The following is an 84,654-nucleotide window of genomic DNA, read 5'->3' as shown; positions in this document are numbered from 1 at the left end:
CGCCTGTGCTCATAACTGACACCGGTTTCTTTATCAACACCACATAAAAAGGCTTTTCGAACGGTTTGACTGCAAATATGATAATACGGCGTATCAGATAAACTAATTTGTTGTGAACGAGGCTTAGGCATAACAATCACCACACTTATAAGAGGTAAATTAAGTGTAGTTTATTGTTGGAAAATTGAACGGTTTATTATGGGTGGCTTAATGGAGGATAATCGATGGATTGAATGAAAGGAAAAAGAACTACCTAGAAAGAATAGCAAAAGAAAATAGCAAATAGCCCAGACATTCACCGTCCGTTAATGGCACTTTAAAGTCATGTCAATACAACTACGTGAACGACCGCAATGGTGGCTCTGTTGTCTGTCAGGATAAATACAAGGCTATGCCTCTTGAAAGCTCAAGGCTGCCGTTAACTTAATTTGAGTTCGAAATGATTTGTGCGTATAGAAAAATTAAAATTTTAGCAGTTTAAATATTGCTTGAAGCTCAATATTTACCATTCACAACAGGGTTTCCTAGAAGGTGAACGTTTAGTGTTTATTTTCTACCTATTGCTTCGTAGTTTTACTGTGTTATAAATAACTAACTGATTTCATGATATTATAAGGATGAACTTTGAAATTTAATATATTTGTTTTTTGTATACTAGCTAGCTTTTTTCCATCTCACGTTCAAGCAAATGGATCTGATGAGGATATACAGCCTATAAGTGTAGGGCTTCAACCTACTGTCCGTATAAAGGGTAAACCTTCAAAGCTTAGTAGTTTAAAAGAACGAATGGCACATTATAAAGTACCTGCTGTTTCAATAGGATTTCTAAAAGATAACAAAATTAGCTGGACGCACACTGAAGGCGTTATTGACCTGAACAGTAATCGACCTATTGATGAGAATACTGTTTTTCAAGCGGCAAGCATTTCTAAACCCGTTTTTGCTAGTGCATTGATGAAATACCGTCAAGATAATGGATTAAATATAGATGTAGATGTAAATACATTACTTAAAAGCTGGAAACTACCTGCTCATGAATGGGCTAGTAAAAATAAAGTTACATTGCGCCAATTACTCAGCCATTCTGCGGGTACCACTGTTCATGGCTTCGCAGGCTATACAGATGGTTCTGATGTCCCTTCTATTACTTCATTACTCAATGGTGTCAAACCTGCAAATTCTGCCCCTGTTGTTGTAGATATTGAGCCAGGCACTCAATTCAGATATTCAGGGGGAGGAACAACTTTAGCCCAACTTGTTTTGCAAGATCAAACTAAAAGCTCATTAACCGAATTAGCTAAAAAAACTATTTTTGAGCCTTTAATGATGCAACATAGTAGCTTTAGTCAGCCTTTAATCGGTGATTTAAAAAGTAATGCGGCAGTTGCCCATAATGCGGACGGTAAACCTGTAGTTGGTGGTGCGCATACGTATGCAACTTTATCTGCTGCGGGGCTATGGACTACACCATCTGATTTATTACGCTTAGTTTCACAAATACAGCTTGCAGACTTAGGTAATAAAGACTCTTTTTTCTCTAAAAGTACCATTGATGAAATGCTAACCCCTCAAATACCCCCTATGGGGATTGGTTTTTTCTTAGAAGGCGATGGTGAAATTAGTTCTTTTAGTCACGGTGGCGCTAACGAAGGTTTTATGGCACATTTATTTGCTCACACAAAAACGGGCGATGGAATCGTGATTATGACTAATGGCGAAAATGGTACTTCATTGATTGATGAAATCATGATTAGAGCAAGTGAAATTTATCATTGGAATGAATTTAAACCTACAGAAAAAGTTGAATCCACATTAGCACCTAAGTTATTCAAGTCTATCCTAGGTGAGTATAAAATAACGGAACCATTTGAAACTACTTTAGTTATAACCGAAGAACGTGGTAAGTTTTTAGTTAATATTGGAAAGTTCGTTAAGAATGAAGTATTTTTTCCTGAAAGTGAACGACAGTTATTTTCCATGACTGGCATGAGTTTATTCTTACATCCTAATGATAAAGGAGAGGTAAACCATATTTCTTTTTGGGGTGGAATTAATGCAATTAGAGAGAAACAATAAAAAGAATTACCTGAGGACTTAATTACTAAAATGTTAAGCCCTAAAGTTTGTACGTAAAGCCTGATGGTTTTTTGTGATAATACTAGTAAGTAGTAATGCCTCAAAGTGATAAGTTCAGCATGCCAAATTAGGGCCGTTATATCTGCTATCTAGGCAGTTCAGTCGCTTTTATTGAAGTCTATGACCGCTTTGGTGGCGTAGATGCCAGTCACGGTGATGTTAAATGAGGTCTGGTATATGACTCTGGCAAGCTCCATATTTCTGTTTGACTAAATAATACCTTAATAAAGCTATGTAAATATTTTTCGCAGTTTAGCTTTAACTGAGCGCCAATGCGTTAAAGGTAAATCTGGAGCTTTGGATAATAGGTGTTGGTAGTCATCATCGCTAAGTTGAACCTCACCGCCATGCGCAAGCAAAATGGATTTAGGTTGAAGATTATGTAATTTAGTCAGTGAGCTTTTATAGCGATTGGGATAAAAAATGGGAAAAGGTGGAATAAATCGTCCTTTTACTTCCACCATTAGATCAGCCACATAAATAAGTTGACTTGGTTGGTGTAGCAAAGAGATATCTCTGTCGGTATGCCCTTGAGTATAAATGACTTGCCATTCAGCAAAGCCGGGTAAAACCTCACCATCATTTATTTTTATGTCGGGCTTTAATTTGGAGGAGTACCAAAGATTTTTTGCTGGTTTATTTTTACGTTTCGCAACCCAGCGAGTCAATGCCATATCGGTCAAGTGCATTAATAATCCGTCTACACCTGTGTACCAATGCCCAGAAACATTAGCAATGGCAATTTTACAACCAGTTTTTTTTCTCAATATATGAGCTGCTCCAGCATGATCTGGATGCATATGAGTGACTACTATGAGTTTAAGGTCCGAAAATGGACGTTGTAACTCTTCTGTTATGAAGGTCTTAATGGTTTCGACATCTGCACGGCAGCAACCATCGAGTAACAATAATTTTTCAGAATATTCTACTAAGTAAATAGATTGAATATAGCCTTCAATTTGGTGCAATTTCATTTTATAAAGATCATTAGTTTTTTGTTGTTTACTTATAACAAGCTTGATCCATAAATTCAAACGCTCGTTTTAATCTTTATTTAATGCCGCGGCACAAATACAGTCATCCCAATGCAACATAGTGACGCCGGTAATGGTGGCATTTTGGCAGTCAGGTTATTCGATTAATTGGTAATATTTATAGTCAAACAATGCGTCTTTTTATCTGTGGGGAATGTCCGCTGCCGTATCTTTGCCGTCGTTAGGTATTAATTGAGCCTTAGGGCAACTGCTAGCCAATTGCGGACATTAAGCCTTTGCAAATTCAGGATCATATTTAGGGAAATATTAGCCAAGATTTTCTGCTCACTTGTGGGGCTGGTTTAAGCTCATTATGCGACCGTTGGCCTTCCATCACTTGATGTTAACTGTAAGTCTATTTTCATTAACAGAATTTGTAATTAATGGTTATATAGATTTTCGTTAGCAACGGATTAATACTCCGTTAGTTAGAGTTTTCTATTTTTATTTACCACTTTACACCGATATCAAATGATTTTTTTATAAATAAATCAGTAGTTTGAAGGCTTAGTAATTACAACGAATAAAGTATCAAACCATATGATTACAAGTCAGTTGCTAGGTGGTGAGTGTGTTGATTCAAGTGGCTTGTGTTTAGGTGTTGGAATACAACAGTTAGTACCAGAACGTTTTTATCAATTACACTACTTAAATACTTATTTTAACTGGTTTGCATTGGTAATGTTGATGATTTACTCCTAGTTTTTGTATAAATTTAATAACCTAATACACGTTACAGAGTTAAACCGGCATAGATTTATACCTGTTTGAATAATGCCGTTAATTCAAAGGGTTGATGAGCTATATTGTGTCAGGTTATTTTACAGTGAAAATATGGGGGTGAGGTGGGATTCTGTTATTGTATTGAAATAGTTATATATTGTTAACCTGGCGTGTTTTGTGCTTAAAGTAAGGCAACATAAGTGATGATGTATCATTTTTAACACTTGCCTTCCAAAATTGTTGGAAGGGATCGAAAGGAATATCAAATGAGAACGAAATTTTTAAAATCAGCTTTTGCTGGATTGATTTTATCAGTGAGTGGCTTTGCTAACGCTGGATTAATATATAGCCATGAGGCAGAGTTAACATTTGATGGTACTTCATCGTACAACGCAGGGTATGATGCGGCTTATGAACTCCAGTCGCCATTCTCAGTTGCGGCTACATTCACCATAACCCAAAATCCTGGAGACTGGGTTCGAGTAGTAGGTCGCGGAAATAGCGGCCCTAGGAATTATGGTTTATGGTATCATCAAACATCGAATCACTTCTTGTTTCAAGGATATGGTACAGGGAATTTCAATTCAATCTTTACTGGCAGCGTAGATCTCAATACAGAGTATACCATGGCAGGTGTTCTCGAAAACAATATAGCTAAATTGTACGTAAACGGTGTTGAACTCGCGACAGCGGCCTCCATCGGGTCGTTAAATACTGACAACGAACCACTTACTATTGGTGGAGCAGGCTTTCACGCGAAACATCGAGGTGTTATTAGTGAGGTTGGGCTTTGGGACCATGCATTAAGCGCCTCAGAGATTGCTAATTACAATGATAATGGCGTAGCAGTACCCGAGCCATCAACCCTAGCTATTTTCGCAATAGGCTTAATGGGTTTAGCATCACGTCGATTTAAGAAACAATATTAATATAGTTTATTTGTAGCAAATTCTAGAAAACACCAATTGTATTGATTGGTGTTTTTTTGTTTCTTGTGCTTGGTAAATCACTTCAATAATATCTGTAAACCACCAATATATGATTAAGTATCCTTTGCTATACCATACGAGTATATGCTTCTGGCGATTAGCAATAAAAAATTAGCACTACTTGATGTTAATTTTTAGTTTTAACCAAAAGTTTTTCCTATCGAATGACTGCAATGTGTTGGCTTATTTCACACTCAAACTGAACGATTCATTGGCAAAAGTCATTACCAAAAAACTCATGTTCTTATCTATGGAAGAACGTCCTCTATCGTATCAGATAAGACAGTTTTGGTACTGATTTAGGGTGTTAGGAAAGCTCTCTTTTGTGGCAACTACTGCCCTTAGAGTTATATTTTAGAAGTTAGCTATTTCAGCGTTTGATTAAATTTTTTGAAAGGTATATTCGGTGCTTAAACGTAATAATTTCAGTTTCCAACGTTATTCAACTTCTACAATTAGTTAAGGAAAACGGTGATTGCTATCGTTAATGGTGTCAGTAATGCACAACTAACATTGTAAGTAAGGTATATAGGGTGTTGGCCAATATTTTCTTTAAATTTTATTGCTCCATATAAAGCGACAAAGGCCAATGCCTGTGGAATAAACGCCATTGCACTTAGTGTTGGTAATAGCTTTTGGCTAATAAAAAAGCCAAGTAATAACGTTGAGCACACCGAAAAGATGAAAAAAATGCTATTGCTTGCTTTTATGCCAAAGGCAATAGGAAAATGATTTCGACCAATACTTTTATCAGCATCAATATCAGGATATTGGTTTAAAAGTAATAAGTTGTTAATAAGAAAAAAAGGGATCAAACCTATTAGCCAAGGTGTTGTTGAAAAATGGCCAGATAAAATAACTTGGCTGCCTGCCACCATCAGTAAACCAAAACAAAGTCCAGGGGCAACTAAACAGATAATGGGCCATTTATTAATCCACTTTGTGTAACTAATAATAATGGCTAATCCAAGTAATCCCATCGGCACTAAGGCAATTACTGCTACGCCATAAAGGATGACGAAATAAACACCAATAAGAAAGGTTAAAAGGGTTGTGACAATCGCGGCTCTTTTTACCCCGGGAAGTAACTCTGGATGCTGAGATAATAAACCGCTACCACCGCTAAAGGGGGTTCTAATTGTTTTCAGATCTAATCCGCTGACGTAGTCTTGATATTCATTAATGGTATTAACCGCAATGTGCGCAGAGATAGCCCCTAAAAAGGCAATGGCTAATACGGCATAATCAACCGCACTTTGTTCCATATAACTAATACTAGCACCCAGAAAAACACAAATAGGGGCTAATATTAAGAAAGATAGGCGAAATGAAGGAATAATAGCGGTTAGTGTCATGTTTATTTATTATCCTTTATCTAGATAGTAAAATATTCGCGAAAAGTCTTTTATGTTTAAAGTTATTGGCGTCGAAGGCGTTATCACGCCTTCAACGTGTTACTAAACCAAATTAGCGTAACTAATAAGACTTAGTAACGACAGGCATTAATTTCTAGATGGTTTGTAATAAGCACTCTTCGTAGTCATCGTTTATCCGTTAGGTATAACAAGTGAGTCATCTTGCGAATACAAATGTAAATAACAGCCTTTGCCTGCTAAAGTTAACCGGTAGGTAATTTCAGCTCTTTCTAAAAATCCTTGTTCAACAAGCCCGTTATCAATTAAAAAATCGAACATTGTATTCGACAGTTCACCCATTTTTGCTTTTGCACTTATTTCCATTTTAGTCGCAACACCTTTAATAGAGTTAATGGCGTAAAGTGCACGAATAATTGCCGCTTCTTTATCACCTATGCTTGGCATGGGTCCTTGGTAAGGGGGAAATTGTTTGGTGGGATATTTTCCATAAACACTTTTATAAGAGGCTTGCATCGCTTGAATATCATCGTCTTTATTATTGGTCAGTTTAAAGATGTGAAAAACACCTGTTTCTTTACTGAGGTAATCGACTTTGGCTAAAAAAATAGGTAATCCACATCCTTGAGCAACATGGTAAAAGCCTGTTTTCCATTTTGCTACTCCACCTCTTGTACCTTCTGGAGTAAATAAGAAAAATACTCGTTTACCTTTTTGTGTTTCAATAAATTGCTTGATTTGTTCAACTTGTCCTAAGCCTGTAGATGAACGATCAATAGGCATAGCGCCAAGGTACATCAACCAACGACCTAAAAGAGGTATGCGGCACATACTGTCTTTAATAGAAAAATATATTTTCACATCTTGCAATATCGCAGCGCCAAGCGCATAAACAAAATCCCAATTCGATGTGTGCGGTGCTGCAATAGTAATACCAGCACCTTCGGGAGTGGCTGTGCATAATTTCCAGCCCGAAATTTTAAACCAAAAACTAAAAACGAATTTTAAAATGTATTTACTAAAAATACCGTCAAAGATTGTTTTTTCACGGATACGAAGATTTTTTCTGGCCATAGTCATATAGTATTTAATGAGTAGTTAATATTTAATAATATCATATTATACAGTTTATTTGACGCGATAGATCAATATATGAGACGGTAGTTTTATTCATCAAAATACCGCTAAAATACTGTTTTAGGTTACAGTAAAAAATATTATTTCCTTGTGTTCACCATCTGTTCAAAAGAAAAATTATCGTAAATTAATATCGTAAATAAATTGTCATTAAGTCGACGTGTTTTTTACGATGAGTATAACGAGCAGATAGTGCGACAAGTTATAAGAGCTAAACCGCACAAAAAATAAAATAGATAAACCGATAAACATCCAAGTTGATAATTTCAATTTTTACTTCTTCTAAAGTCATCTGATCGCGTTCATTGACTAATATTGGAGTAGCCACACTTGCTACAACATCAGCCACATTTATTGACCCTGTAACAAAATCTGTTACAGGGTCCACTTATTAGGTCATATTTAAATTTTGACTCAAGGCTCACTACATTTAAAGTTTATTGTTGATATACACTGAGAGGGTTGCTCTAGGCGGGACTTCTGTTTATGGGGAGAAGTAGGGCTAGCAAGACTTTACTTTATGATTAAGTAAATAAAATCATTACTAGCCACTAACGATAGCGCACTATTGCTCTTTGATAAAAACACTGGTGGTTAGTGCTGGAACAAAAAAGCTGTTTTCATTGCTGGTACTCTCTTTAACAACACTATCAACGCCCTGTTGTTGAATAGGATGCAATTGATATTGTGCTGCCTCTTTAAAAGGGATTGTTTTAGCGGTAGTGCTGGTATTAAAAATAACAACGAGCGCTGATATGTCAGCATCTACTTGCTGATATTTTTCGTCATCATCGATGCTCATCACAATTAAGCCAATTTGTTGTTCTTTACCGGTATTGTGAAATTTCACACGCTTTATTATTTGCTCACTGTTGGTAAGACGAAAAAGGGGGGTACTCATGCGCAGACTAATGAACTCTTTAAACACTTCTGCACTAAACTCGATGTCAGTTGGGCCAACAATATCTCGCCCTTCATTTTTTGCCAGTACTTTTTTAATCAGTGGCCAGTTTGCTTGGTCCTTATCTGCTGGTGGTAAACCGACATTATAATTATTGCTTTGCTTGGTAAAATCGACTTTATTAAACCAATCACCATAGTCGTAACTGTCGCGTAAAAATGACTTTGAACGTAAAAACTCTGATCCCATATGTAAGAATGGAATGCCCTGTGCGAAAATAGCAAAGGACAGTGATTGTAAGTGAATACGTACGCGATCTTTTGTTGAGGTATTAAAAGGTAAGCGGTATTGATTATTGTCCCATAATGTTTGGTTATCGTGCTTAGATACATAGTTAATGGTATCTGCAGGATCTAATGCATAACCGGTTGGTTGGTCACCATAAGGAATTTCTTTACCGGTAACGTGTTTATCTTGAGCATTTTTAAGAGGGAAGTTAGCTAAATTAGCGGCTAAACCAATACGTAATTGATCTGCGGCAAGTAGATAAGCTTTTCTTGATGCGACTCGATCCACTAATTCATTAGGCATAGTGCTTAAACCACTGCCGATACCTTGGCTTTTACGAATATCATCGCCACTGGCGCTAAAGGCTCCACCGCGAACTGCATCGCGTAAACGGTCGGTAAAGGTACCGATTTCTGTGCCAGCCAATGCTAATTGGCTAGCTTGCGTAAAACGCTGATTATTCGCCACCTCACCAAAATTCCAACCTTCGCCATAAAAGTAGGTATCTTTATCAACCGCTTGTACTGCTTTTTTGGCTTTAAGCATCGCCGATTTGGGTTGGTGTGCCATAAGGTCGAAGCGAAAGCCGTCAATTTTGTAGTCTCTTGCCCAAACAACTAATGAGTCTGTCATTAACTTTTCCATCATGACATTTTCTGTGGCAGTGTTATCACAACAGGTTGATTGTGCGATTTTTCCGCTGATAGGGTCAAGACGATGATAATAATTAGGGACAATTTTATCAAGCACAGCAGTTGGCGCTAGCCCTGCTTGATGAGTATGGTTATAAACGACATCCATGATGACGCGAAAGCCTAGATTATGAATACTTTGCACCATTTGACGAAATTCAATAATACGTGCTGAGCCTTCAGGGTTTTGTGCGTAACTGCCCTCTGGAACAGTATAATGGAAAGGATCGTAGCCCCAATTGTAATTATCAATTTCTCTAAGAGAACTGACTATCGCTTGGCGCTCCTGTGTTGCAGAGGGAAGTGTTTCTAAATATTCTTGTATCGTCATTGCTTGGTCTTCGAGCCCACAAAGCTTATGTTCGGGCACGAGTTGGCAAAGTTTGCTAATAGGATTATTTAGATCAATAACTTGTGTCTCATTTTCGTTAGCGGTACCAATATCAAAGGTGGGCAGTAGATGAATATTGTTAATACCTGCTTTTTGTAGATCCTTAAAGTGTTTAATGCCAGCGCTATTTTTTTCGCTGAAAGCGGCGTACTTCCCACGAACAGCAGGTGATGAAAGTTGCGGATCGTGGGCACTAAAATCACGAATGTGGGTTTCATAAAAAATATTATCTTCAGGGTTCTTAATTAAAACATCTTGCTGTAATTCCCAGCCATTAGGTTTGTTTTTTGAGTCAGCTAAGTTGATAACATGTGAATATTCACTGTTTGTTGAAAGGCTTAAGGAATAGGGATCTGTAGTGGTTAATGTTTCAATTTTATCGCTAGCCGGGTGATATATTGTCAGCTGGTACTGGTAGTAGACTTCTTGTTGAGTATTCATAACGGCACCAGACCAAATACCGGTATTGCTATCTTCTTTAAGTGGCACAACATGCGTCGCTTGCTTGTCTTTATTAAACGCTAATAAGGTTACCTGTTTTGCGGTCGGTGCCCACAGTGCAAACTCAATCGAATCTTTACTGAGAGTGGCCCCTAAATTCTTTAGCTCATTAGCGTCGTTATTTTGTGAGGTAAATAAAAAATCCAATAATTGAGCTGTTTGTACCTGTGCTGTGTGTTTTGAATTTGTGCCCTTGCTTGCAGAACTGACATATATTTTATTTTTCAGTGCTTTTTTAATCTTATTAGTAGCCAGCTTTACCTCAAATACATTAAATGAACGTAAATGTTTGGGGATAAGCAGACGATTTATTTCTCCTGTGAAGGGCGTAAGTGTGGCTTTTTCAATATGTTCGCCGTTATCAAAAGTTAACGTATGTTGTTGATGTAAATTATCTTCAGGTAATAAAAGCAGTTCTGGGGTTAGCCAATGTGCAGAAAAGTCTTGGCTTACTAAAGGGGAAACTGCTGCTGACTTTACGCTCGTTTCTGTAAGCTGGGTTCTTGTTGGTATACTTTGATCATGCTGACATGAGCTTAGACATGTCGTGGTGATAATGATTAGGCTTAATTGTCGAAAACGAGCTAAAGAAATACGCATAAGGATAAATAACAAAGTAAATTAATGATGTTAATAAGTTACGCATTTATCAGCAATATAAACAGTTTATTCTAATTTTTACATACGTATTCAGCCAATCTGCTGACAAGTTATTTTACCCATAAAAAAGCGCCAAGAATATTCATCCTCAGCGCTTTCTATAGTGTTAGTCCAGCTTAAGTACTTAAGCTGTTCGATTAACTTACCTGATGACTATGGCTGACATTCTTGTATCGCTAAACGGCCAACATTATAGCCTTTACTTGGGTTTGCGCTGTCGAGTGTTAGTAAAAAGCTGTATGAGCCTGCCGCCAGTGTCGTATTGTTATTGGCGTCGCCAGCGTTATTATAAGCAACAGGGTAATTGATACCTAAGGCTAAATTCTCCCCTTCAATATCGTTACTATCGTTTTCTTGTACCCACAATTGTGTGGTCCAACTACCGTCATCTGAAGCCAGTTTAAATTGCATTGCCCCGTCAAATTCAGCTACGGCTTGATACTGGTTATTACCTTTGTAATGTAATCGAAACTCTTCAGTGGCATTCCACGCTGAATGATCGCCACGAACAAAGAGTTGGCCACTACCATTAATATCAAAAGGAATGTCGTCGCTTGAATCAACTAAAGCAGCACAATCTACTGTGGTGTTTTTGGTCACAATCGTTAAGCTTGGCGTCGATGTGCTGGCATTTAAGCTAAAGTTATAATTACCAGCAGTCGTGGTGGTTATTTCTATATTACCACTGTTATCGGCCGATGCTGTTATTGAGTTATCAGTGAAGGTGACATCACTAAAGGCGAGGTCTACAGCCGCCCAATCATCAGAACCCACTTTAAAAATATGCGTGCCAACCGCCAAAGTGAAATCAATCACATAGTCGCCGTTCCCTTGATAAGTAAACATATCGATTGCTGTTAAACCGTCGTCACCCCAATTATTCATTGACCCACGTAGGTAAATACTTGTCTCGCCATAAGGGGCGGGGTCAGGCGCATTTAAGGTCGCATCTGCTGCTAAACCAACGCCTTGTGCCATTGCTTGTGGTTTTATAAAGACTGCAGTAGTTAACGCAGGTACGCTAAAGGTGCCTTTTCCTGAGGCCTCAACAAATGATGCTGTTTGTACATTAGTATCGGCAGAACTTTGTTGGACACTGTGCAACTCAAAGCCGGTCGCAGTTAAAATATCGTGAGATTGCGCGGATGCAGTGCCGTTTATCACCACAACAAGTGCATCAATATTCTCATCAAGGTCAGTTAGACCGTTACCATCATCAATACTCATCACAATTAAGCCCTGAGTCTGTTCGCTACCGGTATTATGAAAACCTAAACGTGCAATAATATCAGCTTGCGTGGTTAACCTAAACAAAGGGCTTGAGGCCCGAATACTCAAAAACTCTTTAAATATATTTGATGAAAATTGAATATCACTGGCTTGTGGCGCTGTTTCGCTATTATTGATCAGTGCTGTCATCAACGACCATTTACTTTCATTGTCTTGCGCAAGTGGCAAGCCAACATTCCAGTTATTGGTACTCATAGTGAAATCAACTTTATTGAACCAGTCACCGGCATCATAAGTGTTTCGGTCCATTGATTTTGAGCGCAGTAAATCACCACCCAGTTGGAAAAACGGAATACCTTGACTGATTAACGGCAAAGTCCCGGCAATATTTTGTATGCGCACGCGATCATTAAGACTAACTTCGGTTTCAATGCCATATTGCAGTTGATCCCATAAGGTTTCATTATCATGTTTTGAGACATAGTTAATGATGTCGGCAGGGTCTTTTCCGTAAGAAGGCTTACTAAAGGTACTACCCGCTTTGATGTTGTCATTCTTATCTTGTAGTTGATAATCTTTTTGGGTACCAGCAAGTCCTAAGCGAATAATGTCTTGGTCATTTAAACTACCAGCACTTTTAAATAAAGAGGCACTGCGAATAATGTCGCGAGGTCGATCGTTAAACGTACCGATTTGCGAACCCGTCATATTATTTTGATCCGCTTGTTGATAGCCTTTATCATCACGCGTCCAACCTTCACCGTAGAAATAGTTGTCGGTGTCTATTGCTTGTACAGCGGTGCGAGCACTTAAAATCGATGCTTTTGAATTATTACTCATAATGTCAAAACGAAAGCCATCAAACTTATAGGCTTGTGACCAAGTAAGTAATGAGTCTTGCATGAGTTTATGCATCATTTCATGTTCAGGCGCTGTATCTTGGCAACAAGTTGCTGTTTCAACATTACCTGAGGTTAAATCACGGCGGTGATAGTAACCGGGTACTACTTTATCAAGCACTGAGTTTTCCCATAAACCCGAAGAGTTAGTGTGGTTGTAAACAACATCTAAAACAACACGTAAGCCCATTTCGTGCAAAGCTTGGTTCATCGCACGCATTTCAGTTATGCGAGCGACACCATCAGGATTTGATGAATAACTACCATCGGGCGTTGTGAAGTGTTCAGGATCATAACCCCAATTAAAGCTGTCTAAGCCTCGCAATGATTCGGCAAGCGCTTGTGCAGCTGTGCTGGTCGGGTCGTAACTGGCGAATACCTCGGCTAATGTATCACTAGCATTTTCAACACCACAAACAGGCGCGTCACTTTTCTTAGCACATAATTCGCTAACGGTATTATCAAGATTAATACGGTTAACGGCATCTTCATTTATGCTGGCAATATCGTTGGCGGGTAATAGTTGAAAGTGTGTTAAGCCTGCGTCAGCAAGAGATTTTAAATGAGTTACGGGTACAGAGGTTTCTTCGGTAAAGGCAAGGTAGTTACCTCGGTTTTCTACACGGGTGCTGGCGTCTAAAATACTAAAGTCACGTATGTGGCCTTCATATATAACACTGTCTTCAGGGTTAACAACTTCAGGAACGGTGTGACTGTCCCATCCGATGGGTTTTAAATCACTATCAGCTAAATTAACAAACTGAGAAAAATCGCCATTGGTTGATAAAGAAACCGAGTAAGGGTCTGTGGCTTCAATTGTTTCAATACGCTGATTTTGTTGATGATAAACAGTTAACTCATAGCGATAAAATAAGCGGTCTACTGTGTTTGGCGCGGTAAATGACCAAATACCTGTTGCTGCGTCAAGGGACATCGCATGGCTTGACTGTAAAGCTTTACTTGCGTTGTACACCTTAAGGGTAACTTGCTGTGCTGTCGGTGCCCAAAGTTTAGCGCTTATCTCGCTAGCACTGTAAATAATACCTAAATCTGCTTCGTTAGCATCGTTATTTGCTGAGGTATATAAAGCGTCTAAGATACGGGGTGTTTGTAGGTAAGTTGCGGCGATAAGTGAATCGTCACTCGCATATGAAATTGCCAATAATTTACCGCTAAGCATTGATTTGGCTTTACTTACCGATGCTGATGTTGCGGTAAATGCCGCTAAACCTTTATAGCGAGGCATATTAAGTGAAATCGCAGGGTGTTCGCCACCAGCTGCAGGGAGGTACTCAAGGTAGTTATCTCCAGAAATACCGTTTTCACCATCAAAAGCTAAGTCGTCAGTGGTTGAACTATAAATGCGTACTTTAGCTACGTTGGTACCGGCGTTCCAAAAAACGGTATTTTCATTGGCCCAGTGCGCAGCAACATCGTTAATTAATATGCCTGTTGGAAGTAAGGTCGCCTGGGCATATACATCACTGATACCTGATAGTGTCCAAGTCATGCGATCGCCGCTTAAATCAGCTTGATGGTCGATGCCACCTAAGTCTTTATCATCACCTTTATGAACAATAAAGTTAGCACAATCGCCATAACCTGCTTTTAAATCGATAAGCCAGTAAGCACCGTAATTTGGATCTAGCCCTGTTTGTGCTTGCCCCGTTGCCCATTCAGTATCGGCGTTGGCATAAGCGTCACAAGTCTCGTTGTTCCATAAATGTATGATCCAATCGCTGTAAGTTGCGTCCGCGCGGTTATAGAAAATGACTAATTCGTTATCACCTGCAGTAACCATTGGCGCTGGTAATCCCGCTGTAGCAATATCAAAGGTCAGGCTAGCAGTAGCACTAGCATTACTCGGGTCGGTAACAGTCAAGCTTGCCTGATAGTTTCCTGCGCCTGATGAGGTCACGGTTGTTGAAGTATTGTTTGCACAATCAGCGATGGTCACTGTTGTTAAGCCATTGCCTGGAGATAATTGACAAGATAATGCATCGCCGTCACTATCGGTAACAGACCATGAATAAACGATTTCCTTGGGTGATGATTCAATAATTTCATGGTTGAAATTCGTCATAGTTGGCGCATTGTTCAGCTTGTCAGGTATATTAACTTTATCACCACCATCACTGCCACCACCGCCACAAGCACTTAATGCGGTGGTAACCGTTGCTATAAGGGCAACCTTTTTAAATTGAATTATTGTCATCTTATCACTCTTAGGTTTATGCAATATTTATCTGTTGCGCATTTGAGCTACGCTAGGTAAATATTATTTTTAATTATTCCTTCATACTAAAGAGTAGACTGGTTAATGAATAGCCATTACATACGTATTCAAGACAGATTAATGACCTTTTATTTACTGTTTAGCCACGTTTTGTTGACGATTGATAAGGGAATTATAGGCATAAAAAAACCGTGATAAATCACGGTTTTTACAATGAGATGCATTTACTACATCAATAGTAAATTTATTTGATTAGTTGGTTTTCTCAGTAATCGTTAACATAGGTCTTGATGGGTTAATTGCGTTCAATGTAAAGACATAAGTCGCTTCTTTAGTTACATCAAAAGTAATATCAGCACCGGGTAATGTTAAGGTTTTTGCTTCACCTGCGGTTAAGATATTATCATCAACAACACCGCCAACCGTAGAGTCTTCTTCCCAATCAGCAGAGGCAATTTTAAAATTATAGCTACGAACGGGTAATAACGTTTCTATTGTATAAATACCTGCAGCATAAGTTAATATATAAGCCTCTTCGGTAGCCCATCCATTCATGTCGCCTTTAAGGTACATAGTACGATCTTGGTAAGGTGCAGGCGCTTCGGTTACTGTTAATTTAGGCGCAGTGAAATCAGTCGCATCTAAAGTGAAGGTTAATATTTTATTTTCAGTCACTTCAATGGCAATATTATCTTCACCCGGTAAGGTTAATAATTTTTCTTCACCGATAACAACATCACCTTCGCCAGCAAAAGCACCCATAGTAGAATCGTTTTCCCAGCCATCTGACGCTATTTTAAAGCCATACTTTTTAGTGTTATCAATCAATGCATTTACCACGTAAGTGGTGTCGGTAAGTGCAAAGTCAAAGTTAGGTGTTGTTGACCAATCGTTCATGTCACCTTTTAAATACAAAGTACGACCTGAATAAGGTACTGCATTCTCAATCGTTAATATTGGGGCACCTTTATTGGTGGCATCAAGTATAAATCGATAAGTACCCGCTGCAGCGGCAGTGAAATTAATATTTTGAGCAACATCTTCACCAAAAACTAATGTGGTGGCGGTATCAAGTGGCACAACGGCACCTTCGGTGGCAATACCGAAATTAGTCGCATCAGTCCAATTAGCATCAGCCACTTTAAAGGCATAGTCTTGCATTTCTAATGGATGTAAAGAGGTGTAGATATTTTCACCCTTATATACCATAGGAAGGGCATTAGCCCATTCGTTCATGTCGCCTTTAACATAAAGTACTTTGTCATAAGCAACTTCAATAACGGTTAACGTTGGTGCTTCAGTATCTGAAATATCTAAAATGAACTGGTAGTTACCGTTGTTAGGAATGGTAAGGCTAATGTTTTTACCTAGCTCTTCACTGGCAATCAATGTTTTACTTTCGCCAAGAACGACTGTTTCATCACCTTCACTTGCGCCAAAGGCATTGATAACATTCCAATCTCCATCAGCAACTTTGAAATTATAAGCTGTCGCTGAGCCTGTAACGGCTAGTGCCATCGTGTAGACACCTTCAGAGTAAACAAATTTATTGCTGTCGTCTGTGGTTTCCCAGTCAATGAGACCACGTAAATAAAGTTCAGCTGCGCCATCAACAATAGTAGGCACTGCATTTGGGTCGGTTACACACTCGTCACCCGCTTCATTAGCTATAAGTGGCGCTTCACACTCTAAAGGTGCTGGTGTTGAGCCACCAGGAACAACTAAAGAGGCAAACGTTCTTGGGAATGGAAAGATAGTGGTTTCTTTTTCTAGTAAGAATAATTCACCGGTATTAACTGTGCTTATATCAACAAGAATATCATCTTCACCTGAAAATTTAACTGAACCAATAGCATCGTAAACAATAAAGTTAATACAATTAGGTGGATCGATAGTATTCATTACCCAATAGGCGCCAAAATTATCATCAATACCTGTCCATGCTAATGAAGAGCCCCAAGGTGTGGTCCCTTCAGGACGATCAAAATCTGCATAGGAGTTACAGTCAGCGTTATTCCAAGCGTGCAAACCGGCAAGGTTATAATCTATCGCGCTGCCATCAGTTGGTGTTTCAAATTGAAAGTAAATAACTAATTCGTTTGCCGCTGGTGTGTAAGCTGGTACGGGCATCGTGATACCGTTAGAGCCATCAATCCATGCTTCTTTGCTCATTTCACAAAGTTGAGTGTCAGGGTTGGCAACTTCAGGGTAATTACAGGGGGTAATTACTAATTCACATGCATTACCTGTTTCGTTAATTGTTTCTGGTGACTTACACCAAAGAGGGGATTCAGTAACAGCATTACTTTCATCACTTCCTCCACAGCCTGCTAATACACTAACCAATACGGCTAACGTAGCAAACGATAATTGTTTCATATAACCAGTCATAAATGACATCTCCACTTAAATGTTGATAAGGTGCTAAGCCGTTATTTATATAGCAAACTTAGTACGTTGTTTTTATTTTAATAATTGTTATTGCTTTATATTGTTACTGTCACGTAATCAAAAAACGGTCTTAATCATCCATTAAAAAGTAGCTTCAGGTTATGTTGAATCTAATTTCATCATCCTTTCACTGGGGAACGATGTTATGCCGCGTTGACTATAAAACCTAATGCTGATGTTATGAATACGTATTCAAAGACCTACAGTAATCTGCTTTTATTCTTACTTTAATTTTTTAAGGTTATGTAATAAAAGGAAATAACGAGTTTATTTGCTTTCTAGAACCATCTTATTACTAAAGTTCACTGATGGGTAATCGGTTGTAACTGTGCAAAAAATGATTACTATGAAGTTGTCACCGTAAATCTTGAAACATAAATAGATAGGGAATATCTCATAAAAATAATTGACTCCAACTCGCTGTGCGTTATCAACCATAGTGCAAGTGTAAGTAGGGGCTTCTCGATAATACATATTATTAGGAATATGAAACAATGAACAAATTCAAGCCAAATATATTAACACTCAGCTTAATAGCTGCGGGTTTATCATTTGCTAGTGTTCCCAGTTTTGCTCAAGATGCTCAAGAAGAAGTAAAAGCGCAAACTGTTAACGTTAACAAACCAAAAACATTAGAAGAAAAAGAAAATGCAGTAGAAGTTATTGAAGTCAGAGGCTTTAGAGGCAGTATTATTAAGTCTTTAAACACTAAACGTTTTTCAGACACTGTCGTTGATGCAATATCAGCTGACGACATTGGTGGTTTACCCGATGTATCTATAGCCGATTCTTTAACACGCTTGCCAGGTGTTACCTCAGTACGAATCGATGGCCAATCAAGCGAGCTGAATATCCGTGGTTTATCAGGTGGCTTTGTATTTTCAACATTAAATGGTCGTGAACAAGTTTCAACAGCAGGTGGACGCTCAGTTCAGTTTGATCAATTTCCTTCAGAATTAATTAAGCAAGCGCAAGTGTATAAATCACAAAAAGCGTCGCTTATAGAAGGCGGTATTGCGGGTACGATTGAACTAGAAACCGCTAATGCGCTAGATAATGAAAAAGAAACTAGCTTTCGTTTTTCAGCTCACGGAAATTGGAATGATGCCGCTGCTGGCAATGAAGATTCTGCTGACTTTGGTCGCCGCTTAACCGCTTCTTATCAAGCCAAATTCTTAGATGACACGCTTGGTCTTTCATTGGGTTACGCCGGTATGTTTCAGCCTACTGTGTCGAGCCGTTTCGTAAACTATCAATTTGACGACCGAGATTTATCAGAAACATATGATGGCGGTCCAGAAAGTCTATTAGTTTCATCTGGCTTTGAAGTTAATGAACGTGGTGGTGAAGATAGTCGTGATGCTTTTGTTTTGGCGTTAAATTGGGAACCTCGTGATGATTTACGTTTCCAATTTGATGGTTTTCATTCAAAGTTTGACTCAGAAAAATGGGATCGTGGTTTACGTATATCAGGCATAAATAACATTGCCAGCCCAGGACAGTCTTTACTCTTAACCGACCCGCTTATTGCTAACGGCGCACTTATCGGTGGTACCATCTCTCGTAATCCTAATGGTGATGCCATTGCGCCACCTTATAAAGGGTCTGATCGTAGCTTAAATATTCAAACACAAGCCGATGATAATACGACGAACAGTGAATTAAGCTCATTTGGTTTAAAGGGTGAATGGGAAATTAATGATGATTTATTAATGACCGTTGATTTTGCCCATTCTCAAGGTAAAGAGACCAGCAAAGATCAAGTTATGCGTATGGCTTATTTTAAAGACTCTAGCGCAGCAACTCCTATTATTGATAACGACATCATCTTTAGCTATAAACTTAATGGCTTAGAAAACCCTGATTTAGCCTTTAACCAAGACTTTACCGATACCGACCACATGATGGTTACCAGTGCAGAGTCGTATCCAAGTATAGAGTCAAATGAATCAAATGCTGTGCGTGTTGATTTCGCTTACCAACTTGAAAGTGACATCTTTAGTTCAGTTGAATTTGGTGCCCGTTTATCGGAACGTGAATACGAACTCGGCCGTGGTCGTTTCTTATATGGTACTACCGACGCAAATATGCGTAATGGTCAATACATCACTTATGCAGGTACCGATGAAGAAGGTAACCCGATAGAAACAGAACGTTTTGCTCCATTTCCATTATCCAATGAAAACTCCACAGTAACGAGTATTAACGGTGACTTACCGGGTATGCCGAGTTTCTTAGCGGTTAACAACAACGATATTTTAAATGCTTGGATCCCAAATGTTGACCGTACGCCAGTACGTGACTGGAATCATAGCTGGACAATGACTCAAAATAATATTGTTGAAGAAGAAGTTACCGCAGCTTACGTGCAATTAAACCTAAACGCTGAACTGTTTGGTTTACCGTTAAGCGGCAATGTAGGTCTTCGCTATGTTGGCTCTAAACAAAGCAGTACAGGTTTAGTCAATGTGGGAGCGGGTAATGGTGATGTAATTTATGATGATGTTGGCGGTACAAGCGACGAGTTCCGCCGTGAAACAGTCAGCGAAAGTTATAATGATTTATTACCATCTTTAAATTTGAATATTCAATTATCTGAAGACGACCAATTACGTTTTGCTTACTCAAAAGTTATGTCACGTCCAGATATGCCATCAATGGCTAACAGCGGTAACTTTAGGTTTAATTCAGCGGATGACGGTCGAAACTATATTGATTTAGACAGTTCAACTAGCCCGTCAATACGTCCATTTTATGCAGATCAAATCGATATTTCTTATGAGCATTATTTCTCTGAAACCGATGGCGCGTTTGTTTTTGCTATTTGGAACAAAGACATTGAAAACATGCCAGGTACAACCACAGATAAGAATTTTGATTATCAGGCTAATGGTATTGCTGTACCAGCAATCCCTGATGACAAGACGCATGCTGAGTACGATAGCGAAACAGGGGAGCCCATTGGCGAACCACTCGTTTGGGAAAATGGCACTTATTCACACGCCGCTAATAACGCAGAGGCAGGTTATATTCGTGGTATTGAAATTGGATATACGCAAACTTTTACCTTTTTACCTGATATGTGGAAAGGCTTAGGCGCTAACATCAATTTTTCTTACACAGAAAGTGAAATCGAACGTCCGTCAAATGTACCGGGTGAAGATGGTCAGCCAGGTCCAATCGAAGGTTTATCACCACGCGTATTTAGTGCAACACTTTTTTATGATTACGAAGATTTGTTCACCGCGCGTGTTAGTGCTCGTCATCGCGCAGAATACTTGAGTCGTCAAATTGCGATTGGTGATTCACAATCAGCGTACTTCCAAGAAGAAACGATTATTTCTGCACAAATGTCGTATAACTTTACTGAGAATCTACAAGGAGTCGTTTCTGTTGATAACTTAACAGACGAACCGAATATTTCTTACTTTGGTGATACTTCACGTACCGGAACAATTCAGTACTTTGGTCGCACAGTTTACTTTGGTATTAATTATTCAATGTAAATGAAAACTTAAAAAGGTGTGGATGAAACCACACCTTTTTTATTTGTCGATAGTCATGGTAATTTTTTAAGCAGTAAAAATTAATGATAAATTCAGCCCACCCAGATAAAACAGCACAAAGCACTTCCCCAAAAAAACTTAATATGGTGATTTTAGGTGGTGGTACTGCAGGTTGGATGACCGCTAATTTAATGGCTGAAAAGTGGCAAAACCACCCCGTTTCAATAACGTTAATTGAATCTCCTTCGCTCGGTGTTATTGGTGTTGGTGAAGGCTCTACACCACAATTAAAAAGCTTCTTTGACAAAATAGGTGTCACCGAACAAGAATGGATGCCGCAATGCAATGCGACCTATAAAAATGGCATATTATTCAATGGCTGGTCAACACGAGTAGGTTTTGAAAGTTATTTTCATCCTTTTACTTCGCTTATCGATGCCCATACGGCTCCTGCCTTTGTCTATAACACTCAGTATCGTCGTAAAGGCTTTAACGTCGATTGTCATCCTGATCGTTTCTTTTTGTCTGCACAATTAGCTAAACAAAAAAAATCTGCGGTTGGCGAATATAATTTTCCTTTCGATATTGGCTATGGCTATCACTTTGATGCCATTTTATTGGGGAAGTTTTTAGGAAAAGTTGCGCAGAAAAAAGGTGTTAAGCATATTTTGGCGCAAGTTGATGAGGTAAACGTAAATGATGCTGGCGACATTCAATCGTTAACACTCGATAACGGCGAGGTCATTGCCGGTGATTTTTTTGTTGATTGCTCAGGCTTTAACAGCCTACTTTTACAAAAAACATTAAAAGTACCTTTTATCAGTTTTAAAGATAACTTATTTAATGACAGTGCTGTGACCATCTCTGTAGCAAGAGATAAAAACGCTCAGCAAGGTCTTAACTCACAAACTATTGCTACTGCGATGAAATGTGGTTGGGCGTGGGATATTCCGCTAACTAACCGCACTGGAAACGGCTATGTTTATAGTTCAGAGCACTGTACTGGCGAACAAGCAGAGCTTGAGTTACGAGAAAAACTTTCATTGGTCGATGAAGCCGTTGACGTTCGTCACTTAAAAATGAAAGTAGGGCGAGTCAAACAACATTGGCACAAAAACTGTGTCGCTATTGGCTTGTCGCAAGGCTTTATTGAGCCCCTTGAAGCGACCGCTTTACATTTTGTCCAAGAGAGTATTGAAGGTTTTATTGATGATTTCTCTCTCGGTCAGTACAGCAATATTTATCAAGATAGATTTAATGAAAAAATGAATCATCGTTTTGATGGCATTCGTGATTATATTGTCGCTCATTATCGCTTGAGTTCGCGTGACGACACCGAGTACTGGCGAAAAAATAGCATAAATCCCAATATATCTAACAATTTAAAGAAAATAGTACAGTGCTGGGTCGCGGGTGATGATTTAAACAAAGCCCTAATTCAACCAGGTATGGTGAGTTTTTACCCACCAGTTTCTTGGCATGCTATGCTTGCCGGTTACGGTATTTTTCCTGAGTTATCACAAGACAAACGACTTGCCGAAAAATTTGGCGAGCAGGCTCTTGATGCAGCACATAAATATGACTTAGCGCATATAGACCAGTTTATTCAACGCTGTTCAGTAAATTTTGCTGATCATCAACAGTTTATTAATGACAAGCTCATTAATAAATAAAGTTATTGATAGGTATTCACATGAAAAACACGCGATCATCACTTTACGTTTACCCCTTTCTTTTTTTATTAAGCTTCGCACTTACTGCGCTATCAGGTTGTGGCGGCGGAAGCGCCAGTAACGATAAGCCTGTCGAGAAAACAGGTGTTGAAACACCTGTTTTAATTGGGCCACAAGTTGTTGGTATTGCTGCAAAGGTTACTGAGCGGGCTGCCATTGGCAGCGCTAGTCATCAGTGCCATGCCGTTGAGAATAGTGCGCAATCATTACAGTTTTCGGAAATTTCTCAGCAAGCGGGTATTACCTTTAGCCATTCAATGCCCGATGGTGATGGCGTATTAGGTATGTCTGGTGGTGTGGCGGCAGGTGATTTTGACAATGATGGTTGGGTAGATTTATACGCGATAGGTGGTGAAGGGCAAGCCAATGTTTTATTAAAAAATCAAGGTGATGGTACCTTTACCGACCGAGCTAGCTTTTCAGGTGTTGCTCAAAAAAATAAAGGCAGTGGTCCTGCTTTTGGTGATTTTAATGGTGACGGCTTATTAGATTTATTTGTTGGTGGTGTCGGTGGCGATGCGGCAAAGCTTTATGTTAATCAAGGAAATGAACAATACCTAGACATTACTGCGAGTTCAGGTCTGGTACTGCCGGGTAATAATTTTTCAGGCACTTGGGCTGACTACGATAAAGATGGTGACCTTGATTTGTTTGTTACTCATTGGACCGAAGAGCGTAGCGGTTACTTTGCCTATTTTTGGCAGAATAATGGCGATTCAACCTTTTCAGATGTCACCTTTGAAGCCGGTATAAAAAATACCAGTAATGCCGATAAAACCTTAACCGCAACATTCTCTGATATTAATAACGATGGTTGGGTCGACCTACTCTTAGTAACAGATTATGCGCAAACCCGTCTTTACAAAAACAATAAAGATGGCACGTTTACCGATATCACTGACCATGAAGTGATAACAGATAATACTGGCATGGGCTCAGCAGTGGCTGACTACGACAATGATGGCGACTTAGACTGGTTTGTTAGCGCAATATCTTATCGAGACGAACCGGCAAAGTTAGGTTGGCTGTCTCCAGGCAATCGCTTTTATCAGAATCAGGGCGATGGCACTTTTCTTGATAAAACAGACGAGCTTGGTGTTCGTCATAGCTCTTGGGCATGGGCGACTTGTTTTAGTGATTTCAATAACGACGGCTTACAAGATTTATTTGTTGTTAATGGTATGTATGGCGAAAATATTGAAAAAATGTTTTTAGACGATCCTTCTCGACTCTTTCTTGCTAATGGCGATGGTACTTTTAAAGAGTCATCCATCGATGTCGGTATTGATGACAAGTCGATGGGGCGAGGCTTAGTATGTTTTGATTATGACAAAGACGGTGATCAAGATATTTATATTGCTAACCATGATGAGCCACCTAAGTTGTTTTGTAATAATGGAGGCAGTAAGACGGGTCAGAATAACTTTATCAATATCAAATTGGTTGATGCAACCAGTAATTCTCAGGCCCTAGGGGCAAGGATATATGTCAGTAGTGGTGATATTCGTCAAATGCGGGAATTAAAATCAGGGACAAATTATGTCTCACAAAACCCGGTTGAAGCACACTTTGGTTTAGGTAAGTCGTCAATAATAACCCGTATACGTGTGGTGTGGCCTGATGGAGAAGAGTCAGTGATCACTCAAGTAGCGGTCAATAAATTTGTGACTATCGAGCGTATTTAGCCGCAATTGACTAATTATTTAGTTGCTAGCCAAGAATTGTTAGAATCAAAATAAATATAAAAATAATAAGTAGACCTTATGATTAAGCCGAGCAAAATGAAAATAGTAAAAAATATTATCCTGTCACTCATGTTAAGCCCATTATTATTAACGGCTTGCGGTGGTTCAAGTTCAAGCAGTAAAAATGAAGTGATTGTTGCCGCGCCAATAACAATAACACCCGAGCGAAGTGGACAGTCAGTTGCAAGACAGTGGAATGAAGTTTTACTGCATGCGATACGAAATGACTATGCGCGCCCTACGGTACATGCTCGAAATTTATTCCATATTTCATCAGCAATGTTTGACGCTTGGTCTGTTTATCGCCCGCAAGTGAAAGCTTTTTTATGGGGTAATAATGTTGCTGGGTTTAATTGTCTTGCACAAGCCGTTGATTTGCCAATCGACATTATTCCTTTTCAAGAGCAAGCGATAAGTTTCGCCAGTTATAAAATGATCAAACATCGTTTTCGCTTATCACCTGGAGCCAATAATATTATTGCCACAGCCGATGCTTTAATGACGCGCTTAGGCTTTGATGTTGATGATACTTCTATCGACTATGCTAATGGTTCAGCTGCAGCACTTGGTAATGCTATCGCCCAATGCTATATCAATTTTGGCTTACAAGATGGCGCTAACGAACAACAGTTTTACAGTAATCGCCATTACCAATCGGTTAACCCTGCGTTAGCTTTGGGAACTGGGCAGTCGGGTAACCCGACTATTGTTGACTTAAATCGCTGGCAACCCCTTTCTATTCAGGGATATATTGATCAAGCAGGAAACCCTGTTGACGATATGCCTGAATTTTTAAGCCCAGAATGGGGACAAGTTGTTCCATTTTCCTTATCTGCAAATGACAAAACTGTTTTTACCCGTGATGGATTTGACTATCAGGTTTACCATGATCCAGGGATGCCGCCGTTGATAGGTTCAGATACAGCGGATTTATATAAGTGGGGCTTTTCGTTAGTCGCGATATGGTCAGCTCATTTAGATGAGAATGACGGTGTCGAATGGGATATATCGCCAAAAAGTATCGGTAACATTAATAGCTTTCCAACAACCTTTTCTCAATATAATGAGTTTTACAATCAACTTGACGGCGGAGATACCAGTGCCGGTTATATCCTTAACCCAGTAACAAACCAACCTTACCAAGAGCAGATTGTGCCTCGTGGTGACTATGGCCGAGTACTCGCCGAGTTCTGGGCAGACGGTCCTGAGTCTGAAACACCGCCGGGTCACTGGTTTGTCATCCTAAATACCGTTAGTGACCATAATTTACTTGAAAAACGTTGGGCGGGTACTGGCGAAATATTAGGTAATTTAGAATGGGATATAAAAAGCTATTTTGCCATGGGGGGCACTATGCATGACGCGGCAATCGCAGCTTGGGGGATCAAGGGGCGCTACGATTATATTCGACCTGTTTCAGCCATTCGTGCAATGGCCGACCTAGGACAAAGTAGCGATGAGCAGTTACCTTCTTATCACCTTAACGGAATTCTTCTTGTTGATGGTTACATCGAACTTGTTGGAGCGAACGATGCATTAGCAGGGGACAATAAACAAAATGTTGGAAAAGTTAAAATTTATGGCTGGAAAGGCCCTGATTACATTAACAACCCCGCTACTGATAAAGCCGGTGTTGATTGGATTTTAGCTGAGAATTGGTGGCCTTATCAGCGTCCTTCTTTTGTGACCCCACCTTTTGCCGGCTATGTATCTGGGCATTCGACTTATTCTAGAGCTGCTGCCGAATTAATGACCGCAATGACAGGTTCGCGATACTTCCCTGGTGGAATGAGCCAGTTTGACGTGGTTGCCAATGAATTTTTAGTTTTTGAACAAGGGCCAAGTGTCAATATGACCCTGCAATGGGCGACTTATCAAGATGCTTCTGATCAATGTAGTCTGTCACGTATTTGGGGAGGTATTCATCCACCTGCCGATGATATTACCGGTCGCTTAATTGGTGAGAAAATAGGTAAAAATAGTTTTGAGTTTGTACAAGACTATTTTAGTCAATAACCTTTAATGCGACTGTAAATAATAAAAAGAGAATAATAAAAATGTTGGCCATTCAAAAAAACCTTAGTAAATCTTTCTATATGCTATTGAGCCTACCTGCAACAGCGATGGGGTTTGCTTTATCAGTACAGATATCAGCGCTTAGCTGGATATTAACTACTCAATACGGTCTTGATATTCATCAGGTTGGCTTAGTGTGGGCCGCAGGACCGATTGCGGGGATTTTAGGACAAGTTATAGTTGGTATTATTAGCGATAATGTTTGGTTTTGGAATGGCCGTCGCCGTCCGTTTATCCTCATCGGTGGTGTGTTAGCCGCTATGATGTTATTGGCTTTACCCAATATTGATATTGTTTCTTCATCACTTGGCATCTCAGGATTGCTCGGTGTAGCTATTGCTGTTGCGTTAACCTTAGATTTATCGATAAATATTAGTTTTAATCCAACACGCGCCATTATCGCGGATGTAACCCCTGAAGGTGATGCTCGCACTAAAGGCTATACCTGGATGCAAACGGTATCAGGCTCTTTTGGTGTATTGGCTTATGCGGTTGGTGCTACGTGGGGGAACTTTATACTTATTTATTTAGGCGCAGGATTAGTGTTTTTTCTATCAATATTAGCTCCTTTTTTTATTAGCGAACCCAAAGAATTATTAGTAAGTCAACGCGATGTTGTTCAAGAGAAAGTCTCGTTTAAAATGGTGTTGATGAACATAAAACCTTTGTGGGGCTTCATTATTTACGATATTTATGCGATGGCTTTACAAATATCAGGTATAAAAACCGATCATTACTGGGCTGAAGTTATTGCGGCAATCATTACCTTGTATTTTGTTGTTATTACTTTATTTGCTAAAGAGAGTCGCAGTGATAATAGCATTGGTTTTAGAAAAGTATTAGCCGCTCATTCCTTCAGTTGGGTTGGCGTACAAACGATGTTTGTTTTTATTATTGCTTTTCTTCAAGACAAAATGCCAAGTTTGTCAGACGATGATTTAGGCAAAGTTATCGCGATGAGTTTTCTCATTTTAAGTGCAGTGTCTGCTTTATTACCGGCATTTGTGCTTGAACCGATAGCTAAAAAAATAGGACGAGTAAAAACCCATACCTATTGCATCGCCAGTATGGCCGTTGGCTATGGATTAGTCGTCATGTTTGGAGATGTAAAAGAAGTGCTTTACTTACTTATGGCGCTATTAGGAATTGGTTGGTCTGCTATTATTAGTTTACCGTTTGCCATTATGTCTGAAAAGGTTGAACAGTCTCGTATGGGCCTATATATGGGCCTATTCAACTTGTCTGTTGTATTACCGCAGTTGTTAGTTAGCTTAGCGATTGGTTTATTCATCAGTAAAGTTGCCGATAAAAGTGTAGTGTTTCAAATTAGTGCTATTGCACTCGCTATTTCAGCGTTGGCTTGGACGAAAGTACAGGAACATTCAAATGCTTAATTCAGACAAAGATAACCTTATAAAACGATAAGTATTAAAAGACTTATCGTTTTTTGTATCGATTTAATAACAGCAATTAAAGATTATTTTCGTTTATTTATTAGCCATCTATAGACAAGTACCCCCAATTTAAATTATAAAATGCGCAACGTTATATTTTAGGAATTAAGATGAAAATTTTTCAACCGTTAGCTTTATTATTTTTTTGCTCGGTAATGGCTTTTAATGTTCGAGCCGATATTAATGAAAATATCACCATTAACGACATTCATCAGCAAATGCAAAGTAAACAATTAACCAGCGAACAATTGGTGCAATTCTATTTAAAACGCATTGCTACATATGATGACAAAGGAATTACGCTAAATTCAGTGGTGCAATTAAATAAAAATGCCCTCAAGCAAGCTAAAGCACTTGACCTTTATTTCCTTAAAAGTGGCTTTAAAGGCAGCTTGCATGGTATTCCTATTCTGCTTAAAGACAATATAGATACTACTGATGGTATGGCAAACACAGCAGGCTCAACTGCTTTAGCCAATAATTTTCCAGATGATGATGCTTTTTTGGTTAAACAACTCAAAGAAGCTGGCGCGATTATCTTAGGAAAAACCAATCTAAGTGAATGGGCAAACTTTCGCTCAACCGCTTCATCAAGTGGTTGGAGCGGTTTATATGGACAAAGTAAAAACCCTTACGATATAACAACTAGTCCTTGTGGCTCTAGTTCAGGTTCTGGTATTGCTGCTGCGGCTCACTTCGCTACGGTAACAATAGGTACTGAAACTGATGGTTCAGTTACTTGTCCTGCGGCAATTAATGGGGTTGTTGGAATAAAACCAACCTTAGGCACCGTTAGTCGCGACGGTATTATCCCCATTGCGCATAGCCAAGATACAGCGGGCCCTATGGCGAGGAATGTAACCGATGCGGTTATTTTGTTAGCGGCAATGGTAAAAGCAGACCCAAGTGATCAAGATGTAATGTCTTCAACGATAGATTACCTCTCACATTTAAAGCTTGATGGTCTTAAAGGTAAGCGTATCGGTATTGCTCGAAATCTAATGGGTTATCATCAAGGGCTAGACAATGTTTTTAGTCAGGCAGTACAAGACCTTAAAAGCCAAGGTGCAGTGATCGTAGACGACGTTAATTTTGAAAACAAAGATCAGTGGGGCGATGCTGAATTTGAAGTGCTGCTTTATGAATTTAAAGACGAACTCAATAAGTATCTTTCAAAAACAGCACCCGGCATGCCAAAATCACTCAGTGAAATGATTGAATTCAATAAAATAAATGCTGATATTGAAATGAAATATTTTGGACAAGAAATATTTTTGATGGCACAAGCTAAAGGGGACATTACTGATAAAGTTTATCTTGATGCACTCGCAAAAGCGAAACGTTTAACACAACAAGCAGGCATTGATGCGTTACTTGAAAAGCACAATCTTGATATGATTATTGCCCCAACCACAGGGCCGGCTTGGAAAATTGATTGGGTTAATGGCGACCATTATTTAGGTGCTGCATCTTCTGCTGCGGCAATATCAGGTTACCCCCATATTACGATACCCATGGGCTATGTACATGGCTTACCTGTTGGCTTATCAATGTTTTCCGGCAAGTTACAAGAAGGTATCTTGATTGAAGCTGCTTTTGGTTATGAACAAGCGACTCAACATCGCGTTGCGCCAAAACTACAGTAATTATCTCTGGTAAATTAATAACAACTAGATGAAGTAAATAATGCACATGCACGGTCTATAGTTTTAGTACAAAAATTTACTTCATCTAAGAGTTTATAAAAATTATGGTTAATAACAAAAAATATATACCGGTCATTGTCACTTTGCTTTTCTCTATGCTTTTTATTAACAGCGCTTTTGCCAAGCAGACTTCAATAAACGTTGGGCCTAAAGTGGGTGACAAAGCACCGGCTTTAACGGTAACAGATGCAACAAAATCAGTGGTTAACATTGCGGACCTAACCGCTGAAAAAGGATTGATCATCTTATTTTTTCGTTCAGCTGACTGGTGTCCCTTTTGTAAACGCCACTTAATTGAATTCAATGAATATGCTGATAAATTTAAAGCGTTAGGTTACGGTGTTGCCGCTATTTCTTATGACAGTACTGACATCTTAAATGGTTTCTCTAAAGCGCATCAATTAACCTATCCTTTGTTGTCAGATCAAGCGGCGGCGACGGTAAAAGCCTATGGTATTCTTAATAAAGATTACCAAATGGGCGATAATAATTATGGCATTCCTTATCCTGGTGTTGTGATTATTAACCCCGCAGGGACTATCTTTCATAAATACTTTTTTGAAGGTTATCGCAAGCGTGTAAATTTTGTCGATTTATACCAGCAGTTAAGTACCATCAAATAAGCGATAGATTTTCATAGTATTAAGCCTCTACTTTTTAAAATTTAAGGAATAGAGGCTAAACAATAATAAATAGATAATAATTGAAAAAAATGTTTACTTTCACGTTTAAGCTGTTTATAGTTGCTTTGTTAATTATCCCCCTCTCGTTTATTTAACCTATTATCCCTTGTTATTAGTACTTGTGATAATCAATGTTATGTCTTTCCCTTTCACAGTCAGTCATCACTCAAATTACTAAGCCTAAATTGTTGTCTGAGGTTATCAAGATACATTATTTCTTGATCAGATATTTATAAATATCTAAACGTTTTCACACAGTAATATGGCTTTTATTATTAATGCGCAGCAGCGCAAATTAAAGAGTTTTATTATGTCTTATACATATAAAGGAATGATTTATTCAATTAAATCACCTATTAATTTCATTTCAGTTAACAAACATAATGTTGTTGTTAACGATCAAAATGGTACTAAGTTAATCAAGTTTGGTAATAATACAGATTCTAAATGTTTTTTAGAATGGATATACCAAGCTTAATAACAAGATAAACCCTCAATTCAACACAATCAGTTGAGGGAATGATTTAAGTCGAATCTTAGCGGTATAACCACTAAGCTTCGACTAAATCGCTACTTTTACTTCACTTCAATTATTCACTCCCCTAATTTATCCGATTTGGCCAATCTAGCTACAAGATTTTTTGCAATTCCTTTCAATATTTATTAAATTATATTTATCTACAATATCAATAAATGATTAAGTTATCCTATGTTACGATTTTGATGCTAGGGTGTTTTACTTAGCTATTCTCTAGCCGATGGCTCCGTTAATTGATATTAATAAAGATTAAGTTAACGAATTAAGATAAAGGAACAGCATAAATGAACAGTGTTAAGCATGATGGTCTCGACTTTATCCCTTCAAAGGTTGTCTGCATTGGCCGAAATTATGTCGAGCATATTGAAGAGCTAAACAATGAAATTCCTGCAGAGCCGGTAGTTTTTATTAAGCCTAACTCCGCCATTTCTAATGAGATAGAAAGTCATCAATTTGATGAAATACACTATGAAGGTGAGATCAGTTTTATTATTAAGAACAATAAAATCTCTGGTATAGGCTTTGGCTTAGATCTGACAAAAAGAAAGCTTCAAAATGTGCTTAAATCAAAAGGTCTACCTTGGGAGCGAGCTAAAGCTTTTGATAAATCGGCCGTATTTAGCAACTTTGTTAACTGTGATGGCGATTATAAAAGTTATAAGATGGAGTTATTTATAGATAACCTTCTTATACAATTCGCTAATTACCCACTGATGATTAACAAACCTGAAATGTTAATCACTGATATACAAAGTTTCTTAACCCTTGAAGATGGAGATATTATTATGACTGGCACGCCTAAAGGTGTGGGCATTATCAATTCAGGTCAGTTATTTAGCGCTAAAATATATAAAAATAAAGAAATTGTTATTGAACAATCTTGGCTTGTTCAATAACTTTATAGCCGCTAGATAAGAAAGGCCATTAAACTTAGCGTGTCAGTATTATTACCTGTTTTATAACCTTAGTTAAAATTAAGTAAAATGCATGTTTTATGAAGTTAATTTAGCAAAAATATTCGAGATAATGACTATGGTTAACTTAATCTTATCAGTTATTTAAGTGACAAGCACCAGTAATACACTTAAAGACTATATGCCTTTGTCGAGGGGGGCATAGGCTAAATACAAGCGTGTTATAGCTCTAATTGATAAATTCAGCCTTTATGTGATAAAAATATTATTAGTGCTTTATTTTTTTGTCAAATTTGTAACCTTTATCTTGTGTGTAACATTTAAAATAGTATCGAGAGTTAACGGGGAATCCCTTTGATCGCGTTAATCTAATCATTTCCCTATAACTGAAGACTTTATGAACAATGAACCACTAAAAAAACCTTATTCAGACTTACGCCTTTCTGCTATGGCGCCTAATACATTGTTGGGAACACTGCTTAAAATTACCGGACCTTTTTGGGATAAGTTATTAGGGATAAGTAAACTGCGCAGGGTTTATGAGTCTTGTGAGTTATCTGGATTAAACAAACAAGAATTTTCACAAAAATTACTCGATGGTTTAGGTGTTCAGGTTTCTGGTGTTAATGGTGTTTTGGCAAAAATACCGCAACTTGGCCGTTGTATTATTGTCTGTAACCATCCTTATGGCATGATTGAAGGGGTTATTATTGCGTATTTATTAACCGAGGTTCGTGCTGATACTAAGGTCATGGCAAACGTCGGCTTAACAATATTTAAAGAAATTAAAGATTACTTTATCTTTGCTAATCCATTAAAGCCTAAAGCTTTGATCAATGGCTTGGCAATAAAACAATGTTTTCGACATCTCGAAAAAGATGGCTTGTTGGTCATATTTCCTGCAGGGCGTGTTTCTTTTTTTCAAGCGGATAAACAACGAATTGCCGATGCTGATTGGAATCGACTCGCAATTAAGCTTGCCACAAAAACCGACTCGCCTATCTTACCTGTTTTTATATCAGGTGCTAATAGCAAACTTTTTCATAATATGGGGAGAGTTTATTATCGTTTTCGACTACTAATGTTAGCGCATGAAATGTTTAAATTACAAGCACATAACATCGCTTTAAAAACCAATAATCTGCTCACCATAAAGCAACTTAATGAATTTAATGGTACTAAAAGAATGAATGATTTTGTCCGCTTACAATGCTATTTAAACGATGATAACTATTTTAGCCCTTGGCTTGAGCATGAGCAAAGAACATCATTTGAAGCGGTTATTCCTATGGTGGATAAAAAAGTAATGAAAAAAGAGCTTGCTCAACTGCCTGAAATACAACACTTATTAGATTTTAAATCATTCTCTGTCTATTATGGTTATCAACAACAAATTCCACATTGTGTAGAAGAAATTACTCGATTACGGGAAATAACGTTTAGAACTTTAGATGAAGGGAGTGGTGAAGCGTGCGATACCGATAAATTTGATGCAACGTACATGCATTTATTTATTTTTGATCATAAAAATGAAGAGATTATTGGTGCCTATCGAATAGGACAGACCGACCTTTTACAAAAAAATGGCGATGTATCAAAACTTTATCTTGCGCAAATGTTTGATTTTGCGCCTGAGTTTATTAATCAACAACAACCTTGTTTAGAAATGGGCCGCTCATTTATCATTGCTGCGCACCAAAACAGTTTTCATGGCTTACTGTTATTATGGAAAGGCATTGGCGCTTTTGTCTGTCAAAACCCACATTACCGAACATTGTATGGCACGGTATCATTAAGCAAACTATATGATCCTCGCTCAGTTGCCTTAATTGATGAAATTATGGTGACAGATAAAGAGGGCGTTAGCGCTAAAAAATCCTTTGCCGGGCAACTTCATCCAGAAGTAAAAGATTTTATTAGCGCAGCACCTGTCTCTTTAAATCAGTTGTCGGCATTAGTGATGGGCATCGAAGAAGACGGTAAAGATGTTCCGGTATTATTGAAACAATATTATAAGTTAGGGGCTAAATTTCATTGCACGGGCATAGATGTTAATTTCAATGACACGCCAGGCTTGTTGCTCAGTGTTAATTTACCAGCAGCACCTGACAAGCTATTAAAACTTTATTTAGGTTCATCTAAAACCGCGTATATAAATTATGATAAAAGTGATGAGTTAAGTGCCATTTGAGAATAATAAATATTAAGCGAATTCAATGCTCTCTTCTTTTGGAGACAAAACTGTGTGAGATTTTTGTACAACATTATCAAAGTACTCAAAACAAATTTCACTTTCTTTAGCGAGACAAGTTTTTATTGATAAGTGAGAGATACTGACTGTTCTCGCATCTTTTCTTTGCATATTAACCGCATATTTACCGTCTTTTTCTGTCGAAAAATGAAAGTCTTTGTGTTGCTTTGATAATAATTCTTTACCATTAACAGACTGTTCAAAGCGATATTTTCTCTTTTGGCGCACGTCAATAAAATCAAGACTTGATGATGTTATCGGTAAGTCAGCCTTACCATCAACGCTTACCTCAATCAGTTGCTTACCATTCCACTTTACGCAGTGAATTTTTGGTTTTTTAATCGATAAATCTTCAGGGAAAATGCACAGTTGAAAAGGTTGGAAAACCTTTAGGTCCATAGTTTCTAATTGCTCAATAACACTCGTTTGGTTTTGCAGTAAAGAAAGAATAAGTTGTCCACGACTGATCACGTTATTGTGATTATTAGCCGGTGCTTGATAATTATTTAATAAAGCGAGCGATAAGCCTTTTTTGCTGACAGCTATCCATGTACCCGCACCAACAGGGTCTACGGGATAAATGGCGCCACTTATTGGATAATATTTAGGGGGAATAGCTAATAAGCGAGAACGTTGTTCATCACGATTGAAAAATAACTCATAACCATTATCATTGAGTAAATACGTTAACGTGCACATTTAATTAATCACAGATAAAAGTTTATTTTTACTTTTAGCATCAGTAGATTGTTCATTACACTGTCTTAAAAAAGTTGCTGTAGCAGGCGCCAAGCCAAAATCTTGGGGTAATTCGGTTGCTTGTAGCGCATTTTTTTGAGCAAAAGTTATCTGAGCAATCATCGCATAGTGATGAGTAGCATGGCTACCGACAAAAACTAATTCTCTAGCAACAGAGGTTTGTAGTTTTTGTATATTTTTATTGGTTACCGATACTTCTGTCGCTAATGTTATCACTTGATTGAGCTTGTCTTCGGACATGCCTTGAATCCAATTAGCTATTTCATTTAATTTAGCGATAGCAAGTTCAGGAGATAACTCTATTTGGCCACCACGCATCCTAAGATCATAGTTAATCAACTTATTTTCAATACCTGACATTATCGCTAAATAATGATCAATAATATGCCGCATATGGGTGCCTGCAGAACTGATAAAGTTAGGTTGAACGATTTGTGTATAATTTTTTTTAGAGACAGTATTAAGATACAACTGACCTTGTTCAATAATTTCCAATTGACTGATGATCATTCTTTTTTAAATTTCCAATAGTAGAATTAATAAAATGAACTATTTAGACGTTCGACTCTTTAAGATAGCTTGTATAAGATCTTCTGGGACCTCTGGGCTCTGCTCTGCTTTAATAAACCCTGTTTGAGAAAGACGAATGGCATTTTTATAGCCCTCTAAGTAATCTCTGCATTCTGGGCACATACTTAAGTGTAGTTTAAATTTAAAGCTTTCAATGTAAGATAAATTACCGCCATGAAAATCATATAGAAAATTGTCAACCTCTTCGCAGGTCAACATACCTGGCATGTGCTGGGCTATTAATCGCTTAATCATTAACATATCAGTTTACCTTCCAATTTTTTTCTGCGTTCTTTATGTCTTCCTGTTCTAAAATAGTTTTTAAAAGTAACCTAGCTCGGTGTAATTGAGTTTTCACTGAAGCTTCAGATATTGCTAAAATTTCAGCCGTTTCTTTGGTACTTAGTTCTTGGATGTCTCTAAGCAGTAAAACGTTACAATATTTCTCAGGAAGTTGGTAAATAATATTATTAAGCGATAATTTTGCTTCACCTTTTTCAAATAGCATTTCAATATTATTATTTAGGTTATCGTTTAAGCTATGGCCTAAATTATCGGCAAATTGCGTACGCTCTCCATAGTCATTGTATTGCTGATAAAATGTTTCTATTGAGGTAGTGTTTTGCCTTTTTCTTTGTCGAAGCATCATTAGCGCTTCATTTACCGTAATACGGTGCAGCCAAGTCGACAGGTTTGAATTTTTTTTAAAAGAGGTGATATTGTTAAAAACTTGAATGAAGGCTTTTTGTAAACACTCTTGTGCATCGTCATCGGTGGAAAAAAAGCGCCATGCAAGGGTATACATTTTTGCGCTGTATTGACGTACTAATGCCTCGTAAGCGAAAGCATTATTATTGATCAGCCCCTCAACTAGTTCATCTTCTTTATCGATATCTTGGCTTAAAGTAGCGGAAGATTGTTTTTTCAAAAAAGTTGTAACCTTTTTAATTTTAGCGCATCAACTAACTAAGTTAACGAATAATTAATTGAAAATCACTATTTAATTTTAAGGCTGTTTTTTTAGTGTCATTAATGTTCACGATAATAGTAGCAGCCGTTACGGTACCTTGGGATGATGGCTGGTAAGCGATAACAGACCCAAGTGCACCTTTACCCATGAAAGAGTTATTGACCTCTAATAAATTAGTTATCGTAAAAGAAGTACTACAAAGCACGCTCATTATGATTATATAACGCTAAGCGGCAGTGTGGTGATGTTAAATAACGGTATTGCGTTTTCTATAACCTGTTACTATCCGTCTTATTTATTATGGGTGGACTTTAACTGATAATAGGTAATAGATAAAAAGTGTTAACAGGCTTAAAGCAAAATTGCTTACGGGCACTTGATTACAGCAATTGAGTTGAAATATAAGATACTCTACCTTGTCTCTATTGCGTAATATAAAGCATTGTTATTGAGTCATCATAAGTCCCTGCAACTTACTTTTGCATTTCATGGCTTGCATAAATTTTTTCTATTGAGCCATTTTGTTTTAATTCTTTGATCACTTTATTTACCGCATCTTTTAGTGACTTGTCTTTAAAAGCCATATTCGAGTAGGTAAAGGGCCATAAATAATGTACGGTAAAATTGTTACGGGCTATGCTCGCTTCATCACTATAATATTTATTATTTAAATCATACCAAAATACGTTGATATCACCGACTCTAATCACATTTTCTCCAGAAAGCATCAGTTGAGTGGTCTCTTTAGGGTGGGCATGCTCTGAATATTTTGTATTTTCTTTTGCTATATTCTTAAATTGTTCACCAAGCAGCTCTGTAGCTCCTTGGTATGCGGCAATAGACTTTCCTTGCAAGTCACTTATATTATTAATAATTAACTGAGCTGACTTTTTCGAAACTGCTACATCTCTAAAGCGAAACACTGGCTCTGATAAGTAGGCTTTTACTTTTGAACTGGGAAAAATATTAGAAGCAACATCAATTGACTTACCATAGTTAATTTCATGTAAGATCCGGTTATTACTCATGGGGATGTATTGCACTTTATATTGTGGCAGCTTTTTGAATATTTCATCAATGATTTCAACAAATAAGCCTTGTGTGCCTTTTTCAATAAAATAAGGAGGAAAGTTACCTACACCCACTTTTATGACTTGCTGCGCCGTTGACACCGTTGAGAATAAAAGTAGATAGGTAAAAAGTAGGCCGCTTAATATTTTTGACATGAATATAACACCACAACTAATTGTTCATTGATTAAGAGTGTAGTTAAATAATAGTAAATAAGGTAATTTAAATCTGTTGATATTATTAATCTTTTATTAATAGATTACAGCAAGTTTTAGGCTTTTAGTTGGCGGTGAATCATAATCGCGTGCATCATACTAAGCCGCGTTTATTCTCTTAATCGCGGGATCTGCTACCGACATCATTCAGTGATTTCTTATCAACTAAAATAAACTCGCTATTTAGTCTGCCATTGCCCTATAAAGCTTAGCTATAACAGCGTAGGATAACACTACTTTAGATAAAAACTTAGGTTTGCACTTCAGGTGCACTAACATAAATAATTATGCAACTAACAGCAAAAGCATCACTTACTAACGCTTTACTTATTTCTATTTGCACACCGCACTTTAAAGGTGATGAAGCAACAGAATCACTTGCAGAGCTTGCGCGCTTAGTGACAACACTTGGCTTCAAAGTGGTTGGCACTCAATCTCAAAAGCAGAGTTCGACTAAGAAAGTTAATGTACTGGGCTTGGGGAAATTAGCTGAAATAGCTCACATTACGGGTAACCAGGGTGTCGTTGAAGGCTTAGATGACGCTGATGATTTACTCGATGAAACTGACATTTCTGCTGTGCCTTCAGATATCCCATCAGAAAACCTGCCTTTTGGTTGTGCAGATGTCGTGGTCTTCGATTGTGACTTAAGTCCATCTCAACTGCGTAACGTCGAAAATCAGTTAGGCGTAGAGGTGTTTGATCGCACCGGTATTATTATTGAAATATTTAGTCGTCATGCGCGTACTAAAACAGCAAAACTACAAGTTGAAATTGCTCGTCTTAATTATGTAGCACCACGACTTCGTGAAACATCATGTGGTGATAAAGAACGTCAGATGGGTAAAGGTGCAGGTGAAACAACGCTTGAACTTAACCGCCGAGCAGTACGCGACCAATTAGCCGACCTTAAACGCGAATTGGTCAGTGTTCAACATGAAATGAAAGGCCGACGTATTCAACGTTCTGAGCTTTTTTGTGTGGCATTGGTGGGATATACCAATGCGGGTAAATCATCAATGATGCGAGCGATTACCGGTAGTGATGTTGTTGGCGAAAACAAACTTTTTGCAACACTTGATACCACAGTTCGTGCACTATACCCAGCCACACAACCACGGATATTAGTGTCAGACACGGTTGGATTTATTAAAAAGTTGCCGCACGATTTGGTTGCCTCATTCCATTCAACCTTAGCCGAAGCTCATGATGCTTCGTTACTCTTATATGTGGTTGATGCTTCGGATGCTTCCTTTCGTTCACAACTCGATGTCGTGCACGAAGTGCTGGCAGAAGTCGGTGTTGAAGACAGTAAGAAATTACTGGTACTCAACAAATCTGATCAACTTAGTATTGAGCAACAACAAGCACTGATGGAAGAGTTTCCTGATGCTATGATCACCTCTACTCGAAATCCTCTTGATATCACTAAGCTGCATAAATATATTGTTAACGCAGCGCAGGACGATATGATTGAAGATGAGATTATTATTCCTTATACCGCTAAAGGTATCATAGGTGAAATTCGATCGAGCATGAGTGTTACCAAGGAAGACTATGAGTATAGTCACATTAAACTTACAGTACGCTCAAACGCGATTGATTTAGAGAGATTAAAAAAGCGCATGCAGAACTTATAAAGTGATGGCTGTGCTGTTCATTAATTTGAGCAATGTCTGTGGTGAACTCGGTGATTTATTGCTGAGTCATTAATGTTCTAGGATTATACACGGATAAATATTTAAAAATCTAAGGTTTCTCGAGTGAATCAGTATGGTGTTCGAAGGTTAATTCATTTAAGTTATATAAATTAATTCACTATTGGCTCTATACTGATTTTATTTTCAAGCCACTTTATCTGTGTGGCTTCATGGTCACGCTTAAAAGCATAGTTTTTAGTGGCTACTTCAACATTTACACCTGAAAGTATTGACTGATACGCTGTTAGCTCAAAAATCGCTAAATGCTCATTGATATTATTCGCTTTTTCTAGCCATTCTTTATTGAGTTTACCTAACAAGTATAAGTGCTGCTTTAATGCATGGGTAATACGATTTATCTGTTTAGTATTCTCGTTATCTAGGTCGTTAGCCTTTTGTAATAATTTATATATTCTAGGTAAGCGCCTAATTATTTTATAGTTTGCTTCATCTGCACTTATTTTTAATTCTTCGACAATTTTGGGCCAATAATTGAAATTTAAATAGGTCATTGCGCCACAAGCTGAACCAAGAGTGCCTATATGAACGGAACCTCCTGTGAGTACACGGCTACCAAACAACTTTCCATCCGCTTTATCATTAGTGATATTACCCACCCATAAATCACCTTCAACTGTAATGTGGCTATGAGAAATATATTGTGTAATGTTAATATCTTTTTTACAAAAAAAATCGACATACTGTGCAAACTGCGCGCTAATATCTCCATCTGCTTTGATCACTGTAGTGTTTTTTAACTCATTTTTGTCTGATATTTGTCGACCAATAATGCCCAGTGCAATCGATATATTGCCGCCTGCAGAAATTGAAGCGGTTTCAACTAACCCACCAATGACGATGTCTTCAGTTGCGGATAATTGCATACCTTCACAAACATTGCCTTGCACATAAATAGAGCCATCAAAACGAATGTTTCCGGTGCCGACATCTATATTTTCAATTTCCAGTAACTTATGCACAGCGACACTATTATCTAAATACTTGGGCATACCATCAATAGCAGCAACAAGAATGTTATTGTTTTCATCTAAAAAAGACGAACCTTCAGACTCCTCTAAAAAACATGTTTCACCTGATACTGCATCTATAGCCGTTCCTGTTACATCAAAGCCTTTAACACCATCGGTTGGTGGTATTAGCTTAGCTAATTTTTTACCTGCTTTTACATGAATTAAATTACCTAATTCACGCATATCTACATTGCCGTTTTCGAGCTTTTTAGGACACATAATGCGCTCTGCGGGGTTATCGACTAAATATTTTACGTAACCATCCTTTCCATTTTTGCTCATTTTACCTTTTGCTATTTCGGTAGATATACTTTTACCTCCTTGAAGTAACTGCCCCTCTTTTACAATATTGATGAGGTTTTCTTTAATGATACCCTTGGTTATATTATTTTCTTTTAATACATTAATAACATCAGTGTTTTCAATGGCTTTACCACCATAAGCTGCGGTGAATTCTAATGTAGCTGACATGTTTTCAGGCCCCAACGTGACCTTTAAATTCGCATCAACAGCATTTGCTATGATTGAACTTGTACCTGTCGTCGTTTCGGATTCATCACTCTCATCACTTTTAGCCATTTCTGCTAGTAGTAACTCCATCGCCCCGTCAATCAGTAAAAAAGTAGAATATGTAGATAATTTGAATGTTGCTTGTAGTTTTTTTAAGTTAGCTTTTGGCTGTCCTTTAACAGGCGTGATAGTCATTAATAAATCTTTATCTTCGTTTTGAAGTGTTAATTTTATATCACACATATATTCTTCATTGATTTGTCTGCATTAATATCAACTTTTATCATTTAAATTGAGGTTAATTGCTAATAAATAAGGTGTTTACGGCTACTGCTGTAATATTGTTTATCATTTGAATACTAATAAATTCAGCCTGTTCACTGAATTGACAAAATTAAAGTTTATCGACTCGTTTTAATCTTTTAATGCGTGTTTTTTAGTCTGCTGTCACTGTACACCTAACTAACCATACGTTGATAGGTTTTATTATGTTTTATAAATATTTACATAGATTTTCTAGGAAGAGCAACTACTATTAAAGGACGAAATCTCATAGGTTTGATTAATGGAAATAGTATTAAACACTTTCATCGCAAGGCAAGCGATTTTAGATATAAATCTTAAAACTATCGGTTATGAATTACTCTTTAGAGACAGTTTAGAAAATGTATTTAATGGGGATTCTCCAGAAAAGCAACCTCAAAAGTTATACTTCAAAACCATATATTGGGTGATTTAGCCGAAGTTTGCTTTGGAAAATTGGCCTTTATTAATTTTGATGAGTTTACCTTATTACAAAATTCGCCTTTGCTTTTTAGCCCAAAAGATATCGTGGTTGAAATTATAGAAACAGTTAACATCTCTGATGAACTCGTTTTTAATGTTGCTCAACTTCATAAAAAGGGTTATGTCATAGCGTTGGATAATTATGATTTCGAAAGTAAATGGGAAGTGTTTTTTCCATATATCTCTATTATTAAAGTTAACATTGAACAGGTTACTTTCACTCAAATAGAAGGGCTGAAAAAATGCCTACTATTAACTAATAGTCATATAAAAATAATTGCTGAACGCATTGAAACAAATCAGCAGTACCAACAATTTAAAGCGCTAGCCATAGATTATTATCAAGGCTACTTTTTTCACAAGCCCGAGATAAAGTCGGGCACGTCTATATCTCCTCTAAAAGTTAATTTAATTCAACTTTTTTTAGAAGCCTACAAACCACACTTAGACTTCAACCAACTGACTGAAATTATTAGCCGTGATGTAACGTTAGTGAGCGGTATATTAAAGTTGGTAAACAGTGCCGCAGAGTGTGGCAATATTGAAATCACCTCTATTAAGCAAGCTATTACCTATTTGGGAACAGATAAAATAAAGCCGTATGTTGCAATTATATCGATGTCAGCATTATCATCTGAAAGTTCGCCAGAACTTTTTATCGAATCTTTAGTACGTGCTAAAATGATGGAACTCATAACGAAAGAAAAATCATTTAGTCACCTTAAAGAAAAAGCTTTTCTAACCGGAATATTGAGTAATTTAGATGCCATATTAAATTTACCCATGGCAGATATTGTAAAGAGTTTTCTTTTTTCATCTGATATCAAACTGGCGTTATCTGAGCAACAAGGTGAATTGTCAGAACTATTAACATTGGCTAAGCATTATGAAGTATCAACGAGTAAGCGTGTTACTCGTTCTATTGACAGTAATAAAATTTCTGAAACTAGACTGTTAAATTGTTATTACGACGCATTAAAGTGGGGGATGAACATCTTTTAAGGTGGTAGCCCTTTGATATTTTATACCACTAGTAACTTTAGCCTTGAATATTATGAGTTCAAGGTTACAGTGACTAAACTTACGAATAACACTAACAACTAATTTTGGGGATGTCTTGCCAGTTACTTGTGGTTACTCTTGTGTTGTTGACTTAAAAAGTGTTTTTTCATTTGTTTAGCAACTAATTTTGGGTATGTCTCGCCAGTTACTTGTGTACTGTGGACTTAAAAAGTGCCGTTTCATTTGCCAGGAGTCTGATTTTCCCTCTGCGCCCAAGGTCAATGTCCCCTTACCGTAACGGCTATTAATACTATCAAGACAATTCATTAGTATTGGGTTTGAATGATCAGATAAAAATAAATCAGCTTGTTGATGTTGTCTGCTTTCCAAGGCGATTGCACCAACACCACAACGATAAAAATGCACACCGGGTATAAATATTTCAGCGAGTATTAAACTGACCGCTGTAGCAATATCACAACTATTATCTGTTGCTAAAGGAAAAGTATAAACCATTGTTTGTTTATAATAATTTTCATCATGTGGGGAGCTTGAAGCGAACACGAGCAGTTTTTTGATAAGTGAAGATTGACGCCTTACTTTTTTAGCGACTATCGTACTATGGGTAGTTAAGGCTGCTTGTAATGTATGTATATCTACAATACGTTGACCAAAACTACGTGTAGAGAATATTTCCCGTTTAGGTGCTTTTACATCATCCCAGCTTAAACAGCTAATCCCCTTTAATTCGTTAACCGTACGTTCAGTGATAACACTAAATTGCTTGCGCATAATTTTAGGGCACTGCATTGATAATTGATGAGCTGTGCTAATATTTTGCTGTTTTAGTCGCTGAGATATTTTATTACCAATACCCCAAACCTCATTTACCGCCATTTTTTCTAATATTTCTTTGGCACTTTGCGCGTTATCAATAATGGCAACACCCTGGTAACCGTCAAGTTTTTTAGCTGCATGATTTGCTGCTTTAGCTAAGGTTGATGTTGTGCCAAAGCCAACTCCCACCGGTAACCGGGTTTCTTTCCAAATAGCACGTCTTATTTCATGGCCGTATTGGTGCCAATCTTTAATAACGCCACTATAGTTTTTAAAATGTAAAAATGACTCATCAATTGAGTAAATATATTGGTCATCACAATACCTAGCAATAACATTCATCATTCTTTCACTTAAGTCAGCATATAGCTCGTAGTTGGAAGAGCGTACCACTACACCATGCTTATGTAGTAAGTCCTTTATCTGAAAATAGGGGGTGAATTTTGGAATACCCAGCCGTCGAGCAATAGGACAAACAGCACAAATGCAGCCGTCGTTATTCGTTAAAACAACAACGGGCTTGTTTCTTATGCTCGGGTCGAAGACTTTTTCTGCGCTGGCATAAAAAGATACTGCATCAACTAATGCATACATGCGGTTAATTCAGGAGCTTGATGATGGAGTCGAATAGAGCGAGTAACAATACCTTCTAATTGAAAGTCGTCTTCGGGCTTGATGCTAACTGGCGCAAAATCTTTAGACGCTGATAACAGCCGAGCTTGCTTTTTATCAATCAACTTACAGACAAAGCAGCCATTGTAATTTGCCACGATGACATCACCATTTCTGGCGGTGAGTGAGCGATCAACGATAAGTAAATCACCATCAAAAATGCCCACACCCTGCATGGACTCACCAGATGCTTGGCCAATAAATGTGGCATTAGGATGCCTAATAAGAAGTTTATCTAATGATAACCCCAGTTCTTTATATTCGGCTGCGGGTGATTCAAACCCTGAAATACCTGCTTCAATGTAAATAGGAATAACTTTCATTACTTAAATCTCACCTGTGTTTTTATACAGTATAGTTTCTAAGTTGATTATTGAACAGAATAATTTAACATTGCTTACGAGTAATGATTACTTTCATTTTGAAATATAGCCGTTAAAATCAGCGCTGCATAAATTTATAGGGTTAACTTAGATGCATGAAAATGCCAATTCGTTAGTGGTACTTGATTTTGAAACCACAGGACTATCACCCAATCAAGGTGATAGAGCGATAGAGATAGGTGCGGTTAGAATTGTAGACGGTAAGGTTACCGATAAATTTCAATCATTAATGAATCCTGGTTTTAGGATCAGTGGTTTTATTGAGCAATACACCGGAATATCTAATCAGATGCTTGCTAAGGTCGGCTCTTGTGGTGAAGTGATGGCACAATTTGCCGATTTTCTGGGTGACGATAATTTACTTGCCCATAATGCTTCCTTTGATCAAAAATTCTTGGACGCTGAGCTTAATAACATTAATCGAAAATACTTTGGGCAATTTATTTGTTCGTTACTTGTCTCTCGCAGAATCAATATAGACGCACCTAATCATAAATTAGGTACGCTTATTCGTTATAAAAATATTCCATCAGATGGGGCTTTTCATCGGGCGTTATTTGATGCTGAGATGACGGCAAAATTGTGGTTGTTGATGCTTGATGATATTGAAGAAAAAATTAACCACGAGTTTGTACCTTTTGCATTAATACAGAAGTTATCAAAGACAGCAAAAAGTGACGTAAGTAAGCTGTTAACTAAATGGTAATTTATCTTGTTGGTTTTTAATTTTTTATCTCAGGTATACTCACAGTTCAACGTTTATTAGAGTTAACATTATCGACTATCCAGATAAAAAAGCCCCAGAAGAAATAGATCCCATACTGCCTTCTATAGCTGTATCAAATTTACAGCTTAAAATAGCTACTTTTAATTTGTTTAATTATCTTGAGCCGCCCAATGCTTTCTATGAATTTGAACGAATTTATAGTGCTGAGCAGTGGCGTAAAAAGCAACATTGGATTGCTGAATATTTACGTGAATATCAACCTGATATTATTGGCTTCCAAGAAGTCTTTAGTCCTGAGTCTCTAGAGCAATTAGTTGCAGAGCAGGGCTATTGTTATTTTGCCGTGGTTGATGAACCACAAGTGATAGATGATTTTATTTATAAACGTCCTGTTGTTGCCATAGCATCTCGTTACCCTATTGTTGAAGTTACTGCGGTAAAAGCAAACACTGAACTTGCACTATCATTAGGTTTAACTGATAAATTCTCTTTTAGCCGAAAAGTGTTAAGGGCAACAGTTGATGTGCCTCATATGGGTAACTGTGATTGTTATGTTGTGCACTTTAAATCTAAGCGCTCTATGATTGAAGTCGATGATAAAAATATAAGTCGCACGCCAGAGCAAACCATTATTGAAAGCCTAAAAGCACAAGTGGCAGGTGGTTGGGGCTCAACGATACAACGTGGCAGTGAAGCGGCGTTATTAATGATTGAAATAATAGCGCGGCGTGAGACTACCGGTCAGCCAATGGTATTAATGGGCGACTTCAATAATACCTTAACTGATGGTGTGCTAAGTCATCTACTGACTAACACCCTACGCTTTGTTTCGGCCATTGACCGTGATGCCTATCTTGCTAAATATTGCTTGCAAGATGCTTGGGATTTATTTCAAGTTGCAGTGAAAAATGAAACTCATCAAGAGGAAAAAATACAGCGCACTCCGACACATTATTTTGGTGCGAGCAGCTCAGTACTTGATTATATATTATTATCATGTGATTTTGACGCTAGTTATCACGATAGTCTTTATCAGGTCAGTGCGTACGACACCTATGATCGACATTTAATTAATCCTATCTTTGAACGAGATGGCGAAAGTACCGATCACGGTATTGCCTTGGTTACACTAACGTTAAGATCATAAATTAGCCAAAGACCCAATAAAAAGGCTCCCAAAGGAGCCTTTTTATTGGTGATACTGAATTTACGTTTTTTTACGTTGCGCTTTAATTGCTAAACCGAAAAGTGCTAGAGCGAATAACCACAGTGTTGCAGGCTCGGGAACTTGAGTGACGGCAATGCTATCTGCAGAAGCTCTGGACTCGCCATTGGTACAATCTTTTTTACCAATAACAGTATCAGCACCAAATTCAATAAAATTACTTGCTGAATAAGCGCCGCCACAATCATCGCCTATGCCCGCTATCATTGAATCAGCACCTGTTTGAACAAAACCTCTAGCAAAAATATAACCTCTAGCCTCAGCGCCGGCGCCGAGTTGTGTGTAACCTGCTGAGCCGGTTTTATCGCCAAGAACATTCCAGATAATAGTGCTGTTATCGGTAACATCTTTCAATATCACTGTTGAGTTTGCAGAGAAGGTCAGATAGTTGGCGATATTAAAAATCCAAGAGCCATCGATACCTTTACCATCAAGCGTTAAGGTTTTACCTATCGCGATGGTTAAATAATTTATTGTGCTGTAAATACCCGCTTCAAGTGTTTCGTCGTTGGTGCCAAAAGTGGTGGATACAAGTTTTGTTCCTGTACCCATGTCTTTTATATCTTGTTGCACAGACGTAATAAGCACTTCCTGACTATCAACGATGGTGGGCAGTGCAACCATTTTCAAAGAATTAGCAGTAAGCGCGCCAACGATTTCAACACTTGCACCAATAGTGGTGGTGGTTCCAGCATCAACATCGCCCCCGAAAAGTGAGCCTGCACCAACGGTTACTGTGCTGCCAGCCAAAACATTGCCGCCAACCTCAACGGTTGCCGCTATGGTTACTGTTGTGCCAGCGCTTAGCTCGCCATCAACTTTTGCACTCGCACCAATAGTTGCTGTGGTACCTGCAATAATAGAGCCATCGACAACAGCAGAAGCGCCTAGGGTAACGGTTGTTGTACTTTGAATATAGCCATCGACACCGGCAGCTGCGCCAAGTGTTACTGCGGTTCCAGCCTCAACGTTACCACCGACAATTGCATCAGCTGCTAGTGTTATCGCCGTAGCACTTTGGATATTGCCACCAATAGTTGTTCGTGCGCCCATGGTTATATAACCACTGGCATAAAGCGACTGGTTATTTAGTTCTGAGCCTAGCAAAGGTTGAAAACTCGCTTGTGCGTCAGACACAGCAAATAACACCAAAATGCAGAGGATTAAATTGATAATTTTCAAATTAGACACCATTTTATATAGCTAGCGTTTAGCATATAAAAAACTTAATTTTTACAGAACAAAAAAACTTATTCTAAGGATTGTACAACTGTACAACTGTATGATAGCAGATAAGACGGTTTTTTGTTTGTTATTTAATCGTTGTTGTTGTAATTTGTTGTAATTATTGTTTTTGTTTTTTTGTTGTGGATCAGGTGATATGTCGGTAAGTTAACGTAATGTCCCCAGAAGTTAACATAATGCGGCTAGAGGTTAACGTGATGTAATGCAAGCGAATCACAATTATAATGGTGCTTGTTAAATAACATAGTAAAAACGAGCCATAGCCAAAATGAATAATTAGTACAAATATAGAGGCCACCTAGACGCGATTTTTAAATATTCAAAGGTTATCCCTGCTTTCTATTCACTGTAATAACTATGTCTAAACCTAAACCCAATAACCAAATAGTGGCAGGCTCAGGTACGTCAACCGCTCCGCAACCTTGGTGTCCAATGATACTGATTGTTGCAGCAAATGTGACGGTACTGGTTGCTGAAAAGCACCACTACAACTTTGATTTATACTTGTCTTCTATTCATTATAATAAATATACCTAAACCCAATAACCAAATAGTGGCAGGCTCAGGTACGTCAACCGCTCCGCAACCTTGGTATCCAATGATACTACTTGCGGCAAATGTGACAGTACTGGTTGCTGAAAAAACACCACCACAACTGTCACCTATACCTGCTACTAAAGAAATAGCCCCGCCATCAATGGCTCCCTTAGAAAGAATATGACCTCTAACTTCTGCACCTGCCCCAAGTGATGTTAAGCCTGCTGTGCTTTCTCCCAGTACGTTCCAAAGAATACTGCTGTTATCGGTGACGTTTAACAATACGACCTTGGAGTCAATGCCAAAGCTTAGATTATTGGCAATATTGAAAACCCAAGAGCCATCCATACCATTGCCATCTAAGGTCAGTGTTTTTCCTGCGGCAATAGTGAGATAATTAACAGAATTATAGACGCCAGCGACGAGTGACTCATCCTCTAGGCCAAAATCAGCCGAATCTATTTCTTCATCGGTTACCAATGCTTTTAGCTCGGCTTGCACCGTGGTAATTTGATTTTCGTTACTGGTAACAACAGGAGCAGGAGGTGGGGCTTTTGATGAGTTGCTGGTAGCTGGTCCACCAGAAATAATAACATTATCAGCAATGGTTGCGGTAGTTCCAGCATCAACATTTTGATGAATATATGACCCCGCAGCTATGGTCACTGTGCTTCCTGCTACAACATTACCCATAACCTCTGCATTTTGCTCTAACGTTACTGTGCTTCCTGCTTCAATATTTCCCTTAACATACACACCGGCGCCGAAGGTTGCTGTGGTACCCGTTTGAACCTTACCGATAACGTTTACATTGGCGCCTAGCGTTGCGGTAGTGCTCGCTTCTATATAGCCATTGACAATAACATTACCGCTTAGGGTTGCTGTAGAGCCAGCCTCAATATTGCCACCAACTTGGCCATTGGCCGCTAATGTTATTGTGGTGAGGGCCTGCATATTACCATGAGTAATCACACCATCAGCCATTGTTATCGTACCGTTTGCATAGACTGATAGATCATTGAGATCTGAATCTAGCAGAGGGTGAAAACTTGCGTTTGCACTAGAAACTAAAATTATCATTAAGATAAAAAAGAGCTGAGTGAGGCGCTGCATAGTAGACTCCATGTCATATATATCAAAATTACAGACGAAAAAACTTAATCCATAAGTTGTATACTTTACACAATATATAATAGGAGGGAGCAGGGCATTTGTACAATAAATGCACGCTTAATTGTAAATATAGTTACCTTTAGTTGTTAAGTTACTGTAAATTTTGTTTATTTTTTTTCTAATTTATCAAATAATTGTTGAGCCAATTGATGTTCTTCAAAATCATCAGGTAAAGCTATTAATTTAATTAATACTTTTTTTGCCTCATGGATACGTTGCAACTTTGCTAGGGCATAAGCAATATGGTATTGAATATCTGGGCTAGTGGAAGATAAGCTGAATGCCTGTCTTAAGTAAGATAGACCCAAATCTAACTCTTCAGATAAAACCAATGCCCAGCCAATAGTATCTATAATGGAAGGCATTCTAGGGTCAAGGTTCAAAGCTTGTTTAGCGGTTTCTATTGCCATAGTAAAGTTCTTATCTCTAATATAAATAGTCGCTAAATTATTCAGTGCTAACGCTCTTTTTGTTGGTGGTATATTATTTTTAAGCAGTATTTGATATTGTTTTTTTGCTTTTTCAAAGTGTTTATTTTCTAGCAAATGATCCGCCAACAAATGACGATGCAATAACAATTGAGGATATTCAGTGATAAGGTTATTTAATTCGGCAATAAATTTTTCTGACAAAGAGGCTGTTTTACTGATTTGATATAACTTACTTAAAGCCGTTAAATTAGTATGATCTTGACTAACCGCCTTTAAATATGAATTAAAAGCTTGAGGCTTATTATTGCCAGCATTATAAATATCGCCTTGTAAAATAGTAAGCTCGACATTGTCTTTAGGTATTCTTTGTTGAGTTTGTGCAAGTAACTCAATGGCTTCGTTAATTTTATTTAATTGAATTTTAATCTTAATAAGTTCAATAACAATGGGTAGTGAATTAGGCGAAAATTTAAAGGCTTTTTCCCGACTATACTCTGCGCCAGCAAAGTCTTCTACTTTTAGTTGTAGTCGACTTAGTTTCATTAATAGTGGCACATTTTCATCAACCAATCCCGCCAATATATCTAATTTACGTTGAGACTTTTTCGGTTGCTCTAATAATAATAATACTTCAGCTTTTTTAAATAAAGCTTGAATATTTAGTCTGTTATCCCGCAACATTTGGTCAATAACTAACAGTGCATCTTGCCATTGTTGTTCAGCAATATAAATATTCGTTAACTCAGTTAGTGCAACTGTCTTTACCGATGGTATTTTAGCTTGCTGCTCAAACCCAGCAATAGCCGCCTCTTTATTACCAAGACGATATTCAACTTTGGCAAGTAATAATGCACTTTGATTATTATTTTTATTTTTATTTAGTACATCGCTCAATATCTTTCTTGCTAAGTCTAGTTTGCCAAGATTAAGTTGTAATAATGCATAACTGGTACTGATTTCACTATTTTGTGGCTGTTTTAGATACAATCTTTCTATAATTTTTTGGGCTTGGCTAAATTGTTGCAATTCAATCAATATTTGTGCAGTTATCAAATGATAGCTGACATTTTCTGGATAAATATCGGTTAATGGTGTTATATAATTTAAGCTTTTTTGAAAAGCTCCTACCCTTAATGACAACAGTGACAACGCGTATTGATAATTTTCACCCCCTTTGATATTTGCGTCTTCTAATAAAGAAAGTGCTTGTTCAATACGGCCTGAGCCTTCTAGTACATTGGCTGAGAGAATCAACACCGCTTCATCTTTAGGGTAATCAACGCGCAGTTTTGATAAAACAAAATCAGCTTTATAATTTTGGTCAAATTTAAGATATAAGCCAGCTAATATCAAGGCGTACTGTTTATTGAAGATCAGATCTTTCTCATTTTTTTCGAGTAATAATAAGGCATGTTTTGGCTCTTGCTGTTGCTGGTAAACATCAGCAAGCAACATGATCTCACTCATTTCAGTTTGAGTAGAGCTTTGACTTAGATATCTTTTGAATTTACTTTCAGCTTGTATCCAATTTTCTTGAGCATAACTGCTCATGGCATCAAGCAATAATAATTGCGGCTGAGAAAGGAGATATGACTCATCAAGCTTAGATAATTGATTACTGAGTTCAACAAGCACTTTTTTTGATAATTCTACTTGGTTAAGCTCTTTTAAAATGAGAGCTTTCATAAATGTTGTTTGAGGGTCATTTTCTGCGGTCTCAAGTACTTTATCTGCAACCTGATTAGCCATGTTAAAGTTTTGAATATCGACATAACAGCCGATTAAAATTCGCAACGTTTCAATATTTTTCGGATTCAGTTCATTCGCTTTAGTTAGGTAGTTAATAGCATCATTAAATTGACCATCACTACGAGCAAGATGACCTTTTAATTGCCAGAGTATTTCGTTGTTAGGCGCAATTTTGTTCGCTTTAGTAAGCAGTACCTTAGCTTTGATATTATTTTTTTGATAAATATAAACTGTTGCTAACCCTAATAATGCATCAATATTATTGGCATACAGAGTGAGGATACTTTGGTAGGTTATTTTGGCGTTTTCTAGGTCATCTAAGCTAATATAAGCTCGTGCTTTTATTTGGTTATACGCTAACTCTCCTTCTTTTTTAAGCGTCATCTTACTGGCAAATGTTAAGGCTTGATCAAACTTACCTTGATTTAAAATGCTCTCACCAAGTGGAAAAACAATCAAGTTATTATCAACACCTTGAGCAAGTAGATCATTGAGTTCTTGCTCAGCAGCAGGGTAAGAATTTTTATCTATTAAAACCTTGGCGAGTAATAATTTGGCCGGTAAATTACGTTCACTTTGCTGCAAAGCATTTTTTAAATGAATATAAGCTGTTTCAATCTTTCCTTGGTTATAAGCTTGAAGTGCGGCTTCATAATGGTTTTTTTCGCTGTTTGCTGCCATTGCCGCATTTACCATTAACACAGCAGCTATTTGAATAAAGGAGATAATTAATTTCCGTATTTTTTTCATCATGACTTATGGCCTTTATTTTCTTCTAACAACATCTCAAACAACAATGTATTAAAAATAGAAATTTGAATTTTATGACTATTTAAGTCATCAGAAAAACATTAAGTGTTGGCTTTGAAAAATGAACCCGTATTAATTTGCTACGTGCTAATCTAACAATTAGCACGCCAACAGCTAAATTATAACCTTGCTGATTAAAGCTCTGTGGTAAATTAAACGATTACGGAGATTATGAACAATATCCTGTCGTTCATCTTTGTAAAAAGCTGGGCCTGATCACTAGGCCTAAAATTTGATAAACTATGTCTAAGTAATAAACTGCCATTCCTTGAGGCTTGATTTCAAGGACCTCATGGTTACTAGAGCAGAAATGGATTGGTTGAATAGCATTTATGCTACTTATAAACCCCACTTATCCATAATATTTTTATAGGTGCCATCGGCTTTTATTTGTTGTAATGCAGCAGATAAAATAGTCACTGTTTTATCTGCTGTTTTAAGTCCAGTCGCGATGAAAAGATCGCCAGGAAAGTCATGTAGTTCAATAAAAGGTTTAATGTCATCTTTGTTAAACCCAATACTCTTCATTTCTCTATCTACTGAAATAAAGTTTGTTAAAATAAAGTCTATTCGTTGTTCAAAGAGCATGCTCCACATATGTTTATAACTAACGGACAAATGTAAATTTTTTTGCTCTAGAAAGCCTGTATTTTTTAAATATTGCTCAGAGTGATAGCCACGGATTGTACCCACGACAAACGACTTTGCCTCTTCAATATTACTAATATTGATATCTTCGCGGTTGCGAAGACCCACCAAAAAAGCTTTGCTCTTAAATATTTGACCAACCCACTGGAAAAGATCTTTGCGGTCAGTACTCTTCATTAAAGAGAGCATAAAAATATCTTTATTATTTAAGGCTAAATCATAACTACGTGCAAAAGGTATAAACTCGATTTGAGCAGAAAGCTGAGTTTTAATCATTAAAGCTTCAATAACATCAACTAAAGCTCCAGCCGGTTTGTTATCTGCGCCCATAAAATGAAAGGGGGGTAAATCTTCTGTAACAAATCTCAGTTGCTGAGCATAACTTGCCCATGAGAATACAAACAATAATAGAGCAACAATCGCTTGCTTAACTATATTATTCATATCGGCTTTCTAGCCAATTTTGATTGATGGAAAATTAAGATATTGATACTTACTCTATTGCACAGTGTTTACCTATTAGTATTGTATTAATAATAAAACGAGTGTTATTGCAAGGGAAGATTACGATTTTTTAGTAAATAAGGCAGCAGGTATCTGTCCAAACTTGGTGTTTTTGTATCATTAGGGGGCACTACCCTGTTGACCTGCTATTGAGCTTTGTATTGCTTAGCAGGGTGAATTTGTTGACACTTTTACATTTATTATCAGGTAATTGTTGGCTAAATAAATAAGCGACTGTCTATTTTTTATAGCCGATATTATCGAAAGGCTAACTGGTTGCTAGATGTTTATATAGTTGTACATAATTGACTTCTAAACTTGAGGTTGTACGCCAAGTTTTGGTTAGGAGACTGTAGGTCATGCCTATTTCTGTCACCAAGTGCATATGTGCTAGCGTCGCCATCGTGTTTAATTCAAGTGGTGTTACAAAGGCTCGCCAGCTGTGTGTACCTATAGGTAAATAACGCATAATATATTCAGCCCCAAGAATGCCTACTAGGTAGGATTTAATCGTGCGATTTAGCGTTGCCATTACCACACAGCCACCCACTTTGCATAATTGGCTACACTGTTTTACCAAGTCTTTTTGGTTGGGAACATGCTCGATGACTTCCGCATTAATCACCACATCGTAGCGATGTTCATCGCTTATACTGGTATGTTGCGCATGTTCGTTGCGATACTCAATATCAAGTTGAGATTTGACCGCATGGCGTTTTGCTACTTCAATACTTACCTCACTCACGTCTATACCGACCACTGTGGCTCCGGCTTTTGCTAAAGGTTCGCAAACCAGACCTGCGCCGCAGCCAACATCTAAAATTTTTAATCCTTGCAGCGGTGCTATATGATTAGGGTCGCGACCATAGAAGGCGCAAATCTCTGCAATAAAATACGCTACGCGTACTCGATTGAATTCGAGTGCCGTTTTGTATTGACCGTTTGGATCCCACCAACTTTCAGCGAACTTATTAAATTTAGCGATTTCTGCTGGACTAAAATTACCAGCTGGCGTGTGTTTAATGGTATTATTTTTCACTGGACTAAGCTTACTTTTGTCTAACATGGTAGGTATATCCATTTTATTTTTGTTAATTAACACAAGGCACCTTTATGGACAATCAACTGAATGTATTAGGTACAGATTTAGAGTTATGTTGTAGTAATACGGGCTATACCCGAAAAGGGTTTTGTTTTGTGCCCGAAGTTGACTTTGGTAACCACAGTGTCTGCGCAATTATGACCGACGATTTTCTACAGTTCTCAAAATTACAAGGCAATGATCTGATCAGCCCTAATTCTCAATATAATTTTCCTGGCTTAAAAGCGGGTGATAAATGGTGTTTATGCGCTGTTCGTTGGTATCACGCTATTGCAGCCAATGTTGCTCCACCTATTGTGCTTGAGGCAACCAACCAAAAAGCACTAACAGTGGTCTCATTAGATGTTTTAAAGGCCCATGAATATCAGCGTTAAGGCGTTACTCTTGTTGATAAAATAACGAACAACACCGATACCACTGTTTAGGTCGAGTTAGCGACTTAATAATCAAGGTCGTATAGCAGAGATAGCAATAACATCATTATAATTTTTTTATCTCTTGGCGAAGTGTGGTGTTGCTATCGGTGACGATTTTCTCCAGTACGATCACTCTTTCAACCAGTATAGCTAATTTCTCTTGTGTTGCTCTTGCGGTATGACTATTAGTTTCTTTTTGTAACGCTAATAATTGTTGATTGGCTGCTGATTTGTAACGAAAGTAATGGCGAACCAAGATAATAATTAATACCGGTGATGTCAGTGTTATCATGACTAAAAATAATTCCAACATAGCTAATTCCCTTTAAATACTTTGAGTGGTTAATGTCGCTTTTGTACTTGTGGCCGATTGATTTTTCCACAAGTTTAAAAAGGTTATTTCACGCTTTTTACCACGGCAAACAAGCAGATGAATGTAAAGAAAAGTTAAAATAATTGAGCTTGCTTTAAATATATTGCCCGCTAAGTCTCCTGCTGCACCACCTGACATGCCAAATATCCCGTAAGCTGCATTCATGAAAATATGCATCCATAAAGGGAACCAAATTCGATAACCATATTCACAAAATAACCATGCAAACCAAGTACCGGCTACCGAAGTTATTGCGAAAGCTGCAAAGGCTGACATTAGGTCATGCCCTTGATATATATGCCCAAAACCAAAGATAACAGAACTAAATAAGGCGGCAGGTATAAATCCTAAGTGGCAATATCGAAATAAAACGCCAAACAATACCGCTCTAAAAAGAATTTCTTCGAACACCCCCGCGTATACCGAGCCAACCATTATCCCTGATAGGGCAAGGTTCAACTCGCTACTTAAATAGGCGTAACCGATTGTCATCGGCAAGCAACAGGCAACCGCCGCTAAAAAGTAATGTTGAAATCCTGCTATTTTTAGACCTAAAATCTCAGTTAAATCAACGTCCTTAAATAGTAAGCTTGCCACTAACACTAAGGGGCTATATATAAAGAGGTAGCTCGCGGGTGTTAATAAAAGGTGTGATTGATTATCTAGTGCCAGTAAAGCTTCACTCCAAGTATCTCCCCAAAAGTATTTCATACTATAGCGACAGAATATAAAGGTAGTGATCATTATTAGTGTTTTAATTTTGTTATTCATATTTACCTGCTTAACTAAAGTTTAAATTTCAAATTAAGCATGACTAACACTCAATTGAATATCCATAAATTAGGGGTAAGCTAATAAAAAAGGTATTACTAACAATATATTGGGATGATTAACAAGCTTTTGGGACTAATGACAAGGCTTGTTTTATTGTCTCTACATAAGAACGAGATACGGGGATAGTAACATCAAGGGGTTTCATCATTAATTTCAAACCGCCAGCATTGCCGGTGCTAAGTTCTACTAAGGCTAGGTTTACAGCATAAGATCGATGGCAGCGCATCACCGTTGAGTCAACAGGAAGTTGTTTTAAGATACTGATCAGTGAACTGCGTAATAATTGATAGCTAACGTTGTTATCTTTAATAATGACTAACTCACAGTAATTGTCAGCGGATTTTATAAATAACAGCTGTGATAAAGCTACTTGTAATTTGTCGCCTTTATTATCACCGGTTAAGGTTAATGGCTGAGTTGATATTCGCTCGCTATTAACAACATTTTCATTTTGTTGATTCGTTGCATTGTCAGTTTCGATAACTTGTCTTGGTAAAGCCGTTTTCTGCGCATGGCGATTGATAAGATACATAAAAATGATTGGAAACAGTCCAATAGCAAAAGTATATAAAATAAACAGTAATTGGTTTTGCCAATGCCAGGAGCCAAGAATAGCCACGACAAAGTAGCTGTGATTAAAGGTAGAAACTATAGCAATGTATAAACAAGGTATGATGATCAAACGTAATATGTTGTTAATCTTCAGGCGAGTTGAAGCTATTTCTAATGCTCCAGAGAGTAATAGCGCGCAGAAGGTTACCAAGCCATACCCGGAAAGTCGTAAGAATTTAAAGGGAATAGTATGGTTGTTGGTGCCAAAAGGCTGGAATACAAATAAAACGAATAAGGTAACCGTGGAGAAAAGTACCGCACGCTGTAAAACTACTTTTCTGGATGCAAAATCATCCTTCAACCACAGGCTCATTATTTAAAATCTTTTGAATATACAATGGATAAGAAAAGTAACATATATTAACCGTTAGTTGCTGATATTTTTAAAATTAATAGCACTAAAATTATCAATGAAGCCTTTGTAGTTAATTAACTCTTATAACAGGATATTGCCACTCACTGATTATTTTATCAATCTTTCCCGTTATCTTCAGTTGATTAATTGCATAGCGTAACTGTTCAATTATATAGGGTGATGTTTTTATATTACAGGCAAAATAATAGTCTAAGGGCTTTGTATTTAGTTGGTAAACATTTTCAAATAAATTAGGGTTTAAATTATTAAATTGAGCGCGATACCTAATGGTATATCCATCGGCTAAAATCAAATCGATACTTTTACGCTTAACTAACAGCATTAATAATGAATGAGTATTATTAACGACAGTTAAATTGAGACCTTCTGTAAAGCCTTCTTTCACTAAAAGTTGGTGGGTAACATCATCACGGATCACGGCAATCATATGTTTCTTTGCATCTTCTAATGAAGTAATACTTAGCTTTCGTGCAGTTAAACCGATAAAAGAAATATTACGCTCGGCGATGGTATTTACCCAAATAAATTGCTCTTCACGTGCTGGGGTTCGGGCAATAGAATAAATACAGGTGTTTTCTTTATTCAAAGCCATATTAAGTGATCTCGCCCACGGATAGACATTGATATTGAATGTGTACGGTGTACTCGACAGCGCCGAAGAGACTATTTCTGTGGCGAATCCCATTACTTTATTGGGTGTATCTATTTGAAAAGGGGGCAGGTGCTCGGTTACGATTTCAATATGAGGCTGAAAAGTAATCTCTTGTGAGCTTGTTGATAGCGTAAAAAAGCAAAGAAACAAGGTTAAGTATTTGATTTTATTGTAGGTGGTCACTATAGGGTTAATCTTCCTTGATTTATAGATAAAAAAGATTAACACTAAAATTGCTGAAAAACCACTCAACAAAGTCGCAGCGAGAAATTACTGAGTGTTTTACATGATGGTATTTCTCTATACATTACTGCAAGTTTTGGTGTGGCTGATTTTAATGCTCAAATGAATGAATTATAAGATCTGATAAAACTTGCTGATGTGGCTTTATATAAAGCTAAAAACAGTGGGCGAACTATCGTTTGTCAGATGCAAGAAACACCTAAAGAAAATGACAACGAAGCAGTAAATATTATCCATACAGTAAACTAGAATCACCATAACCCCGCTATTTTATTATCTCAGTTAGCCTGACAAACATTATTTATATTAAAACCGATCTTTTAAAGATTTAACGTTAATTTTTTGTTAATATTGTTATTTAGCGTTATATTACTTTTTTTGTAAAGGGTGATAAAATTTCAACATAACAAATCAATGAACAAAGAAAAGTTACACTTTATTTTTCGTTCATCCCCTTTTTGCTCATTATAATCGCCACTTAAAACGGTTAAACCAGATAGTCGTTTTCGTTAAGGTATTTTAATGACCAAAAAATATATTTATAAAGGAATATATGTGAAAAAGTTAATAACGATTGTTTTATTTATTTTATCTGTTCAAGGATGTGGAGGAGGTTCTAGTAGCGACAGCACTAAAGCTAATGGAACGAACACCGATGTGGCCGTTGTTCCTCTTGATTATAAAAGTATTAAATATAAAAATGAAATATCAAACAAATATAACGCTGTTTTTAGAGGGGGGATCACTTTAAAAATTCCTCTTAGTTGGTATCAAGAACAAAGCCTTGATCCAGAGCCTCTTGTACTTAGTACTTTTTATTCCGAAGGTACTTCTCCTAAAGTTATTACTATCGTAAAAACTGACAGTTTTATTCAAAGTAGGCAAGGACTTTCAAACATAAGTGAAGTCTCTTCTAAGCCCATTAACTTTTCGAGCTTTGAGGGAACAGAGGTTATATTTACGGCGAATATTGACGATGTTGCGTTAAAATTTATGCAAAGTTATGTGGAAGTGAACTCTGTTTACTATTCTATTTTCTTTTTTTCGGAAGCCCAAGAGTTTGATCGGTATATCGAAGTTTCTCGATATATTGCCCGGACTTCGCACCTGAGTATATTAACGCATGAGACTACCGAGATAAGTGTAACAAAGGCAGATGATGATTTTTTATTGTTGATTTGTGAACCATCAGCACAGAATTCTAATGAATATCAGCTCTATGGCAAAATTATGTCGCAGGAGCTCACTTTTAGTGAACAATTTTTAATTGATGATAAATCTTTAGGTTGTTTAAATGTCAATGCTAAATACAGTCAGGGTTCATATCTCGTTGTATATGGCGCTGATTATAATGATCGACACCTTGTTGCTAAAAGAGTCTCAAAAACGGGAGTGGTTTTAGATGATGTTCGTATTCCAGTATCATTTTATAGTAAATACATAGATTTATATTTAGAACGAGAGTTTTCACTTAGTAATAACAACAAAGAAATAAACATTCTTTTTGATGGTGATAAATATTTAGTTACTTGGCGCTGGAAAACAGGAAATAGCAGTGAACATATCATGGGGCGTTACATTGATACTTCGGGTGTCACTTCAGAGATATTTTCTATTCATGAATATGTAGACGGTCTTATTGATAATACGATTAAAGCGGCTATTAGTAACAATCAAATTTTAGTTTCTTGGTCAACTAAAGAGTCGAATAATGGTGATTTCCCTATAGTTACCTATGGAAAATTTATTAATGACATTGATATTGACGTTGTTAGGAAAATTGAACCTTCAATCATAGATGAAAATAATGTCACTACTGCACGATTCCAAGATTTAACACCCATCGATAATGGCTTTGTTTTCTCATGGGTACAAGGGGGGTACTGTAGTACATGTGAAGGTTTGAGTGACGAGGCAATTAAAGCCAGAATAATTAACCGTGATGGTTTGCTAACAGATGTAAAGGTATCTTCTAACGTCATAACTGTCGCAGAGCAAACTACTTCTGGAGGTGCTAGCATTGGTGAAGCAGGAGATAGAAGTTATTTTAATATTCAAAACTTAGATAATAAGTTACTTTTCTCTTGGATCACCGGGGGAGCATTTGAAGAAACTATTTATTACATGGTTAGTGATCAAAGCCTAACTGAAATGTCAGATATTACGATCAGAAATAAAAAAATAGGTTACATGCCTAGCTTAGCTGAAATAAAAGTCACTTATTCTGAAGATAGGTTGTTTATCTTTCAGACTGCCTATAAAGGTACGGCTGTTTGGGCTGAAAATAAACCAAGTCAGTAGATTAAATAAAAATAGACAGTTGAATTGTTTCGGTTGCAATATCGGTCGTTTATTGTCAAATAGTTCACTGACAATAGCCTTTAAAACCTGTGGTTATAGTACTTAATCGATACGATATAGCTAGGTTATTTTAAGACGTTATTGGGGATTGTTGAATTTAAAACTGCCCGATACGGGCAGTTTTATTTAGTTAGTAAAGGTTAAAAACTGATAGTTAATGACTGGGCTATCAGGTAAATATCTATAATTAATGGCTTCAAAGAGTCGGTTTTCTTGCCGACATCTAAGCCATTAGGTTAATACTATTTTGGTTTTATTTTTACTTAACGCCGTAACACCAGAACCAATAACTAAGATCATTGCACCGACAATACTGGTAGTATTGAGTGGTTCGTTTGTAATCGCTCCTGGAGAAATATAATTAATGATCTGCATAAAAATTAAGGTCAATAACGGCGTTATGGCTAATGTTGCGCTAACACGAGACGCTTCCCAATGTTCAAGAGCTTCTGCAAAAGCGCCATAAGCCAAAAGCGTATTTGCCCCACAAAAAATTAACAGTAACCAGCCTATAGTATCTAGTTCAAACACTAAAGATGGGGCCGACAACGGTAAAAATACCAAGGTTCCCGCTAAATAAATCAGTATCATAATTTCTTCAGAGGCAAAATTTTTCAACAGTTGCTTTTGTGCTAAGGCATAAATAGCCCAAAGAATTGCCGCAAGAATAATAAAGAAAAGACCAAGAGCATAGTTACCCTGAAAACTAAATAATTGTTCAAATCGCTGATTAAAAAATAATACCAGTCCTAAGATAAAGGTTAACAAGCCCACTTTTTGTTTGGTATTAAACGACTCTTTAAAAACACAAACACCACCAATAAGTAATAACATCGGTGCTATTTGAATCATGACCTGTGTGCTTTCTGGTGATGTTAAGGCCAAGCCCATCATATAGAGAATGTAGTTTGCTAATAAACCAAAGACGGTAAGTATCATTAACACCAGGACTCTATTGTTCTTAAGTGATGATAATGAAGGTAAGCGTTTGGTGATAACTAAGTATCCGCCCAAAAATACGGCCGCAATAAGAAAACGAAACCAAGTAATGGTATTTACGTCCATATATTGCAATAGCTCTTTGAGCGCAATCGGTAAAACGCCCCATAATATTGCCGTAGTAAGGGATAAAAATAACCCCAGTTGCCATCGACCACTAATTTCATGCATAGGAAAAGCTCAGCTTAAAATGCCACATTGAGCATTTCTTTAAAAGTGAGATATTATCCATAAACTGCTTGAAAAATACTATCGTTATTAACGCTAGTATTGTGTTTTATCAGAGATAAAAGCGAAAGTTATCTTATAAGCAGCAATTAAAGCCATCAGCTTTAACAAAGAGGGCGTTTGAGTGGAATTACCCATAAATATCCTAGATGAATTGAAAATGGTTAAACTGAGCTTAAAAGAATACTGGTCTCACTGTTAAGTACACCTTCTATTGTTCTAACATCTCGCAGTACGTGGTCAAACTCGAGTAAATTTGATGTTTTAACCTCAGCCACTAAATCCCAAGTACCGTTAGTTGTGTGAATCTTATCAAGTTGGGCAATACCACGCAGTTTATTAATCACTTGTGTGGTCGACCTACCGACAACTTCTATCATCATTATAGCTTTAACGACTTCAGTTTCTAACTCATCATGAGCTCGAATCGTGAATCCCAAAATAGCGCCAGAATTAATCAGTCGATCCATTCTATTTTGTACTGTGCCACGCGAGACGTGGAGTGACTTTGCCAACTTAGAAATAGAGGCTCTAGCATCAAGGCGTAAAATAGCAATGAGCTCTTTATCAATAGCATCGTAAAGAAATACCCGCTTCTTCAGGTTCTTGTTATCGGTCATACTCGGCTCCAAATTATCATTTTGACAATAAAACTAAACAATATGATAAATATTTACTCAATAATTGCAACATATTGCCATTTTGATTGGCACCTTCAGCATATAGTATAGGGTTCAGTTAAATAACAGCTTTGTATAGCGCTCTGCTTTATCTGCCAAGAGACTGATTATGATAAAGCATAAAATACAAGGTAACAGAGAGAAATTATGCCAGTATTTCCACAAGCACCAAATGCGGTCGTGATGATCCGCCCACATCACTTTTTTCCTAACGAAGAAACAAAGCAAGACAATAGCTTTCAGTCAACAGAGCTTGTAAACCAAGAGCAAATTAAAGCCCTCGCTTTTGATCAAGTAACTAGCGCAGCAAGCATACTTGCAGAAGAAGGGATCGTTGTTCACCTCTTTGAAGATGAAGGACTTGAAACACCCGATTCAGTATTTCCTAATAATTGGTTTTCAACACATAGTGGTGGTCAAGTCGCAATTTACCCTATGTATGCAAAAAATCGCCGCAAGGAACGCCGCACAGACATTATCGCCATGCTTAAACAACAGTATCGTGTGCAAGTCGTTTTTGATTATTCTGGATTAGAATATGATGATATTTATTTAGAGGGTACTGGTGCTATGGTGCTAGACCATATTGAACGCATTGCTTATGCGGTTAGTTCAAAAAGAACAGATTCACATGTCCTTGAACGCTTTTGCGCTCACTTTAATTTTGAACCTATGGTTTTCGATGCTCAAGACAAAAAGGGCACTCGTGTTTACCATACCAATGTATTAATGTGTATTGGCAGTGATTTTGTCATGGCCGGGTTTGAAATGATGACCAATCCTAAACGCCGAGATGAAATTATTAAGCGCTTTGAAAATGCAGGTAAAAAAATTATTTATTTAACCGAGCAGCAAATCAATCATTTTTGCGGTAATGCACTCGAATTGCAAGGGACTTCTGGGCGCATACTTGCGCTTTCGTTAACTGCCTATAACGCATTAACACCACAGCAAATAACCTTGCTAGAAGAAACAGTGAAATTAGTTCCTCTGAATGTCTCTGCCATTGAAATGGCTGGTGGCTCAGTACGTTGCATGTTGGCAGGGGTTCACTTGTCAAAAAGATAATTTATTGATTAACGATTGAGTCAAAAAAATTAAGCATATAATTTAAAAAAGTATCGTACTATACTGAAAATTAAAGAGTAAATAAGGCAAGTAAATGGTTAATGAGATTGTAAGCGCTATCAACAATATCCTTTGGGGCCAAGGCCAAATATTAATTTACTTGTTACTTTTTGCCGGATTTTGGTTTTCGTTCAAACTTCGCTGGATACAGATATTGCAATTCAAATATATGTTTACGGTGATGAAAGGCAGTACGCAATCTGACAAGTCAGGTATTAGTTCTTTTCAAGCCTTATGTACGGGGCTTTCGGCGCGAGTTGGTACGGGTAATTTAGCGGGTGTTGCCATGGCTATTTCGCTGGGTGGCAGTGGCGCGGTATTTTGGATGTGGGTCATTGCATTATTGGGTATGGCGACCGGCTTTGCTGAAAGTGTTCTTGGCCAGTTATATAAAGTGCGAGATGAACATAAAGAATTCAGGGGCGGCCCAGCTTATTATATTCGGGCAGGACTCAACAAACCTTGGCTGGCTATTCTTTTTTCGCTTTGTCTCTTTTTAGGTTACGGTCTTACTTTTAGTGCAATGCAAGCCAACACCATCGCAGATGCATTAAACAATACTTTTACTATTCCTCGTGAATATTCAGGCGTAGTTATTGCGGTACTCGCCGGCAGTATCGTTGTAGGTGGCATGCGCAGTATTGCCCGATTTGCCGAACTTATTGTCCCTTTTATGGGGTTAGCCTTTGTCGGGACAGCGGTCGTTATTACCTTGATGAACATTCAACTTTTACCCTCAATGTTTGTCGATATATTTTATTCAGCTTTTGGTTTAAATGAAGCGGGTGCCGGCGCTTTAGGTGCAGCTATTAAGAATGGCATTCAACGAGGCTTATATTCAAATGAGGCTGGAGCAGGTAGTGTGCCTCATGCAGCCGCAGGCGCTTCACCTGTTCCTAATCATCCTGTTGCTCAGGGTTATGTACAAATGCTAGGGGTTTTCTTAGATACCATGGTGCTTTGTAGTTGCACAGCAGTAGTTATTTTGTTGTCAGATATTAATATCAGTGGCGAAATGGAAGGTATTCGAATGACACAAAATGCGATGACGAGCCATTTTGGTAGTGGTGGAAACTACTTTGTTGCCGCCGCGATTACCTTATTCGCTTTCACCTCTGTGGTTGCTAATTATGCTTATGCAGAGAGTAATTTACATTTATTTAAACTAGACAATAAAGTAGGGCGACTCTTTTATACCAGCATTTATCTATTTATGGTGTTTTGGGGAGCAACGGCTTCGTTGAAAGAAGTGTGGGGATTAGCAGATATGGCACTAGGGTTAATGACGCTGGTGAATATCTACGCCATTATTTTACTGACCCCAACCGTATTGAATTTAACTAAAGACTTTCGCGAGAAACTCAAAGAAAATGGTAAGCCTACTTTTTTACTTGATGATGTCGAAATACAAGGCAAAACAGAGCCCGGTGTCTGGACAGCGAATAAAGCCAAAGAAACGTTATAATTGCTTTGATATATAAAAAGCCGCTAAAAGATTTTAGACGCTTGTTTCATGGCGCTATAGGTTATAGACAATAGGGATTCATTGACGGCTTATTATGAACACCATGAATTTAAACGACGACAAAATCTAACATGCTGGTAAAAACTATTAGCATAGTTATTTTTAGCATGGTTATTTTGTGAAATAATATGTAATAAACTATGGACTCAACCGTCTATCGTTAAGTGTGCTTTAAATCCCCATAAACAGGAATTCCCGTCATATGTAGACTTTTTCAATAATATTATAAGTTTTATTCAACTACTCGATAGGTTTGCGTATAACTTCTGGAAGCATTTAAATGTTTGTATTCGATAATTCCTCTTGAATTTTTATAATGGGTGTCCGAATTATGTTCCCAACCAAAATGGTAATAATATTTAAGACTAACAGGATAATCTTTTATACAGCGAAGCGGAAGCTTCTCTGTTCATGCGTTAGCAAATTAGCTTGTGATGCTTAACGAGCCAATACACGCTAAGCAATCAATAATATCAAGGCGCACGAAACTTCATTGATTTCCTATCATCACCCAAGGTCAACAAGTCAGCATTTTCTATCACAACCGCTGTCTTTCAAAACTTGTCTTTAAGGCTAAAAATACAAAGAAAAAGTATAAATTTTGACATTGTTCATATTTTGGTCATAATAAGTTAGCAGCTAACAGGGAATGTTTATGATGACTACTGATGAATTCGATCGCTTAAACTCCCTCTCTGAAAAAGCCTTTAACAAACAGCCACAAAAAATCAATTAAAAGAATTTAATAAATTGCTTGAAGACTGGAATACTTTTATAGAGTTTAATTTAGCTTTTAAAACTAATTACTTGTTATGTTGATACATCTTATCGCATTGTTATGCATTATAGATTATTCAATGTCGTAATTTACTGAGAAGTCTACATAATAAGCTTTTAGAAAATTAAGCAACGAAAGGAGTGTCGTTTTGAAAATTTTAATGTGTTTATTTTTAGCTATATCAGCTTCAGGCTGCTCTGCTATTTCGGGGTACTACGAAGCGGATCCATTATTTCTGCAACAATCTGATTTATTAGACGAGGAAGAAGATATTGTCGATGTAAAAAAATTACAAAAAAGAGTAAAGGCAGTTACAGATAAAGTAAAAAGAAATGCACTACTCGAAGATCTACTTACAATTTCTGATAGATCGTGCGCTCGTCATCAATCATCAATACTGGCGGGTTTAAATACTTGGAACGTATCTACTGGAACTTTATCTACCCTTCTCTCAGCTGTTGGTACTGTTGTTGGAGGTGAAAGCACTAAAGCAGCACTAGCTGCCGGAGCTGCCTTTACTAATTCCACACGCTCTCTGGTTAACGAAGAGGTCTATGCTAAATCGATAGGTACAACAATAGTCCGAGCTACGATATCAGCGAGAGAAAAACAATATGCAGTTATTTCAATAGGAATGAATTCTAGCTTTGAGGACTATTCAGTTAAAAAAGGTTTACGTGATATATATAATTATCAAAACCGTTGTTCTTTCTACTATGGACTACTAGAGGTAACAAAAGCACTTGATCAAAGAAAACGTAGTAAATCTGAAATAGAAGACATGATTTCAAGGTTGGAGATTCAAGGAAATAAATTAAAAGCTAGAGGTGGAAATGATTCTGAAATAAATAAAAGAATAGAAAAATTAGTTTTAGAATTAGACAGCGCGCCCAATTAAATTTCTAACAAATCACTCAAAAGGATTAATCAGGACACCCATAGTTAATTTGAAAGATAGCATTCTCTCTACTAGGCTTACAAGGATTAATCAGGACACCCATAGTTAATTTGAAAGATAGCATTCTCTCTACTAGGCTTACTATAAGAGTCAAAGTAAAAGGATTTTCTTTATGACTACTGCCAGAAAAAAACTGATTAGTTTAGTTGATACCCCATATTACCACTGCATTTCTCGCTGTGTTCGCCGAGCTTTTCTTTGCGGTGACGATAGACTCACAGGTAAGAGTTTTGAGCACCGCAGAGGCTGGATTGAAGATAAGTTACTTAGTTTAAGTCAAGTTTTCGCTATTGATGTATGTGCTTATGCGGTTATGAGTAATCATAGTCACTTAGTGCTGTTTATTGATGAGCTAAGCGCTGAATCATGGTCGACAGAAGAAGTCTTACAGCGTTGGCATAAAATATTTAAAGGCACTTTTTTAACGCAACAATATTGCCGTGGTGAATTGATTGCCGAATACTTACTTCCAACATTAAAAAATACGGTAGCCTGCTATCGCAGTCGATTAATGGATATAAGTTGGTTTATGCGTGTTCTTAATGAGCGTATTGCGAGACAAGCCAATCAAGAAGATAATTGCACCGGCCGGTTTTGGGAAGGGCGCTTTAAGTCACAAGCTTTACTCGATGAATCAGCGATTTTAGCCTGCATGGCCTATGTTGATTTAAACCCTGTTAGAGCCGGTATGGCAGATACGCCAGAGAGTTCACTATACACAAGTGTAAAAAAGCGTGCCATCGAAGCTATAAAGGGTAAGCAACCCAAAAACCTGATGCCTTTTGTTGGTGATCCCAAAGCTAATATGCCTAAAGGCCTACCTTTTGAATTAACGGATTACCTGCAATTAGTCAAACTAACAGGGCGTTGTATAAAAGAAAGTAAAAAAGATTATATTGTTCAAAGCAAGCCAAAATTATTACGACGTTTACGTATCAACACCGACAACTGGTTAACACTCACAAAAGATTTTAGACGCTTGTTTCATGGCGCTATAGGCAATAGGGATTCGTTAACGGCTTATTATGAACACCATGAATTTAAACGACGACAAAATATAACATGCTGCGAAAAACTATTAGCATAGTTATTTTTTAGCATAGTTATTTTGTGAAATAATATGTAATAAACTATGGGCTCAAAACGTCTATCGTTAAGTGTGCTTTAAATCCCCATAAACAGGAATTCCCGTCATATGTAAACTTCTTCGATAATATTATAAGTTTTATTCAACTACTCGATAGGTTTGCGTATAAATTCTGGAAGCATTTAAATGTTTGTATCCAATAATTTTCTTAAATTTTTATAATGGATGTCCAAGATATGGAAGCTGTATCAAATAATTCTTCTTGAGTTATTATAATGGGTGTCCAAGTTATGAAGGCTAAAATCTAGGGGGAGGGGATTTTAGATATAAAAAAACCGCAATTAAGCGGTTTCTTATCATAAACGGTGGATTGTTTATCGCCAAATCTAAAAGTTACTAGGTATAACTAATGGATTAAAAAGGTCTTTATTTGGTGGAGCGGGGGGGAATCGAACCCCCGTCCAAAAAGCCTACATCCTTGGTACTACATGCTTAGTCGATTATTTGTTTAACCAATTAGACGCCAATCGACAGGCTTCGTCATGGTGAGCTTAATACTATTTCGCGGTTCAGCCTTAAGCGTGCTTCCCTCGCTATCCTATTTGGGGTGACCATCGATCCTCTAAACAATAGGAGAATTTTTGAGGCGATGGCTAGCCTAAGCGGCTAGTGCGAACGTATCGTCGTTTGCAATTATAGTTTTGCGGCTTTTTACCAGGCAAACCGCCCCTGGGCATGCACCTCGGGTTTCATGAATCTTGTCGAATCCTAGATCCGCCCCAAAGTTTTTTCATCTTAATTATAAACTTATTCAGTCTATAAAGCGCATTGTACAGCGCTTCTTTTAAATAAACAACGTGTTAATTGTTAACTTGTTATCGATCTAAATTCTTATTTTTCATTAATCGGCCTTTATCAACAGCCCATTCTCTGTCTTTGATATCAGAACGCTTATCATGGTCTTTCTTACCTTTACCCAAATAAAATTCGAGTTTGACCCAATTTGCTTTCCAATACATCGCCGTGGCAATTAATGAATAACCATCACGCTCTACAGCTGCGGTTATTTTCTCTAATTCACGTCGATTCAACAGTAACTTGCGGTCACGATTAGGTTCGCATACTACGTGACTAGAAGCAGCATTGAGCGGCATTATTTCAGCACCCAGTAAATAAGCTTCACCGTTTTTTACGTGTACATAACAATCAGAAATATTAACTTTTCCGCTACGGATACTTTTAATTTCCCAACCCTGCAGGCTCATCCCACCTTCAAACTTATCAGTTAAAGAATAGTTATGACGAGCTTTTTTGTTTAACGCAATAGTATTGCTGTTTGATTTTTTTTTCTGTGCCATTATATTTCCATTTTGTTTGCCATCAAAAATAGCAATCGCAAACATTATACGGAGAATTATTGATATTTGAATGATTAATTTCAATTTTTCTGTTTAATGCCTTTTGCTCACGGCTTTGTTATCATTACCCTTTAAAGTTGAGGAAAATAAATGCCCGTAATTAGTCGCAGCGCTTTAGTGATGTATAGCGTTGACCAAATGTATCAATTAATTAATGATATTGTTGCTTATCCTCAATTTATCCCAAATTGTGGTGACAGTAAGATAATTTCTCAGCAAGGTAATGAAGTTACAGCTGCTTTGATGGTTTCGAAGGGGGTTCTAAAAAAATGGTTTACCACCAAGAATACCTTGATTGGTAATAATAAAGTGCAACTCGATTTAGTTGACGGTCCTTTTAAAAAGTTGACGGGTTACTGGCAACTAACTGAATTATCTGAAGAAGCTTGTAAGATTAGTTTGCATTTAGAGTATGAGTTTTCGAGTAAAGTATTCGATTTGGCATTTGGCCGTGTTTTTACAAGTTTGACCAATAATATGGTACAAGCTTTTACACAAAGAGCTAAAGAGGTTTATCATTCTAATGGTTGATAACATAGAGATAGAGCAAGAACTTGCTCAACGTAAAATACAAATAGAAGTTGTTTATGGACTACCTGATAGACAAGAGTTATTAACGCTTTTAGTCGATGAAGGTACCTTGTTAGAGCAAGGTATTATTGCTTCAGGCATTTTATCTGTTTTTGAAGAAATAGACTTAACCGTAAATAATGTCGGTATTTGGAATCGAGCCGCTAAGTTAACGGATACTTTACGAGATTTAGATCGTATTGAAATATATCGACCTTTAATTGCTGACCCAAAAGAGGTTAGAAAACGCCGAGCTGAAAAAGCAAAAGATGAAGGGCGTGCCGATAAAGTTACCGGTGGTCGTGTTGACCCGCGTCGAAATAAAGCCAGCTAAAAATTCGCAAAATTTAAAGTAAAAAAAACGGCTATTAAGGCCGTTTTTTTATGGGACTAAAAATATTTATTAGTTAACCATAGGAACGTAAAAGTTGTCACCTAAGACAAAGTCACCTTCTGCGCTGGCTAATAATTCATTATCAAAATAGAGGATAAATTTCTTCTTAACGTTAAACTCTTCACTTCGACCTGATTTTAATAAGTAAACATAGTGCAATGTATCATTGCCAAATGCATCGTTAACAACAGGGCTACCAAGTACAAATTTTACTTGTTCTTTAGTCATGCCAATTTGAAGCTTGTCGATATCTTTTTGTTCTAAAAAGTTTCCCTGAGGAATGTCAAAACGATAGACCCAGCTTGAGCAGGCAGAAAGAGATAGGGCAATAGTAATGGCTAAAATGCGAAATAACATGTTTTTTCATTTATCCTAATAAGTTCGAATGGGGATGATAACTAAGCCCGCGAAGAGATACAAAACTATTTTCAATTTATTTTGCACCTTTGTGCCTCAACTCAGGTTATTTACTTAACGCTAAAATTAATTTATTAACCGGCAAGTAACTCTTGAGCATTAGCCAAGCTGTTATCTGTTATTTTATTTCCCGCTAATAAGCGAGCAATTTCTTGGACTCTGCCATTAGCACTTAGTTCCGTTACTTTTGTTTCTGTAAACTCGCCATCGGTTAATTTACTGACAAATAACTGTTGATGCCCTTTGCAAGCGACTTGTGGTAAATGTGTTACACAGATAACTTGGGTGTTTTGTGCTAATTCTTGTAGCTTGCTACCGACCATTGCCGCTGTTGGGCCACTAATACCGACATCAACTTCATCAAATATTAAGGTCGGTGTGATCACCTTGTCAGCCAAAATAACCTGCATGGCTAAACTAATGCGTGATAATTCGCCACCAGAAGCAACTTTGTTCATCGCTTCTAATTTTTGCCCTGGGTTAAGGCTAATGAGAAAGTTTATTTCATCAAGGCCAAACGGCGATAAAGCTTCAACATTAACTTGCTGTACTGATACGTCAAATATGCCGTTGTTCATATTGAGCTCTTTCATGCTCAGTGTGATTTTTTTACTGAGTCTTTTAGCCGATTTTACTCTTGATGTTGATAATGCCTGAGCAGATTGTAGGTAATGTACTTTAGCTTTTTCAATGTCTACGTATGCTGTATCTAGTCTTGAACCGTCTGAATTTATGACATGTAAGGCTTGTTTTATCTCTAAGTGTAACGTTGGCAAATGCTCGGGTGCCACTTGATGTTTTTTAGCAAGTTGAATGGCGAGCGAGTAGCGGTCTTCAATCATTTGATAAGCTTCTGGATCGAGTTCAAGCTTATCGTAGTAGTGCTTTAGCTCATCATTAGCATCTTCAACAAGAATAAGTGCTTCGCTCAAGGTGTTAGCAATATTTGCTAACTTAGGATCCATATGAACTAAGTCATTCAACTGTTCGCAGTTGTTTCTTAGGCTGTCTGAAATATTGTGATTTTCGTTTTCAGATAAAGTTTGCAATGCTTTCAAAGTTCCGGTCAATAATGACTGACCGTTACTATGACGTTTGTAATCACTTTCTAGAATTTGAAACTCACCCGTTTGTAGTGAAAATTCGTCTAGCTCGGTCACTTGGTATTGTAATAACTGCAGTTTTGCTTCGCGTTGCTCTTTACTTTCTTGTAACTGTTTTAGTTCTGTATTGAGATTTCGCCATTGCTGATAGTAATATTGAACGTCGTCTAATAAGTGCTGATGATCGGCATACTCATCAAGTATTTTACGCTGTTGAGCCGGCTTAACAATGAGTTGGTGATCGTGTTGGCCATGAATACTTATTAAAAATTGTGCGATATCTTTAAGTTGGGCAAGCGGAACTTGGCTACCGTTAATGTAAGCCTTTGAGCGTCCTTCAGCTGATATTACTCGGCGTAAAATACATTCACAATCTAACTCAGCATCGTGTTCGTCTGTTAGGGATAGGCCATTTTTTTTAAGCCATTTTTGTGCGGAAATGTTTTTGTTGATATCAAAGGTTGCGGCTAACTCTGCTTTTTTAGTATTGGGTCTTACAACATTAGTGAGCGCTCTATCGCCTAAACATAAACCTAAGGCATCAATAGCTATCGATTTACCCGCACCTGTTTCTCCGGTGATGGTTGTCATACCTTTGCGCCAATCTATATCTAGGGAGCGCACAATGGCGAAGTTTTGAATGTTAAGATGTAAAAGCATGAGAAACCAATTCACTGTATAAATATGTATAACTGTTAATTTATACAGTAAAGTGGTTTTGTGCAAGTGTTAATCGAATAAAAATTCAACAGCTTGAATTTGTTAAAAATTAATAAAGCTTATTGCCCCAACTTAATTTACTTCGCAGTACATTAAAGTAGTCATGGTCTAGTGGATGAACTAATCGCAGCGTATATTCACTTTTTCTGATAATAACTTCATCACCTGGTAATACCGCTAAAATAACATGGCCATCACAACTTACTTGTAAGCTTTCATAGTTCTCATTGGCGAGTAATAATTTTATTTCACTATTGCCGTCGACGACTATGGGTCTACTGGTTAGGGTGTGTGGAAACATCGGCACTAAAGATAAGGCATTTAAATTGGGTGTTAAAATTGGACCACCTGCCGACATTGAATAGGCGGTTGAGCCAGTAGGTGTTGACACGATTAAGCCATCAGAGCGTTGGCTGAACATAAAGCTACCATCAATGTAAACTTCAAATTCAATCATGCTTGCTACTTTTCCTGCGTGTAGCACTGCTTCATTGACCGCACTGTTAGAGCTTTTTAATTTTCCGTGGCGATAAACTTCTGCTTCAATAATAAAACGTTGCTCAGCGCGCGACTCGCCACGTAAAATTTTCTCAAGTGGTTCAATTAATTCATCGGGCGATAAATCGGTAAGAAAGCCTAAGTTCCCTCTGTTTACACCAATAACACCGATATCAAAACATGATAAAACCCTCGCGGCACCTAACATATAACCATCACCGCCCACGACTATAGCCAGGTCAGCTTGTTCACCAATTTCTACTAGGGTACTAATCGTTAGATTATCGATATCGATTGATGGGGCAACTGAGCTTTCAATTAATACCTGATAACCTTGTCCGGTAAGAAATTGATAGAGCGCTGTTATTGTTGCGCCGGCTCCTTCGTGATTTGGTTTGCCTATTAAACCTATGGTGTTATAAATTTTGCTCATGTCTACGCAGTAAGTTGTTTGTATCTTAGGATTAATAATAGTTTCGCTGTATTTTCATGGCTTGTAAAGTTGACTTTTTTATAAATCATTTACTGACTACCATTTTTATTAAATTTTTCGCTTTCATCGAGATTTAGAAGATTTAGGGTTAAGGCATTAATTGAAGAGAATGCTTATTTATTCGAAACAAATAATGTAGGCTGTAAGCCTTTTAAAGTGGAGGTTTAAGCGTTTTTAAACGATTGGATAACTGCAGGTAATTGCTTTTAAATAGAATGACTATATATAAAAAAATGATATTTGTTCTCAAAACGCTGACCAGCGCTCAGTAACAACAAACTTAATTAAATTGTATTTAAGCTTGAATCGTAGCAAGAAGTCCCCATAATTACCGTTATCAGATTTATATAACCTTTATATTGTTAAATATATTATTAGTTTATTTTGGAGCTTTCATGACTAATGAGTCAACAGAAAATAAAAATACAGCTGAAGCATCAACAGAAGCTTTAACGCCCGAAGAAATTATGGCGCAAGAAATTATCGACCAAGCTGAAGAGCAAGTCGAAGTTCAACATATTCATGCCCATGAAGTGATTAGTGCCGAGCAAGAAAAGATTAACGAACTTGAGTTAAGCCTTTCTTCAGCGCAAACCACTATCGCAGATCAAAAAGATTCTGTGGTTCGTGCTAAAGCAGAAGTTGATAATATTCGCCGCCGTAGCGCACAAGACGTCGATAAAGCACGTAAATTTGCTTTAGAAAAATTTGCTGCTGAAATGTTAGTGTCAGTAGACAATTTAGAACGTGCTTTGCAGAATATAGATAAAGAAGATGAAAACAATACCGGCATTATTGAAGGTCTTGAATTAACCCTACAAGGTTTAATTGCTTCGTTAGAAAAATTTGGCGTTAAAGGTGTTGATCCACAAGACCAACCTTTTAATCCTGAATTGCATCAAGCGATGTCTATGCAAGAAGTTCCGGGCGTTGCGCCAAATACCGTTATTGCTGTGATGCAAAAAGGTTATGAACTCAATGGCCGTTTAATTCGTCCAGCGATGGTAATGGTTTCTAAATCTGCTCCGGTAGTTGATACCACAGCATAAAAAATATCATTAAAAAAAGCGGTAAGAAGTTTCTATAAAACTTCTTACCGCTTTTTTGTTTTTAGCAGGCAAATAAGTTTTATTAGGGTGTTTTATCGCTATCGGTGAGAAACAACAAAAAAATCTTCATAAATAGCTAAATAATGAAATAAATTTACTTTTTTTCTTGGAAATTAGTTGAAAAGGATTTTACTGCCCCCACTATTTGTTTCATCAACAGGTTTATTAAAAAATCTTATTTTAATAAGCTTTATTTTAATTAGTATTCGGAGATCCTCAAGATGGGCAAAATAATCGGTATTGACCTAGGGACAACAAACTCTTGTGTTGCTGTACTAGATGGCGGCAAAGCACGTGTAATTGAAAATGCAGAAGGCGATCGTACAACTCCTTCAATTATTGCATACACAGAAGATGGCGAAACGTTAGTAGGTCAACCTGCTAAACGCCAATCTGTTACAAACCCAAAAAATACATTATACGCCATTAAGCGTTTAATTGGTCGTCGCTTTGAAGACGAAGAAGTTCAGCGTGATATTAAAATTATGCCTTTTGGTATTGTTAAAGCTGACAACGGTGATGCTTGGGTTACAACACGTGATAAGAACGTTGCACCACCACAAGTTTCAGCTGAAGTTTTAAAGAAAATGAAAAAAACTGCTGAAGACTTTTTAGGCGAAGCAGTAACAGAAGCAGTAATCACAGTTCCTGCTTACTTCAATGATTCACAACGCCAAGCAACTAAAGATGCGGGTCGTATTGCTGGTCTTGAAGTTAAACGTATTATCAATGAGCCAACTGCTGCTGCTCTTGCTTACGGCATGGACAAGCAAGAAGGCGATAAAGTTATTGCTGTTTACGACTTAGGTGGTGGTACTTTCGATATTTCAATTATTGAAATTGATGAAGTTGAAGGCGAGCACACGTTTGAAGTATTAGCGACTAACGGTGATACTCACTTAGGTGGTGAAGATTTTGATAACCGTTTAATCAACTATCTTGTTGCTGAATTTAAGAAAGACCAAGGTATGGATTTAACGACTGATCCTCTTGCAATGCAGCGTTTGAAAGAAGCAGCAGAAAAAGCTAAATGTGAACTTTCTTCAGCACAACAAACAGATGTTAACTTACCTTACATCACAGCTGACGGCAGCGGCCCTAAGCACATGAACATTAAAGTAACGCGTGCTAAATTAGAGTCTTTAGTTGAAGACATGGTTAAAGCAACGTTAATACCATTAGCACAAGCGCTTAAAGACGCAGACTTATCAGTAAGTGATATCAATGATGTTATCTTAGTTGGTGGTCAGTCACGCATGCCAATGGTACAAAAAGCAGTAACAGAATTTTTCGGTAAAGAACCTCGTAAAGATGTTAACCCTGATGAAGCCGTTGCCGCTGGTGCAGCAATACAAGCAGGTGTTCTTTCTGGTGATGTAACTGACGTACTTTTATTAGACGTTACGCCATTATCATTAGGTATCGAAACAATGGGCGGCGTGATGACGAAAGTTATCGATAAAAACACCACTATCCCAACTAAACAGTCACAAACCTTTTCTACAGCTGACGATAATCAAGCTGCGGTAACGGTTCATGTTGTTCAAGGTGAGCGTAAGCAAGCGTCTGCAAACAAATCTTTAGGGCAATTTAACCTTGAAGGTATCGATGCAGCACCACGTGGAACACCACAGATTGAAGTAACTTTCGATATTGATGCTGATGGTATTTTACACGTAACAGCTAAAGATAAGAACACAGGTAAAGAACAGAAGATTACCATTAAAGCTTCTTCTGGCTTATCTGATGAAGAAGTAGAACAAATGGTACGTGACGCAGAAGCTAACGCTGATGAAGATGCTAAGTTTGAAGAATTAGTTAAAGCACGTAACCAAGCTGACGGTCTAGTTCATACCACTCGCAAGCAAATTGTAGAAGCGGGCGATGACTTACCAAGCGAAGACAAAGAAAAAATTGAAACAGCATTAACTGAACTTGAAACTGAGATCAAAGGCGACGATAAAGAAGCGATTGAAGCTAAATCTCAAGCCGTTATCGAAGCATCAGCTAAGTTAATGGAAATTGCTCAAGCGAAAGCCGGTGCTCAAGAAGGCGCTCCTGAATCAGACGGCGCTGCGCCAGCTGACGACGATGTTGTTGACGCTGAATTTGAAGAAGTTAAAGAAGACAAATAGTCTTCAATAACGGAAAATATATAAGCGCTGGTTTAAACACCAGCGCTTCTTACGTTAAAAATCGTTATAAAATGCCATTGAAAATAGCTAACTATTTATAATGTCATTTTACTTAATTAATATCTAAAATTTCAACACCAGTTAAAAGAAGTCACTATGTCAAAACGCGATTATTATGAAGTGCTAGAAGTATCAAAAGATGCGTCTGAGCGTGATATCAAAAAAGCCTACAAACGTTTAGCGATGAAGCTTCATCCTGACCGTAATGCCGGTGATAAAGACAAAGAAGAGCTATTTAAAGAAGTTAAAGAAGCTTATGAAATTCTAAATGACGACCAAAAGCGTGCTGCTTTTGACCAATATGGTCATGCTGCATTTGAACAAGGTGGTCATGGCGGTGGCGGTGGTCATGGTGGTGGAGGCTTCGGTCAAGATTTTGGTGATATTTTTGGTGATATTTTTGGTGGTGGCCGCGGTGGCGGACGTCAGCAACGTCAACAACGAGGTTCAGATCTTCGCTACAACCTAGAGTTAAGTCTTGAAGATGCTGTTCGGGGTAAAACCTTAGAAATTAAAGTACCAACTTTTGTTAGTTGTGAGCCTTGTGATGGTTCTGGCGCTAAAAAAGGTACCAGTGCAAAATCTTGTACAACTTGTCATGGTCATGGCCAGGTACAAATGCGTCAAGGTTTGTTTGCTGTTCAACAGACTTGTCCAACATGTAGTGGTAAAGGTAAAGTTATTGCTAGCCCTTGTACCTCATGTCGCGGTCAAGGCCGAGTTGAAAAAACCAAAACACTTTCAGTGAAAATACCGCCAGGTGTAGATACAGGTGACAGAATTCGCTTGTCAGGCGAAGGTGAAGCTGGTGAACATGGTGCACCTGCAGGTGATTTATATGTACAAGCAAATGTACGTGATCATAAAATATTTGTCCGTGATGAAAACAACCTTTATTGTGAAGTGCCTATTAGCTTCACCACAGCAGCATTGGGTGGCGAAATAGAAGTACCAACACTTGAAGGTAAAGTGAAGCTGAAAATACCTAAAGAAACGCAAACGGGTAAAATGTTCCGTTTACGTGGTAAAGGTGTTAAATCAGTACGCAGCCACTCAATAGGCGACTTAATGTGTAAAGTTGTTCTAGAAACACCGGTTAACTTGTCTGGCGATCAAGCAGATTTATTACGTCAGTTAGACGAAAAAATGGGTAAAAGCACCATAAAGCATAGCCCTAAAGAGACCGGTTTCTTTGATGGCGTTAAAAAGTTTTTTGATGACCTGAAAAGCTAAAGTACTGCCATTCGATGAGCTAAAAGTTTGTTGAAATATAGACATTAAAAAAGCCACAAACTTGTTTGTGGCTTTTTTGTTTTTCTGGCTAATGATTAATGGCGCTTTACTCGCATAAGTAGACCACTGAGTAATACCAATAATAAGCTAAACAGACTGCCGCCATGAGTTTGTCTGATCTCGACGACTTCTATTACTTCGATGACTTCAGTATAAGCCTGGTCATACTCAGCACTCTCTAACGGCAGTGCGTATAACGCGTTACTGTCATCCGCACTGTAACTCGCAGCAATACCCTGATAACCGACTTGATATAAGTCGATTAACACATCGTAGTGATCACTTTCATAGCCAGACATAAATGTAGAAATTACTTCGTATTCATCGGCATCAGTGTCGCCTTCTATAAGAAAATTATCTGTGGTGAAATAGTGCTGCCAAGGGCCACCATTTTTACTGAGATAGAGTAAAGCATACACTTCGGCGAGGTGATTTTCGCTATAGCTATATACGTCTGCATCAAAAGTCACACTGAAAGTTTGATAATAGCCATCTCTGTCATAATCTTCTTGCAGAAAACTCGCCGCACTATAAATAGTGAACTGCTGATCATAGTGGTTACTCACTTTTTGTATGGCTTCACCACTTTTTGCTTGTGCAGTGCTCTTGGCTTGATTATTAAGTGTAGAGCCTCTTATGTGAGCATTCGCTTTGCCGCTGACTTGATCGGATAGCTCGGCTAGCTTATTCGTTGCAATTATTTTTTTTCGCTGTGACTCAGTGATATTGTGTTTAAGTGCTCCTTGAGAAACACTAGCGGGTAAAACCTTTAATTCGCTGGCAGTGACATAAGTTAAAGGTAATATGCTAAAGGTTATCAATAACATTATTTTTTTAAGTGAATTCGCACGAACTGACTTCGCTGCTTTATTATTTATTAACATAATATATCCTACCTGCTTTGTTTAGTGGTGCTATTAAAGCGCAGTAAAGATGAATGTAAGCTGAACACTTTATCAGTACCGTCGAGAAAACTCGGTACTTTAGTGCCGAGTAGTTCACTGGTAAGCTATGATATATCTGTTGATTTATCAGTGGGAACTCTAGTTACCCCTCGTTATAAAATCGATATAGCGGCTTTAAAGGAATGTTCAGCTGATATTCAGTTGCTAAGGTTTATAATTTTAAATAAGCTATGGCTATGTATAGTTAGACTCACTTTTAACTTTGTCTTTGGAATAACCATGAAATTTGCTTTACCGTTAGTTTTTCTTTTTATCGCTACACTTTCTATTGATGCAATGGCTCAAGGAACGGGTGTATCAGCAAGTAATATGCAAAAAAATAATCAGCAACAGTTGAAAGTGAAAAGTAGTAAAGATGCCGCAAAATTAGCTAAAAGTCGTTTTGGTGGAAAAGTGTTAAAAGTTGAGAATAAAAAGTCGGGTTATCGGGTAAAATTAATTAAAACTGATGGTCATATCATTTCTATTTATGTTGATGCTAAGACAGGGAAGATTAATGGAGGGTGATCACTATGCGGTTGTTATTTATTGAAGACGATATTGCTTTACAGCAAAACCTATATGCCCATTTAACTGCCGCTCATTATCTAGTCGATGTGGCGAGTGATGGCGAAACAGGCTTATTTCAAGGGCAAGAATATCCATACGACGCTGCTATTATAGATGTTGGTTTACCTATAATAGACGGTATCAGTGTGATTAGATCTCTGCGTGAAAAAAATATCGACTTTCCCATTTTGGTGTTAACTGCAAGAGATAGTTGGCAGGATAAAGTGGCTGGCTTAGATGCTGGAGCCGATGATTATTTAACCAAACCTTTTCAAGCTGAAGAATTACTCGCCCGCTTAAATGCACTGATCAGACGTTCTGCAGGGCAAGCAAGTCCGTTAATAAAGAATGGCCCGTTAAGTCTTAATACCAAAAGCTTGCAGGTTGAAGTTGATAATAAGGCAATAAAGTTAAGTAGTTCAGAATATAAGTTACTTGAGTATATGATGCTTCACCTTGACGAAGTGACTTCAAAGGCAACACTGACTGAACATATTTATGACCAAGACTTCGATCTCGATTCAAATGTTATTGAAGTATTTATCAGGCGCTTAAGAAAAAAACTCGACCCAGATAATAGCTATGGTTTTATCGAAACGTTGCGCGGCCATGGCTATAAATTAAAGCGGTTAGATTAATGAGGTCACGTGGATATACCAAGTAAATGAACTCCTTAAAAGTTCGATTATTATTAAGTACGTTAGCGATGACGGTAGTGATGCTGCCTATTATTGGCTTAACCTTATCGAATGCCTTTGAACGGCAATTAAATGTGGCGTTGAAAAACGAGTTAAAAGCCTATAGTTATTCTATTTTTACTGTGGCAGAAGTTGAAAATAATCTCTTGTTAATGCCGGAGCTCTTGCTAGAAAACCAATTCAATATTAACCAATCAGGCTTGTATGCCTTAATTACCAAACGGTCAAAAGAAACGGAAATAGGCGCGATAAAAAACAAAATACTTTGGCAATCACAATCTCTGCTGACCTTGTCTCTAACGGCGGTATTGCCATCGCCTGATGTTGGGCAAACACTGATTTCAAAAATAAGCCTAGCGGACAGTCCTCATCTACTTTATAGCTTTAGTGCGAGTTTTTCTGATAACGGCCAAGACTTTGAAATAACACTGCATCTGATAAAAGACCAACAAGCCTTATTAAGCGCTCTCAATGACTTTGAAAAAACATTATGGGCATGGCTGCTGGCATTAATGGTTGTCTTTGTTTTTGTACAAATTGCCTGGTTATTATGGACCTTAAAACCATTAACTGTATTATCTCAAGAGCTTGAGCATATAGAGAAAGGGCAAAAGAAAGCCCTAGACGCCAACTATCCTCTTGAATTACAACCGGTGACTCAGCAATTAAACGCCTTATTGGCACTGGAAGAGAACCAACGAAAACGCTATCGTAATGCCTTGTCAGATTTAGCGCATAGCCTTAAAAATCCACTGGCCGTTATTCAAAGCCAACAGAATATTTCAGCAAGCGCCAGTGAACAATTAACATTAATTAATAACATTATTGAACATCAACTTAAAAGAGCTCAAAGTGCCGGGCAGTCTTCATGGCACTTAGGTGTAAAAATTAAGCCCGTTGTTGACAAGCTAATCAGCACGTTAGCGAAAATATATCATGATAAGAATTTATCATTTGCCGTCAATGTTGATGCAAGTGCTATATTTAAGGGTGATGAAGCCGATTTAATGGAAATTTTAGGAAACCTTCTCGATAACGCCTGTAAAGCGGCTAAGCATAAAATTGCCATTAGCGTGATTAGTTCTGCAAAAATATTAACGATTGAAATTGCCGATGATGGCGCGGGTATTGAAGCGTCTCAACGCGATATTATTTTATCGCGTGGTGGCAGAGCAGACACCTATCAAGCGGGTCATGGTATTGGTTTAGCTATTGTTAATGATTTAGTCAGTAGTTATCAAGGCCAATTAACCATCAGTAACTCAACAACACTTAATGGTGCTGTTTTTACACTTATCTTTTAAACCCTTGTAGGCTTTGTTAACAAATAGCCGAGAAAGCTGTTCAGGTTACGTTCAGTTTAGTGTTGTTATCTTTGTGTTCTAGAATTAGTCATAAGGATTATAACGATGAAAAAAGTCACGTTTTTATTCAGCTTTGCTGCCTTAGTTAGCTTTAACTTGTACGCTGAGTACCAGCCTTCACAGTCAGCGCTTCAGCAACAAGTGCAACAAGAGCAGCAGCTATTTAGTGAAGCTGAATTAGCACAAATGCTAGCACCCATTGCACTTTATCCCGACAGCTTATTAACTCATATTTTAATTGCTGCTACCTATCCTATTGAAATAATCGAAGCCCATCGCTGGCTAAAGAAAAACACAAGACTAAATACTGAGCAAGTGGCTCAAGCGGTAAAAGATTTTAATTGGGATGCCAGTGTTAAAGCATTAGTGTCTTTTGAGCGTATTCTTAGCCGACTTAGTGACGATTTAACCTGGACTCAACAGCTTGGTGATGCTTTTTTACAAGATGAGTCGATATTATTAGAAAGTATTCAACGGTTAAGAAAGCAAGCTCAACTTGCCGGAAACCTGGGTGAAATGGATAATATGGAGGTTAGCTATCAAGACAGTAATATTGTTATTGAAGCAAGAGAGAAGGAGATTGTTTATGTGCCGTATTATGATACACGCATGGTTTATGGTGCTTGGCATTGGTCATCTTATCCTCCTGTTTACTGGCAACCTCAGCGTAGTGTTTATGTAAGTCGCTCCAATCCTTTCTATTGGCATGCTGGCGTTCATATTTCGTTTGATTATTTTTTTAGTGCTTTTCATTGGCATAATCGCCAGGTGGTTGTAGCGAATACTCGTCGTTCTTCATATCGCTACTATGAACAGCGTCCTCGTCACTTAATTGCTAATGGTGGCTATGCTAAACGTTGGAGACACCAGCCCGTTCACCGTAAAGGTGTGGCTTATCGAAACAAGCATACTCGCGTTAAGTATAAGGACAAGCGAGTAAGGATCAGCGAATCTAGCAATAGAAATCATGCTGTCGTGCACAATAAGCTACAAGGTAATACCAAGCGAGCTCTATCTACCATAAGGCACAAGCCCAATGAAAGCGCTCGACGAGTAAACCGTATAACTGACAAGGCGACAAATACTTTTTCAAAACCTGTATCAAAACATGTATCAAAGCCGACAACAAGACAGCACAGATCTTATGATCAGTCTAAAAAAACTAAAGCCGAAAAGGTTTACCGAGCGAGTCGAACTGTAAATAAAGAAAGGCCCAAACAGCTTGCCACTAACATCGATAAGAAAAGTGCCAAGCAGCATACTTATCGTTCTGCTAATACTTCAATTAGTTCTAAAAGACAAGGTTCAAACAAAAAGCATGATAACCAAAGTAGGGTCATTAAAACAAAGCGTTCAAACGAAAAGCATAATAAACAAAGTAGGATTGTTAAAACAAAGCGTTCAAACGAAAAGCATGATAAACAAATTAGGATAGTTAAAACAAAGCGTTCAAAGACTGACAAGTAACGATATTAGTCACTTTACATTTATAGCGCTGTATTTTTAAAACAAATTGGTTGAATGTTAATTCATTTAGCCTTTTTTTATAGATGGTTTATAATCACCTTTAATAATTAGACCAATCACTCGTGTTGGTCTAACGTCAAACACATTTTATCGAGCGAACTTTAATGAAAAGACTTTTACTTGTTTTACTCTTAATTATATTAAATTCAACCAGCTTTGCTAATGAAGAAGTTAAAGAGTTGCCACCAATAGACCCTTCATTTATGGGTGAACATAATATGGTGCTCTTTGTTCAGCGCTCTGCTATATATGCTTCGGTGATGACAACCTATGATAGGCCGAGTAATGTGCAGTTATTATATAAAATTGAGAATAAAGATTTAGCACTTTTGCAAACCGTACGTGATGGGCAATTAACGACGATAAAAGCCAAGCCTTTTAATTTGCAGCGTTTGATGCGAGGCGAGGAAATGGTCATTATGGCTGATGTATACGCAGGGCATTTTTCTCGAGGGGGAATATTGGTTTATGAAAATATACCCTTGACCTTTGCTAAAAAATTATACGTTCGTGAACTAGACGATATACAGGATTCTAGTAATCAGCAAGAGTATGACGTTGTCGATTTGAAAAAGAATTATAAAATTTATATTCATAAAATTCAAAAAGCACCTAGCTTTTCACACTTACTAAATATTGACGTAGAAGCAGGGTGCTTGCCACGTTTTCGTACTTCAGCAGCTGTGCCAAAAGAAACTGAGCTGCTGTATAAGTTCCTCAATTGCGGCACAATAAGTCCACTTTATTTTGAAAGCAAAGACTTTGAAAAATAATTATTATAAATAGAAGCCTTCTTTAAAACGAGGCTTCTAGCGTTAAAGCACTATCGCATAATTACTCAGACTGATTAGTCCTCATCATCAAAGTTGGGCAATACCCCGCTGCGACTGTGTTCAAAAATAAGAGAGGTTTCTACGGTGGTTACTTCATCTCTTGAGGTAATTGCATTGAAGACAAACTGTCGTAAATGTTCACTGTCTTTAACTGACATATGAATGAAATAATCATAGCTGCCGCCCATGTGATATAAGCTAACAATTTCAGGAAGTTTAAGTAAATCGTCGCGAAGGTTGTTAACAATATCTTCAGAATAGGGCTGCAAGCGAATAGCGGCAATGGCTTCTATATTTCCACCTAAACTTTTGAAATCAATCTCGATACAAGCGCCGGTAATTATATTTTTATGT

General features: G+C 37.6%; 67 protein-coding genes, 1 other RNA gene and 1 pseudogene (1 of these 69 cut by a window edge). 33 read left to right on the top strand and 36 right to left on the bottom strand.

The genetic code is table 11. The features are described from left to right. Positions 1-131 (bottom strand): annotated as a pseudogene (locus H4J57_RS20075) (transposase); the annotation flags it as partial. Between the two features lie 655 nt (positions 132-786). On the opposite strand from H4J57_RS20075, the gene H4J57_RS10955 reads away from it, so the two are divergent. Further along, on the top strand, positions 787-2,076 hold the full coding sequence (locus tag H4J57_RS10955; protein ID WP_182242885.1) for a serine hydrolase: 1,290 nt from the start codon (positions 787-789) through the stop codon (positions 2,074-2,076). A 290-nt stretch (positions 2,077-2,366) separates the two neighbouring features. Here the strand turns inward: H4J57_RS10955 and H4J57_RS10950 are convergent, their stop codons facing one another. Beyond that, on the bottom strand, positions 2,367-3,110 hold the full coding sequence (locus H4J57_RS10950; protein ID WP_182242883.1) for an MBL fold metallo-hydrolase: 744 nt from the start codon (positions 3,108-3,110) through the stop codon (positions 2,367-2,369). Positions 3,111-3,710: 600 nt separating this feature from the next. Between H4J57_RS10950 and H4J57_RS10945 the strand changes: the two genes are divergently transcribed. Both H4J57_RS10945 and H4J57_RS10940 read left to right on the top strand, forming a co-directional pair. After that, a complete protein-coding gene (locus tag H4J57_RS10945; RefSeq protein WP_182242881.1) occupies positions 3,711-3,872 on the top strand; it encodes a hypothetical protein in 162 nt (53 codons plus the stop codon). A 287-nt stretch (positions 3,873-4,159) separates the two neighbouring features. Then, the gene (locus H4J57_RS10940; RefSeq protein WP_182242879.1) at positions 4,160-4,822 is read left to right on the top strand and encodes a LamG-like jellyroll fold domain-containing protein; all 663 of its coding nucleotides are present in this window, start codon (positions 4,160-4,162) and stop codon (positions 4,820-4,822) included. Between the two features lie 515 nt (positions 4,823-5,337). Here H4J57_RS10940 and H4J57_RS10935 read toward each other — a convergent pair. The 6 genes from H4J57_RS10935 to H4J57_RS10910 form a co-directional block, all read right to left on the bottom strand. Further along, the gene (locus tag H4J57_RS10935; RefSeq protein WP_182242877.1) at positions 5,338-6,237 is read right to left on the bottom strand and encodes a prenyltransferase; all 900 of its coding nucleotides are present in this window, start codon (positions 6,235-6,237) and stop codon (positions 5,338-5,340) included. A 192-nt stretch (positions 6,238-6,429) separates the two neighbouring features. Continuing rightward, a complete protein-coding gene (locus tag H4J57_RS10930; RefSeq protein ID WP_182242875.1) occupies positions 6,430-7,329 on the bottom strand; it encodes a 1-acyl-sn-glycerol-3-phosphate acyltransferase in 900 nt (299 codons plus the stop codon). A gap of 274 nt (positions 7,330-7,603) precedes the next feature. Then, on the bottom strand, positions 7,604-7,741 hold the full coding sequence (locus H4J57_RS10925) for a hypothetical protein (RefSeq protein WP_182242873.1): 138 nt from the start codon (positions 7,739-7,741) through the stop codon (positions 7,604-7,606). A 216-nt stretch (positions 7,742-7,957) separates the two neighbouring features. Beyond that, a complete protein-coding gene (gene pulA, locus H4J57_RS10920) occupies positions 7,958-10,765 on the bottom strand; it encodes a pullulanase-type alpha-1,6-glucosidase (RefSeq protein WP_182242871.1) in 2,808 nt (935 codons plus the stop codon). A gap of 213 nt (positions 10,766-10,978) precedes the next feature. Then, a complete protein-coding gene (locus tag H4J57_RS10915) occupies positions 10,979-15,169 on the bottom strand; it encodes an alpha-1,6-glucosidase domain-containing protein (protein WP_182242869.1) in 4,191 nt (1,396 codons plus the stop codon). A 273-nt stretch (positions 15,170-15,442) separates the two neighbouring features. Next, positions 15,443-17,581, bottom strand: coding sequence for a pullulanase-associated domain-containing protein (locus tag H4J57_RS10910; protein ID WP_182242867.1), 2,139 nt, complete (start codon positions 17,579-17,581; stop codon positions 15,443-15,445). Between the two features lie 554 nt (positions 17,582-18,135). On the opposite strand from H4J57_RS10910, the gene H4J57_RS10905 reads away from it, so the two are divergent. The 9 genes from H4J57_RS10905 (at position 18,136) to H4J57_RS10865 (ending at position 34,187) form a co-directional block, all read left to right on the top strand. Further along, entirely contained in the window at positions 18,136-21,147 is a 3,012-nt protein-coding gene (locus H4J57_RS10905; protein WP_182214111.1) for a TonB-dependent receptor, read from the top strand. Between the two features lie 83 nt (positions 21,148-21,230). Continuing rightward, positions 21,231-22,820: a tryptophan halogenase family protein gene (locus H4J57_RS10900; protein ID WP_259366847.1), complete on the top strand. Its 1,590-nt coding sequence runs from the start codon at positions 21,231-21,233 to the stop codon at positions 22,818-22,820. Between the two features lie 20 nt (positions 22,821-22,840). After that, on the top strand, positions 22,841-24,565 hold the full coding sequence (locus tag H4J57_RS10895) for a CRTAC1 family protein (RefSeq protein WP_182242865.1): 1,725 nt from the start codon (positions 22,841-22,843) through the stop codon (positions 24,563-24,565). A gap of 96 nt (positions 24,566-24,661) precedes the next feature. Next, a complete protein-coding gene (locus H4J57_RS10890) occupies positions 24,662-26,641 on the top strand; it encodes a vanadium-dependent haloperoxidase (RefSeq protein ID WP_259366846.1) in 1,980 nt (659 codons plus the stop codon). Positions 26,642-26,682: 41 nt separating this feature from the next. Then, on the top strand, positions 26,683-28,095 hold the full coding sequence (locus tag H4J57_RS10885; protein ID WP_182242861.1) for an MFS transporter: 1,413 nt from the start codon (positions 26,683-26,685) through the stop codon (positions 28,093-28,095). A gap of 170 nt (positions 28,096-28,265) precedes the next feature. Continuing rightward, on the top strand, positions 28,266-29,801 hold the full coding sequence (locus H4J57_RS10880; protein ID WP_220470299.1) for an amidase: 1,536 nt from the start codon (positions 28,266-28,268) through the stop codon (positions 29,799-29,801). 104 nt (positions 29,802-29,905) lie between these two features. Further along, positions 29,906-30,484, top strand: a complete 579-nt coding sequence (locus tag H4J57_RS10875) for a peroxiredoxin family protein (protein ID WP_259366845.1) — start codon at positions 29,906-29,908, stop codon at positions 30,482-30,484. An 882-nt stretch (positions 30,485-31,366) separates the two neighbouring features. Beyond that, a complete protein-coding gene (locus tag H4J57_RS10870) occupies positions 31,367-31,978 on the top strand; it encodes a fumarylacetoacetate hydrolase family protein (RefSeq protein WP_182242859.1) in 612 nt (203 codons plus the stop codon). A gap of 415 nt (positions 31,979-32,393) precedes the next feature. Then, positions 32,394-34,187 (top strand): lysophospholipid acyltransferase family protein, encoded by a 1,794-nt coding sequence (locus H4J57_RS10865; RefSeq protein ID WP_182242857.1) that lies wholly within the window; start codon positions 32,394-32,396, stop codon positions 34,185-34,187. A gap of 12 nt (positions 34,188-34,199) precedes the next feature. On the opposite strand, the gene H4J57_RS10860 is transcribed toward H4J57_RS10865, so the two are convergent. From H4J57_RS10860 to H4J57_RS10835, 6 genes are all read right to left on the bottom strand, one after another. Beyond that, positions 34,200-34,946, bottom strand: coding sequence for an NRDE family protein (locus tag H4J57_RS10860; RefSeq protein WP_182242854.1), 747 nt, complete (start codon positions 34,944-34,946; stop codon positions 34,200-34,202). Beyond that, positions 34,947-35,516 carry a hypothetical protein gene (locus H4J57_RS10855; RefSeq protein WP_182230812.1) on the bottom strand — a complete coding sequence of 190 codons (570 nt, stop codon included), beginning with the start codon at positions 35,514-35,516 and terminating at the stop codon, positions 34,947-34,949. Between the two features lie 39 nt (positions 35,517-35,555). Next, positions 35,556-35,837 (bottom strand): anti-sigma factor, encoded by a 282-nt coding sequence (locus tag H4J57_RS10850; protein ID WP_070374390.1) that lies wholly within the window; start codon positions 35,835-35,837, stop codon positions 35,556-35,558. A 1-nt stretch (position 35,838) separates the two neighbouring features. Next, entirely contained in the window at positions 35,839-36,504 is a 666-nt protein-coding gene (locus H4J57_RS10845) for a sigma-70 family RNA polymerase sigma factor (protein ID WP_182230813.1), read from the bottom strand. Between the two features lie 43 nt (positions 36,505-36,547). Continuing rightward, on the bottom strand, positions 36,548-36,694 hold the full coding sequence (locus H4J57_RS10840) for a hypothetical protein (protein ID WP_157470823.1): 147 nt from the start codon (positions 36,692-36,694) through the stop codon (positions 36,548-36,550). Positions 36,695-37,019: 325 nt separating this feature from the next. Beyond that, the gene (locus tag H4J57_RS10835) at positions 37,020-37,772 is read right to left on the bottom strand and encodes an ABC transporter substrate-binding protein (protein WP_182222330.1); all 753 of its coding nucleotides are present in this window, start codon (positions 37,770-37,772) and stop codon (positions 37,020-37,022) included. 347 nt (positions 37,773-38,119) lie between these two features. On the opposite strand from H4J57_RS10835, the gene hflX reads away from it, so the two are divergent. Further along, positions 38,120-39,472, top strand: a complete 1,353-nt coding sequence (gene hflX, locus H4J57_RS10830) for a GTPase HflX (RefSeq protein WP_182222329.1) — start codon at positions 38,120-38,122, stop codon at positions 39,470-39,472. Between the two features lie 170 nt (positions 39,473-39,642). On the opposite strand, the gene H4J57_RS10825 is transcribed toward hflX, so the two are convergent. Next, the gene (locus tag H4J57_RS10825) at positions 39,643-41,316 is read right to left on the bottom strand and encodes a DUF342 domain-containing protein (protein WP_182242852.1); all 1,674 of its coding nucleotides are present in this window, start codon (positions 41,314-41,316) and stop codon (positions 39,643-39,645) included. 322 nt (positions 41,317-41,638) lie between these two features. Here H4J57_RS10825 and H4J57_RS10820 point away from each other — a divergent pair, with 322 nt between their 5' ends. Both H4J57_RS10820 and H4J57_RS10815 read left to right on the top strand, forming a co-directional pair. Then, positions 41,639-41,812 (top strand): hypothetical protein, encoded by a 174-nt coding sequence (locus tag H4J57_RS10820; RefSeq protein WP_182242850.1) that lies wholly within the window; start codon positions 41,639-41,641, stop codon positions 41,810-41,812. A 20-nt stretch (positions 41,813-41,832) separates the two neighbouring features. Then, a complete protein-coding gene (locus H4J57_RS10815) occupies positions 41,833-42,861 on the top strand; it encodes an EAL and HDOD domain-containing protein (RefSeq protein ID WP_182242848.1) in 1,029 nt (342 codons plus the stop codon). A 174-nt stretch (positions 42,862-43,035) separates the two neighbouring features. On the opposite strand, the gene H4J57_RS10810 is transcribed toward H4J57_RS10815, so the two are convergent. Together H4J57_RS10810 and H4J57_RS10805 are read right to left on the bottom strand one after the other, a co-directional pair. Continuing rightward, a complete protein-coding gene (locus H4J57_RS10810; RefSeq protein WP_182242846.1) occupies positions 43,036-44,292 on the bottom strand; it encodes a Y-family DNA polymerase in 1,257 nt (418 codons plus the stop codon). Continuing rightward, complete coding sequence (locus tag H4J57_RS10805) at positions 44,280-44,693, bottom strand: LexA family transcriptional regulator (RefSeq protein WP_146801079.1); 414 nt, start codon at positions 44,691-44,693, stop codon at positions 44,280-44,282. Before H4J57_RS10805 ends, H4J57_RS10810 begins: the two co-directional genes overlap by 13 nt. A gap of 151 nt (positions 44,694-44,844) precedes the next feature. Between H4J57_RS10805 and H4J57_RS10800 the strand changes: the two genes are divergently transcribed. Together H4J57_RS10800 and H4J57_RS10795 are read left to right on the top strand one after the other, a co-directional pair. Further along, a complete protein-coding gene (locus H4J57_RS10800) occupies positions 44,845-45,459 on the top strand; it encodes a PolC-type DNA polymerase III (protein ID WP_182222326.1) in 615 nt (204 codons plus the stop codon). A gap of 166 nt (positions 45,460-45,625) precedes the next feature. After that, entirely contained in the window at positions 45,626-46,627 is a 1,002-nt protein-coding gene (locus H4J57_RS10795) for an endonuclease/exonuclease/phosphatase family protein (protein WP_259366844.1), read from the top strand. 60 nt (positions 46,628-46,687) lie between these two features. On the opposite strand, the gene H4J57_RS10790 is transcribed toward H4J57_RS10795, so the two are convergent. From H4J57_RS10790 to ubiG, 6 genes are all read right to left on the bottom strand, one after another. Then, positions 46,688-47,887 (bottom strand): ice-binding family protein, encoded by a 1,200-nt coding sequence (locus H4J57_RS10790; protein ID WP_259366843.1) that lies wholly within the window; start codon positions 47,885-47,887, stop codon positions 46,688-46,690. Between the two features lie 389 nt (positions 47,888-48,276). Further along, on the bottom strand, positions 48,277-48,384 hold the full coding sequence (locus tag H4J57_RS20370; protein WP_409049408.1) for a PEP-CTERM sorting domain-containing protein: 108 nt from the start codon (positions 48,382-48,384) through the stop codon (positions 48,277-48,279). Between the two features lie 64 nt (positions 48,385-48,448). Beyond that, entirely contained in the window at positions 48,449-49,600 is a 1,152-nt protein-coding gene (locus tag H4J57_RS10780; RefSeq protein ID WP_182242842.1) for an ice-binding family protein, read from the bottom strand. Between the two features lie 167 nt (positions 49,601-49,767). Further along, positions 49,768-52,593, bottom strand: coding sequence for an XrtA/PEP-CTERM system TPR-repeat protein PrsT (prsT, locus tag H4J57_RS10775; RefSeq protein ID WP_182242840.1), 2,826 nt, complete (start codon positions 52,591-52,593; stop codon positions 49,768-49,770). A 396-nt stretch (positions 52,594-52,989) separates the two neighbouring features. Then, a complete protein-coding gene (locus H4J57_RS10770) occupies positions 52,990-53,742 on the bottom strand; it encodes an ABC transporter substrate-binding protein (protein WP_182242838.1) in 753 nt (250 codons plus the stop codon). 328 nt (positions 53,743-54,070) lie between these two features. After that, the gene (gene ubiG / locus H4J57_RS10765) at positions 54,071-54,904 is read right to left on the bottom strand and encodes a bifunctional 2-polyprenyl-6-hydroxyphenol methylase/3-demethylubiquinol 3-O-methyltransferase UbiG (RefSeq protein WP_310733722.1); all 834 of its coding nucleotides are present in this window, start codon (positions 54,902-54,904) and stop codon (positions 54,071-54,073) included. 11 nt (positions 54,905-54,915) lie between these two features. Here ubiG and H4J57_RS10760 point away from each other — a divergent pair, with 11 nt between their 5' ends. Beyond that, positions 54,916-55,278, top strand: a complete 363-nt coding sequence (locus H4J57_RS10760; RefSeq protein ID WP_182169595.1) for a DUF2237 family protein — start codon at positions 54,916-54,918, stop codon at positions 55,276-55,278. A 106-nt stretch (positions 55,279-55,384) separates the two neighbouring features. On the opposite strand, the gene H4J57_RS10755 is transcribed toward H4J57_RS10760, so the two are convergent. From H4J57_RS10755 to H4J57_RS10740, 4 genes are all read right to left on the bottom strand, one after another. Next, positions 55,385-55,633, bottom strand: a complete 249-nt coding sequence (locus H4J57_RS10755; RefSeq protein WP_182242836.1) for a hypothetical protein — start codon at positions 55,631-55,633, stop codon at positions 55,385-55,387. A 12-nt stretch (positions 55,634-55,645) separates the two neighbouring features. Next, entirely contained in the window at positions 55,646-56,464 is an 819-nt protein-coding gene (locus H4J57_RS10750) for a CPBP family intramembrane glutamic endopeptidase (protein WP_182242834.1), read from the bottom strand. 118 nt (positions 56,465-56,582) lie between these two features. After that, on the bottom strand, positions 56,583-57,452 hold the full coding sequence (locus tag H4J57_RS10745) for a LytTR family DNA-binding domain-containing protein (RefSeq protein WP_182242832.1): 870 nt from the start codon (positions 57,450-57,452) through the stop codon (positions 56,583-56,585). Between the two features lie 112 nt (positions 57,453-57,564). Then, positions 57,565-58,350, bottom strand: coding sequence for an ABC transporter substrate-binding protein (locus H4J57_RS10740; protein WP_182214073.1), 786 nt, complete (start codon positions 58,348-58,350; stop codon positions 57,565-57,567). 615 nt (positions 58,351-58,965) lie between these two features. On the opposite strand from H4J57_RS10740, the gene H4J57_RS10735 reads away from it, so the two are divergent. Continuing rightward, the gene (locus H4J57_RS10735; protein ID WP_182242830.1) at positions 58,966-60,711 is read left to right on the top strand and encodes a hypothetical protein; all 1,746 of its coding nucleotides are present in this window, start codon (positions 58,966-58,968) and stop codon (positions 60,709-60,711) included. A gap of 291 nt (positions 60,712-61,002) precedes the next feature. On the opposite strand, the gene H4J57_RS10730 is transcribed toward H4J57_RS10735, so the two are convergent. Together H4J57_RS10730 and H4J57_RS10725 are read right to left on the bottom strand one after the other, a co-directional pair. Next, on the bottom strand, positions 61,003-61,941 hold the full coding sequence (locus tag H4J57_RS10730; protein ID WP_182242829.1) for a DMT family transporter: 939 nt from the start codon (positions 61,939-61,941) through the stop codon (positions 61,003-61,005). A gap of 221 nt (positions 61,942-62,162) precedes the next feature. Continuing rightward, on the bottom strand, positions 62,163-62,618 hold the full coding sequence (locus H4J57_RS10725) for an Lrp/AsnC family transcriptional regulator (RefSeq protein WP_182214067.1): 456 nt from the start codon (positions 62,616-62,618) through the stop codon (positions 62,163-62,165). Positions 62,619-62,825: 207 nt separating this feature from the next. Between H4J57_RS10725 and ctlX the strand changes: the two genes are divergently transcribed. The 4 genes from ctlX to H4J57_RS10705 all read left to right on the top strand — a co-directional run bounded on the left by ctlX (position 62,826) and on the right by H4J57_RS10705 (position 68,154). Next, complete coding sequence (gene ctlX, locus H4J57_RS10720) at positions 62,826-63,746, top strand: citrulline utilization hydrolase CtlX (RefSeq protein WP_182242827.1); 921 nt, start codon at positions 62,826-62,828, stop codon at positions 63,744-63,746. A gap of 94 nt (positions 63,747-63,840) precedes the next feature. Further along, positions 63,841-65,271 (top strand): sodium:alanine symporter family protein, encoded by a 1,431-nt coding sequence (locus H4J57_RS10715; protein WP_182242825.1) that lies wholly within the window; start codon positions 63,841-63,843, stop codon positions 65,269-65,271. Positions 65,272-66,257: 986 nt separating this feature from the next. Continuing rightward, positions 66,258-67,007 (top strand): hypothetical protein, encoded by a 750-nt coding sequence (locus H4J57_RS10710; protein WP_182242823.1) that lies wholly within the window; start codon positions 66,258-66,260, stop codon positions 67,005-67,007. A gap of 172 nt (positions 67,008-67,179) precedes the next feature. Beyond that, the gene (locus H4J57_RS10705; RefSeq protein WP_182242821.1) at positions 67,180-68,154 is read left to right on the top strand and encodes a transposase; all 975 of its coding nucleotides are present in this window, start codon (positions 67,180-67,182) and stop codon (positions 68,152-68,154) included. Positions 68,155-68,585: 431 nt separating this feature from the next. Here H4J57_RS10705 and ssrA read toward each other — a convergent pair. Further along, positions 68,586-68,935, bottom strand: a transfer-messenger RNA (tmRNA) gene (gene ssrA / locus H4J57_RS10700). Positions 68,936-69,029: 94 nt separating this feature from the next. Beyond that, complete coding sequence (smpB, locus tag H4J57_RS10695; protein WP_070377008.1) at positions 69,030-69,512, bottom strand: SsrA-binding protein SmpB; 483 nt, start codon at positions 69,510-69,512, stop codon at positions 69,030-69,032. A 150-nt stretch (positions 69,513-69,662) separates the two neighbouring features. On the opposite strand from smpB, the gene H4J57_RS10690 reads away from it, so the two are divergent. Then, positions 69,663-70,103, top strand: coding sequence for an SRPBCC family protein (locus tag H4J57_RS10690; RefSeq protein ID WP_070374314.1), 441 nt, complete (start codon positions 69,663-69,665; stop codon positions 70,101-70,103). Then, positions 70,096-70,476 (top strand): RnfH family protein, encoded by a 381-nt coding sequence (locus H4J57_RS10685; protein WP_182222292.1) that lies wholly within the window; start codon positions 70,096-70,098, stop codon positions 70,474-70,476. Before H4J57_RS10690 ends, H4J57_RS10685 begins: the two co-directional genes overlap by 8 nt. A 69-nt stretch (positions 70,477-70,545) precedes the next feature. Here the strand turns inward: H4J57_RS10685 and H4J57_RS10680 are convergent, their stop codons facing one another. The 3 genes from H4J57_RS10680 to nadK all read right to left on the bottom strand — a co-directional run bounded on the left by H4J57_RS10680 (position 70,546) and on the right by nadK (position 73,707). Beyond that, positions 70,546-70,893 (bottom strand): outer membrane protein assembly factor BamE, encoded by a 348-nt coding sequence (locus H4J57_RS10680; protein WP_070374311.1) that lies wholly within the window; start codon positions 70,891-70,893, stop codon positions 70,546-70,548. 134 nt (positions 70,894-71,027) lie between these two features. Further along, a complete protein-coding gene (gene recN, locus H4J57_RS10675; protein ID WP_182242819.1) occupies positions 71,028-72,716 on the bottom strand; it encodes a DNA repair protein RecN in 1,689 nt (562 codons plus the stop codon). A 109-nt stretch (positions 72,717-72,825) separates the two neighbouring features. After that, positions 72,826-73,707: an NAD(+) kinase gene (gene nadK, locus H4J57_RS10670; RefSeq protein WP_070374309.1), complete on the bottom strand. Its 882-nt coding sequence runs from the start codon at positions 73,705-73,707 to the stop codon at positions 72,826-72,828. Positions 73,708-74,162: 455 nt separating this feature from the next. On the opposite strand from nadK, the gene grpE reads away from it, so the two are divergent. The 3 genes from grpE (at position 74,163) to dnaJ (ending at position 78,304) form a co-directional block, all read left to right on the top strand. Next, positions 74,163-74,816, top strand: a complete 654-nt coding sequence (gene grpE / locus H4J57_RS10665; RefSeq protein ID WP_182175999.1) for a nucleotide exchange factor GrpE — start codon at positions 74,163-74,165, stop codon at positions 74,814-74,816. Positions 74,817-75,097: 281 nt separating this feature from the next. Continuing rightward, a complete protein-coding gene (gene dnaK, locus H4J57_RS10660; protein ID WP_070374307.1) occupies positions 75,098-77,011 on the top strand; it encodes a molecular chaperone DnaK in 1,914 nt (637 codons plus the stop codon). A 156-nt stretch (positions 77,012-77,167) separates the two neighbouring features. Further along, entirely contained in the window at positions 77,168-78,304 is a 1,137-nt protein-coding gene (dnaJ, locus tag H4J57_RS10655) for a molecular chaperone DnaJ (RefSeq protein ID WP_070374306.1), read from the top strand. Between the two features lie 95 nt (positions 78,305-78,399). On the opposite strand, the gene H4J57_RS10650 is transcribed toward dnaJ, so the two are convergent. Next, positions 78,400-79,248 (bottom strand): choice-of-anchor H family protein, encoded by an 849-nt coding sequence (locus H4J57_RS10650; protein ID WP_182242817.1) that lies wholly within the window; start codon positions 79,246-79,248, stop codon positions 78,400-78,402. Positions 79,249-79,548: 300 nt separating this feature from the next. On the opposite strand from H4J57_RS10650, the gene H4J57_RS10645 reads away from it, so the two are divergent. From H4J57_RS10645 to H4J57_RS10625, 5 genes are all read left to right on the top strand, one after another. Further along, positions 79,549-79,836, top strand: coding sequence for a PepSY domain-containing protein (locus H4J57_RS10645; RefSeq protein WP_182214025.1), 288 nt, complete (start codon positions 79,549-79,551; stop codon positions 79,834-79,836). 5 nt (positions 79,837-79,841) lie between these two features. Next, the gene (locus H4J57_RS10640) at positions 79,842-80,516 is read left to right on the top strand and encodes a response regulator transcription factor (protein ID WP_070374303.1); all 675 of its coding nucleotides are present in this window, start codon (positions 79,842-79,844) and stop codon (positions 80,514-80,516) included. Between the two features lie 26 nt (positions 80,517-80,542). Next, the gene (locus tag H4J57_RS10635; protein ID WP_182242815.1) at positions 80,543-81,880 is read left to right on the top strand and encodes an ATP-binding protein; all 1,338 of its coding nucleotides are present in this window, start codon (positions 80,543-80,545) and stop codon (positions 81,878-81,880) included. 105 nt (positions 81,881-81,985) lie between these two features. Continuing rightward, positions 81,986-83,407, top strand: coding sequence for a DUF3300 domain-containing protein (locus H4J57_RS10630; protein WP_182242813.1), 1,422 nt, complete (start codon positions 81,986-81,988; stop codon positions 83,405-83,407). Positions 83,408-83,571: 164 nt separating this feature from the next. Further along, positions 83,572-84,240 (top strand): hypothetical protein, encoded by a 669-nt coding sequence (locus H4J57_RS10625; RefSeq protein WP_182242811.1) that lies wholly within the window; start codon positions 83,572-83,574, stop codon positions 84,238-84,240. Positions 84,241-84,314: 74 nt separating this feature from the next. On the opposite strand, the gene H4J57_RS10620 is transcribed toward H4J57_RS10625, so the two are convergent. Then, positions 84,315-84,654, bottom strand: the 3' portion of a protein-coding gene (locus H4J57_RS10620; RefSeq protein WP_070374299.1) for an Lrp/AsnC family transcriptional regulator. The gene runs 134 nt beyond the window's last position; the window shows 340 of its 474 coding nt (coding positions 135-474); its start codon lies beyond the right edge, outside the window — the gene reads right to left on this strand; its stop codon occupies positions 84,315-84,317.

It is taken from the genome of Colwellia sp. BRX8-7 (assembly GCF_014077275.1).
In the GTDB taxonomy this organism is placed as follows: Bacteria; Pseudomonadota; Gammaproteobacteria; order Enterobacterales; family Alteromonadaceae; genus Colwellia_A.
Note: the sequence above shows the minus strand (reverse complement) of the source record. Positions and strands in the feature narration are given on the sequence as shown.

Excerpts from the sequence above, each read along its gene's own strand:
- H4J57_RS10840 (WP_157470823.1), bottom strand. The coding sequence starts at position 36,694 with ATGGGTAAAGGTGCACTTGGGTCTGTTATCGCTTACCAGCCATCATCC.
- H4J57_RS10865 (WP_182242857.1), top strand. The coding sequence starts at position 32,394 with ATGAACAATGAACCACTAAAAAAACCTTATTCAGACTTACGCCTTTCT.
- H4J57_RS10750 (WP_182242834.1), bottom strand. The coding sequence starts at position 56,464 with ATGAATAACAAAATTAAAACACTAATAATGATCACTACCTTTATATTC.
- H4J57_RS10905 (WP_182214111.1), top strand. The coding sequence starts at position 18,136 with ATGAACAAATTCAAGCCAAATATATTAACACTCAGCTTAATAGCTGCG.
- H4J57_RS10950 (WP_182242883.1), bottom strand. The coding sequence starts at position 3,110 with ATGAAATTGCACCAAATTGAAGGCTATATTCAATCTATTTACTTAGTA.
- H4J57_RS10635 (WP_182242815.1), top strand. The coding sequence starts at position 80,543 with ATGAACTCCTTAAAAGTTCGATTATTATTAAGTACGTTAGCGATGACG.
- H4J57_RS10690 (WP_070374314.1), top strand. The coding sequence starts at position 69,663 with ATGCCCGTAATTAGTCGCAGCGCTTTAGTGATGTATAGCGTTGACCAA.
- H4J57_RS10755 (WP_182242836.1), bottom strand. The coding sequence starts at position 55,633 with ATGTTGGAATTATTTTTAGTCATGATAACACTGACATCACCGGTATTA.
- H4J57_RS10625 (WP_182242811.1), top strand. The coding sequence starts at position 83,572 with ATGAAAAGACTTTTACTTGTTTTACTCTTAATTATATTAAATTCAACC.
- hflX (WP_182222329.1), top strand. The coding sequence starts at position 38,120 with ATGCAACTAACAGCAAAAGCATCACTTACTAACGCTTTACTTATTTCT.
- H4J57_RS10885 (WP_182242861.1), top strand. The coding sequence starts at position 26,683 with ATGTTGGCCATTCAAAAAAACCTTAGTAAATCTTTCTATATGCTATTG.
- ctlX (WP_182242827.1), top strand. The coding sequence starts at position 62,826 with ATGCCAGTATTTCCACAAGCACCAAATGCGGTCGTGATGATCCGCCCA.
- H4J57_RS10910 (WP_182242867.1), bottom strand. The coding sequence starts at position 17,581 with ATGACTGGTTATATGAAACAATTATCGTTTGCTACGTTAGCCGTATTG.
- H4J57_RS10835 (WP_182222330.1), bottom strand. The coding sequence starts at position 37,772 with ATGTCAAAAATATTAAGCGGCCTACTTTTTACCTATCTACTTTTATTC.
- H4J57_RS10900 (WP_259366847.1), top strand. The coding sequence starts at position 21,231 with ATGATAAATTCAGCCCACCCAGATAAAACAGCACAAAGCACTTCCCCA.
- H4J57_RS10760 (WP_182169595.1), top strand. The coding sequence starts at position 54,916 with ATGGACAATCAACTGAATGTATTAGGTACAGATTTAGAGTTATGTTGT.
- H4J57_RS10730 (WP_182242829.1), bottom strand. The coding sequence starts at position 61,941 with ATGCATGAAATTAGTGGTCGATGGCAACTGGGGTTATTTTTATCCCTT.
- H4J57_RS10895 (WP_182242865.1), top strand. The coding sequence starts at position 22,841 with ATGAAAAACACGCGATCATCACTTTACGTTTACCCCTTTCTTTTTTTA.
- H4J57_RS10810 (WP_182242846.1), bottom strand. The coding sequence starts at position 44,292 with ATGTATGCATTAGTTGATGCAGTATCTTTTTATGCCAGCGCAGAAAAA.
- H4J57_RS10780 (WP_182242842.1), bottom strand. The coding sequence starts at position 49,600 with ATGCAGCGCCTCACTCAGCTCTTTTTTATCTTAATGATAATTTTAGTT.
- H4J57_RS10645 (WP_182214025.1), top strand. The coding sequence starts at position 79,549 with ATGAAATTTGCTTTACCGTTAGTTTTTCTTTTTATCGCTACACTTTCT.
- H4J57_RS10860 (WP_182242854.1), bottom strand. The coding sequence starts at position 34,946 with ATGTGCACGTTAACGTATTTACTCAATGATAATGGTTATGAGTTATTT.
- H4J57_RS10930 (WP_182242875.1), bottom strand. The coding sequence starts at position 7,329 with ATGGCCAGAAAAAATCTTCGTATCCGTGAAAAAACAATCTTTGACGGT.
- H4J57_RS10915 (WP_182242869.1), bottom strand. The coding sequence starts at position 15,169 with ATGACAATAATTCAATTTAAAAAGGTTGCCCTTATAGCAACGGTTACC.
- H4J57_RS10725 (WP_182214067.1), bottom strand. The coding sequence starts at position 62,618 with ATGACCGATAACAAGAACCTGAAGAAGCGGGTATTTCTTTACGATGCT.
- H4J57_RS10640 (WP_070374303.1), top strand. The coding sequence starts at position 79,842 with ATGCGGTTGTTATTTATTGAAGACGATATTGCTTTACAGCAAAACCTA.
- H4J57_RS10800 (WP_182222326.1), top strand. The coding sequence starts at position 44,845 with ATGCATGAAAATGCCAATTCGTTAGTGGTACTTGATTTTGAAACCACA.
- H4J57_RS10630 (WP_182242813.1), top strand. The coding sequence starts at position 81,986 with ATGAAAAAAGTCACGTTTTTATTCAGCTTTGCTGCCTTAGTTAGCTTT.
- H4J57_RS10685 (WP_182222292.1), top strand. The coding sequence starts at position 70,096 with ATGGTTGATAACATAGAGATAGAGCAAGAACTTGCTCAACGTAAAATA.
- nadK (WP_070374309.1), bottom strand. The coding sequence starts at position 73,707 with ATGAGCAAAATTTATAACACCATAGGTTTAATAGGCAAACCAAATCAC.
- H4J57_RS10650 (WP_182242817.1), bottom strand. The coding sequence starts at position 79,248 with ATGTTAATAAATAATAAAGCAGCGAAGTCAGTTCGTGCGAATTCACTT.
- H4J57_RS10825 (WP_182242852.1), bottom strand. The coding sequence starts at position 41,316 with ATGTGTGATATAAAATTAACACTTCAAAACGAAGATAAAGATTTATTA.
- grpE (WP_182175999.1), top strand. The coding sequence starts at position 74,163 with ATGACTAATGAGTCAACAGAAAATAAAAATACAGCTGAAGCATCAACA.
- H4J57_RS10820 (WP_182242850.1), top strand. The coding sequence starts at position 41,639 with ATGGAAATAGTATTAAACACTTTCATCGCAAGGCAAGCGATTTTAGAT.
- H4J57_RS10855 (WP_182230812.1), bottom strand. The coding sequence starts at position 35,516 with ATGATCATCAGTCAATTGGAAATTATTGAACAAGGTCAGTTGTATCTT.
- H4J57_RS10715 (WP_182242825.1), top strand. The coding sequence starts at position 63,841 with ATGGTTAATGAGATTGTAAGCGCTATCAACAATATCCTTTGGGGCCAA.
- H4J57_RS10890 (WP_259366846.1), top strand. The coding sequence starts at position 24,662 with ATGAAAATAGTAAAAAATATTATCCTGTCACTCATGTTAAGCCCATTA.
- H4J57_RS10850 (WP_070374390.1), bottom strand. The coding sequence starts at position 35,837 with ATGTTAATGATTAAGCGATTAATAGCCCAGCACATGCCAGGTATGTTG.
- H4J57_RS10880 (WP_220470299.1), top strand. The coding sequence starts at position 28,266 with ATGAAAATTTTTCAACCGTTAGCTTTATTATTTTTTTGCTCGGTAATG.
- smpB (WP_070377008.1), bottom strand. The coding sequence starts at position 69,512 with ATGGCACAGAAAAAAAAATCAAACAGCAATACTATTGCGTTAAACAAA.
- H4J57_RS10745 (WP_182242832.1), bottom strand. The coding sequence starts at position 57,452 with ATGAGCCTGTGGTTGAAGGATGATTTTGCATCCAGAAAAGTAGTTTTA.
- H4J57_RS10770 (WP_182242838.1), bottom strand. The coding sequence starts at position 53,742 with ATGAATAATATAGTTAAGCAAGCGATTGTTGCTCTATTATTGTTTGTA.
- H4J57_RS10705 (WP_182242821.1), top strand. The coding sequence starts at position 67,180 with ATGACTACTGCCAGAAAAAAACTGATTAGTTTAGTTGATACCCCATAT.
- H4J57_RS10955 (WP_182242885.1), top strand. The coding sequence starts at position 787 with ATGGCACATTATAAAGTACCTGCTGTTTCAATAGGATTTCTAAAAGAT.
- H4J57_RS10680 (WP_070374311.1), bottom strand. The coding sequence starts at position 70,893 with ATGTTATTTCGCATTTTAGCCATTACTATTGCCCTATCTCTTTCTGCC.
- prsT (WP_182242840.1), bottom strand. The coding sequence starts at position 52,593 with ATGATGAAAAAAATACGGAAATTAATTATCTCCTTTATTCAAATAGCT.
- H4J57_RS10805 (WP_146801079.1), bottom strand. The coding sequence starts at position 44,693 with ATGAAAGTTATTCCTATTTACATTGAAGCAGGTATTTCAGGGTTTGAA.
- H4J57_RS10875 (WP_259366845.1), top strand. The coding sequence starts at position 29,906 with ATGGTTAATAACAAAAAATATATACCGGTCATTGTCACTTTGCTTTTC.
- pulA (WP_182242871.1), bottom strand. The coding sequence starts at position 10,765 with ATGCGTATTTCTTTAGCTCGTTTTCGACAATTAAGCCTAATCATTATC.
- dnaJ (WP_070374306.1), top strand. The coding sequence starts at position 77,168 with ATGTCAAAACGCGATTATTATGAAGTGCTAGAAGTATCAAAAGATGCG.
- recN (WP_182242819.1), bottom strand. The coding sequence starts at position 72,716 with ATGCTTTTACATCTTAACATTCAAAACTTCGCCATTGTGCGCTCCCTA.
- dnaK (WP_070374307.1), top strand. The coding sequence starts at position 75,098 with ATGGGCAAAATAATCGGTATTGACCTAGGGACAACAAACTCTTGTGTT.
- H4J57_RS10945 (WP_182242881.1), top strand. The coding sequence starts at position 3,711 with ATGATTACAAGTCAGTTGCTAGGTGGTGAGTGTGTTGATTCAAGTGGC.
- H4J57_RS10940 (WP_182242879.1), top strand. The coding sequence starts at position 4,160 with ATGAGAACGAAATTTTTAAAATCAGCTTTTGCTGGATTGATTTTATCA.
- H4J57_RS10935 (WP_182242877.1), bottom strand. The coding sequence starts at position 6,237 with ATGACACTAACCGCTATTATTCCTTCATTTCGCCTATCTTTCTTAATA.
- H4J57_RS10870 (WP_182242859.1), top strand. The coding sequence starts at position 31,367 with ATGAACAGTGTTAAGCATGATGGTCTCGACTTTATCCCTTCAAAGGTT.